This is a genomic window from Cellvibrio sp. BR (genome assembly GCF_000263355.1).
Lineage (GTDB): Bacteria > Pseudomonadota > Gammaproteobacteria > Pseudomonadales > Cellvibrionaceae > Cellvibrio.
In genome coordinates, this window is record NZ_JH668201.1 from 471823 (window position 1) to 587165 (window position 115343).

Annotated in this window: 87 protein-coding genes (2 of these 87 only partly in view); 62 read left to right on the plus strand and 25 right to left on the minus strand. The window is 46.7% G+C overall.

Features of this window, described 5'->3' with window-relative positions; translation table 11 throughout:
• Positions 1–151, minus strand: the 5' portion of a protein-coding gene (gene flgM, locus O59_RS07295; RefSeq protein WP_007641076.1) for a flagellar biosynthesis anti-sigma factor FlgM. It extends 170 nt beyond the left edge of the window; 151 of the gene's 321 nt are visible here — the first part of the coding sequence; the start codon lies at positions 149–151; the stop codon falls past the left edge of the window.
• Between the two features lie 177 nt (positions 152–328).
• A complete protein-coding gene (flgA, locus tag O59_RS07300) occupies positions 329–1123 on the minus strand; it encodes a flagellar basal body P-ring formation chaperone FlgA (protein ID WP_007641078.1) in 795 nt (264 codons plus the stop codon).
• Between the two features lie 180 nt (positions 1124–1303).
• Here flgA and O59_RS07305 point away from each other — a divergent pair, with 180 nt between their 5' ends.
• The 20 genes from O59_RS07305 (at position 1304) to O59_RS07400 (ending at position 28035) form a co-directional block, all read left to right on the plus strand.
• Positions 1304–2260 carry a chemotaxis protein CheV gene (locus O59_RS07305; protein ID WP_007641086.1) on the plus strand — a complete coding sequence of 319 codons (957 nt, stop codon included), beginning with the start codon at positions 1304–1306 and terminating at the stop codon, positions 2258–2260.
• Between the two features lie 52 nt (positions 2261–2312).
• Positions 2313–3188 (plus strand): protein-glutamate O-methyltransferase CheR, encoded by an 876-nt coding sequence (locus O59_RS07310; protein WP_007641088.1) that lies wholly within the window; start codon positions 2313–2315, stop codon positions 3186–3188.
• A 289-nt stretch (positions 3189–3477) separates the two neighbouring features.
• Entirely contained in the window at positions 3478–3879 is a 402-nt protein-coding gene (gene flgB / locus O59_RS07315; RefSeq protein ID WP_007641097.1) for a flagellar basal body rod protein FlgB, read from the plus strand.
• 91 nt (positions 3880–3970) lie between these two features.
• Positions 3971–4420, plus strand: coding sequence for a flagellar basal body rod protein FlgC (gene flgC, locus O59_RS07320; protein WP_007641098.1), 450 nt, complete (start codon positions 3971–3973; stop codon positions 4418–4420).
• 11 nt (positions 4421–4431) lie between these two features.
• Positions 4432–5133, plus strand: a complete 702-nt coding sequence (locus O59_RS07325) for a flagellar hook assembly protein FlgD (protein WP_007641101.1) — start codon at positions 4432–4434, stop codon at positions 5131–5133.
• 68 nt (positions 5134–5201) lie between these two features.
• Positions 5202–7646, plus strand: coding sequence for a flagellar hook-basal body complex protein (locus O59_RS07330; RefSeq protein WP_007641102.1), 2445 nt, complete (start codon positions 5202–5204; stop codon positions 7644–7646).
• A gap of 238 nt (positions 7647–7884) precedes the next feature.
• Positions 7885–8628, plus strand: a complete 744-nt coding sequence (flgF, locus tag O59_RS07335) for a flagellar basal-body rod protein FlgF (protein WP_007641103.1) — start codon at positions 7885–7887, stop codon at positions 8626–8628.
• A 68-nt stretch (positions 8629–8696) separates the two neighbouring features.
• Positions 8697–9482 carry a flagellar basal-body rod protein FlgG gene (gene flgG / locus O59_RS07340; protein ID WP_007641104.1) on the plus strand — a complete coding sequence of 262 codons (786 nt, stop codon included), beginning with the start codon at positions 8697–8699 and terminating at the stop codon, positions 9480–9482.
• Between the two features lie 13 nt (positions 9483–9495).
• Positions 9496–10200 carry a flagellar basal body L-ring protein FlgH gene (flgH, locus tag O59_RS07345; protein WP_007641105.1) on the plus strand — a complete coding sequence of 235 codons (705 nt, stop codon included), beginning with the start codon at positions 9496–9498 and terminating at the stop codon, positions 10198–10200.
• 123 nt (positions 10201–10323) lie between these two features.
• Positions 10324–11394 (plus strand): flagellar basal body P-ring protein FlgI, encoded by a 1071-nt coding sequence (locus tag O59_RS07350; protein WP_050977029.1) that lies wholly within the window; start codon positions 10324–10326, stop codon positions 11392–11394.
• Positions 11395–12615 (plus strand): flagellar assembly peptidoglycan hydrolase FlgJ, encoded by a 1221-nt coding sequence (gene flgJ / locus O59_RS07355; RefSeq protein ID WP_007641107.1) that lies wholly within the window; start codon positions 11395–11397, stop codon positions 12613–12615. It begins immediately after the preceding gene.
• Between the two features lie 4 nt (positions 12616–12619).
• The gene (gene flgK / locus O59_RS07360; RefSeq protein WP_007641108.1) at positions 12620–15385 is read left to right on the plus strand and encodes a flagellar hook-associated protein FlgK; all 2766 of its coding nucleotides are present in this window, start codon (positions 12620–12622) and stop codon (positions 15383–15385) included.
• Between the two features lie 103 nt (positions 15386–15488).
• Positions 15489–17066 carry a flagellar hook-associated protein FlgL gene (gene flgL / locus O59_RS07365; RefSeq protein WP_040391694.1) on the plus strand — a complete coding sequence of 526 codons (1578 nt, stop codon included), beginning with the start codon at positions 15489–15491 and terminating at the stop codon, positions 17064–17066.
• Positions 17067–17267: 201 nt separating this feature from the next.
• The gene (locus tag O59_RS07370) at positions 17268–17594 is read left to right on the plus strand and encodes a flagellar protein FliT (protein WP_007641111.1); all 327 of its coding nucleotides are present in this window, start codon (positions 17268–17270) and stop codon (positions 17592–17594) included.
• A 216-nt stretch (positions 17595–17810) separates the two neighbouring features.
• The gene (locus O59_RS07375; protein WP_007641113.1) at positions 17811–19550 is read left to right on the plus strand and encodes a flagellin; all 1740 of its coding nucleotides are present in this window, start codon (positions 17811–17813) and stop codon (positions 19548–19550) included.
• 65 nt (positions 19551–19615) lie between these two features.
• Positions 19616–20008: a flagellar protein FlaG gene (locus tag O59_RS07380; RefSeq protein WP_007641115.1), complete on the plus strand. Its 393-nt coding sequence runs from the start codon at positions 19616–19618 to the stop codon at positions 20006–20008.
• Positions 20009–20439: 431 nt separating this feature from the next.
• Complete coding sequence (locus tag O59_RS07385; protein WP_007641128.1) at positions 20440–22206, plus strand: flagellin; 1767 nt, start codon at positions 20440–20442, stop codon at positions 22204–22206.
• Positions 22207–22356: 150 nt separating this feature from the next.
• A complete protein-coding gene (locus O59_RS07390) occupies positions 22357–25008 on the plus strand; it encodes a CHASE domain-containing protein (protein ID WP_007641130.1) in 2652 nt (883 codons plus the stop codon).
• A 150-nt stretch (positions 25009–25158) separates the two neighbouring features.
• Positions 25159–27216, plus strand: coding sequence for a flagellar filament capping protein FliD (gene fliD / locus O59_RS07395; protein WP_007641131.1), 2058 nt, complete (start codon positions 25159–25161; stop codon positions 27214–27216).
• A gap of 135 nt (positions 27217–27351) precedes the next feature.
• A complete protein-coding gene (locus O59_RS07400; RefSeq protein ID WP_007641132.1) occupies positions 27352–28035 on the plus strand; it encodes a cytidylyltransferase domain-containing protein in 684 nt (227 codons plus the stop codon).
• A gap of 80 nt (positions 28036–28115) precedes the next feature.
• Here O59_RS07400 and acnB read toward each other — a convergent pair whose 3' ends face one another.
• Positions 28116–30734 (minus strand): bifunctional aconitate hydratase 2/2-methylisocitrate dehydratase, encoded by a 2619-nt coding sequence (gene acnB, locus O59_RS07405; protein WP_007641133.1) that lies wholly within the window; start codon positions 30732–30734, stop codon positions 28116–28118.
• 373 nt (positions 30735–31107) lie between these two features.
• Here acnB and O59_RS07410 point away from each other — a divergent pair, with 373 nt between their 5' ends.
• The 4 genes from O59_RS07410 (at position 31108) to O59_RS07425 (ending at position 35874) form a co-directional block, all read left to right on the plus strand.
• On the plus strand, positions 31108–32136 hold the full coding sequence (locus O59_RS07410) for an SMP-30/gluconolactonase/LRE family protein (protein WP_007641135.1): 1029 nt from the start codon (positions 31108–31110) through the stop codon (positions 32134–32136).
• Between the two features lie 62 nt (positions 32137–32198).
• Positions 32199–32681 (plus strand): DUF1289 domain-containing protein, encoded by a 483-nt coding sequence (locus tag O59_RS07415; protein WP_007641138.1) that lies wholly within the window; start codon positions 32199–32201, stop codon positions 32679–32681.
• Positions 32682–32691: 10 nt separating this feature from the next.
• Complete coding sequence (locus O59_RS07420; protein ID WP_007641141.1) at positions 32692–33309, plus strand: tRNA-(ms[2]io[6]A)-hydroxylase; 618 nt, start codon at positions 32692–32694, stop codon at positions 33307–33309.
• A 90-nt stretch (positions 33310–33399) separates the two neighbouring features.
• A complete protein-coding gene (locus tag O59_RS07425) occupies positions 33400–35874 on the plus strand; it encodes a glycoside hydrolase family 9 protein (protein ID WP_007641143.1) in 2475 nt (824 codons plus the stop codon).
• A 79-nt stretch (positions 35875–35953) separates the two neighbouring features.
• Here O59_RS07425 and O59_RS07430 read toward each other — a convergent pair whose 3' ends face one another.
• The gene (locus tag O59_RS07430) at positions 35954–37501 is read right to left on the minus strand and encodes a LysM peptidoglycan-binding domain-containing protein (protein ID WP_007641144.1); all 1548 of its coding nucleotides are present in this window, start codon (positions 37499–37501) and stop codon (positions 35954–35956) included.
• Positions 37502–37796: 295 nt separating this feature from the next.
• Positions 37797–38651 (minus strand): hydroxyacylglutathione hydrolase, encoded by an 855-nt coding sequence (gene gloB / locus O59_RS07435; protein WP_007641145.1) that lies wholly within the window; start codon positions 38649–38651, stop codon positions 37797–37799.
• 122 nt (positions 38652–38773) lie between these two features.
• Between gloB and O59_RS07440 the strand changes: the two genes are divergently transcribed.
• The 7 genes from O59_RS07440 (at position 38774) to msrA (ending at position 45639) form a co-directional block, all read left to right on the plus strand.
• Positions 38774–39646 (plus strand): methyltransferase domain-containing protein, encoded by an 873-nt coding sequence (locus O59_RS07440; RefSeq protein WP_007641146.1) that lies wholly within the window; start codon positions 38774–38776, stop codon positions 39644–39646.
• A gap of 38 nt (positions 39647–39684) precedes the next feature.
• Positions 39685–40398, plus strand: a complete 714-nt coding sequence (gene dnaQ, locus O59_RS07445) for a DNA polymerase III subunit epsilon (protein ID WP_007641147.1) — start codon at positions 39685–39687, stop codon at positions 40396–40398.
• A gap of 217 nt (positions 40399–40615) precedes the next feature.
• A complete protein-coding gene (locus O59_RS07450; protein ID WP_040391696.1) occupies positions 40616–42322 on the plus strand; it encodes a hypothetical protein in 1707 nt (568 codons plus the stop codon).
• Positions 42323–42324: 2 nt separating this feature from the next.
• Positions 42325–43200 (plus strand): NAD(+) diphosphatase, encoded by an 876-nt coding sequence (gene nudC, locus O59_RS07455; RefSeq protein WP_007641149.1) that lies wholly within the window; start codon positions 42325–42327, stop codon positions 43198–43200.
• Between the two features lie 21 nt (positions 43201–43221).
• The gene (locus O59_RS07460; RefSeq protein ID WP_007641151.1) at positions 43222–43872 is read left to right on the plus strand and encodes a hypothetical protein; all 651 of its coding nucleotides are present in this window, start codon (positions 43222–43224) and stop codon (positions 43870–43872) included.
• Positions 43873–43938: 66 nt separating this feature from the next.
• Entirely contained in the window at positions 43939–45024 is a 1086-nt protein-coding gene (gene sohB, locus O59_RS07465; protein WP_007641153.1) for a protease SohB, read from the plus strand.
• A gap of 81 nt (positions 45025–45105) precedes the next feature.
• A complete protein-coding gene (msrA, locus tag O59_RS07470) occupies positions 45106–45639 on the plus strand; it encodes a peptide-methionine (S)-S-oxide reductase MsrA (protein ID WP_007641155.1) in 534 nt (177 codons plus the stop codon).
• Between the two features lie 88 nt (positions 45640–45727).
• On the opposite strand, the gene O59_RS07475 is transcribed toward msrA, so the two are convergent.
• From O59_RS07475 to O59_RS20970, 3 genes are all read right to left on the minus strand, one after another.
• The gene (locus O59_RS07475) at positions 45728–46456 is read right to left on the minus strand and encodes a Crp/Fnr family transcriptional regulator (RefSeq protein WP_007641157.1); all 729 of its coding nucleotides are present in this window, start codon (positions 46454–46456) and stop codon (positions 45728–45730) included.
• 70 nt (positions 46457–46526) lie between these two features.
• Entirely contained in the window at positions 46527–47369 is an 843-nt protein-coding gene (locus O59_RS07480) for a response regulator (RefSeq protein ID WP_007641160.1), read from the minus strand.
• Positions 47356–51231: a PAS domain S-box protein gene (locus O59_RS20970; RefSeq protein ID WP_081489665.1), complete on the minus strand. Its 3876-nt coding sequence runs from the start codon at positions 51229–51231 to the stop codon at positions 47356–47358. Before O59_RS20970 ends, O59_RS07480 begins: the two co-directional genes overlap by 14 nt.
• 504 nt (positions 51232–51735) lie before the next feature.
• Here O59_RS20970 and O59_RS07490 point away from each other — a divergent pair.
• Entirely contained in the window at positions 51736–52242 is a 507-nt protein-coding gene (locus O59_RS07490) for a hypothetical protein (RefSeq protein ID WP_040391698.1), read from the plus strand.
• Positions 52243–52340: 98 nt separating this feature from the next.
• Here the strand turns inward: O59_RS07490 and O59_RS07495 are convergent, their stop codons facing one another.
• From O59_RS07495 to O59_RS07515, 5 genes are all read right to left on the minus strand, one after another.
• Positions 52341–52760, minus strand: coding sequence for a PRC-barrel domain-containing protein (locus O59_RS07495; protein WP_007641165.1), 420 nt, complete (start codon positions 52758–52760; stop codon positions 52341–52343).
• A gap of 298 nt (positions 52761–53058) precedes the next feature.
• Positions 53059–53430, minus strand: a complete 372-nt coding sequence (locus tag O59_RS07500) for a YqjD family protein (protein WP_007641167.1) — start codon at positions 53428–53430, stop codon at positions 53059–53061.
• A gap of 149 nt (positions 53431–53579) precedes the next feature.
• Entirely contained in the window at positions 53580–54002 is a 423-nt protein-coding gene (locus O59_RS07505) for a DUF2934 domain-containing protein (protein ID WP_007641179.1), read from the minus strand.
• Positions 54003–54025: 23 nt separating this feature from the next.
• Positions 54026–54394 (minus strand): termination factor Rho, encoded by a 369-nt coding sequence (locus O59_RS07510; RefSeq protein WP_007641181.1) that lies wholly within the window; start codon positions 54392–54394, stop codon positions 54026–54028.
• A gap of 98 nt (positions 54395–54492) precedes the next feature.
• Positions 54493–55008, minus strand: coding sequence for a DUF4142 domain-containing protein (locus O59_RS07515; RefSeq protein ID WP_007641182.1), 516 nt, complete (start codon positions 55006–55008; stop codon positions 54493–54495).
• 399 nt (positions 55009–55407) lie between these two features.
• Here O59_RS07515 and O59_RS07520 point away from each other — a divergent pair, with 399 nt between their 5' ends.
• The 4 genes from O59_RS07520 to O59_RS07535 all read left to right on the plus strand — a co-directional run bounded on the left by O59_RS07520 (position 55408) and on the right by O59_RS07535 (position 58605).
• Positions 55408–56757, plus strand: a complete 1350-nt coding sequence (locus O59_RS07520; protein WP_040391700.1) for a glycosyltransferase — start codon at positions 55408–55410, stop codon at positions 56755–56757.
• Positions 56754–57332: a hypothetical protein gene (locus O59_RS07525; protein WP_007641184.1), complete on the plus strand. Its 579-nt coding sequence runs from the start codon at positions 56754–56756 to the stop codon at positions 57330–57332. The genes O59_RS07520 and O59_RS07525 overlap by 4 nt, the downstream gene beginning before the upstream one ends.
• Positions 57307–58005 (plus strand): polysaccharide deacetylase family protein, encoded by a 699-nt coding sequence (locus O59_RS07530; protein ID WP_007641185.1) that lies wholly within the window; start codon positions 57307–57309, stop codon positions 58003–58005. The genes O59_RS07525 and O59_RS07530 overlap by 26 nt, the downstream gene beginning before the upstream one ends.
• A gap of 189 nt (positions 58006–58194) precedes the next feature.
• Positions 58195–58605, plus strand: coding sequence for a hypothetical protein (locus O59_RS07535; RefSeq protein WP_040391702.1), 411 nt, complete (start codon positions 58195–58197; stop codon positions 58603–58605).
• A gap of 135 nt (positions 58606–58740) precedes the next feature.
• On the opposite strand, the gene O59_RS07540 is transcribed toward O59_RS07535, so the two are convergent.
• Positions 58741–59463 carry a phosphoadenylyl-sulfate reductase gene (locus O59_RS07540; protein ID WP_007641187.1) on the minus strand — a complete coding sequence of 241 codons (723 nt, stop codon included), beginning with the start codon at positions 59461–59463 and terminating at the stop codon, positions 58741–58743.
• A 171-nt stretch (positions 59464–59634) separates the two neighbouring features.
• Here O59_RS07540 and thrH point away from each other — a divergent pair, with 171 nt between their 5' ends.
• Positions 59635–60252, plus strand: a complete 618-nt coding sequence (gene thrH, locus O59_RS07545) for a bifunctional phosphoserine phosphatase/homoserine phosphotransferase ThrH (protein ID WP_007641188.1) — start codon at positions 59635–59637, stop codon at positions 60250–60252.
• Between the two features lie 59 nt (positions 60253–60311).
• Here the strand turns inward: thrH and O59_RS21685 are convergent, their stop codons facing one another.
• From O59_RS21685 to pabB, 3 genes are all read right to left on the minus strand, one after another.
• A complete protein-coding gene (locus O59_RS21685; protein ID WP_007641189.1) occupies positions 60312–60467 on the minus strand; it encodes a hypothetical protein in 156 nt (51 codons plus the stop codon).
• A gap of 133 nt (positions 60468–60600) precedes the next feature.
• Positions 60601–61353, minus strand: a complete 753-nt coding sequence (locus O59_RS07550; protein ID WP_007641190.1) for a dienelactone hydrolase family protein — start codon at positions 61351–61353, stop codon at positions 60601–60603.
• A gap of 168 nt (positions 61354–61521) precedes the next feature.
• Entirely contained in the window at positions 61522–62961 is a 1440-nt protein-coding gene (gene pabB, locus O59_RS07555) for an aminodeoxychorismate synthase component I (RefSeq protein WP_007641191.1), read from the minus strand.
• Between the two features lie 156 nt (positions 62962–63117).
• Between pabB and O59_RS07560 the strand changes: the two genes are divergently transcribed.
• The 8 genes from O59_RS07560 to O59_RS07595 all read left to right on the plus strand — a co-directional run bounded on the left by O59_RS07560 (position 63118) and on the right by O59_RS07595 (position 72406).
• A complete protein-coding gene (locus tag O59_RS07560) occupies positions 63118–63744 on the plus strand; it encodes a DUF4230 domain-containing protein (protein WP_007641193.1) in 627 nt (208 codons plus the stop codon).
• Between the two features lie 21 nt (positions 63745–63765).
• Positions 63766–66567: a DUF2339 domain-containing protein gene (locus O59_RS07565; RefSeq protein ID WP_007641195.1), complete on the plus strand. Its 2802-nt coding sequence runs from the start codon at positions 63766–63768 to the stop codon at positions 66565–66567.
• Positions 66568–66728: 161 nt separating this feature from the next.
• Positions 66729–68138: a DUF3999 family protein gene (locus tag O59_RS07570; protein ID WP_007641196.1), complete on the plus strand. Its 1410-nt coding sequence runs from the start codon at positions 66729–66731 to the stop codon at positions 68136–68138.
• Between the two features lie 56 nt (positions 68139–68194).
• Positions 68195–69061 (plus strand): DUF5655 domain-containing protein, encoded by an 867-nt coding sequence (locus tag O59_RS07575; RefSeq protein WP_007641198.1) that lies wholly within the window; start codon positions 68195–68197, stop codon positions 69059–69061.
• Between the two features lie 31 nt (positions 69062–69092).
• Positions 69093–69845 carry a ribonuclease H family protein gene (locus tag O59_RS07580; RefSeq protein ID WP_007641201.1) on the plus strand — a complete coding sequence of 251 codons (753 nt, stop codon included), beginning with the start codon at positions 69093–69095 and terminating at the stop codon, positions 69843–69845.
• A gap of 61 nt (positions 69846–69906) precedes the next feature.
• Positions 69907–70479 (plus strand): hypothetical protein, encoded by a 573-nt coding sequence (locus O59_RS07585; RefSeq protein ID WP_007641202.1) that lies wholly within the window; start codon positions 69907–69909, stop codon positions 70477–70479.
• A gap of 32 nt (positions 70480–70511) precedes the next feature.
• A complete protein-coding gene (locus tag O59_RS07590; protein ID WP_007641204.1) occupies positions 70512–71399 on the plus strand; it encodes a hypothetical protein in 888 nt (295 codons plus the stop codon).
• A gap of 155 nt (positions 71400–71554) precedes the next feature.
• The gene (locus O59_RS07595; RefSeq protein WP_007641206.1) at positions 71555–72406 is read left to right on the plus strand and encodes a DUF1080 domain-containing protein; all 852 of its coding nucleotides are present in this window, start codon (positions 71555–71557) and stop codon (positions 72404–72406) included.
• Between the two features lie 313 nt (positions 72407–72719).
• Here the strand turns inward: O59_RS07595 and O59_RS21830 are convergent, their stop codons facing one another.
• On the minus strand, positions 72720–73058 hold the full coding sequence (locus O59_RS21830) for a hypothetical protein (protein WP_040391703.1): 339 nt from the start codon (positions 73056–73058) through the stop codon (positions 72720–72722).
• Positions 73059–73110: 52 nt separating this feature from the next.
• Here O59_RS21830 and O59_RS21365 point away from each other — a divergent pair, with 52 nt between their 5' ends.
• From O59_RS21365 to O59_RS07675, 13 genes are all read left to right on the plus strand, one after another.
• Entirely contained in the window at positions 73111–74769 is a 1659-nt protein-coding gene (locus tag O59_RS21365; RefSeq protein WP_198284772.1) for a cellulase family glycosylhydrolase, read from the plus strand.
• Positions 74770–75658: 889 nt separating this feature from the next.
• Entirely contained in the window at positions 75659–78955 is a 3297-nt protein-coding gene (locus O59_RS07615) for a TonB-dependent receptor (protein ID WP_081489667.1), read from the plus strand.
• 62 nt (positions 78956–79017) lie between these two features.
• Positions 79018–80529, plus strand: a complete 1512-nt coding sequence (locus O59_RS07620) for a tryptophan halogenase family protein (protein ID WP_007641214.1) — start codon at positions 79018–79020, stop codon at positions 80527–80529.
• A 12-nt stretch (positions 80530–80541) separates the two neighbouring features.
• Positions 80542–81999: a tryptophan 7-halogenase gene (locus tag O59_RS07625; protein WP_007641217.1), complete on the plus strand. Its 1458-nt coding sequence runs from the start codon at positions 80542–80544 to the stop codon at positions 81997–81999.
• Positions 82000–82028: 29 nt separating this feature from the next.
• Entirely contained in the window at positions 82029–84056 is a 2028-nt protein-coding gene (locus O59_RS07630) for a glycoside hydrolase family 97 protein (RefSeq protein WP_007641219.1), read from the plus strand.
• 327 nt (positions 84057–84383) lie between these two features.
• The gene (locus O59_RS07635; RefSeq protein WP_157152509.1) at positions 84384–85517 is read left to right on the plus strand and encodes an AraC family transcriptional regulator; all 1134 of its coding nucleotides are present in this window, start codon (positions 84384–84386) and stop codon (positions 85515–85517) included.
• A gap of 344 nt (positions 85518–85861) precedes the next feature.
• Positions 85862–87373 carry an alpha-L-fucosidase gene (locus O59_RS07640; protein WP_081489668.1) on the plus strand — a complete coding sequence of 504 codons (1512 nt, stop codon included), beginning with the start codon at positions 85862–85864 and terminating at the stop codon, positions 87371–87373.
• Positions 87374–87732: 359 nt separating this feature from the next.
• Complete coding sequence (locus O59_RS07645) at positions 87733–90192, plus strand: exo-alpha-sialidase (protein WP_157152510.1); 2460 nt, start codon at positions 87733–87735, stop codon at positions 90190–90192.
• 59 nt (positions 90193–90251) lie between these two features.
• A complete protein-coding gene (locus tag O59_RS07650) occupies positions 90252–91415 on the plus strand; it encodes a non-reducing end alpha-L-arabinofuranosidase family hydrolase (protein ID WP_081489669.1) in 1164 nt (387 codons plus the stop codon).
• 355 nt (positions 91416–91770) lie between these two features.
• Positions 91771–94236: a dockerin gene (locus tag O59_RS07660; protein ID WP_232283051.1), complete on the plus strand. Its 2466-nt coding sequence runs from the start codon at positions 91771–91773 to the stop codon at positions 94234–94236.
• A 355-nt stretch (positions 94237–94591) separates the two neighbouring features.
• Complete coding sequence (locus O59_RS07665; protein ID WP_232283052.1) at positions 94592–97477, plus strand: dockerin; 2886 nt, start codon at positions 94592–94594, stop codon at positions 97475–97477.
• A 164-nt stretch (positions 97478–97641) separates the two neighbouring features.
• Complete coding sequence (locus tag O59_RS07670; RefSeq protein ID WP_040391989.1) at positions 97642–98940, plus strand: GDSL-type esterase/lipase family protein; 1299 nt, start codon at positions 97642–97644, stop codon at positions 98938–98940.
• A gap of 75 nt (positions 98941–99015) precedes the next feature.
• Positions 99016–99975 (plus strand): polysaccharide deacetylase family protein, encoded by a 960-nt coding sequence (locus tag O59_RS07675; protein WP_040391707.1) that lies wholly within the window; start codon positions 99016–99018, stop codon positions 99973–99975.
• A 104-nt stretch (positions 99976–100079) separates the two neighbouring features.
• Here the strand turns inward: O59_RS07675 and pelA are convergent, their stop codons facing one another.
• From pelA to O59_RS07710, 7 genes are all read right to left on the minus strand, one after another.
• Positions 100080–102083: a pectate lyase gene (pelA, locus tag O59_RS07680; protein ID WP_007641238.1), complete on the minus strand. Its 2004-nt coding sequence runs from the start codon at positions 102081–102083 to the stop codon at positions 100080–100082.
• Between the two features lie 267 nt (positions 102084–102350).
• The gene (locus O59_RS07685; protein WP_007641239.1) at positions 102351–105746 is read right to left on the minus strand and encodes a HEAT repeat domain-containing protein; all 3396 of its coding nucleotides are present in this window, start codon (positions 105744–105746) and stop codon (positions 102351–102353) included.
• Positions 105747–105967: 221 nt separating this feature from the next.
• Complete coding sequence (locus tag O59_RS07690) at positions 105968–107332, minus strand: multicopper oxidase family protein (RefSeq protein WP_007641240.1); 1365 nt, start codon at positions 107330–107332, stop codon at positions 105968–105970.
• Positions 107325–108899, minus strand: coding sequence for a TolC family protein (locus O59_RS21985; RefSeq protein ID WP_007641241.1), 1575 nt, complete (start codon positions 108897–108899; stop codon positions 107325–107327). The genes O59_RS07690 and O59_RS21985 overlap by 8 nt, the downstream gene beginning before the upstream one ends.
• Positions 108900–108934: 35 nt before the next feature.
• Positions 108935–109405, minus strand: coding sequence for a Cu(I)-responsive transcriptional regulator (cueR, locus tag O59_RS07700; RefSeq protein WP_007641243.1), 471 nt, complete (start codon positions 109403–109405; stop codon positions 108935–108937).
• 2 nt (positions 109406–109407) lie between these two features.
• Entirely contained in the window at positions 109408–111678 is a 2271-nt protein-coding gene (locus O59_RS07705) for a heavy metal translocating P-type ATPase (protein ID WP_007641244.1), read from the minus strand.
• 11 nt (positions 111679–111689) lie between these two features.
• Positions 111690–111896, minus strand: a complete 207-nt coding sequence (locus tag O59_RS07710; RefSeq protein WP_040391709.1) for a heavy-metal-associated domain-containing protein — start codon at positions 111894–111896, stop codon at positions 111690–111692.
• Positions 111897–112043: 147 nt separating this feature from the next.
• Between O59_RS07710 and O59_RS07715 the strand changes: the two genes are divergently transcribed.
• From O59_RS07715 to O59_RS07730, 4 genes are all read left to right on the plus strand, one after another.
• Complete coding sequence (locus O59_RS07715) at positions 112044–113024, plus strand: HPP family protein (protein ID WP_007641246.1); 981 nt, start codon at positions 112044–112046, stop codon at positions 113022–113024.
• Positions 113025–113202: 178 nt separating this feature from the next.
• Positions 113203–114006, plus strand: coding sequence for a peptidylprolyl isomerase (locus O59_RS07720; protein WP_007641247.1), 804 nt, complete (start codon positions 113203–113205; stop codon positions 114004–114006).
• Positions 114007–114029: 23 nt separating this feature from the next.
• Positions 114030–114410, plus strand: a complete 381-nt coding sequence (locus O59_RS07725; protein ID WP_040391711.1) for a hypothetical protein — start codon at positions 114030–114032, stop codon at positions 114408–114410.
• 209 nt (positions 114411–114619) lie between these two features.
• Positions 114620–115343, plus strand: partial view of a right-handed parallel beta-helix repeat-containing protein gene (locus O59_RS07730; protein ID WP_040391713.1) — the 5' portion only. Its footprint extends 281 nt past the window's final position; the window shows 724 of its 1005 coding nt (coding positions 1–724); it begins with the start codon at positions 114620–114622; its stop codon lies beyond the right edge, outside the window.

The following is a 115343-nucleotide window of genomic DNA, read 5'->3' on the forward strand; positions in this document are numbered from 1 at the left end:
TCAATACCACTTGATCGCCAGGGGCCTTGGCAGTTGCAGCCTGTGGCGCCTTGGTGTCAGTGGATTTCGCATCTGCGGCGGGGGGCGCGGCAGGCTTGCTGCGGGCACCCTTGGCATTGACTGAGTCAAGTGAGTTGTTGGTATTAATCATGTTTTTCCCCTTTAAGCTGCTAGGCATTAAGCCAACGGCTGGTAATCTACAAAAGTCGCGGTTGCTATGTCGTGACATACGGAGCGCCGGTTTCTGGTTCTCCTGATATGGCTATCGGCCAAGTGCCAATTTACTTTAGCAACATTTTTAAAAACTTTATTCTTAAAAGGCCGGGTCTCATAGTGTCTGGACAAGCCCTTGGTTCAGCACAATACCAGTGACTATCCGTTCGGATGAGCTATTGCGAACTCTGATTTTCTGGCCAACGCGCCCATCTGCGAGGGCGACACCGGAGCTTAGAACCTTTATTGATCCCGCTTGAGCTTGCAAGGTAACGCTTTCACCCCGTTTTATGGCTGTGGGTGCATCAAGACTATTGGATTTAAAAGGCTCGCCTTGCCCTATGTTTCGTTTGGCTTCTTTGCCAACAATGTCTTCACTTGTCAGTGCATAACCGTGCCGGATGCTACTGATGTTGACCAAATTGTCAGCAAGATGGCTTGCGTTAAGTTGTTCACCGCGTTGGACGGCGCGGGCAGCGACCGGAATATAGCGATAAACCATTATTTGGGCGGGTACATGCACTGACCATCCCTGAGGGCCAGGGCAGCGCGCTTGTACGCTAATGCTGCCGCCAAGGCCTGTTGGGTCTTGTAGGTTGAAGGCGAGCGCTTCTGTGCACCGCTCCAGTCTGAGCCGGCTATCCAGATTGCCTACCTTTATATCCAAGCGTTCATGTTCCACTTGTTGGTAGTGGCTCGCCAAAAAATTGGCAACATCTTGTTTTAGGGCCAGCGTCGAATAGGTCTGTGCGGTAGCAGTGCTGCTGAGCAAAATAAGGAAGCTTGCGCCAAATAGAGTTTTACAGTTATTTGCAGTGGCGTAGGCGAGTTTTTGCACGAACGCCCTATTTACGGGGCCGTCCGTTAAAAAATTACTGAAGAAATTACTGCAAAAACTAGGAAGTTCCATATTTTGGCCTATCCTCAAGGGTAAGAACCGAGTGCCACTCGCGCTATTTTACTAACGACTAAAGTCTGACACTTTTTTGCCGCTAAGCTGAATACGTTGAATAAAGCAAATACTGTGCCGCTCGCGGCAGTTAGAGTAAGTGGTGTTTAGGCTGACTATTACAATCAATGAGGTAATTGCATGGCTGGGGTAATGGATAGTGTCAATCAGCGCACACAACTGGTTGGCCAAAACCGTCTTGAACTATTGCTATTTCGCTTGGGTGGGCAGCAGTTGTACGGCATTAACGTGTTCAAGGTGAAAGAAGTGCTTCAGTGTCCGCAATTGAATGCAATTCCTGGCCGCAGTTCTGTGGTTCGTGGTGTTGCGCATATCCGCGGCGGTACCTTGCCGATTATGGATATGAACCTCGCCATTGGGCGTCGCGAATTGCCTGATATAGAAAGCTGCTTTGTCATCATCACCGAATACAACCGCACGGCCCAAGGTTTCCTTGTTCGTTCGGTTGAACGCATTGTGAATATGAACTGGGGTGATATTCATCCACCGCCGAAAGGCGCGGGTAAGGAGCATTACCTGACTGCAGTTACTCAGGTTGATGGCCAGCTGGTTGAAATTATCGATGTGGAAAAAATCCTCGCTGAAGTATCGCCTGCGCGTGAAGAAGTTAGCGCCGGTGTTATCGAAGATGGTATTGCCGACCGTGTAGTGCAAAAACACGTGTTAATCATTGATGACTCCACCATCGCGCGCAAACAAATACAGCGTGTGGTTGAAGGTATGGGTATTAAAACTACCGTTAAAAAAGATGGGGCAGAGGGCTTTAATTACCTGCTGGATCTAATTAAAGAGGGGAAAGACCCCTACGCAGAGTTGATTATGATTATCTGCGACATCGAAATGCCCGAGATGGATGGCTATACCTTTACTGCAGAAGTGCGCAATCATCCGCAACTCAAAAATCTGCATATTATTCTGCATACCTCATTGAGTGGGGTATTTAATGAGGCTATGGTGCGCAAAGTGGGTGCTGATGACTTCCTTGCCAAGTTCCACCCGGATGAATTGGCTAAGCGTGTAAATGACCGGGTATTGTCGATTACCGGTGAAAGTTTGTTGCCGCCTGAACAGGCATAAGTTGTAATTGCCGTTGCAATTGTGCGGCGGCAAGCGTTTTTATTGAGAGTCTATGAGTAATAAGCCTACCCCTTTTTCCAAGCCGCTCGGTGGCGATAACCTCAACCAAGCTGAGTTTGACCAATTCCGTCAGTTTCTTGAGGATGCCTGTGGCATTTCGTTAGGGGATAACAAGCAGTATTTGGTGACCAATCGTATCCGGCGCATCTTGGAGGAGAATAAAATCGCCTCTTTTGGTGAGCTGGTAAAAAATCTAAAGCATGGATTGAACCGCAAGCTGAAAGATCAGGTTATAGACTCCATGACCACCAACGAGACTTTTTGGTTTCGTGATAATTACCCCTACGACCATCTCAGAAGCACCTTATTGCCCCAGTTGATGGGCGGTAATAACCGCATGTTTGGACCGGTGCGTATTTGGTCGGCGGCCTGCTCTTCAGGTCAAGAACCTTACTCCATCAGCATGATGGTGGAAGAGTATAAACGCCAAAATATGGGTAACTTGGCGCGTCCTGTGCAAATAGTAGCAACTGATCTATCGTCCACCGTGCTGGACCAGGCACGCAGTGGCGAGTATGACAAGCTCTCGGTAATGCGCGGTTTGTCGTCGGAGCGGCTCGATAGGTACTTCGATAACCCCACGCCGACTATGTGGAGAGTTAAACCTTTCGTAAAAGAGCGCATTGATTTTCGCTCGCTTAACTTGATGGACTCCTACGCCGGTTTGGGTAAGTTCGACATAGTGTTTTGCCGCAATGTACTGATTTACTTTAACGGCGATCTGAAACGTCAGATCCTGCAAAAAATTCACGCCTCACTCAAACCACAAGGCATTTTATTCCTGGGTTCTTCGGAGGGGCTTGCGGGTGTGGCCGATTTGTTTGAAATGGTTCGCTGTGAGCCTGGAATTCTTTATCGCGCTATCTAATCGTTTCACCCATGACAGTTAAATGAACCATCTAACAGCCGGGCTTTTGCCCGGCTTTTTTATGTGTTGCCGGTTCCTCTCCTGCCTGCGGAAAAGCTTTGCCGCTTTGAGTTTGCCGCTTCTGTATTACACGCATCTATAATTTAAAAAGTCTTTTAAAAACAATGTGGTATAGCTATTTGATGGGCTTGGCATAGGCATTGCTTTATCGTCACTAACAGTGGCAATAACACTTGTGGTTGCCGGCCGCGATGCTAGTACAGGCGCGATTTTTTAAGGTGAAAGCACTATGTCCATCTCCTTCGATAAAGCATTGGGTATTCATGAATCGGCATTGCGTTTCCGCTCTGAGCGCGCGGCAGTGCTGGCCAACAATCTGGCGAATGTGGATACCCCCAATTTCAAAGCCAAGGATATCGACTTCAAGCAAGCCCTGAGCCAGAAGATGACTGGTAACAGCGGGTTTAATCTCGCCACTACCCAATCAGGGCATATTGATGGCAGCGCCTTTGCCACCAATGAAGCCGACACCCTGTACCGCACACCGCAACAGCCATCTATCGACGGTAACACCGTAGAAGATCAGATTGAGCACGCGGAATACATGAAAAATGCGCTTGCATTTCAATCCAGCTTCCAGTTTTTGAATAGCAAATTTACCGGCCTGCGCAGTGCCATTCGTGGTGAGTAACCTCGATTAACCCTTAAGGCTAATGGCTGGACCCAACCGGTAAACCCTTATCTCCTACGGGGATAACGCAAGCAAATGAACAGGTGAAGATATGGCACTCGGAAATATTTTTGATATCGCAGGTACCGGTATGAATGCGCAAAGTTTGCGCTTGAATACTACTGCCAGCAACTTGGCTAACGCGCAATCGGCAAGCTCCAGTGTCGATGAAGTGTACCGTAGCCGCCAGCCTGTTTTTGCTGCTATTCAACAGGAAGCGATGCGTGCAAGTGTCACCGAGGGTGCCTATAGCGACAACGAAGTGGATGCCGCCGCCGGTGTGCAAGTGATGGGGATTGTTGAGAGCGATGCGCCATTGCAGCGTCGTTATGAGCCGGGTCATCCCAAAGCAGATGCGGAGGGTTATGTGTTTTATCCCAATGTAAATCCGGTTGAAGAAATGGCCAATATGATTGCTGCTTCGCGTTCATTTCAAATGAATGTTGAAGTGATGAATTCAGCCAAACAAATGGTTCAACGTGTATTAACACTCGGTCAATAAGGAGCTGAATCATGTCGGTATCCGGTGCAGCAGCAACAAGTAATGTGACTGATAACCTCAGCATCACCAAAAAACAAAGCACAAACACAACTACCAATGAGTTGGGGCAGGCGGCGTTTTTGGAATTGATGATCACGCAAATGAATAATCAAAATCCACTGAGCCCGCAAGACAACACCGAGTTTGTTGCGCAATTGGCCCAATTTAGTTCAGTGGAAGGGCTGGAACGTTTGAATAAAAGTTTTAACAGTTTTATGTCGAATAATGCACTGCAGGCTTCTTCTCTTGTGGGGCGCAGTGTGAGTGTGGAATCTGATAAAAGCACTTTGGTTACCGGTGGAATAGTGGCGGGCAGCACAGAGCTCACTTATCCAGCAAAAGACATGACCATGAGAATTTACGATAGTGCTGGTGCATTGGTGCAAACAATTCCGATTGGTGAAGTCCCTGCCGGTGAGACGGTTTTCCGTTGGGATGGGCAGAACCTGGAAGTGAATGGAAAGTTATTGGATTGGGAGGCGGGCGATGATGCCGCCACCACCGGTCAATACAAATTTGAAGTGACTGCTAGTCAAAATGGTAAGGCGGAAACATTAAATACCTCGCTCAGTGCGAACGTAAATAGTGTGACTATCGGTGAGAATGGCAAGTTGATTCTGAACCTTGCCGGTATTGGTGCAGTAGAGGCCGATCAAGTAAAACAATTTAACTAAAAGTTTTTGATGTGAGCCAAACACTTGGCACAGTATCAAAAATTAATTAACCCCGGGCGAGGTGTACCATGTCTTTTAATACAGCATTAAGCGGAATTCGCGCAGCTAATACCGATTTGCAGGTGACCGGCAATAATATTGCCAACGCCAGTACCGTTGGTTTTAAATCCTCGCGCGCTGAATTTGGTGACGTGTACACCAGTACGCTATTGGGGGGTGGTTCCAACACGGCAGGCAGTGGTGTAACCATTCAAAATATTCGCCAGCAATTTACCCAAGGCAATTTAAAATTCACCCAAAATGAATTGGATTTATCAGTAAATGGCGAAGGTTTTTTTGTCGTTGAAAAAAATGGTGAGCGTCTCTACACCCGCGCGGGTACTTTTGGTTTGGATAAAGACGGTTATATCGTTAACGGTACCGGTTCGCTATTGCAAGGTTTTGCTGCCGATGCAGATGGCAATGTGAGCGGTGTACTGGGCGACTTGCGGGTTGATGTGAGCTCACAGGCTCCGCGTCAAACCACTGGTGTGAACGCCTCTTTTAATTTGGATGCCAATGAAACCGTATTGGAAACAACTGGCCAGCGTTTTGCCACCAATGGCACCGGGGTCAATGAAGCACAGCGCGGGGCATTGGTTCCAACTACGGCATCTCTAAGCTTGGGCGTCGTTTCTACCACTCCTTCAATAGCTTTTGATGCAGCAAATACAACGGTATTTAGATTATCTCGTACAGATCCTATTACTAATGTTACAGAGTCTGTTGATCTGGTCCTTAATTCTGGAACGGCATCCTCTCCGACTGGCCTTGCAAACCTAATAAATTCAGCAAATTTTGATTCTGTCAATCCAGTTAATGTTGAGGCATTTGCAAATTCGGTAACTGGAGAAATTGGGTTCCGTGATTTGGCCAGTGGAGTCGACTCAACCATTGCTGTCACCCTCAACCCTGTGGCAGTTCCGCCGATTCCGCCCTCTAATCCGCCTGCAGGTGGATCAAATCCTTTAACAAATGCGATAAATCTAGTGAGTACGGCGCCGGGGGTTAGGCACCCTTCGCATTCTGATGGTATTCCAGAAGTTACCAACAACTATGGCTCTCATACCTTGGTAATTCGTGGTCCTAACGGTACTGATGTCACTTACATCAGCGAATACGGTGCCAGTGCCGATGAAACTGCTTCTGAGTTGAATTCACTCGCCGGTGTATCCGCAACAGCAAGTACCGAAGCGACACTCTTGGCCTCGACCTTCAGCAACAATGGCTCCTTCCGTATTAATGGTGTGAATTTGACCTCTACCGGTTTACCGGATATGACTGCCCTGCGTGATGAAATTAATGCTCTTAGTTCATCGACTTTATTTGGTATTAGTGCAGAGCTGGATGATGCCACACCCCGTAATTTACTTATCAGATCTGCTACAGGGCGCGATCTTGAGTTCAGTTTTGATGTGGGCGGCGGCAATGCTGAAATCCAGGGCAGCCAAGGTATACCGCAAGTCGTTAACGATGCGGTCAATGGGGTGAAAATTGGCGGTGAGGTCACCATCACCTTGCAAGAAGGTTACTCCATTGTTAGCAGTGAGCCGACGGTGCCAGTGTTTGGTGGCAGCTTGTTTGGTTCAACCAATGTGCCTAACTTTTTCACCGATATACCGATTAATGCTTTTAATCCGATTGATCAAAAAACCTTTAACCATGCAACAAATACTGTGGTTTACGACAGCTTGGGTAATTCGCATGTGATGCGTCAGTATTTTGTAAAAGAACCCTATGATCCTGCTGACCCCACTACATCACCCAACCACTGGACTATGTATGTACAAATTGATGGCCAGAACGTAGGTGACCCCGATCCAACTTTACCGTCACCACAGAATACCCAGCCAACTATGGCGTCGTTTAACATTCATTTCACTCCGGACGGTAACATCGACCCGTTCAGAACCGATGCAATGCTTATCTCCAACTGGACTCCAATTGGGGAGGATGGCCAGCCACTTGGCGGTCTTGGGCCTTTGAACGTATTGCAAGGTGGAACTATCCCAGTGGCTGAGCCGCCAGCAAGCTCGAATTTTCAAATCGATTTGTCAGGTTCGACTCAATTTGGCAGCGTATTTGCGGTGGAGGAATTGGATCAAAACGGGTACGCCACTGGTCGTTTGGCGGGGCTGGATATCAGCAATACCGGGATTGTGTTCGCGCGCTTCACTAACGGTGAAGCCCAGGTCTTGGGGCAGGTTGCACTGGCGAACTTCAGTAGCGTAGAGGGCTTGAAGCCAGTGGGTGACACCATGTGGGCACAAACCTTTGAAACTGGTGAGGCGATTATTGGTGCGCCGGGTTCTGCGCAGTTGGGGAATATCACCGCTGGTGCGGTGGAGGAATCCAACGTGGACTTGTCGGAGCAATTGGTGAATTTGATTATCGCCCAGCGTAACTATCAGGCGAACGCAAAAACCATTGAAACGGCAAACGCGACTACCCAAACGATTATCAACCTGAGATAACCCTAGCCCTTTACAATCAGTCACACCCCGGCGGCAAAGAGCGGAAGTTCTTTGCCGCTTCTTTTGCGGCAAGTTTTTCTTCGCTGTTTTACAGCTCCGTATTTCTATGTTTTTCCCTTTCATATCAAAGGCTTGCTAAGTATCACCAACTTGGCACCGCTCTTGCAAAACTCCTGATAACAACAAAACCGCCAAAAAACCAACGTTTGGTTTTTGGCCGTGAATTCAGGAGTAACCTGTGGACAGAGCCCTTTTTATCGCCATGACTGGTGCCAAGCACAACATGCTGGCCCAGGCTAATCGCGCCAATAATCTGGCAAACGTCAGCACCACCGGTTTTCGTGCGGATTTCGAACAGTCGCGCAGTATGGGTGTGTATTACGGTGATGGTCATCCCACGCGCGCCTATGCCATGACGGAATCCCCCCGTGCGGATTTCACCTCCGGCCCCATGATCGAAACCAATAACCCGTTGGATGCTGCGATTCAAGGCGATGGTTTTTTTGCCGTGCAGGCCCCCGATGGTACCGAAGCCTATACCCGCGCCGGTAATTTTGCGGTGGACGCAGCGGGCGTATTGCGCACCGCAAATGGTTTGACGGTATTGGGCGATGGCGGCCCCATCAATATTCCTGAAAATGAAAAAGTACAAATAGGCGCAGATGGCACGATTTCGATTGTTGGCCAAGGGCAAGGCCCGGAAGCCATGGTGGAAGTAGGGCGCATTCGTTTGGTGAATCCAGATATTCAACAACTGGAAAAAGGCGATGACGGTTTGTTTCGTCAGCGCGATGGTTTAAATGCCTTACCTGCGGCAGAAGTGACGCTGCGCAGCGGCATGCTCGAAGGCAGTAACGTCAATGCAATTGATGAATTCACTCAAATCATGAGCTTGGCGCGCCAGTACGAAATGCAAGTGAAATTAATGAAAACCGCCGATGAAAACTCGGCCGCGTCCACCCAACTGTTACAGATGTCCTAATTGTTTTTAGGTCGACATAGTAAGCGCGCTGTTATTTATTTTGCTGCGCTTCAAATGAGGAAAAGATTATGCACGCCGCCCTCTATGTAAGTAAAACTGGTTTGTCAGCACAAGATCGCCAGTTAACTACCATCTCCAACAACCTCGCTAATACCAGCACCATTGGTTTTAAACGTGATCGCGCCGTATTTGAAGATCTGCTGTATCAAAACCAACGCCAACCCGGCGCACAGCAAACTCAGGAAACGGAACTGCCATCGGGTTTGCAGTTGGGGGCGGGGGTGCGTGTCGTCGCCACACAAAAAGAATTTACCCAGGGTACCTTGCAAGTGACAGAGCAGTCGCTCGATGTTGCGATTGATGGTCACGGATTTTTACAGGTGTTACAACCTGACGGCACTATTGCTTATACCCGCAATGGCCAACTGCAAATTAATGGCGAAGGCCAATTAGTAAATGCCGACGGTTATTTATTAGAGCCCGCCATTATTGTGCCTGAGGGCGCTACCAAAATTACCATCGGCACGACCGGTACAGTAAATGCCTACACGCCCGGTGAGGTGGAGCCACAACAATTGGGCGACATTACCTTGGTGGATTTTATTAACCACTCCGGCTTGCAACCAATTGGCGGCAATTTATTTGTTGAGACTGTGGCCAGTGGTGCACCCGTGCAGGGAACGCCGGGCGAAAACGGTTTGGGTGTACTTAAACAAGGCATGTTGGAAAATTCCAACGTGGATATTGTGGAAGAAATGGTCAACATGATTACCACCCAGCGCGCCTATGAAATGAATTCAAAAGTCGTCTCTACCGCTGATCAAATGTTGCAATACATTACGCAAAATCTTTGATGAGTAATTAATCATGGCTGCGCAAATAAACAAGTCATATCGCTCACTCAAACTGGTGTTGGCCGCCAGCACAGTATTAGCATTGACCGGATGCTTCACTAACAAAAAACCTATGCCGGATGATCCGGCCTATGCGCCTACTATTGCCGCGAATATGCCGGTGCCCCAGCGCACGGAAGGCTCGCTCTATCAAGACGCTTATGGCCTGAATTTGTTTGATGATCGCAAAGCGCATTTTGTGGGTGACGTAATTACGGTAACGCTGAGCGAACGAACTGTTTCGCGTAAATCTTCCGGTGTAAATACCAGTAAAAATAGTGGTGTAGATTTTAATGCCGGCCCGCTTCTGGGGGTAAACCCAACCATTAAGGGGAATGAGTTAACAACCAACCTTGAACAGGGCAGAACATTTGATGGCAGTGCCGATGCCGATCAGAGCAATAGTTTACAAGGCAATATCACTGTGACAGTTGCAGAAATATTGCCCAACGGCAATTTAATTGTGCGCGGCGAAAAATGGATAACGCTTAATCGTGGCGATGAATTTATTCGCATTAGCGGCATAGTGCGCCCCGATGATATAGCGCCGGATAACACCGTGTTATCAACCCGCCTGGCCAATGCAAAAATTTCATACAGTGGCACCGGCGCACTGGCAAGCACGCAATCTATGGGGTGGTTATCGCGTTTTTTTAACAGCGAGTTGTGGCCATTGTAATTTCTGCCCCTTACCAGCAGGGCTTATGTAATCCAGTTTTATCGAGGTACTTTTATGCCCAGTTTTTTTGTTTCCAGCATCAAAAAAATTCCGCAGTATTTGGGATTTTCGGCGCTGACGTTGATGTTAGTGTTTAGTGCATCCAGCTATGCCGAACGAATTAAAGATATCGCCAGTGTTGCCGGTGTGCGCGCTAACCAATTAGTTGGTTATGGATTGGTGGTTGGTTTGGATGGCACGGGGGATCAAACAACACAATCACCTTTTACTACCCAATCCTTCAATAGCATGCTGAAGCAATTTGGTATTACCGTGCCGGAAGGCGCGCGTATGCAAATGAAAAATGTTGCTGCGGTGATGATCCAGGCCGAATTACCTGCGTTTGCAAAACCAGGTCAAACAATTGACGTCACAGTTTCCTCTATCAGTAACGCAAAAAGTTTGCGTGGCGGCAGTTTATTAATGACTCCATTAAAAGGGCTGGATGGAAAAGTTTACGCCATTGCACAGGGTAATTTGGTGGTTGGTGGTTTGAGTGCATCAGGTAATGACGGCTCAAAAATTACCGTGAACGTTCCCAGTGCCGGGCGTATTCCCAGTGGGGGCATGGTGGAGCGTATGGTGGAAACGAATTTTGCCGGCGGTCAACCAATTGTATTTAATTTGCATCGTGCCGATTTCACCACCGCCAATGCGTTGGCAAAGAGTATTAATGACATGTTGGGGCCAGATGTAGCACGCCCGCTCGATGCGGTGTCAATTATGGTGAATTCACCCGTGAATCCGGCGCAGCGTGTCGATTTTATTGCGATGCTGGAAAATTTAAATGTCACCATGGGCGAAGAAGTGGCGAAGGTAATTATTAATTCGCGCACCGGCACTATTGTGGTTGGCAAAAATGTCCGTGTATCGCCTGTTGCGGTTACTCACGGTAGCCTCACCGTGTCTATTGCGGAAAGTTTAACCGTGAGCCAACCCAATGCCTTGGCCGGTGGAACTACGGTAGTTGTTCCTAGCAGCAATGTGCAGGCTGATGAAGAAACTAACCCCATGTTCAAGTTCGCGCCAGGCGCCAACCTGGATGACATAGTGCGGTCAGTCAACAATGTGGGTGCATCTCCCAGCGATTTAATGGCGATTCTGGAAGCCTTAAAACAATCCGGCGCACTCAAAGCGGAATTAGTGGTGATCTAAATGTTACCCATCGATACCGGCATTAAAGTCCCGCAGGTGCAAGATAATTATCTTGACCCCAACTCGTTGAATTCCATCAAAGCGATGGGGCGCGACCGGGACCCTCAGGCAATTAAAGAAGTTGCCAAAAAGTTTGAGGGTTTGCTGGTACAACAAATGCTGAAATCCATGCGCGAAGCGAATGATGTTTTTAGTGACGGTAATTTTTTAGACAGCCAAACTACACGTTTTCATCGCGACATGCTCGACCAACAAATGGTGATCAATTTAACCAGCGGTTCTGGTATTGGTGTGGCGGATCATTTTTATCGCCAAATGATGCAAAACTACGGCAGTGCCATGCGCCCCGAAGCGGATGTGCAAAACAACACGCTAACAAGCTTGGACGCGCTGACTCCACGTGCAGCGAATAGCGCTGATACTGATGCTGTGAATTCACCCGATACTGATCTGTCTGCGGGTGGACCAGCAACGTCACTGGACGATTGGATTCAAGATTTTATGCGCATGAGTGACAACGTGCAGATGCAAGCACTGGGCGCTGCAGAAGAGCAGCAGCCTGTCATCCCTGCGATTAACTACGCACTTATTCCACAGTTATTGAATAAACCACAAGCGGCCACCCTGCGCGGTGGTCAAAAAGCCAGTATTAGTGCCACGCAGGAAAATTTTGTGCTGATGCTTAAACCTCACGCCGAAAAAGCGGCAGCAGAATTACAAATTAATCCGGATGTGTTGATTGCACAGGTTGCGCTGGAAACCGGGTGGGGCAAACACGTTATTCACGATCGTGCGGGCGAAAACAGTTTTAATCTATTCAATATTAAAGCGGGCAGTCAGTGGCAGGGCGATAAAGTCAATGTAAACACCCTGGAGTATCGCAATGGTATTGCTGCGCAAGAAAAATCAGATTTCCGTAAATACAATGATTACGCGGAGAGCTTTTCAGATTATGTGCGCCTAATGAAAAATAATCCGCGCTACGAAAAAGTATTGGCAACGGGCACAAATTCATCGGCTTATGCTGAGGCGTTACAGTCCGCCGGTTATGCGACCGACCCTTATTACGCGAAAAAAATTAAAAGTTTATTGAATAGTGATGCTATTAAATCACTGGATATTTCTGCTGCTGCAAAAGACCTACAAGCCGGTGTTTTGCAAACGAGCGCCCAGTCAGTTCTCTCTCTGGCGGCTACTACCGCCCGCCACTTAGCGGAGTAATGCTATGTCCGGTATTCTTTCCAATGCCATTTCCGGGCTGCAGGCCAGTCAAAATGCTTTGCGTACCGCAGGCCATAATATTTCCAATGCCAATACCCAAGGGTACTCGCGGCAGGAAGTGAATTATGTGACGCGCCCTGAGCAAATTGCAGGTGGCGCAGGTTACATCGGCTCTGGCGTTACCACAGCATCCATTGAGCGCGTGGTGAACGAATTTGTCACAACACAATTGCGTTCCGATACTTCTACTTATAATCAGTTAAATAAATACAGTTTAAATATTAGCAAAGTCGATAAATTGTTTGCCGAGGCAAGCACTGGTCTGTCTGGTTCATTACAGAGTTTTTTTGCTGCGTTACAGAACGGCGCTAATGACCCTGCATCTACGCCGGCGCGGCAGTTAATTATTACCGAGGCACAAAGCCTGAGTAGCCGTTTTAATAATCTTTATCAGCGAATGGCGGATATTGAAAAGAGTGTGAATGGTGAAGTTCGCACCGTTACCTCGCAGATCAATTCATTGGCAACGTCTATTGCGGAATTAAACCAATCCATTGGTGAAGCGGTGGCGTCTGGTGGTGGCAATCAACCCAATGATTTATTGGACAAGCGCGATGAAACTTTGCGCCAACTTGCAGAATTGGTGTCTATTCAGGTGGTAAAAGAATCCACCGGTGATTTAAATGTGTTTATCGGTAATGGCCAGCCATTGGTTCTGGGGGCTAGCTCAAGCTCATTCAGTGTGACCAATGACGGTCAGATACAATTGCGGGCTAACAGCGCGGTCATTGATATTACCGAGCAGGTTTCGGGTGGCCAAATTGGTGGCCTATTAAGTTTTCGCGATGAAGTATTGTCCCCGTCCATGAATGAACTGGGGCGAATTGCGATTTCAATGTCAGAAGAATTTAATAACTTGCAACAACAAGGTCTTGATCTGGATAACGATTACGGCCAAAAAATGTTTGTCGATATTAATGACCCCGTGAATGCGGTTAACCGGGTAAAACACAGCAGCGGCAATCAGCAGCCCTATGATCGGCAATTAAATGTAACTATTACCGATACTAATCAGTTAACCGCCAGTGATTATCGTTTTGATATTGTGCCTGGTACGACCAATTATGTTGTTACTCGTCTTGCGGATGATCAGGTGGTCAAACAAGGTGGTTTATCTGGCGCTTATCCATTTAGTATTGAGTTTGATGGCGTAAGCCTCAATTTAACCAGTGGCTCATTTCAAGGTGGCGATTCTTTTTTAGTACAGCCAACCCGTAACGGTTCGCAGGATATAAAAGCACTATTGCAGCGGCCCGAAGATTTAGCCTTTGCATCGCCTATTCGCACCGGTAGCGCCAGTAGCAACACCGGTAGCGGCATTGTTAGCAGCGGTCAGGTATTAAGTGTTGTCGATACAAACGGCAATATTTTGCCTGCCTTTGCCAACCCCGGCCAATTATCGCCGCCAATTATTATTCGCTTCACGTCGGACACCACTTACGATGTGTTGGATAATTCTGACCCTGCAAATCCAAAACATTTGAATCCGGTCATGCAGGATCAAGTGTTTGTACCCGGCACAACCAACAATATATTTTCGAGTGATCCGGGCGAAACCAGAATTGTAGGTGCTGGTGATCGCCTTGGTTTACCGGCAGATCGCAGCCCGCAAACTGTTGCAATAGGTGCTCCCGCACAAGGCAATGGTTATTTAGCGGAGCGGTTGAATTTTACGTTTACTGATCCACAAACCGGTTCCGTGACAGCGCGCAGTATAATTACCCAGTCGGGTGCATCAGCTATGCAGACGGCGGCGCAATTAAGCGCTTTACCCGGCGTCACTGCAAATGCTTACACCACGGCGACAATTACCGGTATTAATGTTGCACCCGGTGATTTTGCAGTACCTATGCAGTTGCGTATTAATGGTGAAGCGATAATTCAAGATGATGGCGCATTACCAACGCCCGCATTTTTAAGTACCGTGCCTGATCCGAATCTCAGTGAAGCGGATTTCAATGATTACCTTGCCGAGCAAATTAACGCAAATCCCAATTTAAATGCGCTGGGAATTCGCGCGCAAAGTTCTACCAATCCGCTAACTGGCGCACCTGAGCTGAGGTTGTTTGCGGCGTCCGGTGTGGATCTGGATATTCGTTTTTCAGCGGCAAGCGCAACCAGTAGTATTCAGGTTAATGACAGTTCGGGCAATCCTAATCAGACATTAACCAGTGCCGGTGTAGGGCAGGAGAGTGCAATTACTGTGGGTGGCAGAATTGATGTCACGCTTGCGTCGGGCATTGAAATGTCCCCTTCTATTTCAAGTAGTCCTTTGTTTGGTGACAGTAGCTCTGCCACATTTGTACAATCATCGTTCCTGGGTTATCAAGTAACGCTTACCGGGCAACCTAAAGCTGGCGATGTTTTTACTGTGGGTTTTAACACTGATGGTAAAAATGATAACCGCAACGCGTTGGCGATGGTGGCAATGGAAACAAAATCCACTATGCAAAACGGTAGCCTTAGTTTCGCGGAAGGTTATGGCAAATTAGTGGAGGAGGTCGGCACCAAAAGCAGTCTTGCTAAAATTAACACCGAAGCCAGCATTAGTTTGTTAGAACAAAGCCAAACGATGCGCGATAGTATTTCCGGTGTAAACCTGGATGAAGAAGCTGCGGATTTAATTCGGTTTCAACAACTTTATGGTGCGAATGCGCAGGTAATTTCGGTCGCTCGCGAGTTGTTTGATACCTTGTTGAATGCCCTTTAAAAAAAGGGCCCTGTGAATGCAGGTATTCACAAAAGCAAAAAGTTGGATTGATTTGTGCATTGCCAATGATAAGCGGCAAAAATTGTAAGCACAGGGTATTGGTATGCGTATATCTACTTCGCAAATTTACAACATAGCAACACTCGGCATGGGACAGGCGCAATCGGCTGTCACTAAAACCCAGGAGCAAATGGCTACGGGTAAACGAGTATTGTCTCCTGCGGATGATCCGGTAGCGGCAACTACTATTCTAAAATTAAATCAGGAATTGGCGCGTACCGAACAATACAAAAAAAATATCGACGTGGCCGATAATAGTTTGAGTTTGGAAGATTCAACCTTGCAAACAGTTGTGGAACTAATGCAACAAATGAATGTGCTGGCGGTTAAAGCCGGTAACACGGCGGTATTGACCGCTGCCGATTACAAATCCATTGCTGCCGAAGTCGACACGCGAATTAGTGAGTTAATGAACTTGCAAAATACGCGCAATGCTTCTGGTCAGTACATTTTTGCGGGCTATCAAGGCGATACTCAACCCTTCGTTAATAAGGGTGGCGGCAATTTTGAATACCTGGGCGATGAAGGCCAGTTATTTCTGCAGGCCTCTGCTTCTGTCAGTGTGGCAGTGAGTGACTCGGGCAAAAAAGTATTTGTAGATATTCCCAGTGATCACAATACGGTAAACACTTCTGCCAGTAGCAGCAATCGCGCACTGCCTGCATCAGTAGTCAGTGTGGGTCAAATTGTCGATCAGGAATTGTTTGACAGTTTTTATCCCGAAGACATGGTTATTGCATTTAATGCCAACTCTGCGGTTGTTCCTAATGGTCCTAATTACACCGTTACTGAACGCAGCACTGGCAAAGTGCTGGTGGCGAATGCGCCTTACGTTTCCGGCGAAGAAATTAATGTAATGGGTGTGAGCCTCAGTATTTCCGGTTCACCAGTTGCTCCTACACCCGCCAGCTTGCCATTTAACTTTGATGCGGCTGCAGCGCCAATCGATTTTTCTGCCAACCCTACAACCTTAAAGATTTCTGTCGGTGGCAGGTCAGAAACTCTGGAATTTAACAGCTTGCCCGTCGTAAATAACGTGGCAGATTTTGCCGCTATGTTAAATGCAGCGCCCAATGCCGCTAAATTGGCAAACCTTGGTTTAACGGCCAGTGCGACAGGGTTCGTGTCGGCTAATGGTATGAACATTAGTGTGCAAGGTGGTAATCCTGCACTGCAAAGTGCGACAGGCCTGACAACCATGGCGGGCGTGGTTTCAACCAACGGTAAAGCGGGCGATTCTTTTTTTGTTGAATCTACCGATAAGCAAGGTTTGCTTACAACGCTGTCACGTTTCAGTGAGGCTATGAAAAGTGTAAAAGACACACCCGAAAGCAAAGCATTGCTGAGTGATTTGGTTGCCAAAACCTTGAGTAACCTGACTAACTCTATTACTAATGTTGTTTCAGTACAGGGTGAAGTGGGGGCTCGTCAGAACACTCTGGAAAGTTCGCGTGATTTGAATTTGGATGTAAATTTGTTTGTTCAGCAAGAATTAAAAAGTGTACAGGATCTGGATTACGCAGAAGCCTCTATTCGTTTATCGATGGAAACTCTGGTGCTCAATGCTTCGCAGCAGAGTTTTACCAAAATAAGCCAGCTCAGTTTGTTTAATTACCTGTAGCGCAAGTGTTATGGGTTAAACATTTGTCGGAAGTCGCTGCGTTCTTCCGACACACCAATCATCTGCTTTCCAGCACCCATCTCAATCATCCCTCTTTAATGTTTTCCAACCACCCATTTAAATTTTGCTAATCTTTGTAGATGGCGTTAGGCTTCGCTTATTAAACCAACTTATTGTATTCCCTAGGTAAAGAGCTGTTTTATGGATATTGAGACCTTGTTAGATCCTCTCTCTCGCGCACTCAGCCAGTCCCAAGCACTGCTGTCATTGGCAGAGGCGGGCGATTGGGATTCCTTTGAGACATTGGTGCAGCAGCGCCAGCAGGGTTTGTTATCAATTAATGATGCTGAATACCTGCAATCGCTGGCGCAGGCGGATTTGGAACCTCAAGCCGCACGCATGATTGAAGAAATCCAGACTATTAATAAGCGTTTATCCGAGCTGGCTGAAATTAGTCGTGAGCAAGTGGCGTCAGAATTGCGTCAAACTAATCGCGCCATGAAGGCAATCGATGCTTATGGTCGTTAATTTGACGTTTTTCTGCTTTTATATAACCTTCCGCAATAAATTCTGTTAATTACCGCTGTAAATATTTTGTTTAAGCCATAAAAAAAGATTAAAGCAACTCCAGGATGTGTCGATAACCTTGTTAGAAGTGCTGATTAGTAAGTTTGTCTCAGGCTTCATCAACAGACTTGTTATCGCAGTGATACTGCACACAGACATTAATCCAGGAGATTAATCATGGCTTTAGTAATTAACAGCAATATCGCCTCCATCAATGCGCAACGTCAATTGATGAACTCAGGCAACGCACTTGATCGCGCTACCGAACGTTTGTCCTCTGGTAACCGTATCAACTCCGCAAAAGACGACGCCGCTGGTTTGGCGATCGGTAACCGTATGACCTCTCAGGTTCGTGGTCTGGATCAAGCCATCCGTAACGCTAACGATGGTGTATCCATGATTCAAACCGCAGAAGGTGCTCTGCAAGAATCTACCAACATCTTGCAACGTATGCGTGAGCTGTCGGTTCAGTCTGCGAACGGAATCTATAACGATTCAGACCGCGAAACTTTGAATGCTGAGGTTCAGCAGCTCAAAACTGAATTGGATCGTATTGCTGAGACTACTTCGTTCAATGGCAGAGCATTGCTTGATGGCTCAGTAGGTACCACCGCTCTCCAAGTCGGCGCTCTACAAAATCAAACTCTTGATGTAACTATTGGTTCTTTTAGTACTTCATCAATGGGAGGCAGCAGCGGAAGTATCGTCGGAGAGGCGACTGCAAACGGTTTAACAGATCTACAATTCACTGCAGTTAACTCGTTAAAAGTTAACGATACTCAACTTTCAGCAATTTCAGCAACAGGTCAGACCCTGAATACCTCATTAGCAAGTATTAACTCTGACCTGGAAGGTAAGGGAGCCGTTGCGTCTTCCTTAGTGGATATTGAAGCGACCTCTGTGGGCACCGGTGTATTGCGCGCAGGTACTGATAGTTTGACTCTTGCGGTTGTTGATGGTGACGGTAATACACAGAGTTATGTAATTTCTGGTACCAATAGCATGGAAGAGCTTGTTGCTAAAATTAATGCTGATACATCTATTGAAGCTTCATTGAACGACAAGGGTAGACTGGTGTTGTCTGCTGAAAATGTCACTAGTATTACAGTGACCGATAACACTACCAACAATGCCGCTACTGGTTTGGCGGATGGCGCAACTAACTTTTCATTGGTGTTCTCTGATACAAGTGCTGAAAAAACTGGCGTTAAAGTAGAGGGTGTTGGTACTTATCTAACAACTGCAGCTCTGGCAGTGGGTATAGATGTTCAAGATGCTAACGGTAATATTACCGGCCAAGCCGCTACAGTCGGAACCGTAGGTACCACATTGAAAGATGGGGATATTCTGATTAACGGTGTTGCTATCGGAGATGTGTTATCCGGTGCAAGTGTTGCAGCTACAGCAACAAATACGATCAAGGCAATCAATGATGTGTCAGCGCAAACAGGTGTTGTGGCATTCTCCAACGCCACTGCAGGTTCAATCAGCTTGCGTTCTACTAATGGCGATGAAATCTCAATTAAGTATGGCGACAATGCTACTGCTGCCAGTGTAATCGCTTTCACTGGATTACAAGAGCGTAATGCTGCTTCAGGTACTGGCTCTGTTGCAAGTATCGATGTTTCAACTGCTGCCGGCGCCCAAAAAGCAATCGGTATTATCGACAAAGCCATTGACCAAGTAAGTAGTACCCGTGCAGACCTTGGTGCGATTAACAACCGTTTGGACTTCACCGTATCAAACCTGGCGAACATCTCTGAGAAAACTTCTGCTGCTCGTTCACGTATCAATGATGCTGACTTTGCCGCAGAAACTGCAAACCTCAGCCGTTCACAAGTATTGCAACAAGCGGCGACTGCGATGTTGGCTCAGTCTAATGCACGTCCACAACAAGTACTGTCACTGTTGAGATAAGGTGGTAGCTTCCTTCAAAGTTAGCCCTCTGGCTAACTTTGAAGGTGTGTTCTAGTGAGGACTTTATGATGAATGAAATCACTAAAATCGCAGCGGGACCGGCACCGGTGAAACCAGTGCCGGCTTCGTCGTTGGCGGGCACTGTGCAAGGTCAAAAAACCGGCAATGATTTGCCGCCGGTTGCCGAAGCGGCAAAACCTGTAACCACTGAAACCGTCAATTCCCAAGCGGTACAAGAGAAAGTGCAGGCCGCCGTTGCACAGATGAACGAGTATATTCAGTCCACCCAACGTGACTTGAATTTTACTTATGATCCAGGCTCAGGTGAAACGGTTGTGAAAGTATTGGACAGGAGTACGCAAGAAGTTATTCGTCAAATTCCCGATGAAATATTTCTGCGTTTGGCACAGCAACTCACACCCGATGAGCCAGTTAGCTTGATTAGCGCGCAGGCTTAAAAACGCTTTTAAATCATTGATTTATGGCTTTTTAAGCGATTTTGGAAATATTGTGTTTTAAAAAAAGAGCAGCATTCGCTGCTCTTTTTTTTTGAGGTTTTTTTTGAATATTTTTTCCGCAATTATTATTTTTTAGTCGTTTTTTTATTAAGCACACTACCTAAAAAATGTTGTTTCCCTCGCTTGAATAATTGTTCCCGCCGAGGCTGTTTTTTATGGCCTAAATCGCTTGATTTTTTTCTTGGCACAGTCTGTGCAAAAGCCCACTTAGGCGACCCGTATAGAAATCCTGTTGGTATCCATTTCTTACCAGTCTTGCCACGAAGTTCTCACAAACTGAGCAATTTATTTGCCGCTGTTTCTGGGCTTCATCAGTCGGCTTGTCACAGCACACGCAACTGTGAACAGGAACAATCATTAGGAGATTTATTATGCCTTTAGTCATTAACACCAATGTCGCTTCCTTGAATTCACAGCGTCAATTGATGAACTCTGGAAACGCTCTTGATCGCGCTACCGAACGCTTGTCCTCTGGCCAGCGTGTTAACTCCGCCAAAGATGACGCTGCGGGTCTCGCCATTTCCAACCGTATGACCTCGCAAATCCGTGGTTTGGATCAAGCTATCCGTAACGCAAATGACGGTGTGTCTCTGGTTCAAACCGCAGAAGGTGCTTTGCAAGAAGTAACCAATATTCTGCAGCGCATCCGCGAACTTTCAATCCAGTCTGCGAACGGTATCTATAACGATGACGACCGCAAAACATTGGATGCGGAAGTGCAACAGTTAAAGCTGGAAATGGACCGTATTTCAGAGACTACATCATTCAATGGCCAGAAGCTGTTGGATGGAACCTTGGGTGAAACCTTCTTGCAGGTGGGCTCTCAGGCAAATGAAACAATGGAAATTGCCATTGGTTCATTTAATACCTATGCGCTGGGCGGCTCGTCTGGCGATATCGTGGGTGAGCCTGCAACACCTAACGGTGCTCCACCGGCCAACCACTTGGCGGAGATCGATGCGCTGACAGATTTGACGGCAGGTGATTTACTGATTAATGGCACTGCTATTGACCCGGTCACTACCGCCACTAATTTGAATGAAGCATTAGCAAGCATAAACTCGGATTTGGAAGGTAAGGGCGCTGAAGTTGCGTCTCTGGTTCAAGTCACTGCCGATACTGCCGGTTCAGGTGTGTTGCGTGCGCCAGACGAAACTCTTGAACTGACTTTGGTCGATGGCAATGGTTTGTCGCAGGTTTATACCATTACCGGCACCAACAGCATGAAAGAGTTGGTGAATAAAATTAATGCTGAAACTGCTATCGAAGCGACTGTGGATGCTAGCGGTAAGTTAATTCTCACCGCACCGGGTGCGTCATCAATTACTGTGGATGAAACCGCAACAACCGGTAACCCTTCAGGCTTGGCTGACGGTCACACTAACTTCTCCTTGGTGTTCAATGACACTAGCGCCGATCGTTTAGGCGTGACCATTGAGTTGGGGGCAACTGCTGGTGCTGATGCACGAGTGTCTGCATTAGGCGTGGATGTACAGGATGCTAACGGCAACTTGTTAGGTGCTGCAGTCACTGCTGCTGGTGGCGCTCCAGTGTTGCAAGAAGGCGATTTAATTATCAATGATATCCCGATTGGTAAAATTACAGCCGGGACGTTGGTGGCCGACACGATTGCGGAAACTATTCGTGTTATCAACTTATCGTCCGATCAAACGGGTGTTGTGGCGTTTGCTGGCGGTACTAACCAAATTTCTCTGCGCTCTGCCAATGGCGAAGAAATCGCTATCAAGTATGGTGATACAGCGACCGCAGTAGATGTAGTTGCCATCACTGGTTTTAAAGAGCGTAACGATACCGCCGGTGTGGGCAGCGTTGCCAGCATCAAGATTGACACTTACGAAGGCGCCCAACGTGCAATCAGTATTGTCGATAAAGCGTTGGAACAGGTGAACGCCACCCGTGCAGATCTGGGTGCGGTGAATAATCGTCTGGATTTCACAATGTCCAACCTGGCTAACGTATCTGAGAAAACCTCTGCCTCCCGTTCGCGTATCATCGATGCAGACTTCGCTGCAGAGACCGCCGCCCTGAGCCGTGCTCAGGTATTGCAGCAGGCGGCCACGGCGATGTTGGCTCAGTCCAACGCGCGACCAGAACAGGTGTTATCACTGCTCAGATAATAATTTTTCTGGTAGTTTTTCTGCCCGTATAACAAAAACCGCAGCTTGCTGCGGTTTTTGTATTTCTACAGGGCGTAAATAGCCTGAATAAACCGATCAGAGGCAAATAATCAGCTAGCATTAACGCAGGTATCCTTCCGGTTTTTAAACATGGCTTTATCTTCCCCTCATAAGCTTGCCTCTCTGATTTTGCGTATCGTTTTACTGACGCTGGTGTATTTGGCCAGCGGTTGGCTTTCATTGTTGCTGGCTATTCCCCCGGGTTTTGTGAGTGGCATATTTTTGCCCTTGGGGATCTCTTTGGCGGCTTTGCTTATTTGGGGGAATCCGCTGGTTATTGGTGTGCTACTTGGTTCGACCTTGCTGAATATTGGTGTCGCTTTGGCGGATGGACAAACCCTCACCAGTGGGGTTGTTGGGGTTGGTTTTTTTATCGCGTGTGGCAGCAGTATCGCTTGTTTGGTTGGGGCCTGGCTTATTCGCCGTTTTGTTGGTTTTCCTAATCATTTAACAGACGAACGGGATATTTTTTTGGTGTTTATCCTTGGCGGGCCAGTAGCGGCCGCCATTAGCGCGAGTATCGGTACGCTGGTTCTGTTTGCTTATGACATTATTTCGATAAATCAAATTATTTTTAGTTGGGGAACCTGGTGGATTGGTGATGCTATAGGGGTGCTTATTGCGGTGCCCTTGATGTGTGTATTTTTTGCTGAGCCCCGCTATTTTTGGCGAAATCGGCGCGCCACTGTGGGTATCCCTTTGGTTGTTAGTAGCTTGGTTGTGGTGATAATTTTTATCACTGCCAGTAACAACGAACAAAAAAAAATGGAGGTGCAATTTCGGCAGGAGGCGAGTTTGATTGCTGCTGCCGTAGAAACCACTCTGGGTTCGGTGGAGCAGATCCTCGCGACCTTGGGAGGGTTATTTATTGCGTCACAAGATGTTACTCGCGAAGAGTTTATCGCTTATGTGGATCAGGTTATTTTAAAAAAGCACGGTGTATCGGGCTTTTCCTGGAATCGTTTGCTTGCACACGATGAACGCAGTGAGTTTGAATCCAATATGCGCGGGCAGGGCTTTGATAATTTTGTCATTCGTGAAGCAACTTCTGATGGCAGTTTTACTACCGCACCGGAGCGTGATAGCTACGTTGTTATCACTTATATAGAACCATGGGAGCAGGGGCGGGTTATTCACGGTGTGAATGTTGCGGCAGATCCTGAACGCTTTGACGCAATTGAGCGCGCGGCGAAGACCGGCGAGTTGGCTATGACCAAGCCTTTGCAGCTGTTGCAGGACAAAACCTATTCGCCGGCGATAATTGCGTTCTATCCGGTGTTTAGTTTGGCTTATTTGAAACCCGAAGTAGCTGCAAATAAGCCGATGCTTATGGGGTATGCGACGGCCATTGTGCGCGCTAACGATTTAATTACCGCTACTTTATTGCCCTTTGCTTCTGCGAATTACAACCTGATTATTACTGACATCACCCAAGCGACAGACCCCTTACGGTTTTACACCAAGGGGCAGGTGGCCACACCTGCCTATGCTGATAATTTAATCCTTGAGGATGAAGTCACATTAGGTGGGCGGCGCCTGCAGATTCGTATCGCACCTACACAGTTTTTTTTGACGAGCAAACAGGGTTTGGAGTCGTGGTTTGTATTGGTAGGTGGTTTGCTGTTCTGCAGTTTATTGGGTGGTTTTTTGTTGCTGATATCAGGGCGTACCCAACATATTCACAATCTCGTTGAGCAGCGCACGCAAGAACTCGCCGCTATTTTGGAAAGTGCCGCTGAGGCAATTTTAGTGGTGGACAGCAGTGGTGTAATTGAAAAGGCCAACCCGGCTGCTGCGATACTGTTTAACTATTCGTTAGAAAACCTTGAGCAATTACAGATCGCAGATTTAATCCCCTCTCTGTCTGATTTGTCGGGTGCTGCGCTTTTTTCTTCAGTTGTGGAAGGCGAAAAAGAGCGTGTTGCGCGGCGCAGTGACGGAGTGAGTCTGAATGTTGAACTCAGTATTAGCCCGGTGGATATTAAAGAGCGATTATTTTTTACTTTTATCATTCACGATGTCACCGAGCGTAAAAAGGTTGAACAACTTAAAGCAGAATTTATCTCCACCGTCAGCCATGAATTGCGCACTCCATTAACGTCCATCAAAGGTGCATTGAGCGTGGCGCTGAATGGTGGTGTTGGTGTTTTGGATGAAAAGCTGGCACAGCTCTTGTCTATTGCGGCAACCAATGCGGATCGCCTGTCGCGTTTGGTTAATGACATTCTGGATATCGATAAACTGGAATTTGGTAGTGCCAATTTAACCATTGATGTGCATGAGGTGTATCCACTCTTAAAGCAGGCTGTGGAACAACACCTTGCTTATGCGGAGCGTTATGCTGTGCATTTGCAGCTCGATCTGCCCGATGAATCTTTAATAGGGCTCAAAGCAAAATTAGATGGTGATCGTTTTTTGCAGGTCATGTCCAACCTGATTTCCAATGCGATCAAATTTTCTTATCAGCATAATCCTGTGCAGATCCGCATGACCAAAGAAGCGCATCGCATTCACATTGAGGTAATTGATAAGGGGCAGGGAATACCTGCGTCTTTCCATCAGCGTGTATTTACCCGTTTTGCCCAGGTGGATTCATCGGATACCCGTAAGCGGGATGGCTCAGGCCTGGGGTTGAGTATTACCAAGGCGTTGGTTGATCGTATGGGTGGTACAATTGACTATGTGTCCGAGGTAGGAAAAGGCACTACTTTTTATATCACTTTGCCCATTTATAACGATTGATTTAATGGGCCTATTGTTCGTGCTGGCCTGTTTTATGCTTTGTTATTAAAAATCAGGTTTTTTGAGAAATAGCGGCAAAACCGGCTAAAGTTTACCCATTCGTTGCCGCTAACCTATGCGAAGCGGTAATTTTTTGGTGTGGAGGTATCTATGGTGACCAGTACATCCAGTACGACAAACAACAACGGATCAATAGGTTCTAGCATTGTCAGTGCGTTAGGGTCTGGCTCTGGTATCGATAGTAATAAGCTCGCTGACCAGCTTACCGAAGCGAACAAGATGGTTCAGGCACAGCGCTTGACCAGTCAAAAGACACTTCTGCAAACCCAAATTTCAGATTATGGCCTGTTGCGCAGCTCGCTTGCGAAGCTGGAAACCGCTGCCGCCGCGCTTGGTAGCGCCGATACATTTAATGCCAAAGCCCTGTCCGTTCCAGATACCAGTTTGATTGGCATTACCAAGCTGGATTCAAAGGCTGTGGCGGGTAGCTATCAGTTAAAAGTCGAGCAAGTTGCTCAGGCTCAATCCCTCAGCTCTGCCAGTTTTGCGGCTATGACGAGTCCGGTTGGTAAAGGCACTTTGACCATTCGTTTGGGGGATTGGAATGCAGGAAACACCGCATTCACCGTGGATTCCACCAAAACCGGTGGAACCATCACCATTGATGATTCCAATAACTCGCTGACTGGTCTGCGTGATGCGATCAACGCTGCCGATATTGGTGTATCGGCAAGTATTGTTAGTGATGGCGGTTCTTACAGGCTGTTGATGACTGCCAGTACTGGCGCTAAAAACGAAATCGAAGTTGTTGCAACAGAAGATCCGGCTGCCGTTGGGCTTGCCGCATTTAACTTTAACGAGACCACTAAAAACCTGACTCAGCAACAAGAGGGGCTGGATGCACAAATTCGTGTAAATGGGTTATTGGTAAGTCGCGAATCCAACCAGGTGAAAGATGTCATCGATGGTTTGGAGTTTGATTTGTTCACCAGCTCAACCACTGAAACCATTAGTTTGGTCATCTCTGAAGACAAATCGGTCGCCGAACAAACCATCCGTGATTTTGTTCAGGCATACAATACCTTCAAGGCTGAAGTTGATGTACTTGTCGGTTTTGATGCTGAATTGGATGATTTTGGCAGTTTAAAAAGTGATCCTCTCGCTAAAAATTTGATGCAAAGTATCCGCAATGTATTAACGAATGCGGTTCCTGGAATCGGTGAGGGTTTTAGTACATTGTCAAATTTAGGTATTCGTACTGAACTGGATGGCACTCTCAAAATATATGAAGACGACAGCACAGGGTTCCGCGCGGCCATAGACGATAACTTTGAGTTTGTGCGCGACTTATTTGTGCCTAAAGCTTCTTCGTCGGTTTCAAATATCGATGTCACTAAATTCTCGGCAAGAAGCCAGCCGGGTTCTTATGAGGTAGTGATTACCCAACAACCATCAAAGGGTACCTTAACTACAACTGATCCCGTTGATCTGGTTGGCATTGGTAGTGGCACTAAAGACTACAGTTTTACTTTTCAATTAAATGGTATTACGTCCAACGCCATTAGTTTGCCGGCGGGTAAGCAATATGGATCGGGCGCTGAATTGGCGGCTGATTTACAAAGTTTGATTAACCTTGACGCTAACGTTAAAGCGGCCAATGCAAGCGTGGCAGTTACTTTTGAAGGCGGCAAGTTAGTCTTTACGTCGGCCTCTTATGGCGCGTCCAGTACTGTGAACTTTAGTGCAGTTAGCGCTGATATGTTGGCTGACTTTGGTATGACTAATGGTGTTGTAGTTTCAAGTGGTACTGATGTGGCAGGTACCGTCGATGGCGTTGCCGCATTTGGTTCAGGCAATATCTTATTGCCTGCAATTGGCTCTAAAGCTGAAGGCCTGAGTATGATGGTAGAGCCTGGAGCAACTACAGGTACGCTGACATTCACTCGTGGTTTCGCGGGCAGTATGAGCAGCCTGGTTAATGAGTTTTTGAAAACCTCCGGTTTGATAAAAGAACGCGAAACTACTATTGATAAAGACATCAAGCGTGTAGAGCAAAATGAAGAAGCGCTGGAGCGGCGTAGTGAAGCCTATCGTGCGCGCTTAATGGCACAGTTCCAGGCAATGGAATCCATTGTTCGTGCGCTGAATACCACGGGTGGTTTCCTCGATGGTATTGTCGACCGCCTGCCATTTACAGCAAAAAGCTAATTGTTGGATTAGCTTTTTGCTGAGGCTTATTTGCCTTCAGGCTTTCACATCTCGCAATTTCATCTAAGCTAAATAAGTTCTCATCAGCGATCAGTTGGGTCGCACCCTATAGCAAGCCAGAATTCTGGAGTCGCTATGTCAAACGTATTTGCACTGATACCTGCCCGTGGCGGTTCAACGGGTATTATTCAAAAAAATATTCAGCCACTACTCGACCAACCGCTACTGGCTTATACGATCATTGCGGCGCAAAAATCGGGGGTTGTCGATGCGGTCTATGTCTCATCGGATGACGATCAGATTCTGGCGATGGCTCACTATTACTGCGCTGAGCGCATTAAGCGTGATTACCATTTTGCGCGTGATGATTCCCCTTTGGATCCGGTGGTTGCTGAGTTTATTCATCGCGTAAAACCGGCAGGTAAAGATACGATTATCTTGCTGCAGCCCACCTCGCCACTGCGTCAGGCAAAACATATTGTCGAGGCGCTCGCTGAATACCGCGATTTTCCCTGCTGTCGGCGCCTGATCAGTGTTTATGAAATCAGCAATAAATATATGCGTGCCTATGTGGGGGGTGGTGAGTTTTTACATCTACTCGCAGGCGAGCATACAAGCCTAATACTTCGGGAGGATTTGCCTTCGCTGTATTTACCCAACGGCGCCATTTCAATTTTTAAAGTAGATGATTTTTTGCGCGAGGAGATCATCCCGCGTAGCCACCTGATTCCTTATTTAATGCCTGAAAAAGAAAGCCTGGAAATTCGTAACGAGGAAGATATTCGACAAGCTGAAGCCTATTTACGTGCTAGGTCCTAAACATAAAATACGAAACGATAAAATGAAAAAACCCGCATCGCTGCGGGTTTTTCGTTTAAGACTTACGTCTTATTTTTTACTTACACTGCAACAGTCTGGATCTCTACCGCTGCAATACGCTTACCTTCATTGGCAGCGTTTTGGTAGCTCTCAATTTCATTGAAATTGAGGTAGCGGTAAATCTCGGAAGACATACTGTTGATTTTGCTTGCGTAGCTTTGATATTCCTCTGGTGTTGGCAGCTTGCCGAGTACCGCAGCGATAGCAGCCAATTCAGCAGAAGCCAAGTACACATTCGCACCTTCACCCAAACGGTTCGGGAAGTTACGGGTAGAGGTAGAAACCACAGTCGATTTCGGAGCTACACGCGCCTGGTTACCCATGCACAGTGAGCAGCCTGGCATTTCGGTACGGGCACCTTTAACGCCGTAGATGCTGTAGTAGCCTTCTTCCATTAACTGGTGCTCGTCCATTTTGGTAGGAGGAGCGATCCATAAGCGCGTGGTCAGCTCGTCTTTAGTGGATGCCAGCAATTTACCGGCAGCGCGGAAGTGACCGATGTTGGTCATGCACGAACCGATAAACACTTCATCAATCTTCGCGCCTTGAACTTCAGACAATACTTTCACATCGTCCGGATCGTTAGGGCAGGCGAGGATGGGTTCTTTGATATCCGCCAGGTCGATGTCGATAACCGCTGCATATTCCGCATCGGCATCAGCTTCCATCAACTCAGGGTTGGCAATCCAGGCTTCCATCTTCTGCGCGCGGCGCTCAAGGGTGCGGATATCGCCGTAACCTTGTTCGATCATCCAGCGCAGCATGGTGATGTTTGATGTCATGTATTCAATGATGGGCGCTTTATCCAACTTGATAGTACAACCAGCCGCGGAACGCTCGGCCGATGCGTCAGAAATTTCAAACGCTTGTTCTACTTTCAGGTCAGGTAAACCTTCTACTTCAAGGATACGGCCAGAGAAAATGTTCTTCTTGCCCTTTTTCTCAACGGTCAACAAACCGGCTTTGATCGCATACAGAGGAATCGCATTTACCAGATCACGCAGGGTGATGCCCGGTTGCAATTCACCTTTGAAGCGAACCAGAACAGACTCAGGCATGTCGAGTGGCATAACACCGGTCGCAGCAGCAAACGCTACAAGGCCTGAACCGGCTGGGAAGGAAATACCAATCGGGAAACGGGTATGTGAGTCGCCACCGGTACCTACGGTGTCAGGCAACAGCATACGGTTCAACCAGCTGTGGATGATACCGTCGCCTGGACGCAGGGAAACGCCGCCGCGAGTCATGATGAAGTCGGGCAATGTGTGTTGGGTTTCGATATCCACTGGCTTTGGATACGCAGCAGTGTGGCAGAAAGACTGCATGGTCAGGTCGGCAGAGAAGCCAAGGCAGGCCAGGTCTTTCAGTTCGTCGCGGGTCATAGGGCCGGTGGTGTCCTGTGAACCTACAGTCGTCATGTACGGCTCGCAGTAGGTGCCTGGGCGAATACCTTTTACGCCGCACGCCTTGCCTACCATTTTTTGTGCGAGGGTATAACCCTTGCCGGTGTCAGCCGGTGATTCTGGCAGGCGGAACAAAGTACTTGCAGGCAAGCCCAGTGAAGCGCGTGCTTTGGTGGTCAGGCCGCGGCCGATGATCAACGGGATACGGCCGCCAGCCTGGACTTCGTCCAACAGCACATCGGACTTGAGGCTGAACTCAGAAATCACCGCGCCGGTAGTGGCGTTGAGGATTTTGCCCTCGTATGGGCGAATCTCAATTACATCACCCATGTTCAGGTTATCAACCGGTGCTTCAAACACCAGTGCGCCGGCATCTTCCATGGTGTTGTAGAAAATCGGCGCGACTTTGCTGCCGATACACACACCGCCGGTGCGCTTGTTAGGTACACCCGGGATATCTTCACCGATAAACCAGAGCACTGAGTTGGTCGCTGACTTACGTGAAGAACCGGTACCCACAACATCGCCCACGAATACCAATGGGTAGCCTTTGGTTTTCAATGCTTCGATTTGTTTGATCGGGCCGATTTTGCCTGGTTCATCAGGGGTGATGCCATCGCGCGCCATTTTGAACATGGCGAGTGAGTGCAGGGGGATATCAGGGCGTGACCAGGCATCGGGTGCTGGTGACAGGTCATCGGTATTGGTTTCGCCGGTGACTTTGAAAACGGTGAGTTTGGTGCTCTCAGGGACTTTAGGCTTGCTGGTAAACCACTCGGCATCAGCCCAGGATTGCATCAGTTCTTTCGCATGCGGGTTGCCCGCTTTTACTTTCTCTTCCACATCGTGGAATGCATCAAACATCAGCAAAGTGTGCTTGAGTTCTTTGGCAGCCAAAGGCGCCAGAGTGGCATCGTCGAGCAGGTTAACCAGGGTTTCGATGTTGTAGCCGCCGAGCATCATGCCGAGCAGTTTAATCGCGAGAGGCTTATCGATCAGGGGGGAGGAAGCTTGGTCTTTCAAAATCGCGCTTAGGAAAGCGGCTTTAACATAGGCGGCTTCATCGACGCCGGGCGGAACGCGGTTGGTGATCAAATCCAGTAATACTTCAGCTTCACCAGCGGGGGGATTTTTTAACAGTTCGACCAATCCAGCAACTTGTTCGGCGTTCAATGGTTTTGGTGGAATACCTTCTGCGGCGCGTTCTGCGACCTGTTTACGATAGGCTTCAAGCACGGTTTTATCCTCATTAGTGTAGGGGTTACTCCCTCGGCAGGATCTCTGCGTCAGGAGGCTATCCATGGCCTTCATGGATGTCTAAGTGCGCTCAACCAATGTGCGCACTTAATTACTCACTGCCTTTTTCTCTAGCGCAGTGCTGATTTACCAAAAGCGTGTTAAATCGGGCGCAGAGTATAACCCAAGCGATGCGTGCTGTTAATGCGCTCCGCGCTAAGTTCGGCGGGTTTTGAGGTCGGTATTTAAAGGCGACTGTGATAAGGTGACGGCCTTGTTTGGCTAGTCCAGACCGGTCCGCGGCAATAAAAAAAACAGTGATTACAAGTATTGATTAATCACAAGTACCAATTAAAAGTACAAAGGGATCTCTATGAAAACCTTATGCAAACCACTATTTAATATCGGCTTAATGAGCGCAATCCTGGTTAGCCTTTCGGCGTGCGAGCAACAATCATCACAGGTTTCAGCTGCCAGTTCGGCTGCTGTTTCATCTGTTGCTGATACTACCTTTTCCTCGATGGCAGCTGGTGCTGCGTGTGAAGGTACGGCGCCAGCAGGCGACTTGACTCCAGTGCGTATCGAAGCGGCCAATACTACCCGCACTGAACCCGGCTTATATGAAGGCCCCGTGTGGATCAATGATTCCTTGTACTTTTCCGATTTTGTATTTAGCGAAGGTTTCCCGTCGCGAGTACAAAAGTTAGATGCTTCTGGCCAGATGACAACGGTTATTGAGGACTCTGGTAGCAATGGCTTGGCTGTGGATAACAATAGTTTGCTGGTGGCGGGCACGCACAAGTATAAAAGTGTGTCGCGCTACAATCTTGCAACTGGTGAGCGCAGCACAGTGGCCCAAACCTTTCAAGACAACGTATTTAATTCACCCAACGATATAGCCATCACCGAAGACGGTGTTGTTTATTTTACTGATCCCGCGTTCCAAACGGCCGCCGCACCCGGTGGTCAGGAAAAAACGGGGGTTTATCGTGTGGCGACGGATGGTAGCGTGACCTTGGTTGATGACACTATTAGCAATCCCAACGGTATTACTTTGTCGCCCGATGAAAGTGTGCTTTATGTAAATGGTGGCGGCGAGCAGGGCATATTGCGCGCGTATGAAATTGTCGATGGTATTCCGCAGGCGGGTAAAGATCTGGTCACCGGTATTCATATTCCGGACGGCATGGCAGTGGATTGTTTGGGAAACATTTATCTCACTGAACACTTATCACGCCAATTGCGTGTATTTACCCCTGCCGGTGAACAAATTGCTCAAGCCACAGTAGACGCCAACTTGACCAACGTTGCATTTGGCGGCCCTGAAGGTACCACTTTGTTTTTAACTGGTGCAGGTTCTTTGTGGAAAATTGAGTTGGGAATTACTGGTTCGGCTTATTAATTTTATCTTTTCCATACCCAGTGAACTGCTGTATTCAGCAGTTCACTCATAACGCGATTCGTATGCTTGTATTAAAACCCGTAAAAACTCCCTGCGTGGGAATTTGCTCTACCGGCATTGGCGACAGTGTCTGTCGCGGCTGTAAACGTTTTGGTCATGAGGTGATTAACTGGAATGCCTATACTCATGATCAACGTTTATTGATTGCGCAACGGTTAGAAGCATTTCTTGCGCAAATTGTGCAGAACATGATTCATATCCATGATGAAAAGTTGCTGCTCGCGCAAATTAAACACCAACAAATCCAATTCAAACCAGAACAAAATCCCTATTGCTGGGTATTTGATTTATTGCGCGCTGGCGCCAGCCAGATTCAGGATTTATCGCAATATGGCTTGGCATTGCACGCAAATTGGAAAGGGACTCCCTTGCCGGTTATTCGCGACAATATCGACAAAGATTTTTACGCGCTGTCTTGCGCGCATTACGAACGTTATATTTCACCTTGTTTTATCACTGCTGAAACACTCGAACAACACAAATAGTTTTTACTTTATGAATGCTCTCACCAAAATCCAACAATTTCTGCACTGCGAAACCCCCGATGCTTGGGTAAAAAACGCTTTGGATAATCAAGCATTGTTACTGCTTGATCACGCCAACTGCGAAAAAAAAGCGGCATCAACTGCGATTAATTTGATGTTCCGCTACGTAGGCGATTTTGACATGATGAACAAAATGTCGCGTCTTGCCCGCGAGGAGTTGCGTCACTACGAACAGGTTATGGCAATTATGAAGGCGAGGGGCGTTAGCTATGATCAAATCACTCCTGGTCGTTACGCGGGTGAGCTGCGCAAATTAGTGCGTACTTCTGAACCCGGCCGCTATATAGACACCCTTATCTGCGGCGCCATTATCGAAGCTCGTTCCTGCGAACGCTTTGCCAAAGTCGCTCCATTTTTGGATGAAGAGCTGCAGAAATTTTATCTATCGCTGCTGAAATCCGAATCTCGTCATTACGAAGATTATTTAGTTCTCGCCAAACGAGCAGCAGAGGGCGCGGATATTTCTGCAAGAGTGCAAGAGTTTCTTGCGTTGGAAAAAACCTTGATTGAAGGTTGTGATGAAGAGTTTCGATTTCATTCGGGAGTTGTGAACTCCTTTACTGCGTAAACCTCCGTTATTAAGTGTAAATCTAGTATACCAGTATGTTATGTGCAAATAGACTATAAGTCTTCTGCTAATAATAAACTGGAGATTCACATGGCATATCAACTCGGTCAATGGCGAGGTTTGCTCGCCGTTTTATTTATTTCTCTCACTTTGCCGGTTCAGGCAAAAGACGACCTTACTCTCAACGACAAAGACTATTTCGAAAAACCCGGCTTGAATGTGCTGGTGTTTAGCAATTGGTATGACGGACTTTTTAGTGATTCCAAAACCAGCGGTGTTGAACTAATTCATCACGGTGAGCGCACCGTTACTAACGGTGATGTGCGCTTGAATGCGACGCCGGAGCAGTGGGATATGACGCCCATGTTCAAAGAGCGAAAAGTGAATCATGCCGATCAATCCATTGAAGCGTTTCTGCATTATCCCGATCAACAGTTTGATTTTTCTATCAAAGTTACTAAAAACGCTGAAGGTGTGCGCTTAACTGTTAACTTGCCAAAACCGCTACCAAAATCCCTTGAAGGCAAAGCCGGGTTTAATCTGGAGTTTTTGCCAGCGGCTTATTTCCATAAGTCATTTTTGATGGATGACACTGCCGGTGGTTTTCCTGTTTATCCCACAGGTTTAAAAGAAATTAATGGTAAAGCTGACCCCATTGCGCTCGCGCAAGGGCAGCATTTGGTATTTGCTCCGGAAGATAATGAACGCCGTGTAAGTATTCGTTCTGCCAGCGCACCGCTCGAACTTTATGATGGACGTGGCAAAGCGCAAAACGGTTGGTTTGTGGTGCGCAGTAAAATTCCGGCGAATAAAACCGGTGCGGTAATCGAATGGCAAATTGATGCGGCGACTGTGAAAAATTGGATTCGCAAACCTATGATTGCTCATTCGCAAGTGGGTTACCATCCCGCACAGAAAAAAGTCGCGGTGATTGAATTAGATGCGCGCGATAAAAAAGTTCACAAAGCGAGTTTGGTAAAAATTAATGCCGATGGCACGCGCAAAACAGTGCTAACTGAAAAACCCAAAAGCTGGGGCAAATATTTGCGTTACGAATATCGCCAATTTGATTTCAGTAAAATTCAAACGCCGGGTTTATATGCCATCACTTATGGCAAGCAGGAAACTCATAGCTTTCGCATTGATAAAGCGGTTTATCAAGCCGCATGGCACCCCACATTGGACATGTATTTGCCGGTGCAAATGGATCACGTAACGGTTAATGAATCCTACCGTATATGGCATGGTGCATCGCATTTGGACGATGCCTTGCAGGCGCCAGTTAACATTGGGCATTTTGATTTGTATGCGCAGGGGCCAACAACCGACACAAAATACAAACCCGGTGAACATATTCCCGGTTTAAATATCGGTGGTTGGTATGACGCGGGCGATTACGATATTCGCACCCAAACGCAATACGACGTGGTGAATACGCTCGTCACTGCGTGGGAAACCTTCGACCTGAAACGTGATACCACCAGTGTCGACTACGCCAGAAAATTTGTTGATCTTCATACTGCGGATGGCAAGCCCGATGTATTGCAACAAATCGAACACGGAACACTGGCGTTGATTGCGCAACACCGTGCAATCGGCCACGCAATTCCCGGTATTGTAGAAGCGCATATTGACCAGTATCACCACTTGGGCGATGGCATCACCAAAACAGATAATTTAATTTACGATCCCAAAATGGGTGAGCTGGAAACTGACGGCTTTAAAAGCGGCAAATTTGATGACCGCTGGGCATTCACCAGTAAATCCTCTTCGTTAAATTATGGTTCTGCTGCTGCGCTTGCAGCTGCGAGCCGTGCGTTAACAGGATTCAATGATGAGCTTGCCAAAGAATCTTTGGCAACGGCAAAAAAGGTCTGGGCAGATGAGGCCGCCAAAGCGCAGCCGGACTTGTTTAAACACGGTAATACTACCGGTGGCAAACTTGAGCATGAAAAACTTAAAGCAGCAACGGAATTATTAATCACCACTGGCGAAGCTAAATACGTTCAAGCAATTGAGAAGCTTTTGGGTGAAGTTGAGTTTGCGTTTAATGCCTCCTGGTTTATTCGAGCTATTCCCCATATGAATGCCAATTTTAAATTGGTTTTGAACAACAAAGCATTGGCTTACCGTGAACAGCTGAAGGAAATAGAATCAAAAAATCCTTTCGCCGTACCTATTACTGAAGGTGGTTGGGCTGGCAGTGGTGCAGTGATTCGTCATGCGTTGAATAATTATTATATTCACAAGGCATTCCCGGATGTGGTTAGTCGTGAGTCGGTATTGCAGGGATTAAACTTCCTGTATGGCACGCATCCTGCGCATAACCTATCGCTTGTATCTAATGTGGGTACTCGCAGTAAGGAAGTAGCTTACGGCATGAATCGCGCTGACTTCTCATTTATTTCGGGTGGGATAGTGCCGGGTATTCTTGTGCTCAAGCCTGATTACCCTGAGAATCATGAGGATTGGCCTTTCTTTTGGGGGCAAAATGAGTATGTCGTTAATCTGGCTGCTAGTTATATCTTCCTTGTTAATGCTGCCGAAGAATTATTAAAGGAATAGTAAATAACCTATGACCCAATAAAAAAGCCGCAATTTCAAATTGCGGCTTTTTTATTGGGTGTTGATTTGGTTTTTACAATTAATTTTTGGCAGATAAGAAAATAGTTAATTCTTGACCAGGGTGAATATAGCTTTCATTTTTCACTTTGTTCCAGCTCAGAATGTCTTGTTTAGATACAGAGAATTTGTTGGCGATCTTATTCAGTGTGTCACCACTTTTTATTTGGTAAGTGATTTTATTGCCATCTTTCTGTGCTATCGCCTTGTCGGCAATCAGTAACTTTTGGCCTGGCTTGAGTTTGGCGTTTGCACTCAAATCATTCCATTGCAGCAGGTTTTTAACACTGGTGTTGTGGCTTTTTGCAATAGTCCAAAAACTGTCACCAGACTTAACGGTGTAATGAATGCCGGTATTTTTTTGATTGCGTTGGGCAATTTCCTGCTCGGCTTGAATCGCATAAGGAGAATTAACCGGTGTTTGGCCGGGAATGCTCAGGCTTTGACCGACTCTTAAATTCGTAGACTTGAGATTGTTGGCCGCTTGGATGGCAGCAACGCTGGTGCCGTAGCGTTTGGCCAGTGCACCCAAGGTATCGCCGGATTTCACTTTGTAATCACCAGCAATTTGCATGGGCTTAATTTGGGGGAGCTTGTCGAGTGTTAGGGTGAACTGCGCAGCATCTGCCACGGGTACCAAAAGCTGATGTGGACCCGATGGGTTTGTAATCCAACGGTTATAGCCTGCATTGAGGTTACGCAATTCTTTTGGATCTATCTCTGCCATGCGTGCTGCCTGTGCCAAATCTACAGGAGTGCTTACATTGACAGTGGTGAAGTAGGGGTTGTTTGGTATGGCTGCTAATTCAAGATCGTATTTAGCCGGGTTGGCGACAACCTTGGAGAGTGCAATCAACTGCGGCACATAGGACTGTGTTTGCTGTGATAGGGGTAATGACCAGAAGTCAGTGCCTTTTCCTTGCTTGCGATTTCGTTCAATGGCTCTGCGCACAGTGCCTTCACCAGCGTTATAAGCGGCGACAGCTAAAAACCAATCGCCATTAAACATAGTGTTCAAGCGCTTGAGGTAGCGGACGGCTGCATCTGTTGAGGCAACTATGTCTCTTCTGCCGTCATACCAGTGGTTTTGAGTAAGGCCAAAATTGCGGCCAGTTTGAGGCATGAATTGCCATATTCCCAGGGCGCGACTGGGGGAGGATGCAAAAGGGTCGTAAGCGCTTTCTACGATGGGAAGGAGTGCAAGCTCCAAGGGTAAATCGTTGGCTTTTAATTGGCTGGCTACATAGTGCAGGTAGGGGCGGCTCTGTTGGGTTACCCGATCCAGATAACGTTGATTGTTTGCGAGCCAGCGCAAATTTTTGTTAACTTTTTCATCGCTAACGGTTGGCAGTCCATAACCTTTAATAATGTCATCCCACAGATTTGTGGCTTCTATTGTTTCGGTCGGTTTTTTTACGGCATGCTTTTCGGTCGATTTTTTTACCGTTTTGGTTTTAGCTTCTGCAGTTTCCTGATTTTTATCGGGAAGGCTGCTACAGCCAGTTACCAGTAGGGTCGCGGTGAGCAATAAACTGGTGGACAATCGAATAAGAGGGCGCGGTTTACTCATAGGGTCACTTTTTGCTAGGTGCTTTTGTGGTGTTTAGTTTTCTATACGCTTGTTGGTATAGGGTTTTCACACGTGTTAAAGCCTGTTTATTAAAGCAGCAATTGACAAATCTTTAGGTTATTCATCCTATAAATTGGTTGAATTGCTGCTATTTAGTGATTGCCTTTGCCCTCCTTGGGGCTGCGGATTTCGGATTCTAGGGGCTCAATACTTACCGGTCAATGTCTAATCTGGAATAACAGGGGTACGTCACAGCTGTATTGAGAGCTGGTTTTGATGCCAGATTCGAGAGTAATTACCTTTGCGGCCAGTTATCTTTTGCTTTACGAAGTAAGGCAAATATCTCGACTTCATCCTTCACAACCCGGTTTTCTCGGTTACAAATGAAGTTTTTAATGCCAGATTCTTGACAGCGTAAAAACGGATTCGTTCGTTTTTCAAGCAAAATATTGGTTGGTAAGCTAATGCCATTGTTGCTGCGTAAGATCTTAATTGCTTCATAACGCGCGGCAATTTCCGGGTTGTCGGGTTCTACTGCCTTGGCAAAGGCCAGGTTTGCTAGCGTATATTCGTGTGCACAGTAGACTTGGGTGTTATCAGGTAGCGCAGCCAGCCGACAAAGTGATGCCCACATAACATCGGCCGGGCCATCGAACATTCGGCCGCAACCTGCCGCAAATAGTGCATCGCCGCAAAAAATGGCCGGAAGTTTGGGGGCGGTATTATCACTTTGGTCAGTGGATGGAAGGTAATAGGCGATATGTTCAACCGTGTGCCCAGGTACACCTATTACGTTAAACTCCAATGGCGGCAGCTTAAGTCGATCTCCATCTTTCAGTTTGTGGGTGACTTGAGAGATTGCCGGCGAGTCGGGGCCGAATACCGGTACTGGCCAATGTTGGAGTAGTTCATTAATCCCGTCGATGTGATCATGGTGACGGTGGGTTACTAATATGGCCTTTGGCTGCAATTCGTGCTTTTGTAAATAATCAATTACCGGCGCCGCATCCCCCGGATCGACCAGATAAACAAAAGGTTGATGAATATCAGGTCTTATTACCCAGAAATAATTATTTTCTAGCGCTGCAATGGGTGTGATTGTTATCACTTGGTAGGTCTCCGCTTCACTGTGGGTAAATTCTACGCCCATCAAACCATCAGGGCTAATCGGCCAATTGCTCTGCCGTGCGTGCGCTTGTGGTAAATTGATTCAATCTGTTTGGGGCGGCGTTTTTTACAGGAGTAACTAATGCCTGCAAGTGAGGTTAGTGAATGGACAATAAGATCAAAAAAGTACCGCACCGATTGATGATGCGTTTATCGGTGATGTGGAAAAAACGCTTTGGTGTATTGCCGATGCGTGAATCTATTGTCGATTTGTCGGACTGGTTCGAGTCGCCACTAGGGCGCTCCTTGCTCCAGCAGGAGCGGCTGGTTATTGATGATGCATTGCAGTGTGTATTTGGTTACCACTTGCTACAACTGGGTGTGAGTGGTCGCGTTGAGTTATCGGGTGAGAGTCGCATTTCACACCGGTTTTTATTGCATCCTAAAAGCGAATCCACCACACCCGCCATCGGCGCGCTGGCGGATTTCAATCACTTGCCACTGGCGGCCGAATCAATTGATGCGGTAATTTTGCATCACGCGCTGGATTACAGCCAAAGCCCTCACCATTTATTGCGTGAGGCCGCACGTGTGGTAATCCCGCGCGGACATTTGCTGGTGGTGGGTTTTAACCCTTGGAGCTTGTGGGGATGTTGCGCCAGCCTGTTGCGTTTTTTTACCGCCAAGCCTCGCTGGCGTTTCCAGTATTTGCGCAAGGGGCGCTTGCTCGACTGGCTTGCACTGGTGGATATGGAAGCCGTTGCGGTCTATCAGGGCTTTTATCGCCCGCCAGTACCCAATGAGGGTGCGATGAAATATTTGCAATGGCTGGATCGCTGGGGTAAAAGACTGCGCTTGCCTTGGGGTGGCTTTTATTTGGTGGTTGCACGCAAGGATCACATTCCGTTAACGCCCATCAAACCAGCGTGGCAACAATATCGCCCACTGCGTGGTTTGGCAGTTACGCGTATTCTCGGCCCTGCAGTACATAATCGTTTGCGCACCGGTTTCGCGGTGAAAAATGCCACTCCCCGATAACAGCTCCAGTGAACTCAAGAAAAATAGGTTAAAGCTAAATGCGTCAAATTGTATTGGATACCGAAACTACCGGCCTGGAAACATCCCAGGGGCACAGGATTATCGAAATAGGCTGCGTTGAACTATTCAACCGCCGGTTGACCGGTCGTCACTACCATCAGTATATAAATCCCGAGCGGGAAATTGATGCGGGCGCGCAAGCGGTGCACGGTATTAGTAATGCAATGCTGGCAGATAAGCCTGTGTTTGCGCGTATTGCGGACGATTTTTTGAACTTTGTCGGCGATGCCGAGTTGGTGATACACAATGCCGCGTTTGATATCGGCTTTATCAATTACGAATTAAATATGTTGCGCCCAGGGTTTGGCTCAATTGCTGAGCGCTGCCATGTGGTTGATACCTTATTAATGGCGCGCGCCAAACATCCAGGCCAAAAGAACAATTTGGATGCGCTTTGTAAGCGTTACGGCGTAGACAACTCGCAGCGTGAATTACACGGCGCTTTGCTTGACGCCGAGATTTTGGCTGATGTCTATTTATTGATGACGGGCGGCCAGACGGCGTTATCTCTCGGTGGCAACCAATCAAAAGAAGATGGTGGTGATGATCAAAATCAATTGCGCCGGCTTTCTGCGCAACGGAAAAGCCTGCCTGTAATAATGGCGAGCGCTGATGAGTTGGAGTTGCATCAACAGAAACTGGCAGCCATTGCCAAGGCCAGTGGCGATAACTGTGTGTGGTTGCGGGAATAACGCTTCAGCATTCCCCGCTGTCCAGATAATAAGCAACACCGGATATGCAAATGAGAAATATTCGGCAGTCTCAGGTTTGGCTAGTGCTTATTTAGGCCGCCACGGTGAAATAGCGCCAAACATGGTATAGAGTCAATCTACCCGGATACGAGTAGATAGCGGCAAGCAGCCTGCGTTGCTCGGCCCCATTAAAATAGATCAATGCCAGGAAGTTATCGTGAGCACAACAGAAACCTTAAATCTTGCTTCACTAAAAATGGTTCAGGACGAGTTGGTTGCAACTATTGAGCAATCCGCTGTTCGTTTGGAGCAATTTGCACAGGACCGGAATAACGGTGAATTGCTGCAAAACTGCATTGAGGGTATCAAGCAAATTCGCGGTATCCTGAGTTTGATTCAGCTGCGTGGCTTGGATTTACTGGCTGATGAACTGGTTACCCATATCACCGATATCACCTTGGGTGATGACCCTAAAACTGATGCCAAGCTGGAGCTGTTGACCTCCAGCTTTTTTATTCTGCCGCGCTACCTTGAGTATTGCTCGCAGACAGCACGCAGCATGGCGATGCTACTTATCCCGCATATCAATGAGCTGCGTGTTGCGCGCAAAGCAACACCACTACCGGAAAGCTACTTTTTCCGCTTGGCTAGTGTTAAATGCCATCGCCACCTCACAGTTACAGCACAACAGCTACCAGAAGATTTGAGCGTGTTGGTGCGTCGTTTGCGTCACATGTACCAAACGGCTTTGTTAAATGTACTCAAGTCAGTTCAAGTAAACCCATCATTGGCAATGATGACTCGCGCACTGCAGCGGCTTGAGGCTGCAGCGGCAGGTAGTGCGCTGAGCAATTTTTGGTGGCTGTGTGGTGCAACACTCGCGGCAATCGGCGAAAAAAATATGCGCCTTACTAAAAGTCGCAAAATGGTTTTCAGTGCAATTGAGCGCGAAATAAAACGTTTTCAGTTTGAAGGTAAAGCGGTACTTGAACGCGAAGTCGATCAGTCGCTGCAAAAAGAATTGTTGTACCTCTTGGCGCTTGCTCATTCAGAGCAACCTCACACAATTGCCGTTTTGGCGGCTTATGGTGTTGGGCCTATCGGTTATACCGAGTCTGAATTGGCGCGCGAGATGGAATTCCTAAATGGCCCGAGCGCCAACACCATCAGCTCCATGGTCACTGTATTGACTGATGAGTTACATAGCACCAAAAATATTTTGGAGCGTGCGGCTCAAGGCGGGGCAGAGCTACTGAATGACTCTCCAGAGCTGTTGGAAACCCTGAAAAAAATCGCTGATATTTTATCAATAGTTGGCTTGGTTTCACCCAGCAATAGCCTTAAGCAAGAAATTGAAAAAATCGCCCAATGGCAAGCGAGCCGCAGTGCAGTGACTGCAGATCAATTGCTGCAGGTGGCGGATACCATGTTGTATGTCGAAAGCACAATCGCTGGTTTGCATAACGCCAATTTGTCCGATGATAAATTAGCGCAAATTAATGCCTTATCGCGCGATGCGGCCATGACTAACAATCAAATCGCGGAAGCTGAAAAAATTGTTATCGATGAAGCTGAAGTTGGGTTGGCGACGGTAAAACGCGCGCTGAGTGCATTTGCGGAGTCCAATTACGATAAGGGGCATATTCGCAATATTCCCGGCATTTTGGATTCGGTGCGCGGTGGTATGTTCGTGTTGGGTTTGTCGCGTGCCGCGAAAGTGTTGGCCGGTTGCATGCGTTTTGTGGAGGATGATTTATTGGCCGCGGAGCAGCAGCCTGCTGTACAGCATTTGCTTGAAACCTTTGCCGATGCGGTTATCAGCCTTGAGTATTATCTGGATGCGCTCAAGTTGAATAAAAATGCAGATACAGCGGTACTGCAAATTGCTGAGGAAAGTTTGCAGGCCCTTGGGTACAACATCTAATTATGTCCATTGAGTTTGATCTCACATCATTTGAATTTCATGCCAACCACATAGCGCCGGCTGCAACTCGCAACCGGCGTTTTATTCTTGTAGCCACTTCGAGCAATCTGCGTTGTGATTTATTGTTGTGTTGCGCGGGCAAATTAGTATTAGCTGATGCAAAGACCGCTGCGCTACCCGAGCTTTCCATTCTCAGTGAACATTATTTAGGTTTGCTTGCCGGTGAGGATCTGTGGGTCAGGGTTGTTGACGGTGGCCATTTGCCGAAAGGTTATGAATGGCTGGGGTTGCGCTCACAGCTGGAAATCTTATCGCCCGCCTATTTTCAGTTGGCTGGTCGCGCACTGCAAATTGCGCAGTGGTTTTATGATCATCAATACTGTGGCCGCTGCGGCCGTCCAACACAGCAAGATGAAGCTGACAGGGCCACCTGTTGCGGGAACTGCGGCTTACGGTTTTATCCGCGAATCTCACCTTGCATGATTGTGCTGGTAACTCGCGGCGACGAAATTTTGCTCGCACATCATCAGCGTGCGTCACGGGTTGTTTACAGTACCCTGGCAGGTTTTGTTGAGGCGGGCGAAAGTGTGGAAGACTGTGTGCGCCGTGAAGTCATGGAGGAGGTGGGTATCACCGTTGGAGAGCTTCATTACTTTCACAGCCAACCCTGGCCATTCCCTGCACAATTGATGTTGGGCTTCTTCGCCGCCTATGAATCCGGGGACATAAACGTTGACCCCAAAGAAATTATAGATGCCAAATGGTTCCGTTATGATGAGTTGCCGACTGTCCCGGCAGAGGCTAGTGTAGCGGGGCAGCTCATTGCACATTATGTGCACCAGCGTCAGCAGAACTCCTCAACCACCAACAATAATTAGCCGCTAAACAGGTAGCTCCCTATGATTTTCACCTTGCTCGCGTTCTTTATTGCCTTGATTGCTATTTTTATTGTTTACAAGGCTGGGAAAATGCTTTGGCAAAACTCCTGGTTTGTAGGTTTTTGCCGCGGTCTGTTTGGGTTTTTCTTGATTGGGGTCGCCGCGGTGGTCGCGGTGATGGCATTTGATTTGTACAGCTACAAGCAAGTCCTACAAGAGCAGCCAGTAGCGACCATTAATTTTGACAAAATTGAAGAGCAGCATTACTTTGCGGTGCTCTCCGACAAAAATGGTCGGGAACAGCGTGTTGAGTTGCGCGGTGATCAGTGGCAGTTGGATGCGCGTATTGTTAAATGGAAAGGTTATTTGGCTGGTTTCGGTTTAAAACCGGCGTATCGCTTGGAGCGGCTCAGTGGCCGTTATTATGATATTGAGCAAGAGACTACTGAAAAGCGCACAGCACACAGTGTTCATCCGAGTTTGTACGGTGTTGATGTATGGCAAATAATTAATGATCATCCTGAATGGCTACCGGTGGTGGATGCAGTTTATGGTTCAGCCACTTATTTGCCGATGAAAGATGGTGCGTTATTTGAAATCAGCTTGTCCAATACCGGCTTGGTCGCGCGCCCTGTGAATCAGGTGGCTCGCGATGCGGTCAGTGTTTTTTAGTAGCGAGTGTGTTGACGATGAACCGGCATGGTGTCGGTTCTTTACCTAGTTGTATGGAGTTATCTTTTGGAATTTTTAGCAGAATACGGGTTATTTCTTGCCAAGGTAGTAACCTTTGTGGCCGCCATATTGGTTGTGGTGGTTTTAGCGGTTTCACTGGGTGGTCGTAATAAAAAGTCGGACAAAGGTCATATAGAAGTCACCAAGCTCAATGAGAAATTTGACCACATGCGTGACACATTACGTGATGCCATGATGGATGACGACGCTTATAAAGAATTTGAAAAAGCGGAAAAGAAACGCCTAAAAGAAGAAAAGGCAGAAAAGAAAAAAGCAGCCAAGTCCGCTGAAAAGTCTAAAGCTGAAGCAACTCCCGATGCGGCCACCTCTGCTGATAAAAAACGTATTTTTGTCCTCGATTTTTATGGGGACATAAAAGCATCAGAAGTGGATTGCTTGCGCGAAGAAATCAGCACTGTATTAACCTTGGCCAAGCCAACCGACGAGGTGGTAGTTAAAGTTGAAAGCGGCGGCGGTATGGTGCACAGCTATGGCTTGGCCTCCAGCCAGCTTATTCGTATTACTAACAAAAATATCCCGCTCACCATTTGTGTAGATAAAGTCGCTGCCAGTGGCGGCTATATGATGGCCTGTGTTGCCAACAAAATTGTCGCTGCACCCTTTGCTATTCTGGGTTCTATTGGTGTGGTGGCACAATTACCAAATTTCCATAAATTGCTTAAGAAAAATGACATAGATTATGAGATGTTTACGGCCGGCGAGTACAAGCGCACCGTGACCATGTTTGGAGAAAATACCGAAAAAGGTCGGGCTAAATTTGTAGAGGAACTGGAAGATACACATGTGTTGTTCAAAGAATTTGTCAGTGAACATCGCCCGCAAGTTGATGTAGTCAAAGTTGCAACGGGTGAAGTTTGGTTCGGGCGCCGCGCCAAAGATGTTAACCTGATTGATGAAATTCAAACCAGCGACGAATACCTGTTTGCCCAGGCGGAAACTGCAGATATTTTTGAAGTGGAATTTACCTACAAGAAATCCTTACCTGAAAAGTTGGGTTTTGCAGCGCAAGCTGCAGTGGATAGATTATTAATGACATGGTGGGAGCGGCTGAATATTAGCCGCTGGTTCTAATCCGATGTTCCAACTAAAAGCGGTGCCTGAGGGCACCGTTTTTATTTGAAGATCTAACATGAGTTAGTAGGGGTTAAATAAATGACTATTCAGAACATAGTGCTTGGTGGTGGTTGTTTTTGGTGTATTGAATCAGTTTTCAATAACATTATTGGTGTTCATTCGGCTGTGTCTGGTTATGCCGGTGGGCAAGATGATCATCCCACTTATGAGAAAATCTGTACGGGTAACTCAGGGCACGCCGAAGTAGTGAAGGTTAGTTACGATTCTTCGGTGATCAGTTTGGGAGAGTTGTTAAAGATCTTTTTTACTATTCATGACCCTACCACCTTGAACAGGCAGGGTAATGATATTGGGAGCCAATACCGATCTGTAATATTTTATAACAGTGAAGAAGAGCGGCAGGTGGCAGAACAACTGATTATGGATCTCAATAGGCAGGCTATATTCCAAAATAAAATTGTTACTCAACTTGAGGAGCTTGAAACATTTTTCCCCGCTGAGGATTACCATCAAGAGTATTTCAAAAAAAATCCGGGAAATCCCTATTGTCAGTATTCGATTCCTCCCAAGAAGAAAAAGATACTTGAAAAATTTCCTGATTATTTGAAATAGTTGATCAAATCCAATTTTTGGAGATGATTGCTCAACGTTTCCTTGAGCGCTGTATAAGAAGATATAAATCGAATACTTCGGTCCACAGCTAACGTACACTCGACATGAGCCGATGGAACTCTTCTTTTACTACTGAATAGCATTCACAGACGCTGCGTTCCAGTTTTTGCCGATCTAAAACGGATATGTGACCACGCCGATAACGTATGCAGCCGGCATTTTGCAGGTTTTTCGCAGCTTCTGTAACACTTTCCCGGCGCACACCGAGCATATTAGCTACTAATTCCTGCGTCATTAGTAACTCCCCCGACGGAATGCGATCTACCGTCAACAATAACCAGCGGCAAAGCTGTTGTTCCACCGTATGGTGGCGGTTACAAACCGCTGTCTGAAACATTTGCGTCATCATTGCCTGGGTGTATCGCAATAAAAGTCGTTGCATTTTTCCAGCAGCGCTAAATTCTTCTTTTAATATATTTTGATCTAGGCGGTAGGCGTGGCCCGCTGTTTGAACTATGGCGGTGTTTGGTGTGGTGTTTCCACCCAATAATATAGGTAGGCCTAACATACCTTCATTGCCAACCTCGGCGGACTCGGCGCTGGCACCGGTATCCATAATATACTGCAATGAAATAATGCTCGTTGTGGGAAAAAAGGCGGATGTGATGTTTTGATTTGGCCCGTAAAGTACGTCACCCAATTTCAAATTCACCGGCTCAAGGTTTTTACTCAACCGATTAAGCTCATCTTGTTCTAGTGCTGCAAGAATAAAGTTGTGCTCGGGTTTTTGAGGTTCAAGGTTGATATTTTTAGTCATTGGTATTCCTTCTTTAATAAAAATATTTAGTTCGTTAAATATTTTTTAAACTAGAACTAACCTTTTCCAGTTAAGGCATTTCTTTGCACTGTATTCCAATTCCGCGATAGCCAATAAAACGGCTGGTGTGATCAAACATAGGGGTGCCGCTGACCCGGTAAAAATTGCGTTCACCGGTGGGTGTTGTACGGCTGAATGAAAAATCGATAAACGGTTGGCGTGCGGCGATAATCTCTTGTAATTCTTTGCGTTCGTCTTCATTCCATCCTGTTAGTTCTTTATTGTTGGTGGAGTAGGTGTCCAGCTCATTGTCGGAGAATGAATCCACTTGAATTCCCAGCATTTCCAATACAGGGCCTGATACTTTGGTGAATTTTCCATTTTCATCCTGCTCCCAATACCAGTCAGATGCCAGTTCGGTAAGGCTGCGAAAGCGCGCTTCACTTTCGCGTAGTTCTGCAGTGCGTTCTTGTACCGTTTCTTCCAGCAGGCGGTTGTAATCGGCCATTTTTTTATACAGCAAACGAACCTCAAGCATGTTGTGAATTCGTGTTTTAACTTCCACCACATCAATTGGTTTGCTGATGAAATCTTTCGCTCCACATTCCAGTGCCCGCAATTTGTGGCCCGGCTGCGCGGTCAATACGATAACGGGTAGGTAGTCGTTCTCCATGTTCACTTTCAGGCATTCCATTACCTGAAATCCGTCCATTTCCGGCATTTGTAAATCAAGCAAAATTAAATCGTAAGAATTTTTTCGGTAAAGTGATCCCACCTCCGTTGGGTTCATTGTAGAACTCACATTGGTATAGCCTGCATCACTGAGCAATGTTTCCAGCAGAGCCACATTCGCTTCTTGATCATCAACAATTAGAATGCTGGCATTAAGAATATCTTGCTTAGTTATGTTCATGCTCTGTCCTCTTGTTACGCGTGGTTGTTTTTATCTGTGTAAGCTCGCGTGCGTCATCGAGCGTGCACAAAAATTCGTTAATTCGAATGGGTTTAGTGAGATAGCGAAAAAATCCTGCTTCAAGTCCATTTTCAATATCGTGGGGAATGGCGTTGGCACTCAAGGCAATAACTGGAATGTGAGATGTTAGTGGGTCTTGGGCAATTACTTTGAGCGCCTCAATGCCACTCATTCCAGGTAAATTTATATCCATGAGTATGATGTCAGGTTGCGCCAAGCGTGCCATCTCAACACCCGCAAAACCGTCGCGTGCTGTTAGCAGGCAAAAATCAGTTTGTGCTGCCATTATGTCCTCTACCAATGCAAGATTGGCCGGGTTATCTTCCACATAGAGCAGGGTGCTTTTTGATGAGTTATTTTGTTTGTGAGGTTTGGGGATCAGTAGAGATTCATTATTGACCAATACTTTGCGAATATCTTCACCCGGCAATAATTCGATGGTGAATACAGTTCCTTTTCCCATTTCGCTTTTAACAGAAATATTTCCATTCATTAATTTTATTAGGCGTTTGGTCATCACTAAACCTATGCCTGTTCCTTCCTCGTTACTATTTTCTTTTCCAAGGCGATTAAAGGGTTGGAATAACTGTGAAAGTTGTTCTGATGATAAACCTTCACCTGTGTCCTCTACATTAATTCGTACAGACTCTGTTCCAAGTTTTTCACAGGTTACTATTACTTTTCCGTGGGGGCGGTTGTATTTGATGGCATTGGATAGGAGGTTAATAAGCACTTGTTTTAAACGGGTATTATCCGCTTTCACGGTAAATACTGAATGGAATTCAGGGAAGTTCAAGGTGATATTGCGGCGCAGTGCTTGCGGTTCAACCATGGCTTTGCATTCACGCATAAGTTCAGGAAGTGAAATAATTTCCATCGATAAAGAAAGTCGGCCGGACTCGATGAGAGTAAGGTCCAGAATTTCGTTAATTAAATCCAGCAGGTACCATCCTGCTTGAAGAATTTGTAATACGCTGCGTTTCTGCGCAGCAGTGATTGGCGGGTTACTGGCATCAATTAGTTGAGCAAACCCCAATATTGCATTTAATGGTGTGCGGAGTTCATGGCTCATATTGGAAAGAAAATCGGATTTTGCACGGTTAGCTTTTTCGGCCAGATTTTTCGCCTTGTTTAGTTCAATATTATTTTCCAGCAATACCTGATCAAGACGTTTTCGTTCTGTAATGTCTATCAGCATATTTATGCCGCCAACAATGTTACCGGCGGTGTCGCGCAAAGGGGTCGGGTGGGCCACAAAGTTTACGCGGGATTTATCCGGTCGCTCGGCAATTGCTTCCACACCAAAGAGGGCGCGGCCTTCTCTCAGAGCGATTGCCATGGGACATTCGTCGTAAGGCATGGGTGATCCATCGGAATGAAATAAGCGCAACTCTTTGCACCACTTGTCACTTCCCAAGTCCGGTATACAACCCGAAAAATCAACCGCAGTCTGATTAAAATGTGTGAGCTTACCCTCGGCATCAGTGGCGTATATGGCGACGGGGAGTGCGTTAATAACTGCGCGCAAATGACGTTCACTTTCCCTAAGCGTTTCTTCCGTTCGTTTAATGTCAGTAATATCAAGATTGGTGCCCACAATTGATTCGACTTTACCTTTTTCATCCGTGCGCAAGGTTTCAACAGAGCGAATATGGCGAATCGCGTTGGTTCCGCTCTGTTTGATGCGGAATTCTCTGCTACCTCCTCTTTGCATATGGATTGCTTTATCCCAATTTTCCTGTTCGATTTGGTCGTCGGGTAAAAGATGTTTTGGCCATACGTCGCGATTTACAATTCCATCAGGCGTGGGCTCTAAACCGTAAATGCGGAACATTTGTGTGTCCCAGCGCATGCGGTTATTAGCGAGGTTTAATTCCCATATGCCTACACCGGTCGCCTCTGTTGCCAAGCGAACCCGTTGGTCACTTTCGCGCAGTGCTTGCTCTGAAACTTTTCGTTGCGTAACGTCGGTAAATAAAATTGCGACTTTATTGTTGCTTTGTTTTCCCAAACGGCAAGTGTAGATATCGAACCAGCGCTGAATGGATGAAACCTGGTATTCGAAGCGAATGGGTTCTCCGGTTTGCAGTACCTGATCGTAAACCGCAAATAGATCGGCGCCCAAGTCGGGAATGAATTCGCTTACGTATTTTCCTTGTGCATTTTTAAAGCCGCTATGTTTTTCAAAGGATGGATTTATTTCGAGGAATAATTGATCGACTGGCTGGCCATCCTTGTAAATAATCTCGGCTACACAAAACCCTTCGTCGATTGTTTCAAATAAATTCCGGTAACGATATTCAGATTCAAGCATTAAGGCTTCTGCGTGTTTGCGCGCTGTTATATTGCGTAATACGCAGGCTAAATAACGTTCTCCGCCCAACCGCATTTCATTAACGGCGATCTCCAGGGGTAGAAATTGCCCGTCTTTTTGCTGCCCGATAACTTCTTGAACAATTCCCCGGCTACGCTCTTCAAGCGAGGTTTGATAATAATCAAGAGCACCTTTAGAACCATCCAATTCTGGAACAAGGATGCTTATTTTTTCACCTACCAATTCTGCCGCTTTGTAACCAAAGATCTTTTCGGTTGCTGTATTTACGCTTTCAATTATTTGGGTGCGCGCATTAAATGTAACAATTCCATCTATTACCGTATCCAATATCGTTTTAATTCGCGCTGTACTATCGAGCAGGGCTTGTTGCGCCGCATTCTCTGCGGTGATGTTGCGGAACACCAATACCGCCCCAATAATCTGGCCGTCGCGGTCGCGAATTGGCGCACAACTATGAGCGATATTGTATTCAGTGCCATCCGGTAACATTAATAAATTATTGTTTCCGCCTTGGGTGGAGCCATGCAATAGTGTTTCTAATACGGGGTTTAAGATGGGATCGCGTGTTTCTTTATCCACAATGTGGAAATACTTGCAAATTGAGTTGCCGGCAGCGACCCCAATAGTGAAGGTTGTTAACTCTTCGGCAACATGATTCATTAAGGTAACAGAGCCTTCACAATCCGTTGCTATAACCGCATCGGCGATGGAATTAAGCGTTACCTCAAATTTTCTTTCGCTATCTTGTACGGTAATATAAGCCAGGTTTAATTGTTGGTTCATGGCTTCTTGTTTGTCTAATGAACGTTTTGTTTCCAAATGGATAAGGTTCATCAAGCGCTGGTGAATATTTCGATAAATTCCATAAGCAAACGCTTGCGCAAACAATAATAAAAATATACTTACTAACACAATAAAGGCAAATAGATAACTCATGTATTTGCGATGTTCGCTTCTGTAGTGCTGAAGCTTATTGTTTTGAAGCTGTTGATACTCATTGAGTGCGGTGCGCAGGTTATTCATCCGCTTGGTGCCTTCACCATTGGTAAACCGCAGGATGATATCGTTTGAATGTTCCTTTCCACTATCTGAAATGGTGGTCTCCAAAAAATCCAATTCTTCTTTTATATGGTGGGCAATTTTATCTACTTTTGACTTTGTCTCTGCTGTGCTGGATATTGCACGTAAACGCCTAATTTCATTTTCTATGGTGTCTTTGGTTTCTAAATAGGGTTTAAGGAATTGTTCGTCATAGGTCAAAATGTATCCACGGGTTCCCATTTCAGAATCAACTAAGAGCGATATTATTTTTTGTGCACTGCCAATAGCCAGCGTGGTTTTCATGCGCACATTATCGGCTGTTTTCATTTTCTCAAAAAACCAGAAAAGTGTTGCCGCTATAGCTATTACGATAATGGTGGGCACGCTGAGTAAAAACATATTCCTTCGTGTAACTTTTGCTTTCATAAAATTTACTCTACTACATCGTCACAGGCTCACTATCCTGATATTGGTGGCTCTGTTGGGGGAATAAGATTTGCAATCTGCTATTTCTGTGATTATGACGATAAAGAATAATCAGCTGTCTTGAAGGACGCTTCTGTGTATTGGAAGAGATTAAATTAACCCCTCTGATTACTGGGGGAGTATGTGGCGCGTTAGATTACAGATGATCCGGCGAATAACAATTTAGGTCTGTTGGGTAGTTAACATATCAATAACCTCGATCCATTCTGCATAACAATATTCGGTACTTTTGAATCTGCTTCACATTATTTGAATCGAGAGGTTTAGTGATAATTGAGTTATGAGAGTTCTATTTTTTGTTGATAGTTCAATTTTTTTTATTGTTCCATGTATGCATAGAAAAAATTACCGCAATAAGTACGTAAACGAACAGATAAATTTTTGTTTGCAATATTAAAATGATGCATTGCACGCCACTCTATACTTACAGAAAAGGAGAAAATGATGGAAACTTATCGCCATTATGTATCCGGTGTTTTTGCGCATCGCGATCAGGCTGAAAAAGTGGTTTCGGAATTGGTGGTTGCGGGTTTGCCACTGGAACGCGTACATCTTTTTGATAAAGATTCTGCGCCTCCTGCACATACTTCAACAGAAAGTAGTGATGTCGTGTTGAAAGACATTGTTGTTGATGGCGCAATAGGAACCGTAGTTGGTACGGGTGTGGGGGCTTTGCTCACAGTAGCAATGGTTGCGGCTAACGTTACTTTATTTGTTGCAAGCCCACTGATTGCGCCTTTGGTGATGTTGGGGTGGGGCGCCGGTATAGGGGGATTTGTTGGTGCGAGTGTGGGCGCCGCCGAAAAAGCCAAACCTTTATCGGCACTCGTACATGATGCAATAGTGAATGGAAGCCTGGTTGTTGTGACTGAAACTTTATCGGCGGAGGAAACAGAATCCGCGGCACAAATCTTCAAGGCTGCGGTGGGCGATTACACTGATGCTGTATGAATTAGCACTTTGCTATTAAATGGAAAGCACTCTGTTATTAATAAAAAACCCTCGTTAATACGAGGGTTTTTCTGTGAGGCTGGCAATAACCAATATAATTAATCGCGTAAGCGAGCCTCATAAGGTTTGGTGCCGTAATAAGTATGCAGATTGTTAATGAATGTTTTATCAGCCAAATCCGGCCAGTTGTCTTTATCAAACCCAGGCGCATTCTGCAGGCGCTCTTTGTTAATGTCGAGCAAGAAGCGTTTGTTTTCAGTGTCGAGTTTTAATGCGCTCCAGGGCACCGCAAATAGTTTTTCGCCCATACCCAGAAACGAACCAAAAGATAACACGGCGTATTCAATATTACCTGTGCGCACATCCAGCATGATTTCTTTAATGTCACCAATATCTTCTTCGGCAAGATTGCACACATCATTACCTATCAAGGTGTCCGCCCCCATTAAACGTGGCCCGGGGCCATTGTCATAAGTATTTTTATACATGCCATAAGTGTCGCGAGTTTCGTAGTTCATGGTGAAGTCTCCTGCTAGTTAACGTGAATAAAGCGAGTAAAACGAGAGGCAGCTAAAAAGTGCTTTCGTGTAGCTGGACTATATAAGTGGGAGTTGATTTCATCTGTACGAAAGTTAACACAGCAACTAAAAGCTTTAAAATTAAATAAAAAGTTTTATTTGGTTTTTAAAATAACAATTGGTTTAGTTTTATTTTAATAAACGAACGGAAAAGATCTGAATTAATATCACTATGAGTTGATAGATGGTGGGATGGCTGACGTAAAAATAAAAGAGGGGTATTTACCCCTCTCATGTTTTATCTGGTGTATTTTTGATCATGGTGCGCGAGCAAAACTCCAAGCACAAAGCTGACTACCGCACTCGTACCTATGACAGTCCAGGGTTTCTCGTGTACATATTCGTTGGTGCTTGTCGCCGCTTTATTGGCTTGTTGGAGCGCGGTTTCGCTGGCGCTAGCAATGAATTTTTTAGCGCGATTAATTCTTTGGTTAATCATGACTCTTGCTTGTGCTAGCTCATCGCCCGTTAGCGACGCGGCGTGTTTAACCAGATTTTCCAAATCATCGATACATGTTTTAAATTCATCGACAATATCTTGGTACCTTTCGGGTATTTTTTCTTTGCCGTTGTTGAGTTGAGATTTTGAACTATCAGGTAGTGTAGACATAGTAATCACCCTTTAGATTGAAATTTCAGAAAGTTTTAAATCCCGGCAGGTTTTTGTATTGGTGCTGCATTACCCGCCTGTGATTAATACTAAATATTGAATGGGTTTTTGGTCTGTGTGGCACCCAACTTATCGATAAAAACACGACGTTAACGTCGTATGGATTTATTTTCTTGCTGCTGCATGCGCCCGTAAGGTTGTATCGGCTGATCGGGGTTGCCGGGCTGCACCGGGTCAGTGGGGTGGATGGGTTGAGGCGGTGGGGTTGGTGATATATGCGGTGGCGGTTCGGTCGGTGATATAGGGTCCACGGGGACGTTGGGTTTCGCGGGTTGCTCAGGTTTGGGTGGTGCGGGCTCAATTTCCGGTCTTGGGTTGGGGTCAAACGGTTCGTCCGGGGCAATTACACTTTTTATCTCGCTGGTGGTTTGTTCTTCCGGAAACGTATTTTTTTGGGCTTCGGCCAGTTTGCATGCCATTTCCCAATGACGATATTCGTGACCAATAGGGTAGCCTTCGGACTCCCAAATTTGATGGGCAAATTCGCGGATTCGTTGTTCATGTGTGTTCATAGTAAAGTTCTCATGTTGGATGTTTAATGTCGTCGCAGCGCTTGTATAAGTTCTGCTTTGTTCATGGATGACCGGCCACTAATGTTTTCTTTGCGGGCTTTTGTACGCAGTTGAGCAACTGTTTGTGTTTCCAGTGCATTGGGCTCTGCTTTTGCTTGTTTGGTTTCAGCGGCGTTTTTCGCTGAATCTTTACGTGCGGCTTCTTTTTCTTTTGCGGATGTCGTCGTACCCGAGCCTGCCAGTTCGCCACCGCCTGATTGCTTGTTTACCGTAGCCCAGGCAATTTCTTCCGCTTTTTTAGGGGAAAAGCCTTTTTCCTCATAACTGTCTTCGATGTGTTTGGCTTTTCGTTTTTGTTTTTCTGTATATTTTTCCTTGCTACCGATAGCCATAATCAGTTCCCCCTTTCTACAGGTATGAAGTAATTTTTCGCCTTGAAATCGGCAGTGCCGCATGCAGTGCAGTTGCGCTGCATGCAGGATTTTCTGGTTTAATCTTTGTCGTGCGCTGCTGCCAGCTCTTTCGCCATTGTTAAATGGTGTTGTAGTTTTGGCAGTGTTTGTTTCGCAAATTTGGCAAGTTCTACATCATCAGACATGGCGGCGCGCTGGAATAATTCGATTGAATCCTCGTGAGCCTCAACTTGATTTTCTGTATAGGCTTCATCAAAGGAGTCGCCATCGCGCTGTTCAAGCATGAATTTTTTAGCTTTGGTGGTGAGTGCTGCTTCATCTGATACATCCAGTTTCTTTTGGCCAGCAATACTGGTGAGCTGAATGTTTACTGCAGAGTGGTCGGTAATCATTTGTTGGGCGAAATTTTGAATGTCGAGTGAGGTTGACTTTTGCAGGGCGAGTTTCGCATTTTCTACTTCTGCAATTGACTTGGCAGATGCCTCCTCAACAAAGTCCTCCGCATCAATTTTATCAACAGCAAACGCCAGGCTGGATGCTGCACCAAAAATAAAAATCAAGGTTGTACGGGAAAAAATGTTTTTAATATTCATTGTTGAATACCTCTTTTGAATTAATCCTTAAGGTTAAGGCAAGTAGCAGTGAATGCTGGCACCTGCCACTGACTGATTCTGAATAACAATATTTTGCTTTTCGGTGTGGTATCTAACCTATGGGAATAATTTTTGAAAAAGTATTGTATTTTTCCATACAGAAGTTTTTTGAGATAAGCAGGTTTTTACTCAGGAATTAAGGAAATAAGGTGTAGCGAAGATTGAGGTGCCATTGCTGAGTATGGTGCTATGTTGTATAGCGTACAGAAGCGGATTTGTTCGCTGTTATATCGTGCGCCAATAATGCACAACCATAGTTTATGTGGGGGTCAGCCGCTGTTCTTGGCTGAAAGGCGTTGTGTGTCTATTCAAACCAGGAACTTTTAGAAAGGAAATATTATGAAGTGCTTATTTCTTACCTCTAGCCCCGGCTATGGACATACCCGGGCTGCAGAAGCAATCGACGCGGCGCTTCGGTGCCGTTATCCGGATATTGAAACGCAATATTTGGACATTACCAGCCTTATCGACCCACAAGTAAGCGAGGCAATTCAAGGCGGCTACTTGCGGATGACGGCTGAGCAGCCGGATTTGTATCAAAAACTCTATGATTTGGATAAAAATTTCTATCGCCAACTTGCGGGAAAAATACCGGCGGATAATGCATTGATTGAATTTTTAGCGCAGCAGCAACAGCAATTTTTTCCGGAAGCCGTAGAGCGCTCCCATTTTACGCTGCCGGTGTCTTACAAAAGTCTCGACAGCGCATTGTTTAATACTTTAATCAACAGTATTTGTAATCGCGAAAAAATTCCTGCCGGGCGTCTGCTTTTGCAGGGTTTGCTTGGTTTGATATATAACATTTTGGCCTCGCGCTTAAAAAAATTCGTGAACGAATATGCGCCTGATTTTTTGATCGCAACCCAAATGTATCCCAATGCATTGTTGGCGCGTTCAATTGAAAAAGGGGCGATTACCCAGCCGGTAATTGGTGTGTTAACTGATTACGGTACACACGGCCTTTGGGTTCGTAATACAACCAGCTTATATTGCGTGAGCCATGACGAAGCGGCTGAATCACTGCGCCGTAAAGGCATAGCGGAAGATCGTATTTGTGTAACGGGTATTCCGTTAATGCCTGCGTTCACCAATATTCCCACGCAAATAAAAGCCCAGCAGGATCTGGGCCTCAATCAACAACCGACCATTTTAATAACCGGTGGCCAGTGTGGTATTGGTGTGCTCGATACCGTTAAACGGTTGCTTGACGATGAATCGCTTAATTATCAAGTGCTGGTTACTACCAGCAACAATACTGCTGAGAAAAAGGTATTAAAGGCGCTTACGCTGGATTATCCATCCCGTTTTCGCGTGTTTGGATGGTGTGATGACATTAGCCATTTAATCTGTGCTGCCGATGTTGTAATTGGTAAGCCCGGTGGATTAACGGTGAGCGAAACCCTCGCATGCGGGCGACCATTTATTGCTACCTGTTGTTTGGGCGGGCAGGAGATGCACAACGTGCAATTTTTGCGGGAGCGAGGAGCCGGGCTTCTGGTTGAGTTAGACCAATTGCCTCAAACCCTGCGCGAAATATTTAGCAATGCAGAGCGTTTGGGGGATATGAAACGAAATGCCTATCGTTTGGGGCGCCCCAACTCGGCCCGCGAATTGGTAGTGGAAGTGGAAAGAATTCTGCGTAAGAAAGAAATGGCTTATTTAGAGGAAGTAAGTTTGGTTGAGCTATGAAAAATTCATTATTTTACCGATTTATGTGTTGGTACGATGGTTATTGGCGCCGCAAACATGGCGTAGAAAAATTCGACGAGCTATTAAGTTTTTCTTTCGAGAAATTTTCGGGTAAGCGGCGCGTAATGAATGATGGAAGTTGTATTGAGCCCGGCGACTGGCTAATCATTTTGCATTTTAATCGTGAATGTTTTATCGGTTCCTCCGCTAACCCTCAGCACTCTATTCGTAATGCCTTGCGTTTTCGCAAGTTATTGCTGTCCTCGTTGGGGAAGTTGGCCAAGCACATTGATGAAAATGAAAGGTTTAAGCGAGTTAAAGTGTTGCATGGAATTAGCTGGTTACCCCCTCACGGAGAAAGGTTGGGGTTTTTAATTGAACCGAAACCCAATTCAATTTTTAGCTTTTTTCAAGCCTTGTATTTTAAACTCTTATTACAAGTCTTTTTCCCTCATGTTGCTTTATCCGGAAAAAAACCAATACAACCTTATGCTTATTGGTTAACTCGTCGTAATTTACTTAAATACTTTTCCCCGGACTCGCAAGAAAATGAACTTCTTATTGCCCAAAAGTAAACGCGGTGAACTGCAGCCTCTGCCACATTTACTTTTGCCGCCGCCCATTCGTGCTATAAGTCACCTTAATAAATTGGGCATTCCAAATGTCCATGCACGTTGTTCTATTTGTTTAACATTCGATGATGGCCCCGATCCAATATACACACCTAAAATACTTGAGGTATTGGAAAACCATAATGCAAAAGCCACATTTTTTGTATTGGGTGAAGCTGTGGAACAGTTTCCCGGTTTGGTATATGAAATTTTGAAAGCGGGTCATGGGATTGGTAATCATACCTACAGCCACAGTCATCCGTGGATGATGTCACCTTTGCGTGCGCAGCAGGAAGTTAGCAAAACTAACAGCATAATTAAGTCGGTTACTGGAATTACACCCCGGTGGTTTCGTCCACCTTTTGGGCGTTTGCGTGCAGCGATGCGCAGGCAGGCACATCTGGAGGGGATGAGGACGGTTTTATGGAGCCGTAGTGTTATCGATTGGGGCATGCTCGGCAATAAAGCGGGCATCGCCCGGCGGCTCGAAACCATTGAGCCGGGTGACATTGTACTAATGCATGATGGAAAGCGTGAGGCGAATAACCCGGAGTTTACGGTTGAATGCTTGCCAACATTTTTGCAGTCTCTTGGTGAGAAAGCCTTGGCTGCTTGTACGTTGGATGAGGTTTTTTAATGAACATAAAAATTCTATTTTTTTCAGTTTGTTGTAACTGTGAAAAATATTGGTTTGCGCGCCAATATCGATGAACAATTTGCATATCGATAGACAACTCATAACGAGGCTCCTATGCTCAACACTTGCTACTCAGTGCGAGGTGGCCTGAGTATTTGGCAATTTTTTGACTTAAAAAAGGAGTGAGTTATGGCGGTTTCTAAAATCAAGTTTGTAACCATTGTTGGTGCGCGTGGTGGGAGCTCCTCCAATCAGGATCTCGAATTAACGGTCATGGGAAGTAATTGGGAGTCTGTCAGTGGCCAGCAACCCGGCGCAGTTAAAGAAACTATTATTGATTTACCTGAGCCAGTTTCAATAAATGACTTCAGTTTTAACTTTTTTGATATTTATGCAAGTTCAATGAGTGCAGGTTCATCCTGGCTGTTATTGGAATCCATTTATATTATGGATGCCAGCCCTGGTAGCCCGAGCCAATTATTATTGGGGATTCCCAATTGGCCCAAAAATCTGTGGCTCTGTAATGAGGTTCAGTCGATTAGCGGCGGTTACGTAGTGACAGGTTGTAATTTGGGTGTTATCGCTAAAATGTCTAACTAGATTTTCTTTTGCGCTGAGTTTTTCTTTTGCCCCCCCCGTTTGTTCGTAAATAAACACCCGAAAGCAAAACGCCCGGTTTTTTAAACCGGGCGTTTTTTTCAGGTCCTAATTTTTAAATGTTCCATTCACAAGCAGTTACTTCACATTGCCCGCATGTAAACCACATTCTTTTTTAGTGGCTTCTTCCCACCACCAGCGGCCTTCGCGTTCATGTTGCCCGGGTGCAACGGGGCGGGTGCAAGGCTCGCAGCCGATGGAAATAAACCCGCGCTCGTGCAATTCGTTGTAGGGCACTTCGCACATGCGAATGTAATCCCACACTTCTTTGGATGACCAATTAGCCAGTGGGTTGAACTTGGTCAGTTTGTCGCCAGGGCGGGCAAACAGTTTGTCGTCTTGAATGACAGGAATTTCCGCGCGGGTAGGGCTTTGGTCTTTGCGTTGACCGGTAATCCAGGCATCCACTGTCAGCAGTTTTTTACGTAGCGGTTCGATTTTGCGAATACCGCAGCACTCTTTGTGGTCGTCCTCATAGAAACTGAACAGGCCTTTCGCTTGCACCAGTGCGCGCACGTCGTCGCCATCGGGTGACACTACATCGATCTTAATGCCGTAGTGTTTGCGTACCTTTTCGATAAAACGATATGTCTCGGGATGTAAACGGCCGGTATCTAGGCAAAACACCTGTACATCGGGGCGATAGTTGCGCGCCATTTCGATCAGCGCTACGTCCTCGGCACCGCTGAAAGAAATCGCGATATTCTCGAACTGGCTCAGGGCGTATTTGATGATTTTCTGGGGGCTTTCTTGCTGCAACTTGGCTTCAAGATCAACAAGATTGATTTGGCTATCGGTCATGGTGGCTACTCACGGTCATTCTTTTTAAGAGGCAGTAAGGATACCAGAGGCGCCGCCTCCAGCCCAAGTAATGCGCGGTATTCAGGTTTGCTTTAGCAGGGTAAAAAGGGTAGATTGCCGCCACTCTTTTTACCCCTAATAGCTTGATTATTAACCGTCTTGGAGGTTGTTGTGGAATTAGCATGTCTGGATTTGGAAGGTGTATTGGTCCCCGAAATTTGGATTGAATTTGCGAAAGTGACCGGCATTGAAGAGCTTAAAGCCACTACCCGCGACATCCCTGATTACGATGTATTAATGAAGCAGCGCCTGCGCATTCTGGAGCAGCACAACCTCGGCTTAAAAGAAATTCAGGACGTGATCGCCACTCTCAAGCCGCTCGAGGGCGCCGTTGAGTTTGTGGATTGGCTGCGCGAGCGCTTCCAGGTGATCATCCTCTCGGACACGTTCTATGAATTCTCCCAACCGCTGATGCGCCAATTGGGTTTCCCAACACTGCTGTGTCACCGTTTGAACATAGATGAGCGCGGCATGGTGGTTGGCTACACCCTGCGTCAACGCGATCCAAAGCGTCAATCTGTATTAGCGCTGAAAACCTTGTACTACCGTGTAATCGCCGCTGGAGACTCGTACAACGACACGACGATGTTGGGCGAAGCGGATCAAGGCATTCTGTTCCATGCACCGCAAAATGTGATCGAGCAATTCCCGCAATTCCCGGCGGTTCACACTTACGAAGATTTGAAGAAAGAATTTATCAAAGCGAGTAATCGTGAACTGAGTTTGTAATTAGGGCTTTAATCGCTATAACGCAAAAAGGGGCAATCATTCATATGATTGCCCCTTTTTTATTGCTGTTGATTGAGTTCTATTAAGGGCGGTGCCCACTGCTGTTTTGTGGCGCCAACACCCAACAAAAACATCCCTTTGAGGAGGATAATAATCAGTGCTCCGATAACCAGTTCAGTAAGGATTTTATTGTTCTTTTGAGTTGGTATTTTCATCGTAACTCCAAGGTGAATCAGGTGTTTTAACGTTTAGTTCAATACCCACTTCACTTGGACTATCATCTAATGATCTTGTTACAAAATATTATGGTTGAGCCATAGCGTGACACCTCCTTTGTCACTATTGCTACTAGTACAGCACTCGCTTAAACATGCCCAGTGCTGTTTGGTAACCCCACAGCTGCAACTCTGCATCGTATCTCTCGCCTTCATCGCGCATAAAAGCATGCACACCATTCACCTCATGCCAAGTGAAGTTCACTCCCTTCGCAACCAGGTTGGCATAAACTTTTGCGCGCCCCTCCGGCGGAATATGCGGGTCTTGTTTGCCCCAAATCATCTGCAATTCCCCTTTAATTTCACCGGTGCGAGTCAGGCTTTCATTGCCGGGGTTGGAGGGTGTTAAGCCGGAGTGAATGTCCGTTGCATAAAAACAGCTAGTGGCCGCGATGGCCGGGTTGATGGCCGCGCGATACGCCAAACCACCGCCCAAGCAAAAACCCATAGCGCCGATTTTGCCGGAGTAATAATCCAGTGTTTGCGCGTAATCGATCATCGCCTGAGTATCGCTGTCGTGTGCTTCCAGGGTTTTGGCGACTTTATCGGCGTTGCCTTTATCGCGGCCGGCATCGTCGTAACCCAGTACGGTACCGATTGGGTTTAACTCATGGAACACTTCCGGAACAATCACAATAAAACCGTGGCCCGCCATAATTTGGGCGCTGCGACGGATCGGTGAGGTCTGTTGGAAAATTTCGGAGTAAAGAATAATCGCAGGGAATTTTTTGCCGGCGGTTTCGGGGGTGTTTTTGGGGCGATAAACATAGCAGCGCATAACGCCGGTAGGGGTGTTTAAGTCGATTTGATGATCCTGGATAAGCATTATTTTCTCCTCTATTGATGGGGTAGATGTTTTGTAATTGGCACTGAGTTTTCGGAATTCGGACTCTTCTTTCAAAACCCTCAAGTCAGGGACGACTTGAGGGAGCTACAGGGATGTATTCATGCGTTTTTGAAAGAAGAGTCCGTGTTTCGAAAACGGGCTTCAAATTTAAGAACCAAACTCTTTTTCAAGTGTATCCATCAGCACTTTTACCTTAGCGATGGACTCGCGGTATTCCTGCTCGGTTTCTGAATCTGCAACTATGCCGCCGCCGCCCCAGCAGTGGATTTTGTCGCCATCGCATACCAAGGTACGGATGGCGATGCTGGTATCCATTTGGCCGTCGGCACTGATGTATCCCAGGCTGCCACAATAAAGCGAGCGGCGGGTGGGCTCCAACTCTTCGATAATCTCCATGGCGCGAATCTTCGGCGCGCCAGTAATACTGCCGCCGGGAAAAGCATCGCGTAGCAGGTCAAGGGCGGTGGCATTGGGGGTTAACTCACCGGTCACGGTGCTCACCAGGTGATGTACGTTGGCAAAGGTCTGCAGTTCGCAGAGTGTGGGTACCCGTACTTGTGCGCAGTGTTTGCTCAAATCGTTGCGTAGCAAATCCACAATCATCACATTCTCGGCGCGATTCTTCAGGCTGTTTTGCAGCCATTCGGCGTTGGCGGCATCCTCTTCGGGGGTCGCGCCGCGTTTGATCGTCCCTTTAATCGGTTTGGTCTCCACGCGCTTGTCACGCACCTGAATAAACCGCTCGGGCGATAAGCTCAGCACCGAACCGGCCTCCAATTGCATAAAACCCGAGAAGGGCGAGGGCAGTGCCTGGCGCAGGGCGAGGTAAGCAATAAGCGGATCGCCGCTGAATTCAGCGCTGAAACGCTGGGCAAAATTGACTTGATAACAATCCCCCGCACGAATGTAGTCGTGAATTTTCGCCAGTGCTTGTTGGTATTCTTCTACTTTAAGATTGCTTTCAAACTCACTGATTTTGAACGATTTTTGAACACTCTTAATGCAATTTATAGCTTCGTGGAACGCTGGGTTTTTAGCGGCTGAGGCGCAGAGCTGCTCGATTTCCAAAAAGTTATAAGCATCGCCAAGCCGTTGACCCAGCTCAGTATTGATGACTAAACAAGCGGTTTTATGCTGGTGATCCTGAATAATCGCCCAAGGGTAAATGCCGACCGACATATCCGGCAGCGCTATATCATTTCGCGCAAGATTAGGCATGGTTTCCAAGCGGCGGCCGAGGTCATAAGCAAAATAGCCAAGTGCGCCGCCAATAAAAGGTAGGTTGCTATTTGAATGTTCGGGTAATTGATCGGCTGGTAAATATTTCTTGAGCAGATAAAACGGATCCAGTGCAGATTCGTCTGTGCGTCCATCATCGTAACGAATAGATGTGTTCGCCCCACGTGTTTCTACCAAGCACTGCGGCGCAGCGGCGATAATATCAAAGCGCCCATACGTGCTCTGCGGGCGGCCGGAATCCAGCCAGACAGCATGGGGTAAATGGCGCACCAGAGCGAACCAGTGGGCCGAGTCTGGTTGATAAACAAGCGGAATAATGTGAGGTGTTGTGGCAGTAAAGTCGGGCATGGAATCTCGTCGGGCTATGCCGTTACGGGGGTTGCATTCTACCTTATCAAGCCTCGGCTGCGGCAATTAGACTTTGACGCCAAGCCCGTTTAAGCTGCTGCGACTTCGAGTGTGCTTTTGTCGCTGACAAGTGTTTGTTAATTAAGGACTAACCTGATGGATTTCCTCGTTTTTATAGTGGCCATGTTGATTGGCGGGGTTGCGGCCTGGCAGGCATTTAGCTGGTACTACGCCAAAAAGTTTAAACCTGCCAAGCAGGATGTTGCTGCTGAATCCTTTGTGCTGTTGGAGCGGATCGAAAAGGTGTTTAAGGTGGTATTAGCCGAAGGTTATTTCACCGAAATATACGATCACAAATCCAAAAAAGATTTCTTTGGCATTTTCAAAACTAACAGCAAGGCCTTGGTCGTCGCCAAAGCAAAAGTATCGGTAGGTTACGATTTTGCCAAAATGCGTTTTCGCCGCGATCACCAAAGCCGCACGCTGGTTATCGAGCACTTTGCCGACCCTGAAATTATTTCTATCGATACCGATTACAAGTTCTATGACATCAACCAAGGCTTGCTCAATAAGTTTGATAACGAGGATTACACCGAAATTCTCGCCGAAGCCAAAAAGCTGATGCAGGACAAAGCGCAAGCGAGCGATTTACCCGAAATTGCGCAAAAACAAATTCAACTAATGATGCAACAACTCTGTGCTTCCGTCGGTTGGCAGTTGGAGCATGAAAAGGTGTTGGAACCGCTGAAAACGGTACAAGTGCTTGTTGATGATAATAAATAAAAATACACGTAAGGAATTTCTATGGTTTTACTGATTATTTTCACCTTGGTCGGGATGGGCTTGGGTGAAGCGGCATTTTATGAAAATGGTTGGCTGATTGGCGGCGCGCTGGGGTTTTTGATCACCAAAATCATTCAACTCAGCGGTCAGGTTACGCGCCTTCAGCGCGATGTAAAACAACTGCAATCCCCGCCGATTCCACCCGCGCCGATTGCGCAACCTGTTACTGCACAGTCGGTGTCGGTAGTGTCGCCTGTCAATGCAGAGCCGGAGCCGCTGCAACAAACTCCTCAACACCAAGCTCCTCAATACCAAACTCTGCTGGATGAGCGCTTAAAGGAGCATGGTATTGAGTTGCCGCCGGCGCAACCGCAATTGCCGCCACAAACTGCCGCACGTCAAACAACAGTGCCGCAATCACAAACTGTTTATCAACCCGCAGCGGCGCGCTATGAGCGCCCGCCTCGCCAGCCCAATGCAGTGGAAAAAGCCGCTGAAAAACTGCAGCAATATCTCAAGGATTTTTTCACCCAAGGCAATCCTATTGTGCGTATCGGCATGGTAGTGATGTTTTTTGGTTTGAGTTTTTTAGTGAAGTACGCCGCGAACCAAGGCATGTTTCCGCTGGAATTACGCATGGCGATAGTGGCTGGCATTGCACTGGTGTTAATTGGGCTCGGCTGGAAAACCCGTGACCGTGAGGGTGGTTACGGGCTGGTATTGCAGGGCGGTGGTATTGGTGCGCTGTACCTCACGGTATTTGCGGCGGCCAAAATGTATGCACTGATGCCTACTGGTGTTGCGCTGGTATTAATGCTGATTATTGTTGCGCTGGGTGTGCTACTCGCCGTTATCCAAAATGCACAAGTACTGGCGCTAATGGCCACCGCTGGTGGTTTTCTTGCGCCCATTCTCACCTCGGACAGTTCCGGGAATCATGTCGGGCTGTTTAGTTTTTATCTGCTACTTAACCTCGGCATTCTCGCCATTGCCTGGTTTAAAACCTGGCGCTTGCTCAATTGGGTCGGCTTTGTTTTTACCTTTGTAATTACCTCGCTCTGGGGCGTATTGAAATACGAGCCGCATTTATATGCCAGCACCCAGCCTTTTTTGCTCGCGTTTTTTGCGCTTTATTTAAGCGTATCGATTTTATTTTCACTCAAACAACCGCCCAACTTAAAAGGTTTGGTGGATGGCAGTTTGGTATTTGGTTTGCCGATTGTCGGTTTCGGTTTGCAAACTGCGCTGCTTAAACACACTGAATACGGCTTGGCGATTAGTGCATTAATTTTGGCGATAATTTATATCACGCTGGCGCGCGTGCTCTGGGCAAAATACCAACAAACCCACCGGGTACTGATTGAATCTTTTATCGCCTTGGGTGTGACCTTTGCCACGCTCACCATTCCGCTGGCGTTAGACGCGCAGTGGACATCTGCAACTTGGGCCCTGGAGGCCGCCGGTTTAATTTGGGTCGGTTTGCGTCAGCAGCGATTGCTACCGCGCTGTGCCGGTTACTTGTTGTATATCGCGGCGGCGGTGTCATTGCTGATTGACGGTATTAGTGCTGGTTCCTTGCCTATTATTCGCGGTGATTTTATCGGCTTGCTGATCCTGTCTGTCGCCGCACTGGCGATTGCCTTCACTGCAGATCGTTTTATTACCGCGTTGCGGTCGAGCGAAAAACACTTGGCATCTGTTGCGCAAATTATTGCGTGGCTCTGGTGGTTGCACGCGGGTTATATGGAGTTAAGTGCCCATGTGGCGGGCGAGCAGCATTTTGCCGCGCTGATTGGTTTTTTTGCCGTCTCCGTTGCCGGTGTAATTGGGTTAAGTAAAAAATTAAGTTGGCCGTCACTGGCGTCGCTCGGTTTTTGGTTATTGCCTTTAACGTCACTCTGGGCGCTGCGTAATTTTGGCGAAGGCTTATTTATCGGGTATGGCGTTTATCCCTCGCAGGGTTGGGGTTTACTGGCGCTTGGTTTATTTATTGCGGTGCAATATCGCTTTTTATGGAGCCGTCGCGAATTGTCACCCGGCGGTTTATTAAGTGTGTGGCACATTTTAAGCGCGTGGTTTTTATTCACGCTGGTGTATTGGGAGGCAAGTCACTGGCAGGGTGTTATGCAATGGTATGGCACCAGTGCGGCGGTATTGTGGTTTGCGTGTTTGGTTGTGCCCTTGGTTGCGCTGCTGTATTTCACACCTAAATCCATTTGGCCGTTTGCGGCTTATCCGGCGGATTATAAAAATTATATTCCTGCGCCGTTGTTGCTGTTATTACTCGGTTGGTTTGTTGTTGCTTCACATTATTCCGGTATCACCAATCAATTTTATTTACCCATACTCAATCCGCTGGATTTAGCACAAGCCGCTGTATTGGCGATTGTTGCTTATGCCATTAAGCGCGGCTTTATTAATTTGCACACAGCACCCGCCGAGTTGCGCTACGGCTTGCTCGGTGGTTTGGGTTTTGTGTGGATTAACCTGGTGCTGCTACGTGCAATTCACCATTACGCGGCTGTGGACTATGTCGCCGCAGTAATGTGGGATTCTGCCATCGTACAAATGTCGCTTTCCATTTTGTGGGCGATTTGCGCGTTGGTTGTTATGAATATTTCCCGCCGTCTGCAAGAACGCAAACTCTGGATGCTCGGCGCCGGTTTACTTGCCCTGATAGTCGCAAAACTATTCCTGAAAGATTTAAGCGGCGCAGGTACCTTGGCAGGTGTTGTGTCGTTTATGGCCGTGGGTGCATTAATGTTACTGATTGGTTATTTATCACCGATTCCGGCGAAAGCAAAAGCGGTAGAGCCTGAGTAAACGCACTCCGAAATCGTTTGCGATTAGGGGCTTTGTTTCGAAAACGCATGAATACATCCCTATAGCTCCCTCAAGTCGTCCCTGACTTGAGGGTTTCGAAACAAAGCCCCTAACAGCAAACTTATACTCTGCCAATGTGCGATTTGTATAAGAGGTAAAAAATGAATTCCGTTAAAAAGTATCTAACAACAATTGCAATAGCACTGGGTTTTAGTGCGGGATGTAGTGCTGAAATAATACCCGTATATAAAATTGACGCTGCCACTGGCAGCTATGTGCAAACTACCTTAACCCACGATATTTATCGCTACAGTGCCGATACACAATTAAAAGATTTAATCGTTACCGATCAACAAGGCAATAAGCTGCCGTACCGCATTAGCGCGCCGGATACAAAAATCAGCGTGCAAACGCAACAAACGCCTGTGCGTTATTTCCCGGTGCCGGTCGGTGCATCGCCAGAAACTTTGTTGATATTAAGCAGCGCCTCTATTCGTTTGGCGGATAACGAAATTTCCGTCAGTGTAGAGAAGGGCAACAACCCCTTAGCGGAAAACCAAACTGCCGCTACCGATTTTTATGTGGTGGATTTGAGCGATGTAAGAACCCGTGTTGACAGCTTGGCTATTCTTTGGCCGATTAACGAGGCGCATCAATATCTGGAAGTGGAGGTCAGTGGCACCAATGATATGACCAACTGGACACCTATCACCAACACCACACTGGTGCAATTGCAGAAAGAGGGCGAGTATTTAACGCGCAATAAAATCGCGCTAAACCTGAATGAAATGCAATATGCCTATTTGCGCTTAAAATTTACGCGCGGTGGCGACAATTTAAAACTCACCAGCGTTCATATTGAAAATACCGATAAAATTGCCAACGCACCCACCGCTGACACCTGGGAAGTGCAGGGAGCCTTGGCAGAAAAACAAAGCTCTGCTTTACACGCTGAACGCCACAACAATAATTCAGCCGTCGCCGCATGGGAATTTACCCGCGACGATATCGCTCCGGTTAGTCAAGTGAGCCTGAATTTAGGCAACATTCAATACGGTGATAGCCTCAATGTTTTTTCCCGTCGCAGCAGCAAACAACCCTGGCAATTAGTGCATCAAGGTATTTGGTTTAACGCCCAAGTCGGCAGCGAATGGCAGCGCAGCGACGCCATTAGTATTTACAGCAATAGCGATACCCAGTGGCGCGTTGAACTCAACGAATTAGTGCGCACCACGCTAACACCTGCGCTGGTATTTCACCGCACAGCACAGACCTTACAATTTATCGCCAACAACACCGCCCCCTATAACATCGCCATAGACAACCAAACCACCACCGACCACCAAGCCGTTAGCGCGCAAATATTCTCGCAACTTATGGCAGGGAAAGACGTGCAATGGGAATCCGTAACCGCAGAACCCCTGAACCCTAATCTTGGCTCCTTTGCCCGTCACCAAATAGATATAAATTGGAAAACTATTTTATTTTGGTTGGTGTTGATTAGTGCGGTGGGGGCGTTGGTGTGGGTAGCGGTTCGGTTGGTGGGGCAGATAAAAGCCACAGTAAAGTAGCGTTTGAACTCTAAAAAAGTGTATTTAATTACTGGGGTCTTAAAAGAGGATTGATAGTGAATTTCAAAAAATTGAAAACAGTAAATTTAAAAAGTAATCCTGTGCTAACTGAAAAATGGCTACAGGACATAATTGCTCAAGATCCCAGTGTTCTAGGTATCGGTGATGTTTTACTGAAAGATAAGGAGCGCATTCATCCAGGTGCGGGTCGATTAGATTTGTTACTTCAGGATGCCGACGGACATGGGAGGTATGAAGTTGAAATTCAATTGGGAGCAACGGATGAATCTCATTTAATTAGAACTATTGAGTATTGGGATATAGAAAGGAAAAAATACCCTCAATATGACCATACAGCTGTAATCATAGCGGAGAATATTACATCTCGTTTTTTTAATGTGATTAGCTTATTTAATGGTTTTATTCCTCTGATGGCCATTCAAGTAACTGCGATAGAAACAGAGGGTGGTGTGGGTCTTCTTTTTACCAAGGTATTAGATACGGTGAAATTGGGTTATCTCGGTGATGATGAGGAAATTTCTGAGCCAACTGACAGATCCTATTGGGAGTCAGTTAGAGGAACAAAGAAAACTGTAGGTTTGGCTGATAAAATATTGGAGCTAGTGCATCAGTTCGCCCCAAATGCTGAGTTAAGCTACAACAAATATTACATTGGATTTTGGATTGATGGTCGTGCATATAATTTCGCCATAATGCGTCCTCAAAAGAGTGGTCTGCGGTTAGAGATTAGATTGCCGAAAGAGGATGAAACAGACAACATTATAAATTCAGCTGAACTGGATATGCTCGATTACGATACTAGGTGGAGAAGTTATCGGATTAAGTTAAACGAAGAATCTATCGTTAATAAAAACGGTTTTTTATTAACTCTGCTCAACAATGCGTACGAATCTAGACGATAATTCGATTTTAAACTAAAAGAAAGAGAGTGTAATGGCTTCAAAATTTTATGTGGTATGGGCTGGGCGCGAGACGGGGATTTTTACGGATTGGGCTACGTGTAAAAAGCATATCGATGGTTTTACCGGTGCACGGTATAAATCGTTTTTAACTCGTGAAGAAGCCGAAGCAGCTTTTGGTGGTGCAAAACCGACGGCGGGAACGGGTGGGCGTGCAGCAACTGCTGCGAAGATCAAAACCTATAACGCGGCAGAAGTAAATGCCTTGCCGGTGGATGTGAAAATTTTTACTGACGGTGGTTGTGAACCAAACCCCGGTGAAGCGGGGTCGGGGTTGGCGTTGTATCGCGATAATAAAATCGCTGAGCTTTGGTATGGCTTGTATAACCCGAATGGCACCAATAACACCGCCGAATTAAATGCATTACACCAAGGTCTGCTACTGGCGAAAGAGGAAATCGCCAAAGGTAAAACTGCGGCGGTTTTTTCTGACTCGCAGTATTCCATTCAGTGTGTTGTGCAATGGGCCGTAGGTTGGGAAAAAGCGGGCTGGAAAAAGAAGGGTGGGGAGATTAAAAATCTGGAATTGATTAAAGAGATTTATTCCCTACACCAAACCCTGAAAGACAAAGTGCAAGTGCTACATGTGAATGGTCACGTAGGTGTACAGGGCAATGAACTCGCCGACCGCATGTCCATCCTCGCCATCAAAACTGGCGAAACTGAATTTGCGCTGTACCGCGAACCGCTGGATATTGCGGCGATTCTGGCGACGCGTGCGGGGTAATTACTGAACAGTAATTGGGGGCAATTACGGCCTCCAACAGTTTTAATACAAGGAAACAATAATGAAATTAGGTACATGCCCTTGTTGCGGCTCACGCGATTTACAAAAAGTACAAGGGGAAGAATTTGTTTGTCAGGCATGTAAAGCGCCATTGCGTTTTACTTGGAGCGCTGCTCACGGTATTGGTATTGTATTACCACTCACTTTGCCCAATTTGATGCAACAGTTTCCAGAGTTTATTCGCTATGGTGTTCCCGCCGTATTATTGGCGGTGTTATTGGTTTTGTATTTTAAGTATCGCCGCTTTCATTTAGATGAAATCCGCCTTAATGAATTGCTATTGGAATTGCAGCATGACCTACAGTTGGCTGGTAAATTTAGCGCAAGAAAAACTGGTGTGCTTGATTTTATCCAACAAATGAATGGACTAAAAAATACTTACGGTAAAGTGCCAGCAATACAAACGTTATTGCGGGAGCACTTTAATCGGGTTGGTGGCTTTAATATTGAGGAGCAGAGCAGGGCTTTTTCCGGGCTTTATCCTGATATCGATCTAAACCAATTTTCGCAACAACAAATATCTTTTGCTCAAGCAGAAATAGAGCGTTTGCGAGCCTATAGCGTAAAGGCGTGAGCTATTGATATCCACTGTAGATAAAAATAACAATGAACCTGAAAGCCCTGCTAAAAAATAATCACGCACACATGGCGTTAATCATCGGTAACGGTATTAATCGTTACAACAGCGATGCAGGGCTTAGCTCTTGGGATGCGATGCTGCTGGAGCTGTGGGAACGGCATACACACGACGAACCTAAAGATATTCCGCTGGGCATTTCCCTTACCGAATTTTATGACGCGCTGGATTTAAGCAGCAATGCGGTGAGTAAAAATCTGCAAAAAGAATTCTGTTGTTTTCTGGATGGTTGGCAAGCAAAAGAACATCACCTTCGCCTGATGCGCTGGGCGCAACAATATGCGGTGCCGGTATTAACCACGAATTTTGATGAAACCCTCTCTGATTGTGCCGGCCTTCAATTGCACCACACCGATGGTGTCCGCTTTACCGATTTTTATCCCTGGTCGAGTTACTTTGCAGCGCAAGCGAGTAATGACCCTGCACAAGAATTTGCGATTTGGCACATCAACGGTATTAAGCGTTATTCGCGTAGCATTCGTTTAGGGCTCAGCCATTACATGGGTTCCGTTGAGCGCGCACGCGCTTTAATTCATAAGGGCGGCGATAAGCGGTTGTACTCCGAAAAACACCAAGGCCAATGGAACGGCTGCAACACCTGGCTGCAGTGTATTTTTAATAATGATCTGGTGTTTGTTGGGCTGGGGTTGGACACCTCGGAAATTTTTCTGCGCTGGCTGCTGATCGAGCGGGCCAAATACTTCAAAACCTATCCCACGCGGCGGCGCGCCGCTTATTACCTGCACGCCGGGCGGGATTTGTCGCAAGGGCAGGTGATCTTCCTCAAAAGCGTTGGCTGCGACATTGTAAAACTGCCCAGTTACGATCGGCTCTATGGCGATGCCTGGCTTGTGTAGCGGGCTTGTGTGTTGGATTTGTATGGCTGGTCTCTGTGGTTAGTTTGGTTTTGTAAATCTCCTGCCATTTATCCGATAATTGGTTTAGATTTCTGCTCTCAGTGTTAATAAGCATATTAATAACAATATCCATCACAGCAGAAAGAGAGCTATTTATGACAATCCATGGATTCAAACAACACCTGCTGGCAGCTATGTTGCTGTGCGCAGTGGCAAGCTCAGTACAAGCCGCCCCCGCAAAAACCGCCGTAAATGACCCGAACAAAGAAGAATGGATTGAGATGTTCAACGGTAAGGATTTAAGCAACTGGAGCGTGAAAATCAGTGGCTTTGAGTTGAACGACAATGCGTTTAATACCTTTCGCGTCGAAGACGGCATTATGAAAATGCGCTACGACCAGTACAAAGAATTCAATAATCACTTCGGTCATATTTTTTACAACGGCGGCCCATACTCCCATTACCGTATGAAAGTGGAGTACCGTTTTGTGGGGGATCAGGTTAAAAATGGCCCGGCATGGGCGTACCGCAACAACGGCATCATGTATCACACGCAAGACCCCAAAACTATGGGCGTTAAGCAGGATTTCCCCGGCAGCATGGAATACCAATTGTTGGGTGGCGATGGCGTAAACCCGCGCACTACCGGCAACCTGTGTACCCCCGGTACCCATGTGGTTTACAACGGCAAATTTACCGAAGATCACATCATCAACTCCAATAGCGACACCTTCCACGGTGAGCAATGGGTAACTGCCGAGTTGGTAGTTCACGGCAGCGAAAAAGCCGAACACTTTATTAACGGCAAAAAAGTATTGGAATACACCGGTTTGCAATGGGACGACCGCACACCCAACAGCGGTGGTTACATCGCCCTGCAAGCAGAGAGTCACCCTACAGATTTTCGCCGCGTAAGCTTGTTGAATTTGGAAGGTTGTATGGATAAGACCGCGAAGAATTTCAAAAGCTATTTTGTGAAGAATAAACAGGAAGCGTGTGTTTATTAATCGGGGGCAGCATCGCCCCCTTGTCAAACTACCACTAACGTTAAAAAAACTTCCACTTTTTGTTTTTTGGTAACCTTTTTCCGAAAAGCGATATCAGTATTACCAGGGGTTTCAATAGGCTGCGATCAACCGTACTTGCTGTACGGTTGATCGCACATCTATTAATAATAAGTATTGAGATCCCTGTTATGAAAACAATAAATGCATTGTTAGTGCTAAGTATTGCCTCGCTGCTTTCTGCTTGTGGCGGTTCAGGAGCAGGCTCGGGTGCCAGTTCGAGTAGTGTCTCGTCAATGGTTGAGTCGGTATCCAGTCAGTCGAGCGCAGTTAGTGTTGATGCTTCATCGGTCGACGCCAGTTCGTCTAGTCTTGCCTCTTCAGTCGCTGATGTCAGTTCATCGAGCCCTGCTATTTCATCGGTTGATATGAGCTCATCCGGCCTCGCTATGTCATCGGTTGCTATGAGTTCGTCATCCGTTATTACCATTTCGTCGGCGGATGCAAGTTCATCAAGCCTTGCCGCTTCCTCGATTGTGGCAAGCTCTTCTAGTCTCGCAATTTCATCTTCATCGATTGAAGCCAGCTCATCCAGCCTTGTGAGCTCTTCTTCAGTTGCAAGCTCCTCCAGTCTTGCTGCTTCATCAGCCAGCACCGCTCTTTACCCCAGTTACAACACTAATCCCATTGCTCCTGATATGACGGGCATGGAAAGTGATGCGGTACAGTTGGCTGCCAAAATGAAGCTGGGTATTAATGTTGGAAACCAAATGGAAGCAACGAATTGCCCGCAGCTGGAATTGACACAGAGAGAGACTTGCTGGGGCCACCCGAAGGTTTCTGAGGCTTATATTCAATTGGTCAAGGACAGGGGTTTTGACGCGATTCGGCTCCCCGTATCCTGGGATCAGTACGCTGATCAAACTACTGGAAAAATCAGTGATTTTTGGCTTAATCGCGTGAAAGAAGTGGTGCAGTATGCGGTGGATAATGGGCTCTACGTAATGGTTAACATCCATTGGGATGGAGGCTGGTTGGAGAGAAGTTTTCACGAAGCCGCTGAATCTGAAACCAAGAAAGAAGCGGTAAAAGCCAAACAAAAAGCTTATTGGGAACAAATTGCCACACATCTGCGCGAATTCGATGAACATGTCATGTTTGCGAGCGCCAACGAGCCTGATACATCTAATGACAACGAGTCAGCCTCTGTGATTGCATCAAGAGTTGCTGTTCTTGATGAGTATCACCAAACATTTGTCGATGCGGTTCGTTCCACCGGCGGTAAAAACGCTTATCGCGTGTTGATAATCCAAGCCCCAAAAACCGACATTGATCTGGCAACCAATAATTGGTTTGTTATGCCATCCGACACTGCAACGGGTCGCCAAATGGCTGAGGTGCATTTTTACCCATTTAGTTTTACCAACCAGGACGCAGATATAGTGGCTGACTGGGGAACCTTACAGTTTTTTTGTTACTGGGGTGAAGGCAACCATTCGGAAACTGATACTTTTCGCAACTCGACTCGCGAGGAAGAAGGGTTTGTTGATGCGAAATTTGCCCAAATGAAAACAAAATTTGCGGACCAAGGCATCCCCGTTGTGTTAGGAGAGTTCGCTGCAAGGCCGCGCTCTGAGGAAGCTTGCTCTGACTATCCCAAGCATCTCGCGTCGCGCGCTTATTACGCTCAATATGTCACCCAAGCGTCAATTGAAAATGGCATGCTGCCATTCTTTTGGGATACAGGCGAGGTGTTTGAGCGCGGTACTCCGGCTGTCAATAATCAACAAGTGCTTGATGGGCTATTAATAGGCTCTGGTAAATTGAACGGTAGTTCATCGAGTAGTCAGTCCAGTTCAGCGAACAGCTCCAGTTCGTCAACAGAAGTCTCCAGCACCTCTAGCAGCTCATCATCCAGTGCGAGCAATAGTATTGTCTTGGATACCAGTCCGAGTAATTGGAGTGTGAGCAATGGTGTAGTTAAAAATGACTCTGCCACTCATATTCAATTCACATTAAGTGCAAGCGGCCAAGCTGCTGAGATCGGGCTTGGTGCGCCAATAAATATGAATGGCTCGACAGTTGAAGTAGTGTTGAATTTTGATCAAGTGTTTGTGACTGACCGCAATAACGGAAATACTCAATTTTTCCAATTTTTTGCTTTAGATGGCGATTGGGATGATGTTGGCGGGCAGCAATGGGTATGCATGCAACAATCTACTCCTATAATTGCAGATCAAGATCAAACATTTACCTGTTCGGGAGCGTTTAATGATGTAGCAGATGCAGCAGTTTTCGGGCTCCAATTCTTCGCAACGGCAGGAACAGTTACCATTAAAAGTGCCACTATTACCTTGGCAGAATAATTAGTGGTTACTACAGGCCGACTTCATGTATGAGGTCGGCCTTTTTCTTTGTGGTTGCAGAACAAAACTGGCGATACCAATTCTGTCAACTCACGCTACACCGTGCATCTCACGCCCACATCCATAAGTATGGAACCCAGCGTGCACCGGCTTCAGCTGTTTTGCTTTTTTGTGGAGCAGAGCTATGACCCTTTCCAATTGTTTAATCGCAGCCCACCGGCAATCACAAAACCACAATTGTTAGAGGCTTTATTGATTGGCGTTGGAAAAGCCGTTGTAACAGGCCCGCTTTATAAACAAAGCGGGCTTTTTCTTTTGAACAGATTATTTTGGAGCTAAATCAATTGTTGAGTTGATGGGGTTATCGAGAAATCCAGTTATTAATCAAGCGATGCCTAATGTGCGATTAAGGGCAGGGTTTGTGTGGTTTGTTGGGAAATGATGAGGCATGGAATCTCCAACCAAAACCGCTTATCACGATAACAATATTTTTTATTTTTATAACAATAAATTAGAAAATGGATTAAATAGACAATTTTCCGCATTCTCTGTACGAGATGAATTTGGTCGGCTTTTCAATCTCTGCTGTTTATTTGTAACTTTTATTCTCACAAGTTTGGGTTGAAAGTGCAGAATCGACTGTAAAAATAGCAAATTTTGAAATTTTTATTCATATATTTGAAATTAAAAAAAAATTAAGAAAACACGCTATTCAGGATTTATATAAAACCCGCCTAATTGTGTAGAAGGGCAAAAGAAGTTTTAAGCGCCCTTTGGTTTCCCAGGTATGGCAAAAACCTTCTGCAAGGTCGTGAACCTTGCTTGGAGTCTTGCCCTGGACTTGGAGAGCGACACAACCATATAAACATAAATTAGGTGGTATACAGAGATGTCGAATAACAATAGTTATAACTATGGTCGGTTCAAGAAAACACTACTTGCAGCAAGTATTATGGCCATTGGGGCTGGGGCTTATGCGGCTGACGATTCCAAAACTACGGGCGCCAAAGATGATGATATTGAGGAGATCGTTGTTTCTGGTATTCGCCGGAATATTGAATCTGCCCAGGAATTAAAGAGAAATGCTAATACTGTAATCGATTCCATTACAGCAGATGAGTTGGGAGACTTCCCGGATAAATCGGTTGCCGAAGCCTTGATGCGTGTTCCTGGTGTAATGATTGAGCGCTTTGCTACGCGAACAGATACAGGCGCATTCTCCGTGGAGCCATCTGGCGTCATCATCCGCGGTCTACCATTTGTGCGCAGTGAATTTAATGGACGCGATACTTTTAGTGCAGATTCAAGTCGCGGTTTGAGTTGGGGTGATGTATCCCCGGAGCTTATGGGTGGTGTGGATATTTATAAAAACCAAACCGCGGAACTGATCGAAGGTGGTATTTCTGGTCTTGTAAATCTCAAAACCCGCCTGCCTTTTGATAGCGATAGCAGCGTAAATGTTGTCACCTTAGGCGCTAACTACAGTGACTTGTCAAAATCCAGCACCCCGGAGCTTTCAGGTATACATACCAGTCGTTTTGATACAGACGTCGGTGAATTTGGTGTGATGGCTAACTTTGCCTATTCCGATGTGGATGCTACATCGCAAAGCTCCAGAATGGCTCGCGTCAACCGCTTCCGGGATGTCTACGCTGAAGACTCGCTTTATTTTATTCCCCAAGGTGTTTCCTTTGGCGATAGCCAATACAGCCGTGAGCGCAATGGCGCCGCCTTAGCTTTCCAGTGGCAGGATAACGAAGGCCGTTACCTCGCAACGCTACAATACAACCGCTCCCAATATGAGAATACATCTGAAGGGCGTGGTATCGGCGTGGGTTGGGCTGGTCTTGGTGGCGGCGACAGCTTGTTCCTCGAGATTAAAGAGGGTGGCACTGGTTCTGGTGCAATTATTCGACCTGCTCCGGGTACTGACGCATTTACTTTTGCTGAAGATGGTTTGTTTTCCCACGGCACTGTTGTGCAAAACCACGGTTGGTGGGGCGCTAACAATAATGATTCAAAACTGGTTGCGGCCAATGCAAACGGTGAAGCCTTGGTTGAGACTTGCGCTAGTCTGGATTCATGGGCTGGTTGTGGTGAAGGCGCAGTTGTAACGGATTTTATTGGTGGCAACCTCAGCACCAATGCGGATGTGAGCGATTCCAAAAGTGTTACCGAAGATATTAGTTTGAATTTTAAATGGAATGTGACTGATAAATTCCGTGCAAATTTTGATGTGCAGCATGTAAATTCTGATTTGGATGAGTATCGAGTCAATACAGGTTTCAACACGTGGGCAAATCCAGAAGTTGACTTGCGTCATGACCTCAACAGGGTCGTTTTGAACGCGCCTACCAACGTTAACCTTCTGGACGCTGGGCAAGGCATATTTGCCAATCCTAATAGTTATTATCCCACCAGTGTGCTGGAGTTCCTTGTCGATAATAACGGTGAAGAATTTGCCACAAAAGTAGATTTAATTTACGACGTAGATTCCGGTTTTGTTGAGCGTATTAAAACTGGTGTGCGATACGCTGATCGTGATCAACAAGTGAATCAGGCCGGCAACTGGCAAGCTATGTCCACCTCCTGGAATCAGAATGCAGGCTGGTTCAACATCGACAGCCCAGCACATACTGGAATTTATGACGGCGAGGAATACACTTTTAACGGATACAAAGATGCTTTTGTTGTGGATACCTGGAAGTCTAACTACGGCAGTATAAGCATTGCTGATGGTGGTAACTTTTTTGTATTTCCTAACACCAGCACTATGCGCGATTGGAAATACACTAACAGCGCTATGGCGACTGGCCAACCGGTTAATGGTTTTTACCCGATCTGTTCTAATTTGGGTGGTCGCTTAACAGAAGTAGAGGGGACTTGTTTCCGTCCGAACGAGTCACTAAACGTATCGGAAGAGACTGAAGCATTTTATGTTCAGATCGATTTTGGTGGAAATGACCTCACACTCTTTGATCGCCCTGTAAGTGGCAACATTGGTGCTCGTTATGTTAAAACTGAAATCGCAAGTGCGGGTGGAGAGCAATTCCCTGAGTACGATCTTGAAAGCCGTCCATGTGAAGAGACTACTCCAACCGATCCAGACGCTCCAGAAACCCGTCCCCCGGTTCCATTTACGGTTACCTGTTATTTAGGTGCTGATGAGATTGCGTTTATGAACAATGGCGGTAACTTGGGAACCTCCAAAGCAACGCATCACAATGTGTTGCCGAGCTTTAACATCAAATACGATGTGACCGATAATTTTGTTACACGCCTCGCTCTTTCACGAGCCATGTCTCGACCAGATATTGGTAGCTTGAGAAATTACATTACCGTTAGTTCGAATTTACCCAGCGTGGATGACGAAACAGGATCTTTGTGGGTTAAGGACGCTAGTGGAGAAATTGTGGGTGCCAATGTCGCCTACACCGCAAGTGCTGCCAATCCCTACTTGAAACCGACTATTGCTGATCAGGCAGACATTAGTTTCGAATACTATTCAGGGCCTAACAGCATTTCTTTGGCTTTGTATAAAAAGTCATTTGACGATTACATCCAGACGGGAACCTATTTCCGCAAAATGACTAATAACGGCGTCACGAAAGATGTTGTAGTTACTGGTCCAATTAATGGCGATGGTGCAGAGGTTCAAGGGTTTGAAGTTCAAGGAACGCATTTGTTCCACTATTTGCCAGGTTTCTGGAGTGGCTTTGGTATTCAGGCGAACTACACCTATGTTGAAAATAAGGGCATCGAGAATACCGGTGTAAATAGTTCCTCTGAAAATGGTTCGAGCGGCTCCAGTGGTGCATCTGATCGTGTGCAAGTCGATCAGTTAGAAGGCATGTCTAAAGATGCTTATAACCTCGGTGTTTTCTATGAGCGTAATAAGTTTTCTGCTCGTTTATCCTATAACTGGCGCGCTGAATATCTCGTCACCGTTCAGGATTGTTGTATAGGCACACCTGTTTGGCAGGATGATTACGGCCAACTGGATGCTTCATTGCGTTATCGCATCAATGATATGTTTGAGCTGAGTTTATCCGGTAGTAACTTGACGGATCAAAAAGCAGTACTGACACAACAAATGGAAAATAGCGAAGATGGTGGAAAGCGTTTGAAATATTCCATCAATCAAAGTGATATTCGCTATACCTTGGGTCTCCGGGCGCAATTCTAGGTTAGTTGTCCATGGAGCTACCGTTTGTAACGGTAGCTCCAGTTTTTTCTGGAGCACGAGCGATGCAACAACCTTTTAGAATAATAATTGTGGGCGGCGGTACAGCAGGCTGGATGACAGCGGCTGCTATTTCCTCAGTTTATAAAGATCGATCACGTTTTCAAATAACACTGGTTGAGTCGGAAGAGATTGGCAGTATTGGTGTAGGTGAGGCTACTTTGCCCTCTATAAAAAGCTTCAATGACCAGCTAGGTATTGATGAAGTTGAAATGATGAGGCGCACCCAGGCGACCTTTAAGCTCGGTATTCAATTTAATGATTGGGGCAGGTTAGGGGCTAGTTATATTCACCCATTTGGTTTGTATGGCAGCTTGAAAAACTCTTCGGATTTTTACCAGTATTGGTCTCATGTGGCTTCAAAAAAAACCATCCCCGATATATCAAAGTATTCCTTTGCTGTGCAATTGTGCGAGCGCAACCAGTTTACATTTCCTTCCAAAGATTCGGGCCAGATTGAAAGTACTTTTTCTTATGCTTACCATTTTGATGCCGCGCTCTACGCTGCCTATTTGCGCGAGATAAGTGAACGCGCTGGTGTATTGCGTGTGAATGGCATAGTTGAAGCAATTAACAATGACCCTGATACAGGCAACATTACTGCTGTTTTTCTTCGTGATGGAAAAACGTTGAGTGGCGACTTTTTTATCGATTGCTCGGGTTTTCGTTCCCTGTTATTACATAAAAATCTACAATCCGAATTTGAAGATTGGTCTCATTGGCTCTTGTGCGACAGAGCAGTCGCTATGCAGTCTGAGCAGCCAAAAGACATTCCTCCTTACACTATGTCAACTGCAAAAGAAGCTGGCTGGCAGTGGCGAATCCCTCTACAGCACAGAGCTGGTAATGGTTATGTATATTGTAGCAATCTAATCAGCGATGATCAGGCCCATGATTCTTTGCTTAAAGGGCTTGCTGGAAAACCCTTGACCGATCCTAGATTTATTAAATTCAAAGCGGGGCGGTATAAAAAATCCTGGCAAAAAAATTGTGTTGCTATTGGTTTATCAAGTGGCTTTCTAGAGCCGCTAGAGTCAACCAGTATTTATCTAATACATATAGCGATTATTTGTTTATTGCGTGTCTTTTCCTTCCAGTCAAATAAAAACCTATCTATCTTATCCGATGAATATAATCGGTTGATTGATAATGAGTACGAGCGGATACGGGATTTTCTTATTCTGCATTACCGTTTAAATGATCGCACTGATTCAGAATTGTGGCGGCATTGTCAATCTATGAAAGTGCCAGACAGCCTTATGCAAAAAATGGATTTGTTCAAGCGTCGCGGTTATTCAGAAAGCTTCAAGTATGGCTTATTCAGTACGCCCAGTTGGCTCGCTGTTTTTCACGGTCAAGGACTTTTCCAGCAGGGCGTTGATCCGTTTATCTCATCTATTCCAACAGAAAAGATCGAGCCGATACTCGCAGAGGTTAGCGGTATGATTGATAAAGGGCTGCAGGCTGCTTCAACTCATGAGCATTTCATCAAACAGTACTGTAACGCCGCCACATGACGGGTAATTTTTATGAACGATGGAATTAAAAAAATTGTAATCGTTGGGCGGGACTTGGATGCGTGGATAACAGCCTTTTTCCTTAAGTCTGTACTCGATAAGTCCAGAGACTCATACGAAGTTACTTTAGTGGAGCTAGGGACGCTGTTAACAGAGCATGACATTTTTGCAGTTCTCCCTAGCTACAAAATGTTACACAAAACGCTAGGCGCTAATGAAGATAAATTACGCCAAACCGCAAAAGCTCGCCCTTTTTTTGGTCAGAGATTTACGGGTTGGAACCCGGAATTGCCAGAATTTTTCCATGCCTACGATCGACTGGGTATAAATTTTAATGGTGTAGATTTCTTTCAGTATTGGATGAAAGCTGTTAGCAATGGGCTGAAACTTCCTTTGGAGGATTTTTCTCTGGGGGTTGCGGCTGCCAAGCATGGCCGCTTTGTGGCTAGCACTGGGCAGGCCGACTTCTCTCATCTAGCGTATGGCTACCACCTAAGCGCTATTGAATATGTCAATGCAATCGCCCGGGCGGCGATGGAAGTAGGGGTAAAACGAGAGAATGGAAATATCATAACGATTAATAGAAACAATGATGTGATTCATTCTTTAAGCTTGGATGACGGAATGGTTCTTAAGGCTGATTTTTTTATTGATGCATCAGGTGCGGACGCATTATTGATAAATTCGTTAACGGATAATAATTTTGAAAGTTGGGAACATTGGTTCCTGTGTGATCGAATCATTACTGCATCCAGCGCTCCTTTATCTCCTGCTCCAGCATTTAGTCAGGTCACTGCGTTTTCAAGTGGCTGGTGTGGTCTATATCCGTTAAACAACAGAACGGCCATTCAAACACTCTATTCTTCCCGTCATACAGATTTTTCCGGTGTTGTGGCAGAAATGAAAATGCGTGTAGGTGTGGATATTTCACAGGGAGTCGAGCGACCTATTAAATGCGGCATGCTAAGCCGACCATGGATTGGGAACTGTTTAGCTGTGGGAACTGCTGCAGCAAGTATGGAACCTTTGGATGCACTGCAAGAGCACTCGTTAGTTATAAGTATGGTTATGCTCAAACAGCTATTTCCAAACAGTAACGAATATCAAAATGAAAGGGATGTTTATAACAAAAAAATGCATTCTTTTATAGAGAACTTGAGGGATTTTCAGATTGTTCATTATGCGCTTAATTCCAGGGATGAGTTGTTTTGGACTGCCTGTAAAAACCTTAAATTACCTCATATTTTAAAAGAAAAGATTGATATTTTTAAGTGTTGTGGTTACGCGTCGGTCCGCGAGGATGAAACATTTCAAGAGGAGAATTGGATAAGTGTTTTCAATGGTCATGGGTTAGCTCCCGAGTTTTACAGCCCTTTGGTGGATAATATGAGTGATGATGAAATGATACAAAACTTTCAAAAAATCTTGAGGATGATTAAAGAACGAATTAATTCTTCGCCGTTAGTGTAAACCCGAAATTTACTTTTATGTGAGAAGAAATGATGTTGAAAAAATTATTATTGTTGGTGATATCTACAATTCCTATGTTGGCTTTTGCCGATACCTATAACCTAAGCTCACCTAATGGCAGGATTTCCGTTGCTCTTGAAAATGGCGAAAAAGGGTTAAGCTACAGCGTTAAAGTCGATAATAAGTCCATTATTGAAGATTCTGCCCTTGGGCTGATAATTGATGATGCACCGCTGGGCGGTGCCAAAATGAATTTCCTGGGAGAGACGCGAGGTGAAGTTCGTGACTCGTTTGAATTGTTTGCCGGGCGCGCCAAACAAGTGAAGGATTTCTATAATTCTGGTCTGTTTCAATTTGCTTCTGCGAGCGAGAAAAAATTGAAATTGAATCTGGCTGTAAGGATTTATGACGAGGGCGTTGCTATTCGTTACATACTGCCGAATCAAGCGGGTTTAAAAACATTCACCATCCAAAATGAACTCACTCGTTTTTCATTTGCTGCCGATTACACCTGTTATGGTTTAAATCTGGGTAAGTTTGCAAATAGTCACGAAGGTGAGTTTGATCCAATAAAGTCATCATTTATTCGTGAACACAACCTTTACGATAATCCGTTGGTGTGTAAAACGGGAATAGGGCAAGGTGTTTTTGCGCTGGCGGAATCTGATGTGAGTGATTATCCCGGCAGTTGGTTTATGGGGCGCGGCGATGGCGGTTGGGGAGTTGATATCAAACTGACGCCGCGTTTTGATTCCCGTCCAGATGGACTTGAAAAAGCGGCAGTGCGCGCGACTATGTCTGCTGCTGGTGTGCAGTCACCCTGGCGGGTAATTATGCTTGGCGATACGCCCGGCAGTTTGACTGAATCTTCCTTAATTGCCGCGCTTGGCGCTCCTTCCGAAGTAAAAGACACCAGTTGGATCAAGCCAGGCAAGGTGGCCTGGGATTGGTGGAACGATAATCAGGTGGTGCTTGAAGGTACAGATGTCAAACCGGGAATGAATACCGAAACTTATAAAGCCTATATCGATTTTGCGGCAACTCTCGGGCTTGAATACATTCTTATCGATTCAGGGTGGCATGAAGGCGCCGCTTGGACCAGCTCTCCCGGTGCAGACTTGGTAAAACCCATTCCAGAGATGGATATGCCTGAGATTTTTCGTTATGCCAAAAGTAAAAATGTTGGCGTTTGGCTGTGGGTTCAATGGCAGCAATTGGATTGGCAAATGGAAGAGGCGCTGAGCACTTACAACAAGTGGGGTGTGAAAGGCATTAAAGTGGATTTTATGGATCGTTCAGATCAGGAAATGGTTGCCTATTACCATAAGCTGCTACAAATGACGGCCAAGTACCAAATTATGGTTAATCTGCACGGTGCCTATCCACCCAATGGATTGGTTAGAACCTATCCTCACTTTTTAACGCAGGAAGGTGTAATGGGCGCGGAATACAACAAGTGGAGCGCGCGCGTGACAGCGACACACAACGTTACTCTTCCATTTACTCGAATGATTCTTGGGCCAATTGATTATACGCCGGGCGGATTCCGCCACACCACACCGGAGGAGTTTCCAGCGCTTCGTCGTAATACTTTGCCTTACGTAAAAACAACACGTGGACATGGCTTAGCAATGTTTGTTGTTTATGACAGCCCGTTACAAATGTTGGCAGATTCGCCAATTACCTATAGCAAGACGGATGGCAAATGGCCGCAACCTGAAAACGAGTGGGCTGATGGTTTGGAATTCATAAAGGATGTACCCGTAACTTGGGATGAAACCAAAATTATTCAGGGGGATATTGGGCAATACATTATTTCTGCTCGTCGGAAAGGAAGTGATTGGTATATAGGTGCCATGACTAACGAGATGGAGCGCAATGTGAGAGTGCCGCTGGACTTTCTGGGGGAAGGACTTTACACAGCAGTCATTTGGGAGGATGGAAAGAACCCCTCGTCAGTTGTTAAAAAACAGGTAAATGCGCGTTCGCATAAACACAGCCTTAAATTGTCCTTGGCTCCTTCAGGAGGAGCGGTAGTTCAACTGAAAAAGCAGTAGCTTCTCTACCTCGCCACAACCGTAACTATTGATACGGTTGTGGCTTATTTTTAGGGTTATTCGCATCTTTTCATTCCCAACCTATAATTACTTTGATCCTGAATCGGGATTGAAGGCACGGTCTTTGATGAAACGGGTTGGGTTTAGATTGGTTTAGATTAGTATATTTTTCTATATGCCAATTTGGCTTGTGCGGGTTTTCATATAATATAAAATTATAAACCTGTTCTGGATCGCCGATTCCCGGTTTTTCATCTATGAATAATATTAATAAAAGTATAGGCGGCGCTTGTTTTCTACTTCACAAGCTTCTCGTAGAGGTGAAACTTGGCAAGTAATAAGTGGTTACAATCAAAAATCTTATCTTTTTATGTTGTTTTGCTATTGGTCAGCGTGATCGGATTCTTTATTTGTTATCAATATTCATACTCAACGTTAACAATTTTTCCGGAAAAAAACTCTCCGTATAAATGGTCATTAACCTCATGGAATGATGAGTATTCAGTGATTTCACACGAGAAGAATTCCTCGTCGTTGATTGCAAATTTCAAATTATCCAAAAAATCCCAGTGGTTTGGCGCGGGCATTGCTATCAACTTTGACCAAAATGTTGGTCGCGTCGTAGATTTTTCAGAATTTACAAAAGCGCGAGTGTTATTAAAGTGCTCTCCATCAAATACTTTGTATTTTGGTCTATCGATGGAGGATGAAAAAGTTACCGAGAAAGGAATCCCGCTAACCTACAGAAATGCAGGTGCGCATATAAATTGCGATAGTGAATGGAGTGAAGTTGAAATTAACCTCGACTCGCTGGAGGTTCAAGTATGGTGGTTGCATAGGTTTGGTTTTAAGGCATCTGAAAAAGCCTATGACTTGAGGAAAGTCATTCGAATTTACCTTGAGGCAGCTTATGAGAGTCCTGTGGATATAGAATCCAATCTTTATGTTTCAGGGATATCTTTTGTCGGCAGAAAAGAGGGGATATTACTAAATTTTACTTTAGTCATGCTTGCAATATGGGTGCTGAGTGGCGCTTGGATCATAAGATCACAATTAAAGCCCAAACCGCTGGAACAGGAAATCTCACCGCAGTTGCAATATGAACCACTTGATTTTAATCCGGCAAGAGAGCGTGATAAACAAGCGATTTTTGAATACATCGCGAAAAATTTTGCTAACCCGGAGATTGATATTGAGTCTGTTACCAAGGCGGCAGGAGTAAGTCGCACCAAAGTAAATGATATTTTGAAGGCGGAATATGGAACTACTTTTACCAATCACATTAACAAACTGAGGTTGGTTGAGGCATCAAGGTTACTGGCTGAAAAACCGGATGCACACATCACTGAAATTGCCTATTTAGTCGGTTTTAAAAATATCTCGTATTTCAATAAGCTATTTAAAGAGCAGTTTGGTTCAACCCCTAAAGAAGTCAGGGGAAAAGCTGCGAAAGAAAATTAGCTGCATTGTTTATATTCTGATCTCCTTATCTTTCATCGTCTGGCCTACCTCTGTAGGCCGTGACGGTTATAAACTCCCTCCATTATTTATCCAGTAATAGACGTAAGCCATCGACACAAAAAATATTTTGTTGATTAACGTATGTTTTGTCTTTTTTTAATAACAATAGATCTAATAAAAATAACAAAATAAAATTTTTCAAAAAAATTCTGCTGTTTTCGTTTAAATTTTAATATTAATTGCATTAAAGTCGGCGATTGATTCGATGATTGCGTCATTCGCTGTGCAGCAGCAGATGATTCCTATTAGCCGTTTGTATCGCCGTTTGTAGTTTGGGGTTTTCCATGAAAAATAGATTAATAACCACCTTGGCATTAGTTTCCACGGTTCTTTGTACATCAACGAGTGTCGCTAATGACCATAAACTTCCTTCTGCTGTGGCATTTACGCCTGACACTCTGGAGAAATATGAAACGCCGTTATGGTTTAAAGATGCCAAGCTGGGTATTTGGTCGCATTGGGGGCCTCAGGCGGTTCCTCGGATTGGTGATTGGTATGCACGCTTTATGTATGTCCCCGGTACGCCTCAGTACGACCATCATGTTAAAAATTACGGCCACCCATCCAAGGTTGGCTACAAAGACATAATTCCGCTCTGGAAAGCCGAGAAATTTGAACCCGATGCTTTGATGAAGCTTTATAAAGAAGCTGGCGCAAAATATTTTGTCAGCATGGCGGTGCATCACGACAATTTTGATTTATGGAACTCCAAACACCACAAATGGAATTCGGTGAATATGGGTCCTAAACGGGACATAGTGGGTGACTGGAAAAAGGCGGCAAAAAAACAGGGCTTGCATTTTGGTGTGTCAGAGCACTTGGGTGCCAGCTACAGTTGGTTTGCGCCTAGCCACGGTTACGATCAATTCTGGCCTTTGAATGGTGTAGGTTATGACGGCGAGAACCCTGAGTACGCTGATTTGTACCACTCTGGTAAAGACAAGCCTTATCGCGATTCCAGAACCTGGTATACCGATAATCCTGAATCACAAAAGAACTGGCTGTTAAGGGTTACCGATCTTATTGATCAATATAATCCGGATTTGCTCTATACCGACGGGGGAATTCCTTTCGGTGAAGTAGGGCGCTCGCTTGTCGCCGATTATTATAATAAAAACATAAAAAAGAACGGTGGTCGCTTGGAGGCTGTCTACAACCATAAAAATATAGGCTCGGGAGAATTTATTTTAAAAGCCGGCGTTCAGGATATAGAGCGTGGTGTTATGGAAGGAATTAGTCCCTATCCATGGCAGACAGATACCTCGAATGGAGATTGGTACTACAACGATAATCATGGCTACAAGAGCAGTGCCCAAGTCATCCATATGCTCACAGATATCGTTAGTAAAAACGGAAACTTGTTGCTCAATATTGTTCAGTATCCGGATGGAAGTTTGCCGCCTGAATCGCAACTTTTACTCAAAGAAATGGCGGCTTGGATTAAGGTTAACGGTGAGGCAATTTATGCAACCAGGCCTTGGAAGATCTACGGTGAAGGGCCAACAGCTGCCGCTGCTGGGCATTTTAAAGAGGAAGATAACTATACGGCCCAAGATATTCGTTTTACCACCAAAAACAATGTGCTTTATGCAACCACTCTTGCAGAACCTTCTGGACAAATAAAAATCCTTTCTTTGGGCACGAGCAGCAAACTACTGGATAAGAAAATTAAGGATGTTCGCATGCTTGGGTACAATAAGAAGCTTGAGTGGCGTCAGGAGAGTGATCATTTATTGGTAATCCTGCCAGAAAAATTACCTACGCCTTTTGGATCAAGCTTAAAAATAAGCTTTTAAAAATTTGCGTAAATCCGAATATTAACAATAACCCCTATGTTTGACTGTTTGGGCCTGCCGGAAATATCCAGTAGGCCATTTTTTTAGTAACAAGTTTTAGAAAAATTCTAATAATAATTTTTAGTTGTAGTTATTTTTACTTGTTTTTAATTCCGGTTGGTTTCAGTGAGGTAGCATCCTAATGTCGTTTACTGCGTAAGCGACTGGAACGATTTTCTCCCCTTCGCAGGGAAGCTGTTTTATCAGGTGTAGTTCGGATAGGTATCTATGATTTTGCTTGCTGACTACATCTGCTTTTTCTTCTGGATGTTCTGTATTTCCAAAAACGATTTGCGTTACTGAATCCAAGGATACTAATAATGAAAATGCTACAGCGACTAGTCTCTTCAATATCGATATTGGCCATCTGCACTTTTATCGCCTACAGTCACGCCGATAACTATCAGTGGGATGCGGTTTCTATGGGCGGTGGTGGCTTTGTCAATGCCGTAATTCCCAGTAAAACAGAGCAGGGCTTGTTTTACGCGCGTACCGATGTAGGTGGCGCTTATCGTTGGGATAAAACCCAATCGCGTTGGATAGCTTTAACAGATTGGGTTTCGCAAGATCAGGTTGGCTACCTTGGTGTTGAATCCCTTGCACTGGACCCTAAGGACTCCGCGAAGCTCTATATGCTCGTGGGTATTTCCTATTTTAATGGCGGCAAGTCCGCGATATTAAAATCCAATGATTATGGAAATACTTTTCAAGTTATTGATATCTCCAACCAATTCAAGGCCCATGGAAATGGAATGGGAAGGCAAACCGGCGAAAAATTGGTTGTCGATCCTATTGATAGCAACATCCTTTATACCGGTACTCGTTGGAATGGTTTATTTAAATCTACTGATGCGGGCATTAACTGGTCCAGGTTAAGTGGCTTGAACCTTACTACTACGCCTAATGAGAACGGGATCAGTTTTGTTGTGCTGGACAGTTCCACTGAGCAAGGTAGTGCAGCAAAAAATATATTTGTTGGTGTTTCCCGCTTCCCTTCAGTGGGTGCTAATTTTTACCGTTCCACCGATGCAGGCCAAACATTCACTGCCATCAGTGGAGGCCCCGCCGGGTTGATGCCTCAGCGTGCCATTTTTGATAAGCGCGGGGACTTGTTAATTACCTATGCTAATGGTGCAGGCCCCCATGGGAACAATTCCCAGCCTGAACCTATGGATCAGGGGCAAGTTTGGAAATATTCTCCGGCCGCGAATACCTGGACCAATATCACACCTGCGAATTTCTCCCGCGCGTTTGGTGGCATCACGGTAGATCCAAATGATGCTGACCGCATTATCGTTTCCAGTTGTAATACCTATATGTTCCAGTATGAAATGGATGGCCGTAGCGCTTGGGGCGATCAAATATTTTCTACTCGCGATGGTGGGAAAAATTGGACGAATTTAATTACCAATGGGGTCTCACTCGACACCCAAGGTGTTGATTGGGTTGCTGGCCATTCTATTCACTGGGCGGGCTCCTTGGAGTTTGATCCGTTTGATACTAAAAATGTTTATGTCACCTCGGGCAACGGTATTTTTAAAGCGCAGGATGTTGATGCATCACCAATTGTCTGGTCGTTTTGGGTGAAAGGTATTGAGGAAACTGTGCCGCTGGATTTGGTAAGCATAACTGGTGGCCCAGCGGTTTCGGTGATTGGTGATTACGATGGTTTTGTCCACACCGATGTAGCCCAGTATGCGCCGATTCATAAGCCTGGCATGGGAACTTCATCCAGTATTACTTTTGCATTTAATGATCCACGCTTAATGGTTCGTGTGGGGAATTCTTTGTATTACTCCACCGATACGGCTGCAACCTGGACCCAAATAAATTTTTCAAACGGTATTCGCGGTCACGCCACACTCACTGCCGATGGCGAAACCCTGATTTATAGCCCGGGATCTACGACGGATAACAAGGAAATATTATCGAGTTATTACACTAAAGATTGGGGGCAAACCTGGACTGCGGTTCAAGGCTTATCTATGACTCACGCCAGAGTTGTTGCAGATACTGTCAACAGTCAAAAACTCTATGCACTCAATGGCAATAAAATGATGGTCAGCATGAATGCTGGTGTATCGTTCCAGCAAATGGGAACCCTACCATCGTCAAACGGTTCCAAAATTATTCGGGCGGTTCCCGGCATTGAGGGCGGCGTGTGGGTAGCGCTGGGAAATAATGGATTGGCGAAGTCTTCAGATTCTGGTGCTAATTTCACAATCGTTAACGGTGTCAGTGCTGCGCAGGCAGTCGGTTTTGGAAAGGCTGTTCAGGGTAATAATTTTCCCGCGATTTATATTTGGGGAACTATTAATAACGTTTCCGGCATATTCCGCTCCATTGATGGAGGAACCAGTTGGTTGAGAATTAATGATTCAACTCACCAATTTGGTGGCCCCGGCAATGGTAATTTTATACTGGGCGATATGAATACCTTTGGTACTGTGTACATGAGCACAGCGGGCAGGGGAATTATTTATGGAAAATTGGTAACCGATGGTTCTAATGATAATTCAAGCTCTTCATCGGTAGACATCAGCAGCAGTTCGTCCTCCAGCGTGGACGCGACCAGTTCATCCAGCGCTGTTTCGAGCCTTGCTGAGACAAGTTCATCCAGCTCTGCAGCGAGTACTCCTCTCAGCTCTTCCAGCTCGTCATCTCATTCAAGTACCGCTCCTGCGTCTACATCAAAATCGGGCGGGGGTTCCGTTGGTATATATTTTCTAATACTCCTTTTTACTTTTTTTGTTTCAAGAGTTTTCTTGTTAAAACAATAATTATTGAGGTCGTAGTAAATATTGGCTTCTCATTTAAATCATGGGGAGCCTTATTTTATATGTTGTTAAGTGAGAGATATCTAGTGAATATTAAACATTCATTTCCAAAAAAATCCTTGTCTAGTTATTGTTCTTTTATTAAGCCGAGTGCCTGTGTACTCATATCAATAGCCTCATTTTTAAGTGGGTGCGGGGAAGGTGGGGGCGCCAGTTTTACAAGTTCCTCAAGCTCTTTAAGTTCAGGAGCGGTTGGCACTGTATCGAGCAATGCGACGGGTAAATCTTCCTCCAGTGTCTCCAGCCAGTCTCTTACAGCAAACTGTGATTTACCAAGTGAGTTTTCCTGGGTTTCTTCCGGGCCCTTGATTCAGCCCCAGTCCGCTGACCATATTTCCATTAAAGATCCAACCATCGTTTTTTACGATAACAAATACCATGTTTTTGCTACGGTGTTTGATATCAGTCGCAAAGGTTGGGGTTCGGTTTATTTGAATTTTAACGATTTTTCCAACGCTGGCTCTGCTACGCAAATATCGCTGGAAGATAAACCTACCGGCAATGCTGTTGCCCCGCAGGTATTCTTCTTTCGTCCTCACAACAAGTGGTACCTCATTTATCAATGGGGCGCCAAATATTCTACTAATACAGATATAAGCAATCCGGACACGTGGACAACTCCACAACCGCTATTGGCTAACGGCTTGAATATCGGTTTGGATTACTGGGTGATTTGTGATAAGGCCGATTGCCATTTATTTTTCTCTGGCGATGATGGCAATCTCTATCGCTCAAAAACATCTATCGATAATTTCCCTAATTTCTCTGGCTATGAAATTGTCATGTCAGACGAGGTGGGAAAATTATTCGAGGCAAGCAATGTTTATAAGGTAGAAGGCAAAGACCTTTATTTGCTGTTGGTAGAGGCCTACGGCCCTCGTTACTTTAGATCTTGGACGGCAACCAGTTTGGATGGCCCATGGACTCCCTTGGCGGATAGCCAATCAGCTCCTTTTGCCGGCGAGGCTAACGTGAGTTTTGAAGGGGAGAAGTGGACCAGAGATATCAGTCATGGCGAAATGATTCGCTCCGGTTACGACGAAACACTCACGATTAATCCTTGCAATATGCAATTTCTTTATCAGGGTGTAGATCCAAACTCCAACGTGAGCTACACGGATTTGCCTTATCGCTTGGGTTTAATCAAGCAAACTGGTAACCGCTAGGCAACCGCACGGCCCTCTAAAAGAGTCTTTTACCGGGAGGAGTTTATAACGCAAGTCCTCCTGGTAATTAGCCCCTCACAGTCAGTTAACAAGCCTTTCAACTAACAAAACTTCTAAAAAAAATAACAAGAATTTGTTAGTGCTATTAAATCATCCTGCTTGAGATACCTAAGCCGCCTTTCTTTTCTAAATCATATTGATTCGCCGTGGATGGCCCCAGCCGCATTCTCGTTGTGGGTTTGTGTGTGCGCGCATGAATACAACTAATGCAATGGAAGGTTTATGTCGTGATAACACGCCTAAGTGTTCAGTGCACTTCAGATGTTTACAAATAACCAATAATGAATGGTGTTTTATGATTCAAACAAAATTAAGCCTGTATTTGTGCCTGGCCATGTCAGGTGGAATGCTGATTGGATGTGGTGGCGGTTCGTCAGGCTCTTCCCAAACCAGTGCCCCTTCTGTATCGAGTTCATCCGTGTCCAGCTTGCCTGCATCCAGTTCGTCTGTATCCAGTAGTTCAGCGGTGGTGTCCTCTGCAAGCTCAAGCAGCTTAATGACCGCCTCAAGTGAGAGCAGCGCTTCGAGCCTTTCAAGCAGTGCGTCAAGCTCCGAGGATGCCGGATGGACCAACGTGAAATACGGTGGTGGTGGTTATGTTCCCGGTTTGGTATTTCATCCAACCACGCCTGACCTTCTTTATGCACGTACCGATATTGGCGGTTCCTATCGTTGGGATGCAGCGGCAGCCATTTGGGCACCGCTGACCGACGGTTTTGGGATAAGGGATAGTTCCCATCAGGGCGCAGAGAGTATTGCGCTGGATCCAACCGATGACAGACGTGTGTACATGACCACGGGTGTGACTGTGAGCCTGTTTGATCTTGGGCGTTTGTATATTTCTACGGATCGCGGCGATAACTGGCAGCGGGTAGATCTGCCATTTCCTGTGGGATCTAATAACAGGGGCCGGGCAATTGGCGAGCGCCTGATGGTTGACCCTAATAACCCAGCCATTCTGTTCTACGGTTCTCGCACCGCCGGTTTGTGGAAGAGTTCTGATCGTGGCCAAAACTGGCAGCAAGTGCAGTCCTTAGCCTCGCTGAAAATGAACCAATCCCAGATTGACAACAATTCCGGCGGCACCCCAATTGGTGTGCAGCAAGTCATTTTTGATACAGCCACTAGCGGAAGCGGTAGTGCGACCCAAACCATTTATACCGCCGTCGCTCCGGATTATGTCGCCCTGGCTGGCTTGAGCCACAGTGTGTACAAATCAACCGACGGCGGCGCAACCTGGACTGTTGTAAACACTCCTGTGCAGGGTTACCACATTCCCCATTGGGTGCGCGCCCAGGATGGGATGATGTACGTGGTCTTTACCAAAACTACCGGCCCAGGTGCAGAAGGGCCTGCGACGCTTTACAAATTTGATGGTACTAACTGGACCCCGCTCAAAAGCTATGAAAAAACCGAATGGACCAGCTTTGGTATAGGCGGTGTGGCAGTTTCTGGTAGTGGTTCGTCCACCCGAATCGTGTTGGGTATTACCAATTCCTGGGGTGATTGGGAAGGTAAGCCAACCGTACAAATCTCCGATGACGCGGGCCTGAATTGGCGCGAAATTGGCTCAATGACGCCGCGCATTCCTGCGACTGGTTCATTTACCGGCTGGCTAGACGATATAGAGATTAACCCGGGTAACCCCGAACACGTTCTGGTGGTTCATGGAGGTGGTGTATGGGAAACCAAAAATGCCTCTGCAACCAAACCTACCTGGAGTGAAATGGTCAATGGCATTGAAGAGACGGCCACTCTATCACTCATGGCCCCACCTTCAGGTGCTTCCTATAGTTTGTTGAACAGCTCCGGGGATATAGGTGCACATGTTCATACCGATTTGTCGACCAAGCCTACTCGTAGTACAGGTCACGTTTTTGCTAACGGTATCGCTACTGATATGGCGTGGGATACGCCTTCCTACATTGCGACAATCGGTAGTGCCCACTGGGGTGGCGAAAACAAAGGGGCACTTTATTCCACGGATTCGGGTGCGACCTGGACCGCCTTTCCATCGCTTCATCCGAAAGGGCTGACTAATCAAGCCGATTTTTCCAGCTTGGCCGTCTTGAAAGCCAACCATGTGATCTGGGCACCCAATAATTCAGTTCCTGCTTATACAACTAACAACGGTGCAAGTTGGACAAATTCAAACTTGCCGGCCTTGCCGGATGGTTGGGGCCGCAGCTATCGCCTTGCGGCTGATCGCAAAAATTCAAACAAGGTCTATGCCTATGATTCCGGTGGCGGTTGGTGGGGGCCTACACCCAAGTTCTTCACCTCAACCGATGGTGGTAGCACGTTTACTGTTAGCAGTCAGTTCACCAGCCTTACTGCTCGCCCCGAGTTTTTTGGTTCGGCTTCCATGGCGGTCAATCCATATGTTGAAGGTGATGTGTGGCTGGTGGATGGACACAGTATTTATCACTCGCTCGACTCGGGTGTTACCTGGACCAAGCTCAACGCTGCGGCATCCGTCTGGGGTTCCAATACCAATTCACCGGAAGTGTTTGGCGCAACTTCCATTGCATTGGGTAAAGCACCTGCTGGTTCAGCTTACTCGGCATGGATTTATCTAGTGGGTGTGATTGATGGCGTCTGGGGGCTGCATCGTTCCGAGGATGGCGGCAACACTTGGACACGTATCAACGACGACAAGCACCAGTATGCCGGTATGGGTAACTTGGCGGCGGATCACAATGTGGTTGGGCGTGTGTTTTTCAGCGGCAATGGCCGCGGCATCTTTTCACTGACTAAATAAATGGTCCCTACCTGTGTTCACTTTTGTGGTGGACACAGGTAGGGATTTTTATTGGTACATCTTGTTTTTGTAAAAAAGATTTAACTATTTTTCCCTTCATAAACTAAGAAAAAATTAAATTTTTATTGCTATGAAAAAATGTTGGTACTTATTTTCTATTTATTGCTAATGAACAGGCGAAATTCCGGGTTAACTTCAAAATGCCTGCATCTATTTCTAATAAAGACATCAGGCGTATCACCATGAGCCCTGGGAAACGCGGTCGGCGTGAATAAGAGTTTTTGCAGAAAAATAACAATAACTGTACCTCTCCAACTCATGGATATTAATCCCACTACACCTTTTCGGAGGCTACATGCGGTTCATTTCCAAACTTTTGATTAATAAGCTTGCCATTAACAAGCGTTCCATCAGCAATTTGTCTTTTTTATTTGTTTTTTTCACATCAATACCTGTCGCTTTCGCCCAGAGTAATTGTGGGACTGGTGGCGGTACTACGGTTTGCCTTTCTGCGACTGGATCAACGAGCAGTATTGATCTCTCCTGGACGGTAAGCGGATCTCTTAGTCGCATTGAATTGTATCGGGATACCGACAGTAATCCGGCGGGCCGCACCAGAATTGCAGTTCCTGCCACGTCGGCCCGGAGTTATTCTGATACAGCAGCAGTTACCGGAACCCAGTACTGGTATTGGGTTAAATTTAACGCTACTGGCGGCCAATATAATTCTGGCGCAGCGACAGCAACTCGTTTGGCTGCTGTCAGTTGTCCAACACCCAGTGTCGTTCCTTATGTGCAAGTGGGGGGAACCTGGAGCCAAACCGGTTCTGCGACTGTGGCATCCGGGACCTCGATTGGTTTGGGGCCTCAACCTATCGCGGGTGGTAATTGGGCAACGGGAACCTGGAGTTGGAGCGGCTGCGGTACCAGCGGCAGCTCACGTGAGCAGTACTTTGCGCCATCTGCAAGCTGTACCGCCTCTGCAGTATTCACCGATACCTGTGGCCAAACGGCCAGCTACAATTTTGCAATCAACACCACCGCCAAATGGACCAATGTGAAATACGGTGGTGGTGGTTATGTTCCCGGTTTGGTATTTCATCCAACTACGCCTGATCTTCTCTATGCACGTACCGATATCGGCGGCTCCTATCGTTGGGATGCAGCGGCAGCCATTTGGGCACCGCTGACCGACGGTTTTGGTGTAAGAGATGGCTCTCATCAAGGCGCGGAAAGTATCGCGTTAGACCCAACCGATGATCGTCGTGTGTACATGACTACCGGCGTCACCGTGAACTTATCTGACCTTGGGCGTTTGTATATTTCTACGGATCGCGGCGATAACTGGCAGTACATCACTCTGCCTTTCCCCGTGGGTTCCAACAATAGAGGGCGCGCAATTGGTGAGCGCTTGATGGTTGACCCCAATAACCCGGCGATCCTGTTCTACGGCTCGCGCACTGCCGGTTTGTGGAAGAGTTCAGATCGCGGCCAAAACTGGCAGCAAGTGCAGTCTTTAGCCTCGCTACAGATGAACCAGTCCCAAATTGACAACAATTCCGGCGGCACTCCGATTGGTGTACAGCAAGTTATTTTTGATACCGGCACCACCGGCAGCGGCAGTGCAACCCAAACCATCTATACCGCCGTTGCGCCTGACTATGCTGCCCTGGCTGGCTTGAGTCACAGCGTTTACAAGTCAACCAATGGTGGCGCAAGTTGGACTGGCATAAATACTCCCTTACAGGGCTATCACATTCCGCACTGGGTACGCGCCCAAGACGGCATGATGTACGTGGTCTTTACCAAAACCACCGGCCCGGGTGCAGACGGCCCAGCGACACTTTATAAATTCGACGGAACCAACTGGACCCCACTCAGGAGTTATACGCAGACCGAATGGACCAACTATGGCATAGGTGGTGTTGCGGTTTCTGGCACAGGTTCATCTACCCGAATTGTGCTGGGCATCACCAATTCCTGGGGCGATTGGGAGGGTAAACCAACAGTACAAATCTCCGATGACGCAGGCATTAACTGGCGTGAGATTGGCTCGGCTACGCCACGTATACCCGCTAATGAGGGCTTTACTGGCTGGCTGGACGACATTGAGATTAACCCATTCAACTCCGAACACATTCTGGTTGTACACGGCGGCGGCGTATGGGAAACCAAAAATGCTTCCGCAACCAAACCTACCTGGAATGAAAAGGTTAACGGCATCGAAGAGGTTGCTACCCTGGCACTTATGACACCACCGCCCGGTGCGTCTTACAGCTTGTTGAATAGCTCCGGCGACGTAGGCACCCTGGTTCATACTGACTTCTCCGTTAAACCAACCCGCAATACAGGTTCAAACTTCAAGAATGGTCTTGCTACTGATATGGCATGGGAAAACCCCTCTTACATAGCCACTATCGGCAGCGCCCATTGGGGTGGTGCGAATCCCGGCGCGTTTTATTCCACTGATTCAGGCGCGACCTGGAATACCTTCCCAACGCTTCATCCCCAAGGTCTGACTAACCAACAGGATTTTTCCAGCCTGGCGGTGATGAAAGCCAACCATGTGATCTGGGCGCCCAGCAATTCAGTGCCTGCCTATACCACCAATAACGGCGCCAGCTGGACTTACTCCAACCTGCCAGCCCTGCCAGAGGGATGGGGTCGCAGTTATCGTGTCGTGGCAGATCGCAAAAACTCCAACAAGGTGTATGCCTATGATTCCGGTGGCGGTTGGTGGGGGCCTGCACCCAAGTTCTTCACCTCAACCGATGGCGGCAGCACGTTCACTGCCAGCAGCCAGTTCGCCAGCCTCAATGCGCGCCCTGAGTTTTTTGGTTATGCGTCGATGGCCGTGAACCCGAATGCAGAAGGTCATATCTGGTTGGTGGATGGCCACAGCATTTTCCGTTCAGTCGACTCAGGTATTACCTGGACCAAACTCAACGCCGCTGCCTCAATCTGGGGCTCCAATACCAATTCGCCGGATGTCTATGGCGCAACGTCTATCGCTCTGGGTAAAGCACCAGCCGGTGCGTCTTACTCAGCGTGGATTTATGTGATTGGTGTAATTGATGGTGTCTGGGGCCTGCATCGCTCCGAGGATGGCGGCAATACCTGGACGCGTATCAATGACGACAAACACCAGTATGCCGGTATGGGTAACTTGGCGGCGGATCACAATGTGGTTGGTCGGGTGTTCTTCAGCGGTAATGGCCGCGGCATCTTTTTCACTAACTAAATAAATGGTTCCTGCCTGCGTTCACTTTTGTAGTGACACGGGCAGGCTTTTTATAAACGGTAATCTCGAGTTTTACCCTGTGTTATCAACCAAAAGGAGCGTCACAGTTATTTATGCAATACCTTTATCAGAAAAAAAACAGCAAACAACACAATAAACAACACATGAAAAATATCAAACAGTTAGGCAGTGCTTTTTTATTCGCCAGCTTCGCGTTATCAATGAGTGCAAACGCGGCGGACGTTATATCCATTTACAAAGATAAGCCGCTTAAAGATTCGCAAATATTTCTAGAGAGCTCAGGCCAGCAACTGAAATTTAATGGCACTAATTTGGTTACGCCAAAAGGTGATGTCCAGTTACAAACCAGCAGTAAAAAAAAGGCGTCTGATACCCTGAGATTTAGCTGGAAGGATACCTGGTACTCCAGCATGACATTGGAAGCGGCTGCGCCTTTGAATTTGGCGGGAATGATGCAAACCGGCGTATTGGCGCTGGATGTGAAAATCGATGAGCTCGATAAAGGCGGTATTTCCTTTAAAATGAAATGCAAATCCGATAACTGTAATCGCGTGGTGCCTTTCACCATGGCGGCGCGAGAGTTGCGCGGTAAAGGTTGGAGCAAAGCTTACGTTCCCTTGAATTGTTTTGTGCAAGAGCAAGACGACTTTAGCGCAACGACTACCCCTTTTGCCTTGGACGTGGGCGGGCAGGGCGGTGTATCTATTGCGAATGTGGAGTTGCTCGCCAACGCACCTAAAAATGTTTCTTTGCTTGAATGCCCTGATTACAAAACTGCTTCGACTACCCCTGACATGTTGAATGAGTGGTGGTCTATTGACTGGTGGTTGCCACGTCACGAGCAAAAACGAATGGAAGCCAAAACCATTGCTGAAAAAGGCGGAAAAATAGATTTATTATTTATTGGTGACTCCATTACTCAAGGTTGGGAGGGCGATGGTGCACCCGTGTGGCAAAAAAATTATGCCAACAGAAATGCCTTTGCCATTGGCTTTGGTGGCGACCGCACAGAAAATGTATTGTGGCGCTTACAGCACGGCGCGGTTGAAAACATGTCGCCCAAGGTGGTTGTGTTGATGATTGGCACCAACAACACCGGCCATCGCTATGAAAACCCCATCTACACTGCAGCAGGTATTAAAAAAATACTGGAGGAACTGCAAGCACGTCTGCCTAATTCCAAAGTGCTGATGCTGGCCATTTTCCCCCGTGATGAACAGCCCAACGGCGGTTTACGCCTAATTAACAAAGGTGTGAATGCGATTATTAAAGATTACGCCGATAACAAGCGGGTGTTTTTTACAGACATTAATTCCGTTTTCTTAACCAATGAGGGCGTGCTGCCAAAAGAAATTATGCCTGACCTGCTGCACCCCAATGAAAAAGGTTACAGCCTCTGGGCGGAAGCCTTGGAGCCACATTTACAGAAGCTGATGAAATAGTGGTTACAGCGGCGCCCTTGGGCGCCGTTTTTCTGTTGTAAAAAAGATATCTATAGCGTTCGAGAGGGAGTAGTTATGAATGAGGCTTATTGTATTAATTTAGCAAGAATGTCTGCAATTTACGTAAAAATAATCTTTCAGATTGTATTCATGGGGATCTTAGCGGCAACTTCACTTTGTCACGCTAAAGAGTTAGCCATCACCTTTGATGATGCTCCTACGCCAGATTCGGCTTTAATGAGTGGTAATGAGCGCACCCAGAAAATAATTGCCGCTTTGCAAAAGGCAAAAGTACCGGATGCTCTGTTTTTTGTGCAGGCCGACAGATTAAATAAATCCACCCAGATGCGTTTGGATCAATATGCGGCAGCCGGATTTCACATAGCAAACCATAGTTACAGCCACCAATCAGCCAGTGCGTTAGGGAAAAAAAATTATATTGCTGATGCCAAGAGCGCCCACTTGCTGCTCAAAAACCAAAATAATTTTTTACCTTTTCACCGCTTTCCCTATTTGGATTGCGGTAAGGATAAATCCTCCATTCTTGCAATTCGGGATTCTTTATCGGAGCTTGGCTATAAAGACGGTTATATAACTATCGCCAACTACGACTGGCACATCAGCAACCTACTTGCGAAGGCGGCGGAAAATAAAAAGAATATCAATTATGAAAATGCCAAAAAGTTTTACGTGGATACCTTGTTCAGCGCTATTGAGTTCTACGACGAAGTTGCCCGAAAAGCGTTAGGGAAGTCACCAAAGCATGTATTGTTATTGCACGAGAATGACGCAGCGGCTTTGTTTTTGGGAGATTTAATTGCGCATTTGCGAAGTAAGGGGTGGAAAATTATTTCACCGCAAAAAGCCTATGAAGATCCTATTTCTCGCGATCTAAGCAATATTTCCTACCATCATCAAAATAGAGTGGCAGCCATAGCACGGCGATCAGGTATTCCTGAGGATAAGTTGTACCATGTATCGGAGAATGTTGATTATTTGGATAAGGCTTTTGTCGAGGCAGGTGTTGTTTATTAATCGTGTAAAGGGGGAGTGCTTTTTCTTACTTTAGTCTTACCTTAGTCAATTCAAAACCAGCATAAAAATCACCCTCCACCTAAAAAACGGAGGGTGATTTTTTATTAAAGGTAACCGACTTTTTGGGCGAAACTAATTATCGATGTACCGTAAGAGCCGCCCCAGCTATAACCGGTGCGACGCTCCAGTGACATTTGGGTGATGTCATAAAATTTACTGCCATCGCGGTCACTGAAGAAACCCCTGTTGGTATTTAAATCATAAAAGCGATACCACATTTTGCTGCCAGCTTTGGGCACTATGGGGTTAGTTTCCGCTTGCGATGAATCGTAGGTATAACCTTCAAGATAAGTGTTGGGGCTATTAAACCAGGCAACACCCGCACGTACGGCTTTTTCTATCTCGGCGGTTTGTGGTTGTGTCATCAGAAACGCAAGTACACCAACGGATTCACTACCGCTCAATGATTCCAACTCATACGCGCGCGCTTTTTTCGGTAAATAATCGGTCGCACCGTGTTGTGCGCACCACGCGGTTAATACCCCATTTTGTTTCCACTGGGCCTTCAAAATATATTCTGTGCCTTTGGTTACTGCGGTTTTAAAACGTGCGCGATCTCCATCGGTAAATACATCGGTATCAAACGGCGCGCGTTTATTCGCAGCGAAATCCAATACCGTCAATGCGTATGCCATGCCGTTATCGTTAAAGGTTGCGTGGTCTGCATAGCCACCTTTTAATGGATAAAACTGCGGCAGGGCGCCAGTGCTGTATTGTGAACTCACCAAAAAATTCGCTGCTTTGCGCACTGCATCGCGATATTTGGTAATACCACCTTGTTTGTAAACATCCGCGAGGTAAACCATTTCGGTGATGGTTGCGCCGTTGTCGATAGTCCCGCTTTCACTGCCGCCACTACCGCTGCCCACACTGTTGTAATCCAGATTTTTCGGCCAGCCGCCGTTGGTTTGCTGATAAGACAAAACTACATCAGCGCGGGAGACCGCCCATTTGGTGCGAGATTTGGTTAACCAACTGGCAGCCGGATTGCCATCCAATGTAAGCATTCTTGCTGTGCCAACTGAACTTGCTACCGAACTGGTTGATGCGCTGGAGCTGGATTTCACCGACGAAGAACTACTGCCAACACCCGTACCACAAACGCCTGCTGCAGTCAGTGCACCTGCTACTGTGAGTGAATCTATATTTGCTAAACCGTCAGCAGTCAGCGATGTGAGTTTTAACAGGTTGTTACCCTGCACCAAATCAATTTCGATGCTCGCTGTTTGCCAATTTGTCCAGCCACCGGTTGGGGGCAATTGCAGTGTGTAATTGCCATTGCTGCCGCCATTAATTAACAAAGAACCATTGCGATTAGCGGTTCCACCATTTGCAAAGCGGAAAGTTAAGGTGTGGCGACTGCTTGAGGTAGCGTTAACAGCCCACTCGATAGCAGCGCCTTGCACGTTGTTGCTATTGGTGTAGCCGTTACCGCTATAACCAGCATTGGTGCTCTCGGTGGCTATGCCATCCACACGGCAAAAACCAGCTTGTTCTTCTTGAATTACCAGCGACGAAATTGTCGTACTGGAACTAGTTGCTAAAGAGCTTGCTGCCAAAGAACTTGCGGGGCGACTACTACTGGATAGCGCAACACTGGACCTTACTGAACTCACCGCGCTGGACTGCGCAATGCTGCTGGGTGCAGATGACGCGTTGGTGCTGCCACATAAAGTGCCATTCACTTTGGGTGCGCCCGCGGTGCCATTTGCTTGAAACCCAAAACTGGCGGATGCACCCGCTGCAAGTGTTGCATTCCAACTTAAACCGGTTGCGCTATAGGGGTTGGAGCCACTGAGTGTGGCGTTCCAGGCATTGGTAATTGTTGCATTCGGTTCTTGCCAAGACACAGACCAATTATTTGCAGTTTGAGCCGTGTCGTTAGTTACTTTTATTTCGCCGGTAAACCCGCTGCCCCAGTTGTTGGTGACGGTGTAGGTGCAAGCCGCCCAGGATGCAGGTGATAGTGCAATGAGTGCCGCACTAATCAGCAGCCGCTGTTTGCTTCGAGTGGAAAGTTGTAGTGGTTTGAAAAATTTATTATTCATAGCTGTTCCCTATCATTTTTTGGATAAATGTTGTGACACAGCACCGGAAGGTGCTAGATAGGTAATGACCGAATCGTACAACTTATTATTATTCGCGCGAGTCTACGCGCGCCTTAACAAACATAAAAGTAATAACTCTGACTTTGAGATTTATTGGCGCGCTATGTTGTATTCAGTCTAATTAATCTGGATGGCAAAATTTCACAGATAAAAAAATCCCCCGGTTTAGCCGAGGGATAAAAATAAATAACGAGAGTTAGTGTGAAATTAGTGACCTTCTTGTACTTCCTCAGTGAGTGTAGACAGGTAGGCCACTACATCGCGAATCTCGTCCGCTTTTAACAACATACCCATGGGCGGCATACCGGATACCGGGCCGAAACCTGGTGCCACACGTGCACCCGGGTCAACCAACGCTTGCAGTAATTGTTCGCGTGACAGGGTTTTGGCAATGGTCGTTAAGTTCGGGCCGACATTGGCGCCGCGAGTTCCCACCATATGGCAGCGCACACATTGTGCGGTATTGCTGTAGCGGAAAATATTCATGCCTTTTTCTGCATCACCGCCGTACAAAGATTCGCGGAACATATCCAGTGGGTTGGTTTTGTCTTTGCTGTTTTGGTAAGTGGTGAGCAGTTCGGTTAATTCCGGTGCTTTAATTTTTTCCACAGCCGTAATTAATTCCAGCTGCACTTCCGGTGCAATTTTTCCGGCGATCAGTTGGGTCATTTGATCTTTAAATACCGCAACTGCTTCCGGTGCTTCTACATTGACCAGCGATAGGAGTGCAGCTTGCTGTTCACCGGTGGTGCCGTTTTTTAACAACAGGCTGTGCATTTCCACCACTTGTTGTACCGGTAAATCCAACTCGGGAACCATGGCCAGTGCCGCCATGCGTACACTTTGGTCTTTATCTTTCATGGCGACAAAAACCAGATCCCCGATATTATCGACCGAGAACTTTTTCAGTGTGTGTAGCGCGGCGATACGTGCTTCAGGTGCAGGATCTTTGCTTAGCTGGGTAACCAAATTATTTTTGGCTGCGCGGATATTTAAACCGGCAATTGCATGCACAGTGGCTTCGCGCACCTCTGCGTCACTGTCCGCCAGGAGATTGTTGTAGTTAGCACTCAGTGCTGCAATTGCTTCACTTTCGGGGTGTTTTACGGCGCCGCGATAAGCACCGGTCACACGGTCATAGGCGGAGGTTTCACCCCAACTTGCCAAGGCATGGATCGCTTCGGCGCGCAGAACACCGGCCATTTTTTGCTGTGACGCAAAACGAATTAAACGTTCAGCATTGTCGGCGGTAGTGTTGGTTTCGCTTTTGGCATAAACGTTCGCGTTGATGACGCGACGTAATAATTGCTCGTTGGTAAACGTGGGTTTATCCAAATAAGCTGCCAGGGCGGGCAGGGCGTCGGTCACTAAAGTGTCATCGCTAATGGCGCGTGCGGCATTAGTCACGACGTATTCGCTTTTATCATTAAGAAAAGCGGCGAGGGTAGGGCTGGCCATTTGTTTTAAAGCAACCACGGCAGCAATACGTACAGCTTCCGATGAGTGTGTTGCCAATTCACCAAGCGCCGCATCATCACCAATACGTGCCAGGGCGATGGCACCGGCTTGTCGCAAATACACATCTTCATCCTTGTTGGCGGCGAGCATAGCAACTATAGGCGCGATAGCAGTTTTATCGCCAATGCGACCCAAGGCTTGTGCCGCATAAAGTTGCGCGCGTGGATTTTCATCGCTCAACAACGGCAATAATGATTCAGTGGCCGGTGCGTGATTGGCATCGCCCAATACTTTGGCGGCTTGCGCACGCATTTCACTGTTGGCATCTTTTAATAAAGCAATCAACACGGCATCGACACTGGCATCTTTACGCAATAATTGCCCAAGGCCCCAAATGGCATGGATGCGCGCAAATTCGTCTGTTGCACTTTGCGCCTGGTTTTCCAGCAGGGCACGTGCATTTTTTTCCACCAAAATAAATTGCGCTTTTTGACGTACGCGCATATCGACGTGACTTAATAGCGTGACTAAATCTTCAGCGCTACGTTGACGTAAATCTTCCGCCAGTAATGTTTGGGTTTCTTTGCGTATCGCATTGCCGGCGGTATCGGGTGTATCCAATTTCCATACACGGCCTTTTTGTTTTAAACCCCACCCTTCAATCCAGTCGCTCATGTACATGGCACCGTCCGGGCCGAAATCCAAACCGGTCGCGAGTACACCGCGGAAAATATTTTCATCCTTATCCAGTTCAAAACTGGCGCCTTTGGGTTTCAGGGTAAACGCATTAATACCGGCGCGTGCCGCTGAACCGACAAACTCCACCACAAAGAAGTGATCTTTCCACTTATCGTTAAACGCGGTGCCGGGGTTATAGGTCATACCGGTGGGGCCTGCGTAATAAGGCGCGACTGGTGGAAGAATATGCGCGGCCTGGTCTTTAAAGCGCGGGGTGTAATAGTTTTCATCCATCCAGGGTTTGTAGCTGTTGTTTTTAGGGTCTTTGTATTTACCCAGCTGCCAGTTAATGCGCCAGCCGGTGTCGGACCCTTCAATCAAATGCACTACACGCTCGTATTCACCGACGTGATCGCCGTCGTTATCCACGCTGATAAAGTTGCCGTATTTATCGAACGAAAATTCATAAATATTGCGCAGACCGTGGGCAAAGACTTCGAAATTACTGCCGTCCGGTTCGCTGCGCACAATCACGCCTTGATCCTGATAATCCCAGGTTTTACCTGTAGCATCGGTAACGACTGTACCGACATCGCCCATGCTGTAATACATTTTTCCGTCTGGCCCCATCGTGGCACCGGACATGCCGTGGCCACTAAAACCAATGTGCACGGCAAAACCATGGGCGAGGGATTTTTTCTCGTCCATCTGGCCATCGCCATTGGTGTCTTTCAGCTTCCAGAAATCAGGTGCGATGTTGACAAATAATTCATCCAACAAATCGCTGTAATACATACCACCGATCACATCGGTGACTTCCGTATTAAAACCTTCCACCACGGTTTGCGCAAAATCGGCTTTGCCACTGCCGGATGTATCTTCCAGGCGAATAACCGACTCTTTCATGACCGTCAAGTCGCGCCAGTCATGGCTGCCATCTTTGTTGCGATCAGGAATGCGTTTGTTTTGTGCGCTTTTTTCCGGTGCCAATTCTGCTTTGAGGAATGCACGGCGGTCCTCAATATTTCTAAACGCAACGGATGGGTGCTCCCAGTCGGCATAGCCACGAATATCAAATTCAGAATTATTGCTGCGTTGGGTGATGCCCGCCCAAATGCGGCCTTTGTCATCCACATGGATGGCCACGGTATCGCCCATTAATTTTTCAGAGGCCCAGAGTTCGCCGGTAATGCCATCTGCAAGTTTTAATTCCACTTGCGACTCAATGGTGGCGGCGGTTTTTTTGGCGTCTTCGGGGGTGATGCGGGTAATGTTCAACGCAACACTGCTAACGGCGCTGCTGCTTTGCGCGCTGTTGTCTGTTGTTGTATTGGTGGTTTTGTCGCCGCAGCCGGTTAGTAATACCAGTGCTGCTATGGAGGTTGTGAACCAGACGGCTGGTTTCATTGAGCTTTGTGACCGATAAAGATAATGCGAAAAAGGAATACCGAGTGGGCGTTTTTTCATGAGTCTCTCACGCTGGTTCTGATTATGAAAAAGGGTTAAGTGTATTGGATCGACGTTCGTCTATTTGTAGTTATAGTCATGTCGGATTATAGGTGAGTGACGCCCCGAAGGCAGTCTGAATTGACGTATGTAGACATTTATTAACACTTCACCAGCAAATAAAAAAACCTCTGTGTCACCAGCGGTGACACAGAGGTTCGGTAATACGCGTTGATAAGTTTTTAAGTGGGAATGTCGCTGGGCACCTTATCCACTTTTTTGGCTTGGGTGCCTGCAGGTGGCAGGTACATATCCGCTTGCTCACCTAGTGCGTCGCGCACGCGAATCATGGAAAACATACCGCCCATTTCCAGTTTGCCGTAGAGGCCTTCGCCCATCATCATCGGCAAGGTATTTTCCGGGCCGGGCATATGCCCCATGTCCACATGTTCCTGATGCTCAGCCATGCCATGCTCGCCCATCGCCATATAACCCGGCAGCACTTTATTAATTTGTGCGCTGGGTTGTTTTACGCCGAGCATATTGGGCACTTCATGGCCCATGGCATTCATGGTGTGATGGCTCATATGGCAGTGAAACGCCCAATCACCAGGCACGCCCACAAATTCAATATCGCGGGTTTGACCCACGCCGATAATTTCGGTCACTTCACTGCGCCATTGGTTTTCTGGCCAGCGGCCACCATCAGAGCCAGTCACTAGAAATTGCACACCGTGTAAATGAATCGGGTGATTCCACATAGATAAATTACCGATGCGAATACGAATGCGTTCACCGGTTTGGCCGACCATGGATTCAATCGCCGGAAAGACTTTGCTGTTCATCGTCCACAAATTAAATTCCGTCATGACGCTTGGGTCGGGTCTATAGGTGCCCGGGTGTACCGCCCAGTTATGCAGCAGTACCACATAATCGCGATCCACTTCTGGCTTGGTGATTTCTTTGGGGTGAATAATAAACATGCCCATCATGCCGGTGGCGAGTTGCACCATTTCGTCCGCATGTGGGTGATACATATGGGTGCCGTGTTGTTGTAGGGTGAATTCATAGACAAATGTTTCGCCCGGTTTAATCGGCGCTTGGGTTAAACCACTTACGCCGTCCATGCCCCAAGGCAATAAAATGCCGTGCCAGTGGATACTGGTGTGCTCGGGTAATTTATTAGTGACATAAATACGCACTTGGTCGCCTTCGACGGCTTCAATCGTTGGCCCCGGTGTGCTGCCGTTGTAACCCCAGGCTTTAATTTTTGAACCCGGCGCAAATTCGTGCTCAATTTCTTCGGCGATTAAATGAAATTCTTTTACGCCATTGTTCATGCGATAGGGTAAGGTGCGGCCATTAGGCGTAATTACCGGGCGATAGCCCTGTGCCGTTAATTCTGTTTTTTTTGTGCTGACGGCAGGAATATCTTTGGTGCTTTTGCGTACCACTTTTTTTGTAGATTGATGCTGTGAGTGGTCCACTTTGGGCTCTGCCGGTGTTGGCATTTGATGTTGGGAGTGATCCACTTGCGCCTGTAAGGGCAAACTCGCGGCCACCAAACCGGCGGCGCTGCCGAGCAGTAAATTGCGGCGATTAATCATGTTGGTGCTCCTGCTCTTCGCTGGTGTTTTTATCTGAGTGGTCGCTGTGAGATTGATGACTGGAATGATCCATTTCTGCATGGTCCATTGTTGAGTGATCCATTTTCGAATGATCCATTTTCGAATGATCCATTTTCGAATGATCCATTTTCGAATGATCCATCTCTGAATGGTTCATCTTTGAATGATCCATTTTGGAATGATTCATTTTGGAGTAATCTGGCTTGCCAGTGGAAATAGGCAATTTTTTGCCGATGGATAATTCCAATTGGCTGCGCGCCAGCCAATAATTTTTTAACTCTTTGGTGTAGTCGTGGGCCAATTGGATTTCATTGCGTTTAATCTCCAATAGTTCAAACGGGCTGGTGAGCATAAAATTGACTTCGCGCTGAGCGAGCGCGGTACGTTTTTCCGCCACCTGTAAACTCTGTGTGATTAACGCCAACTGTGTTTGTGCAGTTTCAAGGGCCAGCAGCGCTTGTGCTATTTCCACATCCGCCGCCAATTCATGCTGTTGTAATTTAGCTTGCAGTTGTGCGACTTGCGCATCCAACGCTGCCAATTTCCCTTGGTTGCGATTAAAAATTGGCAATGCAAATTCCACTTCCGGTCCGATATTTTTTGCGCCATCCGCCTCTCGCTCCGCATTAATACCCACACTTATATCGCGCCAGCCATTTTCTCTTGCTAACAATGTACGGCGTTTACTGGCCAGCGTTAATTGTTGCTGAATAATTTTATTATCCAACCTATGGCTATTGGCCTCAGCTATTAACTGGTCTCGGGCAAATGTTTCCGGTTGCAGTGCGGGCAATTGCGTAGGCAAGGTGAGTGTGGTGGCGCTGGGTAGGCCAATAAAGTTAAGCAATGTTAGTCGTGCATTTTTTGACGCTAATTGGCGCTGATTAAATTGTTGTTGCACGCGGCGCAATTCATTGTCGTAATACAAAAATTGGTTTTCTGCCATATTGCCCGCGCGATAGAGACTGAGCGCCAGTTGCATTTGCGCTTTGGCTGCGTCTAATACTTGGGTTTGGATCTGTAAATGCTGGGCGGCAGCGAGAGCGCTGTAATAGTGCGATTGGGTTTGTACAATTAATTCCTGCAACTCAGCTTGCAGTTGCAATTGTGCGCGCAGAAGATTTTCTTGCGCTAATTGGCGGCGGAGCGGCCGAGTAAATAGTTCCAATAGTGGCTGGCTTAAACCCGTTTCTAATTGCCAGCGGCCACCACCTTCCGGGCGCATGGCACCGATGGAAATATGTGGGTTACTAATTAATTCGGCTTGGAGTTGTTGTGCATCGGCAATACCTAATTGTGCAAGCTGCATACGCACTTGCGGCGAATGACTTAACAGTAGTTGTATGGCATCGGTTAGTTGTAGGGGGTCTTTTATTGTAGAACTCACTGCGTGATCCGTGTCTAAACTAGCACCGGGAAAGTTTTGCTCAAGTGCTGTTTGCACGGGCATCAATGAATTTTTGGGGGCTGTGCTGCTACAGGCGCTGATTAATAAACTACTGGCGAGTAGTAATAGCAGCGCGATTTTTTTTAAGTTTGGATTCATCTTTTCACCTTATGACTTTCTCATTTTGTAGCCCGTTACTGCTGCTGTTGCACCTGTTGATGGCAACAGGCAAGGCCGTCCAAAATCGGGCAATCGGGGCGATCATCGCCCTGGCAGCGATTCGCTAAATCGCTCAGCGCTTTACGCATTTGTTGCAGCGCGTGAATACGTTCATCCATTTCATCAATATGTTCCATCGCCAGTTTTTTTACATCGGCACTGCTACGTGCTTCGTCTTTCCACAGGCTGGACAGCTGGGCGATTTGTTTCATGGAGAAGCCTAAATCCCGCGCGCTTTTAATAAAACGCAGCAGGTGAATCTCCCGCGTTTGATAGACACGGTAATTCGCCTGAGTGCGATCGGTGGGTGTGATTAAGCCGAGCGTTTCATAATGACGAATCATTTTTGCACTGACACCAGTCAGTTTTGCGGCATCGCCAATGGTATGCAATCCCTGCGCGTGTGCACTTGCCAATTCCAGGTTTGATGAATTGATTTGATACATAGTTATTTGCCCTTTTGGTGGCCGCTAATCGGTGCTTGCCAATTGCGCAGACGCAAGGCGTTAGTCACTACAAATACACTGGACAGCGCCATAGCGCCCGCTGCAAGCATGGGCGATAACAGCACTCCAAATGCAGGGTAGGCAATACCGGCGGCGAGTGGAATTAACGCCACATTGTAAGCAAAAGCCCAAAATAAATTTTGCTTAATGTTACGCATAGTGGCACGCGCCAGCGCAATACTTTTGGGTACGCCTTCAATATCGCCGCTCACCAAAATCAGATCGGCGCTTTCAATGGCGATGTCGGTTCCGGTACCAATCGCCAGCCCCAGGTCCGCTTCGGCAAGCGCTGGCGCATCGTTAATACCATCGCCCACATAGGCGATAGCGCCATGCTCGCTGCGCAATTGTTTTACCGCGGAAACTTTTTGATCGGGCAATACTTCGGCGATCACCACATCTATATTTAATTGTTTAGCAATCACTTCGGCGGTGCGGCGGTTGTCACCGGTAATCATCGCCACTTTAAAACCAAGTGCATGCAATGCGCTTAACGCCCCAGCGGTGCCGGGTTTAATGGTGTCGGCCAGTGCCATCACGGCGGCAATTTGATTATTAACGGCAACATAAATTGGCGTTTTGCCGTCGCTGGCTAATTGCTGGGCCTTGGTACTGAATACCGCCAGATCAATCTCGAGTTTTTCAAACAAGCGATCAGCACCAATATAAATTTCATTGCCAGACACTTGTGCTTTTAATCCGTAACCGGCCATCGCCTCAAAGGATTCCAGCGTGCCGAGCGTTACTTTTTCGGTGGCGGCTGCGGTTACCAACGCTGTTGCTATCGGGTGTTCCGAGTGTTGTTCTGCCGCTGCAACCAGCGCCAGCACGGCATTTTTTTCAAACCCGTAAGCGACGATAAAATCTGTCAATTGTGGTTGGCCCATCGTTAGAGTGCCGGTTTTATCAAAGGCGATAGTTTTTACTTCGGCGAGGGATTGCAGCGCCGCACCGCGACGAAATAACAAACCAAGGTTCGCGGCGCGGCCGGTGCCCACCATAATCGAAGTGGGTGTGGCTAAACCCATAGCACAAGGGCAGGCGATAATCAGTACCGCCACGGCATTCACCAGTGCAAAACCGAGCGCGGGCTCGGGGCCAAAAAACATCCAAACGATAAACGTGAGCAGCGCCACTAGCATCACCGCCGGCACAAACCAGCGGGTGATTTGATCCACCAATGCTTGAATTGGCAGTTTTGAACCCTGTGCCGCTTCCACCAGCTGGATAATTTGCGCCAGCATGGTGTCCTTACCGGTTTTGGTGACGCGGTACTGGAAGGAGCCGGTGCTATTGAGTGTGCCGCCAATCACTTCGGCGCCTGCAATTTTACTCACCGGCATAGGTTCACCGGTCATCATGGATTCATCCACAAAGGAACTGCCTTCGGTCACTGTGCCATCCAGCGGGATACGTTCGCCGGGGCGTACGAGCAAGGTGTCGCCGGGTTGGATGAGATCTATCGCCAGCGTTTGTTGCGCGCCATCCACCATACGTGTTGCGGTGTGCGGTTGAAGTTTTACCAGTTGGGCAATGGCATCGCTGGTGCGGCCACGAGCGCGGGCCTCCAATAATCGCCCCAGCAAAATCAGGGTGACAATCACGGCGGCGGCTTCAAAGTAAACATTCACCGTACCGGCGGGCAGGGCGGCTGGAATGAAGGTGGCAACCAGCGAGTAGCCCCACGCGGCCAAGCTGCCTACGGCGACCAGCGAGTTCATATCTGGCGCCATGCGTATCAAGGCAGGTAAACCTTTGAGGTAAAACACACGGCCGGGGCCGAACATCACCAAGGTGGTTAAAACGGCCTGGATTATCCAATTCCACTGCCCAAGGTTGGCCATTAACCAATGGTGCAGGGCGGGAATAAGGTGGCTGCCCATCTCCATCACAAATACCGGCAAGGTGAGCAAGAGCGCCAGCTGGAACTGGTGGGTTAATTGCTGGTGTTCCTGCTCACGGCGCTCGGCACTGTCGCCGGCATCTTCATCTTGCGCCAGTTTTGCGTTGTATCCTGCCTGTTCTACTTTTTCCACCAGGGTGTTTAGCGCCACTGGGTGGGTAAGTGTAAGGTGCGCTCGTTCGGTGGCGAGGTTGACACTGACGCTGTTCACCCCTTCAACTTTACTCAGTGCGCGCTCAACGTGGGCAACACAGGAGGCACAGGTCATACCTTCAATTGCCAGATCTAACTCGCTTGATGAGTTACTCATGATAGGCCTCTCTATTTTTCGCTAAAAGGTTGAGCCGGATAACCGGCCTCCGCAAAAATCCCGAGTAATTGCTCATTACTCAATGTTGATTCGACCCGCACCTGACGAATCGGCGGGAACGTTTTAACAACGGCATTGGCATCAACTGCTTGTAAGGCGCGGGTAATCGCGTTAGCGCAGCCTTGGCAAGTCATGTTTTCTACGTGAAATAACTGCATGGTGGTCTCCTGATAATCTGGTAGTGAGATCAGGTTAAGGCTTACCATCATGGGAAGGTCAAGTATTCTATTGAGTTTAAGCTTATTTGCAGTTAGCGCTATAAACCTCTAGCATTCTGCGCTTTTCTGGTGCATGGAGTATCCCCTGTGAGTATCAAACACTGGTTGCATGAAGCCCGCTTACTGCTCGGTATAGAGCGCAGCACCACTCGTCACGGTGAAAAACTGATTTCCGGGTTGGGCGCTTTTCTCGGCATTCTGGCGGTTTACTGGGGTACACGCTGGTGTTTCCCGGATGGTTTTATGCACACCGCGGGCACTCTGATTATGGTGACTTCTATGGGCGCGACCGCCGTACTGCTGTTTGCTGTGCCGCAGGGTGCCTTGTCCCAGCCTTGGGCCGTGATTGGTGGCCATCTGCTGTCGGCATTTGTGGGGGTTACTTGTCAGCAGCTAGTGCCGGATCAAACTTGGACACCGGCTTTAGCTGTGGGCTTGGCGGTAGCGGTAATGCACTATGCGCGTTGTATGCATCCTCCCGGCGGCGCCACTGCACTGGCCGCCGTTATTGGTGGGGCAGAAATCTACAAGCTCGAATATTTTTATCTAGTGGCACCCATCCTGATCAATGTGGTCAGCATCATGGCAATGGCTATTGCATTTAATGCATTTTTCCCTTGGCGTCGCTATCCAGCCCATTTAACCCGTCGGCAAATTGCCAAACCCACAGTTACTGCTGAGCGTCAGTTCGAATTGACCCAGGAAGATTTTTCTGCGGCGATGGAACAGCTGAACTCCTACGTGGATATCACCGCTGAAAATCTTACTCAGTTATTGGAGCTGGCCAAGCAACACGCAGAAAAAAACATCACCCACCCGGAGCAAATTATTCCCGGGCATTTTTATAGCAACGGCAAACTGGGGAACTTATGGAGCGTGCGTCAGGTCGTAGACGCCGCCAACCATGCCAACGCCAATAAAGACCAAGTGATTTTTAAAGTGGTGGCGGGGGCGGGTGGTTATGCCACCGGGATTTGCTTGCGCAGCGAATTTCGCCAATGGGCGCGTTATGAAGTTATTCCTCAGCCTAATGGCCACTGGAAAAAGCTGACCGATGACGATGTATAAATCCCATCAAACACATGAAGAGTCTGCGTTAACTATTACAATTTCCAACAAATTTAGGGTGTGTACCCAGAGTAGTACAGGATAAGATGCCGTCATCCTAACTGGGTGTAACCACGCCCACTTAGCTATAAAAATTAATTATTTTCATTATTTATTTTGTCATCGAGGTTTATCGACCATGCGTTTCAATTCCATTGCAGTTGCACCTTTCACCTTGCTTAAACACACCATTGCCGCTGTTTGCCTGAGCGCTGGTGTATTGATGAGTCAATTAGCGGCCGCTACTACGGTTCAATTTCAAACTGTGATGGGCGATTTTGAAGTTAACCTTTATGACAAAACCACACCTAAAACCGTCGCCAACTTTTTGGCCTATGTAAATGCCAATGCCTATGCCAATACGGTTATTCATCGCTCAGTAAGCGGGTTTATTGTGCAGGGTGGTGGTTTTAAATATGTCACCACAGATAAGCTGGAAGCAATCACAAAAAATGCTGCAGTGGAAAACGAACCTGTGTATTCCAACGTGCGTGCGACCATTTCTATGGCAAAAACGCCTAACAATGCTAACAGTGCGACAAACCAATGGTTTATCAACCTGGCCGACAACTCATCCAATCTTGACAGACAAAATGGTGGCTTTACTGCATTCGGCGAAGTGACCAGTGGCATGGATGTCGTGCTCGCCATCGCAGGTGTAACTCGTTTCAACTTTAATTCCGACTTTACTGAGCTTCCTTTGCGTAATTATTCTGCTGATGATTACAAAGCGAAAAAACCGGTAACCGACCAAAATTTTGTAATGATCGAAAATGTCGTCGTGTTAAATGCGGATCCGGATACTGCAACCAGCCTTAATCCACCTAAAAACACCCTCATAACCGAAAAGGATGATGGCGGTAGCGGCAGCTTGGGTTTACTTTCCCTGCTTGCACTGGGTTTGCTTGCGCTGGGCCGTAAAACCCTGTTGAATAAGGCTTAACTTATCAACAAGAGGGATGCAGTGTGATTACATACTTGTATTGGATAACGGTTATCGCCGTTGCTGTTTTTGTTTTCTGGGGAATCGGCCGCTACTTTAAATGGAAAGCGGGCGCCATCGGCGGGCTGACAATACTGATCATCGGCTGGGGGATGTATTTCTTCCACTATGAGCAGCACTTTGTAAAGAACTTTGGTGGCGTGATGTCGATTGACGTTCCCAAGGGTCAAATGCACATGGCGGCAACCTGGAAAGACGATAACCTGTGGATCGAAAACTACGACCCGGCAACTAATACCTGTATTTTTAGTGAATATTCAAAGGGTAGTTTGTTGGAAGGTCGGGTAACGATTAAAAACTGTAATCCACTGATGCCCAAAGCAGAAGTACCTGCCGCGGAGTAATTCACTGCGCTAATAAATGAAACACAAAAGGGGCCTTGCGCCCCTTTTGTGTTTCCAGAATACACAGTCTTATCACCGATGAACTGGGCGCCAGGCATAATTAGATTTTTTTAAAATATAAGCCACAGTTTTTCTTGCGAGAGAGTGTTTTAGCACTAGCCTTCAAGCATGAGGAGTGTAAATTCTCCTGTTGTTATAGAGGGTAAACTATGAGTTTTATTCATAGCATGCGGCAGTCTCTGATCTTGTTTTTATTAATTCTTGTAAACAGTGCTCCAGCGGCATTTGCTGCGCAAATGGTCACTGAAAAAACCTGCACGGCAATCCAAAATGCAATCAATAAATTACCTTCGGCTGGCGGTGAAGTGTTGTTGACCAGCGGCACTTATACCTGCACCCATCCCATCGTGCTCGATAAAAGTCACGTCACCTTACGTGGTCGTGGTACCGCAACAGTACTACGCCTGGCTGATGGAATTAACGCACCTGTCATTGTGATGGGACAAACTGAAAATGTTCCGAGCAGATCAATTCATTTTGTGAGCGTTAGCGATTTAATGATTGATGGTAATAGAGCAAATCAATCATCAGAATGTATGGGTGGCCCCTGCAGTGACCAGTTTCCTTTGCGCAATAACGGCATAAGTATTCGCCGCTGTATTGATTGCAGTGTGCAGTCGGTAGTCGTTTTTGGTGCTATGTCGGGCGGCTTGGTGACAGAACTCGGTTGTCGCCGTTTGCGAATTCGCGATTACACTTCTTATGACAATGAATTTGATGGCTTGGCAGGCTACGAAACAGAAGACAGTAGTTTTTCCGGCATTTACCTTTACAACAATCAAGCCGCTGGAATATCTACCGATATCAAATTCAACAATAATAAATTTTTTGATGTCACTATCACTAACAATAAAACGGTCGGCATTTTTATGC

Coding starts and splice junctions, on each gene's coding strand:
- O59_RS07685 (WP_007641239.1), bottom strand. CDS start 105,746: ATGAAAAAACGCCCACTCGGTATTCCTTTTTCGCATTATCTTTATCGG.
- O59_RS07625 (WP_007641217.1), top strand. CDS start 80,542: ATGAACGATGGAATTAAAAAAATTGTAATCGTTGGGCGGGACTTGGAT.
- O59_RS07410 (WP_007641135.1), top strand. CDS start 31,108: ATGAAAACCTTATGCAAACCACTATTTAATATCGGCTTAATGAGCGCA.
- O59_RS07640 (WP_081489668.1), top strand. CDS start 85,862: ATGAAAAATAGATTAATAACCACCTTGGCATTAGTTTCCACGGTTCTT.
- O59_RS07660 (WP_232283051.1), top strand. CDS start 91,771: ATGATTCAAACAAAATTAAGCCTGTATTTGTGCCTGGCCATGTCAGGT.
- O59_RS07710 (WP_040391709.1), bottom strand. CDS start 111,896: ATGCAGTTATTTCACGTAGAAAACATGACTTGCCAAGGCTGCGCTAAC.
- O59_RS07305 (WP_007641086.1), top strand. CDS start 1,304: ATGGCTGGGGTAATGGATAGTGTCAATCAGCGCACACAACTGGTTGGC.
- O59_RS07380 (WP_007641115.1), top strand. CDS start 19,616: ATGATGAATGAAATCACTAAAATCGCAGCGGGACCGGCACCGGTGAAA.
- O59_RS07440 (WP_007641146.1), top strand. CDS start 38,774: ATGGACAATAAGATCAAAAAAGTACCGCACCGATTGATGATGCGTTTA.
- O59_RS07595 (WP_007641206.1), top strand. CDS start 71,555: ATGACAATCCATGGATTCAAACAACACCTGCTGGCAGCTATGTTGCTG.
- pabB (WP_007641191.1), bottom strand. CDS start 62,961: ATGCCCGACTTTACTGCCACAACACCTCACATTATTCCGCTTGTTTAT.
- O59_RS07325 (WP_007641101.1), top strand. CDS start 4,432: ATGTCGGTATCCGGTGCAGCAGCAACAAGTAATGTGACTGATAACCTC.
- O59_RS07570 (WP_007641196.1), top strand. CDS start 66,729: ATGAATTCCGTTAAAAAGTATCTAACAACAATTGCAATAGCACTGGGT.
- flgJ (WP_007641107.1), top strand. CDS start 11,395: ATGTTACCCATCGATACCGGCATTAAAGTCCCGCAGGTGCAAGATAAT.
- O59_RS07565 (WP_007641195.1), top strand. CDS start 63,766: ATGGTTTTACTGATTATTTTCACCTTGGTCGGGATGGGCTTGGGTGAA.
- pelA (WP_007641238.1), bottom strand. CDS start 102,083: ATGAATAATAAATTTTTCAAACCACTACAACTTTCCACTCGAAGCAAA.
- O59_RS20970 (WP_081489665.1), bottom strand. CDS start 51,231: ATGAAAGCAAAAGTTACACGAAGGAATATGTTTTTACTCAGCGTGCCC.
- O59_RS07415 (WP_007641138.1), top strand. CDS start 32,199: ATGCTTGTATTAAAACCCGTAAAAACTCCCTGCGTGGGAATTTGCTCT.
- O59_RS21985 (WP_007641241.1), bottom strand. CDS start 108,899: ATGAATCCAAACTTAAAAAAAATCGCGCTGCTATTACTACTCGCCAGT.
- O59_RS07590 (WP_007641204.1), top strand. CDS start 70,512: ATGAACCTGAAAGCCCTGCTAAAAAATAATCACGCACACATGGCGTTA.
- O59_RS07540 (WP_007641187.1), bottom strand. CDS start 59,463: ATGACCGATAGCCAAATCAATCTTGTTGATCTTGAAGCCAAGTTGCAG.
- O59_RS07560 (WP_007641193.1), top strand. CDS start 63,118: ATGGATTTCCTCGTTTTTATAGTGGCCATGTTGATTGGCGGGGTTGCG.
- O59_RS07375 (WP_007641113.1), top strand. CDS start 17,811: ATGGCTTTAGTAATTAACAGCAATATCGCCTCCATCAATGCGCAACGT.
- flgK (WP_007641108.1), top strand. CDS start 12,620: ATGTCCGGTATTCTTTCCAATGCCATTTCCGGGCTGCAGGCCAGTCAA.
- flgL (WP_040391694.1), top strand. CDS start 15,489: ATGCGTATATCTACTTCGCAAATTTACAACATAGCAACACTCGGCATG.
- O59_RS07650 (WP_081489669.1), top strand. CDS start 90,252: ATGTTGTTAAGTGAGAGATATCTAGTGAATATTAAACATTCATTTCCA.
- flgG (WP_007641104.1), top strand. CDS start 8,697: ATGCACGCCGCCCTCTATGTAAGTAAAACTGGTTTGTCAGCACAAGAT.
- O59_RS07720 (WP_007641247.1), top strand. CDS start 113,203: ATGCGTTTCAATTCCATTGCAGTTGCACCTTTCACCTTGCTTAAACAC.
- O59_RS07530 (WP_007641185.1), top strand. CDS start 57,307: ATGAACTTCTTATTGCCCAAAAGTAAACGCGGTGAACTGCAGCCTCTG.
- O59_RS07615 (WP_081489667.1), top strand. CDS start 75,659: ATGTCGAATAACAATAGTTATAACTATGGTCGGTTCAAGAAAACACTA.
- O59_RS07425 (WP_007641143.1), top strand. CDS start 33,400: ATGGCATATCAACTCGGTCAATGGCGAGGTTTGCTCGCCGTTTTATTT.
- O59_RS07495 (WP_007641165.1), bottom strand. CDS start 52,760: ATGAACTACGAAACTCGCGACACTTATGGCATGTATAAAAATACTTAT.
- flgC (WP_007641098.1), top strand. CDS start 3,971: ATGGCACTCGGAAATATTTTTGATATCGCAGGTACCGGTATGAATGCG.
- O59_RS07675 (WP_040391707.1), top strand. CDS start 99,016: ATGAATGAGGCTTATTGTATTAATTTAGCAAGAATGTCTGCAATTTAC.
- O59_RS07645 (WP_157152510.1), top strand. CDS start 87,733: ATGAAAATGCTACAGCGACTAGTCTCTTCAATATCGATATTGGCCATC.
- O59_RS07515 (WP_007641182.1), bottom strand. CDS start 55,008: ATGAATATTAAAAACATTTTTTCCCGTACAACCTTGATTTTTATTTTT.
- O59_RS07330 (WP_007641102.1), top strand. CDS start 5,202: ATGTCTTTTAATACAGCATTAAGCGGAATTCGCGCAGCTAATACCGAT.
- O59_RS07475 (WP_007641157.1), bottom strand. CDS start 46,456: ATGACTAAAAATATCAACCTTGAACCTCAAAAACCCGAGCACAACTTT.
- O59_RS07350 (WP_050977029.1), top strand. CDS start 10,324: ATGTTAGTGTTTAGTGCATCCAGCTATGCCGAACGAATTAAAGATATC.
- O59_RS07400 (WP_007641132.1), top strand. CDS start 27,352: ATGTCAAACGTATTTGCACTGATACCTGCCCGTGGCGGTTCAACGGGT.
- O59_RS07580 (WP_007641201.1), top strand. CDS start 69,093: ATGGCTTCAAAATTTTATGTGGTATGGGCTGGGCGCGAGACGGGGATT.
- O59_RS07520 (WP_040391700.1), top strand. CDS start 55,408: ATGAAGTGCTTATTTCTTACCTCTAGCCCCGGCTATGGACATACCCGG.
- O59_RS07385 (WP_007641128.1), top strand. CDS start 20,440: ATGCCTTTAGTCATTAACACCAATGTCGCTTCCTTGAATTCACAGCGT.
- O59_RS07630 (WP_007641219.1), top strand. CDS start 82,029: ATGATGTTGAAAAAATTATTATTGTTGGTGATATCTACAATTCCTATG.
- O59_RS07390 (WP_007641130.1), top strand. CDS start 22,357: ATGGCTTTATCTTCCCCTCATAAGCTTGCCTCTCTGATTTTGCGTATC.
- msrA (WP_007641155.1), top strand. CDS start 45,106: ATGACTATTCAGAACATAGTGCTTGGTGGTGGTTGTTTTTGGTGTATT.
- dnaQ (WP_007641147.1), top strand. CDS start 39,685: ATGCGTCAAATTGTATTGGATACCGAAACTACCGGCCTGGAAACATCC.
- O59_RS07430 (WP_007641144.1), bottom strand. CDS start 37,501: ATGAGTAAACCGCGCCCTCTTATTCGATTGTCCACCAGTTTATTGCTC.
- O59_RS07460 (WP_007641151.1), top strand. CDS start 43,222: ATGATTTTCACCTTGCTCGCGTTCTTTATTGCCTTGATTGCTATTTTT.
- O59_RS07620 (WP_007641214.1), top strand. CDS start 79,018: ATGCAACAACCTTTTAGAATAATAATTGTGGGCGGCGGTACAGCAGGC.
- O59_RS07690 (WP_007641240.1), bottom strand. CDS start 107,332: ATGATTAATCGCCGCAATTTACTGCTCGGCAGCGCCGCCGGTTTGGTG.
- O59_RS07670 (WP_040391989.1), top strand. CDS start 97,642: ATGAAAAATATCAAACAGTTAGGCAGTGCTTTTTTATTCGCCAGCTTC.
- fliD (WP_007641131.1), top strand. CDS start 25,159: ATGGTGACCAGTACATCCAGTACGACAAACAACAACGGATCAATAGGT.
- O59_RS21365 (WP_198284772.1), top strand. CDS start 73,111: ATGGAAAGTGATGCGGTACAGTTGGCTGCCAAAATGAAGCTGGGTATT.
- flgH (WP_007641105.1), top strand. CDS start 9,496: ATGGCTGCGCAAATAAACAAGTCATATCGCTCACTCAAACTGGTGTTG.
- O59_RS07510 (WP_007641181.1), bottom strand. CDS start 54,394: ATGGCTATCGGTAGCAAGGAAAAATATACAGAAAAACAAAAACGAAAA.
- flgA (WP_007641078.1), bottom strand. CDS start 1,123: ATGGAACTTCCTAGTTTTTGCAGTAATTTCTTCAGTAATTTTTTAACG.
- O59_RS07665 (WP_232283052.1), top strand. CDS start 94,592: ATGCGGTTCATTTCCAAACTTTTGATTAATAAGCTTGCCATTAACAAG.
- O59_RS07310 (WP_007641088.1), top strand. CDS start 2,313: ATGAGTAATAAGCCTACCCCTTTTTCCAAGCCGCTCGGTGGCGATAAC.
- O59_RS07420 (WP_007641141.1), top strand. CDS start 32,692: ATGAATGCTCTCACCAAAATCCAACAATTTCTGCACTGCGAAACCCCC.
- O59_RS21685 (WP_007641189.1), bottom strand. CDS start 60,467: ATGAAAATACCAACTCAAAAGAACAATAAAATCCTTACTGAACTGGTT.
- cueR (WP_007641243.1), bottom strand. CDS start 109,405: ATGTATCAAATCAATTCATCAAACCTGGAATTGGCAAGTGCACACGCG.
- O59_RS07705 (WP_007641244.1), bottom strand. CDS start 111,678: ATGAGTAACTCATCAAGCGAGTTAGATCTGGCAATTGAAGGTATGACC.
- O59_RS07505 (WP_007641179.1), bottom strand. CDS start 54,002: ATGAACACACATGAACAACGAATCCGCGAATTTGCCCATCAAATTTGG.
- nudC (WP_007641149.1), top strand. CDS start 42,325: ATGTCCATTGAGTTTGATCTCACATCATTTGAATTTCATGCCAACCAC.
- flgB (WP_007641097.1), top strand. CDS start 3,478: ATGTCCATCTCCTTCGATAAAGCATTGGGTATTCATGAATCGGCATTG.
- O59_RS07370 (WP_007641111.1), top strand. CDS start 17,268: ATGGATATTGAGACCTTGTTAGATCCTCTCTCTCGCGCACTCAGCCAG.
- O59_RS07490 (WP_040391698.1), top strand. CDS start 51,736: ATGGAAACTTATCGCCATTATGTATCCGGTGTTTTTGCGCATCGCGAT.
- O59_RS07480 (WP_007641160.1), bottom strand. CDS start 47,369: ATGAACATAACTAAGCAAGATATTCTTAATGCCAGCATTCTAATTGTT.
- O59_RS07500 (WP_007641167.1), bottom strand. CDS start 53,430: ATGTCTACACTACCTGATAGTTCAAAATCTCAACTCAACAACGGCAAA.
- O59_RS07525 (WP_007641184.1), top strand. CDS start 56,754: ATGAAAAATTCATTATTTTACCGATTTATGTGTTGGTACGATGGTTAT.
- O59_RS07535 (WP_040391702.1), top strand. CDS start 58,195: ATGGCGGTTTCTAAAATCAAGTTTGTAACCATTGTTGGTGCGCGTGGT.
- O59_RS07585 (WP_007641202.1), top strand. CDS start 69,907: ATGAAATTAGGTACATGCCCTTGTTGCGGCTCACGCGATTTACAAAAA.
- gloB (WP_007641145.1), bottom strand. CDS start 38,651: ATGGGCGTAGAATTTACCCACAGTGAAGCGGAGACCTACCAAGTGATA.
- O59_RS07550 (WP_007641190.1), bottom strand. CDS start 61,353: ATGCTTATCCAGGATCATCAAATCGACTTAAACACCCCTACCGGCGTT.